Source organism: Luteibacter sp. (genome assembly GCF_035539195.1).
GTDB lineage: Bacteria > Pseudomonadota > Gammaproteobacteria > Xanthomonadales > Rhodanobacteraceae > Luteibacter.
In genome coordinates this window covers 284822-400164 of sequence record NZ_DATLIW010000030.1, presented here as the reverse complement: position 1 = coordinate 400164, position 115343 = coordinate 284822, and the positions used below count along the sequence as shown (strand labels likewise).

The following is a 115343-nucleotide window of genomic DNA, read 5'->3' as shown; positions in this document are numbered from 1 at the left end:
TGCGCAACTTCGCCGACCATAGCGAAATCGAAATCCTCGCCTATCCGCTCGACGGCTCGCAGCGTCCGCGATCCAACGACACCGGCAACGGTCGTTTCATCGCGGCCATGCCGGGCTATGTCGAGAGCCTCGACTACCCCGCCGGCGGTCTCGTTACCGTGGCCGGCCGGATCAACGGCACGCGCGCCAGCAACGTGGGCCAGGCCTCCTATACCTTCCCCCTGGTCACGGTGAACCAGTCCCACGTGTGGACGGCCAAGGAGATGTCCGGCGGCCATCCGAACGTCAGCTTCGGCGTGGGTGTCGGCGTCATACGGTAAGATCTTTCGATCGATCACCGGGACAGGGATACACATGTCGGGACACGCCGATTCGAAGCGCGCCATCTTCCTCGCGCTCGGAGCCAACTTCGCCATCTTCATCGCCAAGCTGGTCGCCGCCCTGTTCACCGGCTCAGGGGCCATGCTCGCCGAAGCGGTCCACTCGGCAGCCGACTGCGGCAACCAGGGCCTGCTCCTGCTCGGCATGAAGCAGGCCCGGCGGCCGCCTTCGCCGGACTATCCGCTGGGCTGGGGGCGAGCGCTCTATTTCTGGTCGTTCCTTGTCGCGATCCTACTGTTCAGCGTCGGCGGCATGTTCTCGCTGTACGAGGGCGTGCACAAGCTGACGGATCCGGAGCCGCTCAAGTGGCCCTGGCTCGCCGTCGGCGTGCTCGCCTTCTCCATCGTCACCGAAGGCATTTCCATGCACGGCTGCATGCAGGAAGTGAACAAGGCCCGCGAAGGCCGCACCCTCTGGCAGTGGTTTCGCGAGACCCGCGCCAGCGAGCTGCTCGTCATTTTCGGCGAAGACCTCGCAGCCCTGGTCGGCCTGTGCCTGGCCATGCTGGCCGTCGTCGCGACCATCCTCACCGGCAACCTGGTCTATGACGCCATCGGCACGATCGCCATCGGCGTGCTGCTGATCGTGGTGGCCGTGGCCGTGGCCCGCGAGGTGAAAGCGCTTCTCATCGGCCAGGGCGTGGAGCCCAAGCGCCGCGCCGAGATGATCGCCTTCCTCGACGCACGCCCCGAAATCGACTCGGTCTACAACCTGCTGACCCTGCAGATGGGTACGGATGTCATGGTGGCGACCAAGGCTAAAATGGCTCCCGCACCCACGGCGAAGGCCATGATCGAGGCGATCAATATCGTCGAGGCCGACTTCAAGGCGGAATTCAAGGACGTGCGCTGGAGCTTCTTCGAGCCGGATATAACCGACTGAGCCCACACAACCCCTTCGCCCCCGGGTAGTACAATCATCGGCTTGCCCGCAGCTGCCAAGCCGACTTCATGCCTGTAGCGCTCCCCCGTCCGCCGCTTCCCGCCAACGCCAAGACCCGCCGCTACTGGGCCGTGCCCCATGGCTCCGCCTGGGCGCTGGAGGTGGCCGAGGCGGCCCGGGCACACGACGGCCTGCTGGTCGTCGTGGCACGCGATACCCGCAGCGCCGACAGCCTCGAAGGCGAGCTGGCCGTGTTCGCCGGCGACTTGCCGGTGTTGCACTTCCCGGACTGGGAAACCCTGCCCTACGACGTCTTCAGCCCGCACCCGGAAGTCGTTTCCCAGCGCATCGCCACGCTGTATCGCCTGCCGAGCATCAAGCGTGGCGTGCTCGTGGTGCCCGTGGCCACGCTGATGCAGCGCATCGCGCCGCGCACGCATATCACCGGATCGGGCCTGGTCCTGCGCAAGGGCCAGAAGCTGGACATCGGCGCCGAGCAGCGCCGCCTGGAAGCCGCCGGCTACCGCAACGTGCCCCAGGTAGGCGAGCCGGGCGATTTCGCCGTACGCGGCGCGCTGATCGACATCTTCGCCATGGGTGCGAACGAGCCCTACCGCGTCGAGCTGTTCGACGACGAAGTGGAATCGATCCGCACCTTCGACACCGAAACACAACGCTCGCAGCATCAGGTCGACAGCGTCGACCTCCTGCCCGCGCGCGAATTCCCGGTAACCGAAGACGCCGCGAAGAACTTCCGCGCCAACCTGCGCGAACGCTTTCCCATCGACACGCGTCGCTGCCCGCTCTATCAGGACATGAAGGAAGGTGTGACGCCGGGCGGCATCGAGTACTACCTGCCGCTGTTCTTCCCGGCGACCGAAACGCTGTTCGACTACATCGCCGGCGACGCCCTCTTCGTGCTGGGCGATGGCGCGCTGGACGCCGCCGAGCAGTTCTGGACCCAGACCTCCGAGCGTTACGACCAGCGCGCGCACGATATCGAGCGCCCCGTGCTGCCGCCCGCCGATATCTACCTGCCGCCGGAACAACTGCGCGAGCGCCTGAATAAACAGGTCCGCATCGACGTGGTGCCGAAGAGCCACGAGCACGCGGTCGACCTCGGCACGATGCCCGCTCCCGACGTGCCGCTCAATCGAAAGGGCGAAGAGCCGGGCACGTCGCTGCGTCACTTCCTCGCCAGCTACAAGGGCAGCGTGCTGATCGCCGCGGATTCCGCCGGTCGCCGGGAGGCGCTGATCGAGCAACTCGCCGGCGCGGGCGGCATGAAGCCGGTCAATGTGGACGACTGGAAAGACTTCCTGGCGAAGGACGAACGCTTTGCGATCACCGTCGCTTCGCTCGAGCAAGGCTTCGCGCTGACCAAGCCGGCGCTGACGGTCTTCACCGAGCGCGAGCTGTTCGGCGAACGCGTGCGCACCGACCGCAAGAAGCGCGCCGGCGCGGCTCGCGATCCCGAAAGCATCATCAAGGATCTCACCGAACTCTCGATCGGCTCGCCCATTGTCCATATCGACCATGGCGTGGGCCGCTACCAGGGCCTGGTTTCGCTCGACGTCGGCGACATGCCGGGCGAGTTCCTGACCATCGAGTACGCCAAGGGCGACAAGCTCTACGTGCCGGTGGCGCAGCTCGGCCTGGTCAGTCGTTACACCGGCACTGCGCCGGAGCTGGCGCCACTGCATTCGCTGGGCGGCGACGCCTGGGAACGCGCGCGCAAGAAAGCCGCGGAAAAAGTACGCGACGTCGCCGCCGAGCTGCTCGCGATCTACGCGCAGCGCGAAGCGCGCCAGGGCGAATCGCTGCCGGTCGACCGGCAGATGCTCGAGGAATTCGCCGCCACCTTCCCGTTCGAAGAGACCGCCGACCAGCAGGCGGCGATCGATGCCGTCATCGTCGATCTCGCCGCACCGCGGGCCATGGATCGCGTCGTCTGCGGCGACGTGGGCTTCGGCAAGACCGAGGTCGCCCTGCGTGCCGCCTTCGCCGCGGCCACCGCCGGCAAGCAGGTGGCGGTGCTCGTACCGACCACCCTGCTCGCCCAGCAGCATTACCGCAACTTCGCCGACCGCTTCGCCGATTGGCCCGTGCGCGTGGACGTCCTCTCCCGCTTCAAGTCGAAAAAGGAGACCGATGCGGCCTTGGAGCGCCTGGCCGATGGCCAGGTCGACGTCATGGTCGGTACGCACAAGCTGCTGCAGTCCGACATCCGTTTCAAGAACCTTGGCCTGGTCATCGTCGACGAGGAACAGCGTTTCGGCGTGCGCCAGAAGGAGCAGCTGAAGAAGCTACGTGCCGAGGTGGATCTGCTCACGCTCACGGCGACGCCGATCCCGCGCACGCTGAACATGGCGATGAGCGGCCTGCGCGACCTCTCCATCATCGCGACGCCGCCCGCACATCGCACCGCCGTGCGCACGCTCATTTCGACCTACCAGCCCGCGCTGATCCGCGAAGCGATCCAGCGCGAGCTGGCACGTGGCGGCCAGGTGTACTTCCTGCACAACGAAGTGGAGTCGATCGAACGCACCGCGCGCGAGCTCGGCGAGTTGGTTCCCGAGGCGCGTATCCGTGTCGCCCACGGCCAGATGCCGGAGCGCGAACTGGAGCAGGTCATGGCGGACTTCCACCGCCAGCGCTTCAACGTGCTCGTCTCGACCACCATCATCGAATCGGGCATCGACATTCCGACGGCGAACACCATCGTGGTCAATCGCGCCGACCGCTTCGGCCTCGCCCAGCTGCACCAGCTACGCGGTCGCGTAGGCCGTTCGCATCACCGCGCTTACGCCTACCTCATCGTGCCGGATCGCAAGACCATGACGGCCGATGCCGAGAAGCGCCTCGAGGCGCTGGCGTCGCTGGAAGAACTCGGCGCCGGCTTCACCCTCGCCACGCACGACCTGGAAATCCGCGGCGCCGGCGAGATGCTCGGCGACGAACAGTCCGGGCAGATCCAGGAAATCGGCTTCGGCCTGTACACCGAATTGCTCGATCGCGCCGTGCGGGCATTGAAGTCGGGCAAGGTACCCGACTTCGATCTCACCTCCGAGCACGAGACCGAGGTGGAGCTGCACCTGCCCGCCCTGATTCCGAACGACTACCTGCCCGACGTACACGCCCGTCTGACCCTGTACAAGCGCATCGCCAGCGCACGCAACGACGAGGCGCTGCGCGAGCTGCAGGTGGAGATGATCGACCGCTTCGGCCTGCTGCCCGACCAGACCAAGTGCCTGTTCGCCGTGTCCCAGCTCAAGCTCATGGCCACGCCGCTCGGTATCCGCAAGGTGGACTTCGGTGCCAGCGGTGGCCGCATCACGTTCCGCGACAAACCGGACATCGACCCGGTCGCCCTGATCAAGCTGATCCAGACCCAGCCGCGCATCTTCAAGATGGACGGCCAGGACAAGCTCCGCGTGATCATGGAACTTCCCGGCTCCGCCGAACGCATCCGCACGGCGCAGGAAACGCTCGTGTCCCTGGGCGCCCGCCGCCCGAGCTAACAAGCTAACCGCCGATGCCTTCCGTGGAAGCCGCTTCACCGTGGAAGCCGCTCTACTGTGGAAGCCTCTTCACCGTGGAAGCCGCTCCACTGTGGGAGCCGCTTCACCGTGGGAGCCGCTTCACCGCGGGAGCCGCTCTACTGTGGGAGCCGCTTTAGCGGCGATTCCTGCGCAGCGAAACGATGACGGCTATCGCGACCGGGATTTCGCCGATGAATCGGCTCCTACAGAACAAGACCCGCGATGGCTCAAGCCGCCGGCGTCGAGCGCACGAGGTACTGCACGCTGAAGCGACGATCCGCGTCCGTCCAGACTTTCGCCACGCTCAGTCCGGCCTTCTCCGCCATCTGCGCGAAGTCCTCGAGGGAGTACTTGCAGCTGTATTCCACCTGCATGGCTTCGTCCTCGCGAAAGGCGAAGGTGTCGTGGCCGACGTGCACATCCTGCCGTTTCGTACTCACCAGCGAGGTTTCGATACGTCCCGCGAGCGCGTTGTAACGCGCCCGGTGACGGAATGCCTTCAAGTCGAAGTCCGTGCCGATCTCACGATTCAGGCGAACCAGCATGTTGAGCGTAAAGTCGCTCGTCACGCCGGCCGCATCGTTGTAGGCAGCTTCGATCTCCGCCGGGTCTTTCTTCAGGTCGACGCCGACGATGATGCCGCCGCCGTCGCTCATTTCCGTGCGCATCAGGCGCAGGATACGAATAGCTTCCTTCGACTCGAAGTTGCCGATGGTCGAACCGGGAAAGTAGATCGCGGTGCGGCGCGGCGAGCGTGATGCCACGGGCAGACGCAGAGGCTGGGTGAAGTCGGCGCACACTGGCTGCATCGGCACATCCGGAAAGCGCGTCGCCAGCTCGGCGACACTTTCCATCAAGGCGGAGCGCGAGATTTCCACCGGCACGTAAGCCACCGGCGTCACCAGGTGTTCGAGCAGCATGCGCGTCTTGATGCCGCTGCCGCTGCCGTACTCGACCAGGCGCACATCGGGCCCCAGCGTGTCGGCGATATCGCCCGCGTGCTCGCGCATGATGGCGATCTCGGTGCGCGTCAGGTAGTACTCGGGTTGCTCGCAGATCGCTTCGAAAAGCGCGGAGCCGCGCTCATCGTAGAACAGCCGCGATGGCAGTCGTTTCGTCTTCAGGGCGAGACCACGGCGAACGGTATGCAGCGTGTCCTCGACATCCGGATGGCGGTCGTCGACGCGGATGTCTTTCGGTTGAGCGCTCATCGATCGTTTCCCAGTCGTATCCCCGAAAACTGCCAGCGGGCATGGGGAGGAAAGAAGTTCCGGTAAGTCGCACGAACATGATCGGCAGGCGTGGCGCACGAACCTCCACGGAGGATCCACTGCCCGTTCATGAACTTACCGTTGTATTCGCCAAGGGCGCCGGCCAATGTCCGAAAGCCCGGATAACTGACATATGGGCTCATCGTCCATTCCCAAACGTCGCCGTACATTTGTCCGAGCGGGGTCTCGAACGAGGACGCGCGAGGTTGGAACGCCCCGGTGTCCTGAAGGTTCCCTCGCACGGGCAAGGCGGTGGCCATCGTTTCCCATTCCACTTCGGTGGGAAGGCGCGCGCCGGCCCAACGCGCGAACGCGTCGGCCTCGAAATAACTGATGTGACATACGGGCGCGTGTGGATCGATCGCGCGGCGCCCCTGGAGGGTGAACTCGGTCTCCAGCGCTTCGTCCCAATACAGCGGACGCTGCCACTGCTCGGTCTGCACCGTCGCCCAGCCGTCGGCCAGCCAGAGCGTGGGCTCGCGATAACCACCATCGCTGACGAAGGCCATGAACTCGGCATTGGTGACGGGACGATTGGCCAGCGAACCCGCCTGCCTGTAGGTGCGATGCCGCGGGCCTTCGTTGTCGAACGAGAAGCCGTCACCCGCGTAACCGATCTCGACGATCCCTTCTTCGAACGGCACGAAGGCAAGCGCAGGCGCCGCCACCGACAGCGAGCGAGGCGCATCGGGCGCGAACGCCGGCTCCAGCGGGTTCTGCGCGAACGCGTGCTTGATGTCCGTGAGCAGGAGCTCCTGGTGCTGCTGTTCGTGCTGCAGACCCAGTTCGACGAGGGCGGGCAAGGTGGGGTCGTCGCCACGTGCGATAAGCCCTGCGATCGCCTCGTCCACGCGACATCGATAGTCCCCTACCTCGTCCAGTGCCGGCCGCGTGAGCAGGCCACGTTTCGGCCGGGCATGCATCGGTCCGACGGACTGGTAGTAGGAGTTGAACAGGTAGTGCCATTCCGGATTCGGCGAAACGTAGGCCGGGTCGCGCGACAGGATGAACTGCTCGAAGAACCACGTGGTATGGGCGAGGTGCCACTTGGTCGGACTGGCATCGGGCATGGACTGGACCACGGTGTCCTCGGGTCTCAGGCGCGATGCCAGTTCCACCGTACGGCCGCGAATGCTGAGGAAGCGGTGAGCGAGGTCCGCGCTGGCCGGCGGGCGGGGGTCGATGCCAAGCGGTCGCACGGTCATAAGGTGGGTCTTCCTACACTGCCGAGGGACTCGCCAGTCATTACCGAAACCTTGCCAGCGGAAACGTTCAACGAACGTGATCGGACCCGACCGCCGCCTTAACGGTAGATGCACCCAGCGCCTGTCATCTCTCGTTTCCGGCCGCGATCCGGCTTAACGTGCAGATTCCTACGAAGGAGAGCCCGGCCATGAAAGTCCGTCATCTGTTTGTCGCTTCTATGCTCCTTACCGTGGCCGCCCACGCCGCCGAACAGGCACCCACCTCCGGTCCGGGGCCCGCCGCCAAGCCCCTCGAATTCAACGACTGCATGCGGACCGACCGCATCACCGACTGGAAGGTGGTCGACGACCAGACCTTGCTGGTCGCGACCGGGCCCGATCACTTCCTGGTCAAGACCGACGTGGCCTGTCCGCGCATGGGCCTGGGTGGAGGGGTCCGCTTCAAGACCGCCGAGAGCAACAAGGCGATCGGCGGCTTCCGCATCTGCGGCACGCCCACCGAAAAAGTCGAGCGCATCAACAACGATCCGCCATGCAGCATCCAGTCGGTAAGCAAGATCGACGACGCAACCTACAAGGCCATGTCGAAGAAGGCAAAACTCAGCGGTTCCGGCGCCGGCACCAGCGGCTCCAGACCCTGAGTCAGGAAAGGCCCTGCAGAAAACATGGCCGGGGATGAAAGGCCGGGTGTGAAAGGCTGTGTGTGAAAGGCCGGGGATGAAAGGCCGGGGATGAAAGGCGGTGTGTGGGAGCCGGCTGTGCCGGCGATGGCGGTGCGGCAACCTCGCTATCGCCGCTGAAGCGGCTCCCACACAAAGCCAGCCAGCCACGAAGCCAGCCGTGAAAGGCTGTGTGGGAGCCGGCTGTGCCGGCGATGGCGGTGCGGCAACCTCGCTATCGCCGCTGAAGCGGCTCCCACACAAAGCCAGCCAGCCACGAAGCCAGCCGTGAAAGGCTGTGTGTGGGAGCCGGCTGTGCCGGCGATGGCGGTGCGGCAACCTCGCTATCGCCGCTGAAGCGGCTCCCACACAAAGCCAGCCGGCCACAAAGCCAGCCGTGAAAGGCTGTGTGTGGGAGCCGGCTGTGCCGGCGATGGCGGTGCGGCAACCTCGCTATCGCCGCTGAAGCGGCTCCCACACAAAGCCAGCCAGCCGAAGCGCCGGGCGGGTGCTGAAGGCAGAGGCTCGAGAGCGAGGCTCCCCGGACAGCCTCCAAAAAAGAAGCCCGGCGATAAGCCGGGCTTCCTGTTTTCAGCGACTACCCGCCAAACGCAGATCAATAACCGTCGTCACGCACGTAGCGCGTGGTGCTGTAGCCATCGTCCACGTAGGTGGTGGTGGTCACGCGGCGCGTCACGACCGGAGCGTCCTGATAGACGACCGTCGCCGGACGGTAGTAGGCCGGGCCATCGTCGTAGACGACCGTGCGCGGCTGCGTGGCGTTGGCGACGAGGCCAACGACGGCACCGGCAACGATGGCGCCTGCGATCCAACGACCGGCGTTGTCATAGTGACCGCGACCGTAGTAGCCGCCGTGACCGTAATAGCCACCGTGGCCGTAGTAACCGCCATGGTAGCCGCCGTAGCCATACCCACGTGCGAACGCAGCAGGTGCGAACGCCATCAGACCCGCGGCGGCGAGAAGAAGGGCGGACTTAGCGAACTTAGCTTTCATGACAGTTACCTCCAGGTGTTGAGCGCAGATTCGCGCTCGGCCACTGAATCCGGACTGAAGTTTTCTCCACCACCCGTTCACGTTTTCCACGGGTTCACGTACGGCTTCCGAAGCAGCCAGCAGCCATGGATGTTGTGGCGGCGGGCGAAGTCGAACGGGATGCTTGGCGCACTCCAGTCTTCTATCTGGAAATGGGGCTCCAGCGCGGCCCGATCAAGCTGGAAACGGCGGAAGTTGTTCGAAAAAACGATCACGCCGTCCGGCAACAGCCGCTCGTTGCAGGCCAGGAGCAGCTTCACGTGGTCGCGCTGCACGTCGAAGTCGTCGGCCTTCTTCGAGTTGGAGAAGGTCGGCGGATCCACGTAGATCAGGCCGTACTGCATGGAACGCTTCTCGAGGAAGGTCAGCGCGTCTTCCTGCACCAGCCGGTGGCGAGCGCCGTTGAAGCCATTGAGGTCGAGATTGCGCGAGGCCCAGTCCAGATAGGTGCCCGACAGGTCCACCGTGGTGGTATCCCGGGCGTCGCCGGCCGCCGCGTAGACGCTGGCCGTGCCCGTATAGGCGAACAGGTTGAGGAAATGCTTGCCGGCGGCAAGTTCCCGGATCTTCGCGCGCACGAGGCGGTGATCGAGGAACAGGCCGGTGTCCAGGTAGTCCGTGGGATTGATCAGGAACTTCAACCCGCCCTCATGGACCTCGACGAATTCGCCCTTCTGGTCGAACTGGCCATACTTGGAACCGCCCTTGCCGCGCTCGCGCGTCTTCACGGCAATGCGGTCACGCGGGATTTCGAGCACCTCGCCGGCGACGCGGACGATTTCGCGCATGCGAATCCGTGCGACATCGACCGGTACGTCCAGCGGCGCCTTGTATTCCTGAATGTGCAGCCAGTCCTCGTAGACGTCGATGGCCGCCGCGTACTCGGGCAGATCCTGGTCATAGGCGCGCCAGCAGGTGATGCCTTCGCGACTCAGGCGCTTACGCAGGTGGCGGACGTTCTTGTCCAGCCGGTTCTTGAGCATCTGCGCGCCGTCGGACAGCGGCCTGGCCTCGCGCGGCGCCTCGTCACGGGCGCGCAGCGCGAAGGTCAGCAGGGGCGTCTCCAGGGCGCCGTTGAACAACGCGTAGCGCTTGTCGGGGCTCAGGCGCAGGGCGCGGCCCAGCTCGTCGTCGCCCGCCAGCACCGCGGCGCGCCAGCCCGCGAAGCGATCCTTCAGGGCCTGGCCGAGGTCGCGGTAGAGCGCCGGCAGCTCGGCGCGGTCGCCCAGACGCTCGCCATACGGCGGGTTGGTGATGACCAGGCCGAGCGGCGTCTCCGGCGGCGGTTCGACATGGACGGCATCGCGGCGGTCCAGGTGGATAAAGCCCGCCACGCCGGCATTCTGCGCATTGCGCTTGCTGGTCTGGACCATGTGCGGATCGGAATCGCTGCCGAAGAACACCGGGCGTAGCGTCCGCAGGCCTTCGTCGGCACGGGTCTTGGCCTCGTCATAGATCGAGCGCCACAACGCGTAGTCGTGTTTCGCCCAGCCGAGGAAACCGTAGTAGTCGCGACGCAGGCCGGGAGCCACGTCGGCGGCCATCAGTGCGCCCTCGATCAACAGCGTGCCCGAGCCGCACATGGGATCGACCAGCGCGCCGCCTTCGGCGTAGATCCGCGGCCATTGCGCACGGACCAGCATGGCCGCGGCGAGGTTTTCCTTGAGCGGGGCCTCGCCCTGCTCCGCGCGCCAGTTGCGGCGGTGCAACGGCAGGCCGGACAGGTCGATCGACAGGGTGGCGCGATCGCGACGCACGCGTACGTTGACGCGGAGGTCCGGCTCTTCGGGGTCCACGTCGGGGCGCGAACCGCTGGCGGCGCGGAACTGGTCGACAATGGCGTCCTTGGTCTTCAGCGCGATGAACTGGCTGTGGGTGAGCTTGCTCATCGCCGTATTGGCATCCACGGCCAACGTGCCGTGCGGCGCCAGGTGCTCGGACCAGTCGATGTCCTGGATGCCCGCATAAAGCTGCTCCGGATCGGCGGCGTCGAACTCGGCCAGTGGCAGCAGGACACGGCTGGCCATGCGCGACCACAGGCAGGCGCGATAAGCGGTCTCGATGGACCCCGTGAAGGCCACGCCGGCCAGCGCTTCGCGCACGTCGCCGGCGCCGATGGCGATCAGTTCGTCCTTCAGCAGGTACTCGAGGCCTTTCGGGCAGGTGGCAAAGAACTTGGTCATGCGAGGTTCCCCAGGAAGCGGAGGAACTCGGCTTCGATATCGGGCAAGGTGGCGCCTAGGCGGTGGTCGTCCTGCACGAGCAGGGCGGGAATGGCATGGTCGCGGGCGAAAGCCAGCGCATCGTCCAGAGGGCAGACGTCGTCGGCATAGCCGTGGACGAGGAACGAGGGCACGCCCGGCCGTACGTCGAATGCCCGGGGGTAGCCGGGGATCCGGGTCGGCAGGGCCAGCAGGAACAACCCGGCCACGGGGGCGTCCAGCGAGGCCAGCCCGGAAACGAAGGCACCCATGCTCGAGCCCACCAGCACCGGCGGTACCGGGGAGGCCGCGATGGCCCTGGCCAGCTGGGCCAGGCGCGGGTCGATGCTGCCGGCATAGCCGCGGGCGTCGTCCTCACGGTAATCCGGCCGGACCGTGGTCCAGCCCTGCGATTCGGCCAGGGCCGCCAGGACGCTCACCTTGGTGGCGTCGGGGCCCGAATCGGAACCGTGGGAAAGAATGATGTGGCCGCGCATGGCGGTCTCCGGACGCGGAATGACCGGCTATGTTATCAAAGCGCCATGATCGACATCCTCGACACCCCCCTTCCCTATGTCGCCCGCCTGCCCGAGCGGGCCGGGGAGACCATCGACCTCGTGGTCATCCACTGCACCGAGCTGCCCGACCTGGCCATGGCTCGCGAGTACGGCGAGAAGGTGCTGTACGACTCGGGCGCCGGCAACAGCGGGCACTATTACGTCGATCGCGACGGCACGGTGCTGTGCTACGTCGACCCCCTGCGCGTCGCCCACCACACCCGCGGCTACAACCCACGCTCCATCGGTATCGAACTGGTCAATACGGGGCGTTACCCGGACTGGTTCCATTCGGCGAAGCAGACCATGACCGAGCCTTACCCGGAAGCGCAGATCGTCGCCCTGCGCGCCCTGCTCGACCACCTGGTCGAACGCTTCCCCTCGCTCAGGCACATCGCCGGCCACGAAGACCTGGACACCGCGATGGTCCCGTCCAGCGACGATCCCGAGAACGAAGTGCCGCGCAAACGCGATCCCGGTCCGCAATTCCCCTGGGCCCGCGCCTACGATGCCGGGCGCCTGGGCAGGCTGGGCAGCTGACGCCCGCTATACTCCGCGCTCATTCGCTCCACGGTCAGAAGGGAACCCCATGTCGGACGCTCACGTCGGCGAACTCGTCGAACTCCTCGAACTCGAACGCCTGGAAGACAACCTCTTCCGGGGTCAGAGTCGGGACATCGGCACCCGCTTCGTCTTCGGCGGCCAGGTGCTCGGCCAGGCCCTCTCGGCCGCGCAGCGCACCGTGGATGCCAAGCGCGAAGCACACTCGCTGCACGCCTATTTCCTGCGCGCCGGCGATATCAACGCGCCGATCGTCTACAGCGTGGAACGCACGCGCGACGGCGGCTCGTTCTCGTCGCGCCGCGTCGTCGCCATCCAGCACGGCCAGCCCATCCTCAACGGCTCCATTTCGTTCCAGGAGCCGGAAACCGGCTACGAGCACCAGATGACGATGCCGGAGGTGCCGGCACCCGAAGACATCGAGCCGATGCACGCGATGAACGCCGAGCAGGTCGCCAAGCTGCCGGAGAAAACCCAGCGCTGGCTCGGCATCAACGGCCCGTTCGAGTTCCGCCACGTGTGGCCCCGGGATGAAATGCGTCCGGCCAAGCGTCCGCCCTACCAGCACATCTGGTTCCGGCTGACCGCACCGATCGAAGACACCCAGGCGCTGCACCAGGCCCTGCTCGCTTATGCCTCCGATTTCCACCTGATCGGTACGGCCACGCTGCCGCACGGTATCTCCTACCTCACCCGCAACATGCAGATGGCGAGCCTGGACCACGCGCTGTGGTTCCACCGTCCGTTTCGCATCGACGAGTGGCTGCTGTACTCCTTCGACAGCCCGACCTCGCAGGGCGCGCGCGGCCTCGCGCGCGGCATGATCTACACGCGCGATGGCCGACTCGTCGCCTCCACGGCGCAGGAAGGCCTGATCCGCGTCCGCCCCGACTGACCGCATGAGCATCGAGCTACGGCACCTGCGTTACTTCATCGCCGTCGCCGATGAGCTGCACTTCAGTCGCGCCGCCGAGCGGCTGGGCATTTCCCAGCCGCCACTGAGCCAGCAGATCCGCGATCTCGAAGGCATGCTGGGATTGCGCTTGCTGCGGCGAACCAACCGGCGTGTGGAGCTGACCGATGCGGGACGCGTTTACCTCGATGCCGCCCGCGACGTCCTGTCTCGTGTGGACGAAGCCGGCGACCTCGCGCGCCGCGCGGAACGCGGCGAGATCGGCGAACTGCATGTCGGATTCACGCAGAGCACGCCGTTGATCGCTCGCTTTCCTCGTGCCGTGCGTGCCTTCCGCGACGCCTTCCCCGCCGTGCGACTGGTGCTGAAGGAACACAACACGCTGCAACAGATTGAGCGCTTGCTCGAAGGAAGTCAGCAAGTCGGCCTTGTTCGCGGCACCGACCTGCCGCCGTCATTGACAGCACGCAAGCTGGTCGAGGATCCCCTGGTTGCGGTGCTGCGCACGGACCACCCGCTGGCAAAGGGCCGGCGGCCACGCGTGCGCGTCGAGCAGCTCGCCGCGGAGCCCTTCGTGATTTTCAGCCGGAATGCAGGCACGGGGGTCGCGGCGCAGGTCCAGGCCATGTGTCGTCGCGCGGGTTTCGCACCGCGCATCGCGCAGGAAGCCGGCGAGTCCGCCACGATGGTCGGCCTGGTCGCCGCCGGTCTCGGCGTCGCCGTGCTTCCGGTATCCATGAGCCAGCTGCATGTCGAAGGTGTCGCCTACGTACCCATCGATTCACCCGATGCGGCCAGCGCGCTCTACCTCGTGCACCGCCGGGGCGATACGTCTCCACTGGTGAAAGCCTTCATGCAGCTGATGCTGAAGGCGTGAGCTTCCGCAGCTTGAGCGCGATGGCGAGGCCGGCGAGGACGAGCACGGTCACGTAGCCGGGCCCATCGCGAAGACAAGGGATTCGCGATGCACTTCTTCGCTGAGGTAAGTCATCGCGACAGCTGGCAGGCCGGCCAACGTGACGCCGAGCAAGGCACGGGCGACGAGCAACGGGGTCCAGCTCGGCGACACGGCCTTGAGCAACACCAGCACGAAGGACGATGCGCCGTCCACGGGAATCTCCAGCGAATAAGCCGTTTGACAAATCGCTAGACCCTGAATCAAGTCAGATTGAGATATCCAAAGCACTGGTTCGATAGCCAGAACGAATCCATCGGGGACTATCCAATACCGCACCGTCGATGAGCCCGGCATCCGCTTCTTCAAGACACTGGGGCGTGACGGAACGAATCACCTGCACGGCTACGCGCGGGGTACTACACCGCACGACGTAGGATTAATCCTATTTTACGTCGGCCTCCACAGCAGCAGGCCGAATCGCGTTTAAGATGCGGTCCCTTTTTCAGGAGGATCATGATGATCCCGACCACACATCGTCCATCTGCCGCATTCGTCGGCGCATCCTGGATGGCACTGATCGCGGGCATGGCAACGTATTTCATCGGCCTGTGGCGCTCCGACATGCAGCTCAACGAGAAGGGCTACTACTTCGCGGTGATCATGTATGGCCTTTTCGCGGCCATTTCCGTGCAGAAGGCCGTGCGCGACCGCCTCATGAACATCGCGGTCACCAATCTTTACTACGGCCTGGCGTGGATTTCCCTCCTGATCGCCATTGGCCTGCTTTGCATCGGTCTTATCAATGCACAGCTTGGCTCGAGCGAGAAAGGCTTCTACGCCATGTCGTTCGGCTTGAGCCTTTTCGCAGCTATCGCCGTACAGAAGAACACGCGAGACAGCGCCGACTGACTTCCCTCAACGCAACTCTGACAACGACGAGCGTTTTTTCGCACCGGCCACTGTTGGCCGGTGCATTTTTTTATCGGAACCTAGCCTCATGCCGACGTCGCCACTCATCGAGCCGATTCCTGGAGCCGACCCGGGCGGCATCGACCTTACTTTCCGCTCTGAATTCGATGCCATTCAGGAGGCGCGGCGTGCTGACGACCCGTCTCTCGATCAGGGTGAGTGGTCCAGGGACCTGAAGACAGCGGACTGGCCGCTCGTGGCTCGCTTGTGCCGGGACGCGCTGAGCAAACAGACGAAGGACCTGCGCGTCGCCGGGTGGTACCTCGAAGCCCGCACCCACATCGACGGCCTTCCCGGGCTCGCTGAGGGATACCACGTGGTGGCGAGCCTTTGCGAACACCGCTGGGCCGAACTACATCCGCGTGGTGAAGACAGTGAAGAGCGCCTCGGCTGCCTGCACTGGCTCGTTGGACAGTCCCCGCGCTGGATCCGCACCGCGCCCCTCGTCCGACACGACGATATTTCGCTGGGAACGATGTCCACGATCGTCGAGCGAGACCCGGATCGCAAGAGAGATGCCACCGCCAAGGTGGCGGCGTGGCGCGAAGCCATTCCCGCCAGTGCCCGCGATGAGTCGGTTGGCGCGGTCGACATCGCTCTCGCCGCACTCGACCAACTCGAGCAGGCTGTCGACCGGTATGCGCCTGGCGAGGGACCGTCCCTCACTACCGTGCGTGAAGCGCTTCGCGACGTCGTCATTGCGATCGAGTGGCCTTTGGCCGGAAACGCCCCCAGAGAAACACACACGACAGGTGCCACTGGCTCTTCGCCCCGCCTGCCACTCGACAACGAAGCCGACGCCATCCCCCCCTCCGCATCACCCGTGAACCGAGGCGACGGGCCGCACAGGATCGACAGCCGCGAGAAAGCCCTCGACTGTCTGCGCGAAGTCGCCCAGTTCTTCCGACAGACTGAACCTCACAGTCCCGTCGCCTATCTTGCAGAGAAGGCCGCACGATGGGGCGAGATGCCGCTCCACGAGTGGCTGCACCGGGTCCTTGGTGACGGCGACGCACTGACTCGCCTCCGCGACGTTCTTGACGTACGTGGCAACCAGGCCACTAAGTGACCCAGTCGGTGCTGTCCTGTCGCGCCAGTCAGTCCGCTTTGGCGCCTCGGGAAGCGCCACGCCGCTGGGCGTCGATGTGTTCGACCAGGACGCTGAGCACGGCAACGTCCGCGCTGACCGACGCCGCGGCTCGACGCTTCCTCCCCGGTGAGCCCTTCGCATGTGCGACCTGCTTTTTCGCGCCACCGTGCTCGACGCGTACCGGAGCGGCAATGACGGAGGGCGCGGAAACACTGGCATGGAATGGCGCGATCGCGAGGCCCGCGTCGACGAATGGCGGCAATGCAATCGCCGCCATCTCCCGGCTCATCGATTCATTTGCTGACGGCGAGAACGGCATGAGAAACACGCTCACCGCCAGCAGCGCACACGGCGCGACGAGCGCCAGCGCCACCAACCACGGGTGCGCCCCGACCGTCCTCCAGCGGGATGCGTTGTCCATGTCGGAAAGAATGCGTTGCGACGGATCGCGGCGGGGCGTGGTCCGGTTCGAAAGAAGACCGTCGTCCATCGGGGTCATGTGCAAGCTCCGTGCTGACCTGTCGGCAATGGCGCACCTTACACAAGCGATGTCGGCCTGCCAATCGCGGATGGGCGCAGACGCCTCTGGCAGAGGTGTCATGTGAACGCCGCCGCTCATGTGGAGGCGGCTTACGACAGCACGATGACGTACCTGCTCGTCTTCGCGACCGCCGCTTGTGTACTGCTCCTTTGCCTTTTCTTCCCGGAAACCGTTGCCGCGGTACGGCAATGGATTCGAAAGCGACTTACGGCATCGACGCGTCGTGGCGTCGATCACATGCAGCTGGTGCGCGGTTCTGCCTGCAGGAGCTGGGGCGCAACGTGGCGAACCATTCACCGCGTTGCATACGGCATCGTCGCCACCCGTAAACTGGCGAGCCTACTGGCAGGCCTAGCCCTGATACCGCCGCTTCTCGCTTTGACCTTTGCCGCCGGAACGATTGAACTCGACGGCTTCGAACGACATCAGGGCCCATCTAAGGGCGCCATGCCTGTGGTCGCTGCATTGCTGGAGGGCGAGCACCTCGCGCCACCGCTGCCGCTTCCGCCGGAACTGTTCACGACGCGCGACGTCGTCACCGTGCGGCCAGCCCTCGCGACCGCCAGCCGTGCGTGGGAACTTCTCGACGACGCGTTCAGCCAGAAGCTGCTTCTGGTGTATCGATCGATGAAAGACCAGTACGGCTACGAGATGGTCTTGCTTGAGGGATATCGGAGTCCGGAACGTCAGAACGAGCTCGCTGCGGCGGGAAGCCACGTTACCAACGCCGCTGCGTGGCAGAGCTATCACCAATACGGGCTCGCTGCCGACAGCGCCTTTTTGAAAGATGGCCGCGTCGTGATTTCCGAGCGCGATCCGTGGGCTATGCGTGGGTACGAATTGTTCGGAGACCTCGCGGCGGCCGCTGGGCTGACGTGGGGTGGGAACTGGAAAATGGCGGATCTGGGGCATGTGGAATGGCGGAAGGCTGGGGCGCGGACCAGAAACAGCGATCCGTAGCCGCTGTTGCGGCAACTAGGTACGTGGGCGACTGAGCGAAATCTCATAGCATTTTCAGATTTGTCCTAGAGAAAGGGCACCTCTCGGTTGTTAGCGTGGCATCCCATTTGCGCGCGGGAAAACCATGAGCACGATCCCGAACATCAAGGAACACTTCGCCAGCGAAATCGGCGACCAGCGACGCATGCTCGCCGTCGAATTCGGTGGCCGAAAGGCCGAACTCCGCCCGCCTGAACGCTCGTTTCTGCCCTGTCGTCTGGAACTGACCGAGAGCCTTTCGACGCCGTTCCGCGCCGTCGTTCACGGCCTGACACCCGACTTCTGGCGTTACCCACACGACGACATACCCGGCGACCGCGATGTCGAGCCGCATCCGGACCGCTTCCTTGGGCTACCCACCAGGATCACGGTTCGGGCCGAAGGTCGCGTTCGTCTGATTCATGGCGTGGTGACGCGTGTGCGGCACCTGGGCAACTGGTTCAGCGAAACCGAGCATGCGGGCTACGACGCGTTCGAACTGGTGGTCGAGGCGCCACTCAGGCTACTCGACCTGCGTCGGGCCAGCCGCGTGTATCAGGAACGCACCACCCTGCAGATCCTCCACGAGCTGCTCGACGAACATCTCTTCCTCAATCCCGTCGTCGCCGACACCCTGCGCGCAACGTTTCCGAATCAGCGTCACGATGATTACTTGGCACGCGCTTGCCGTACCCAGTACCAGGAGTCGGATCTCGACTTCATCCAACGGCTATTGATCGACGAAGGTCTCAACTACGTGCTCGAGGCCGAGGCCGGCTTTAACGGCTTCGGCAATGCGTGGAACGTCTTCGGCGCCGACCATGATTTCGGTAAGACACACGACGCCATACTGAATACCGCGCCCCGCCCGGGTGATCTGGAACTGCTGAACTGGCATGGGCACCGCCAGATGGTGCCGGCCTATACCCACGCGGTCACTCACGACTACAAGGACAACGTCCACTACGAGGGCACGGGTCGGGGCCGCGACAACATCGGTATGGGCACGACGGCCCGGGGCGCCTTCGGCAGCTACGAGAGCCTGTCGCCCCGCGCGGTCAAGAAGCCATCCTCGGGGATGGACGTGCCAGCCAGCCACCGGCAGTGGGCGCACGATATGGAGGCCGAAGTCTATGACGGCGAGACCACCGCCCCGCTCAGCCTGGCAAAACCCATTCGCGTCCTAGGGCTGGAAACCGCCCGTACGCCCTTGCGCACAAGCGAGGAAGCCAACGAACGCGATGACGACTATGTCGTGACGGCGCAGACCATTGTCGCCACCGCACCGCTCCGACCCGAAATGCGCGAGCGTTGGGCGTCACTGGCGTCGGACGTACGGAACCGTGCGGGCGTCGAACTCTTCCATCCGGACGATGCCGACACCCGCCCCCTCCGGGTAATGTTCAAGGCACACCCGCGCCGCTCGCGCATCGTGCCACCGCACCCACGGCACGCCCGTCGCCCGGTGCCCGGCGCGATGACCGCCACGGTCGTCGGTGGCGAAGGCGCCGTCGTCGAGACCGACGAGCTGGGTCGCATTGCGGTGGTATTTCACTGGGAACGTGCACCGGACGTACCGCAGTTTGCAGCGAACTTCCCGAAGTTTCCGCGCCCACCGACTCGTGTCCGCTACGTCCATCCTGGCGCCGGTCAGGGTGTTGGCATGCAATACCTGCCTCGCGTTGGCGACGAGGTGCTGATCCTGTTCATCGATAACGACCCGGATAGACCCATCGCGGTGGGCAGTGTGCATAACGGGCACCTGGGCACGCCGAGGTTCGGTGGCGTGGCGAGCCTGCCAAAGGATTCAGCGCTTACCGGGTTACGTACAGGCGAGCATAAGGGTGGTGGCGCTAATGAGCTGGTGTTCGACGATACGACCGATGAAGTGGGGTTGCGTCTGGGAAGTACGACGGCAGCGACCGATCTGAGCCTTGGGCATATCGCGACAGCGCGCCAGGGTGGCAAAGCGGCTCCGCGCGGAACAGGCGCCCAGCTGCGTACCGACGGCGCGGCAGCGTTACGCGCAGCCCAAGGCATGCTCCTCAGCACCTACGGTGCCGCCAAAGATAGCCCGCACTTGCAGCACGGCGATTTGACAAGACTACTTGAGCGTTGCCGCGAATTGACTCTGTCCCTCAGTGACGCCATCGCACGGGCGGGTGGCACAGCACCCGCCATCGACGGTCAAGGAGCGGTCCAGGAAGCCATGTCATCGTGGACACGACCCTCGACGACGTCTGGCCCCGGCGCCGAAACCCCCGAGGCCGTCTTCGCCGTCCAAAGCAAGAAAGGCATTGCGACCGCAACCGACGCATCGCACGTGCTCTTTGCAGGCGAAGACATGCATGCGGTTGCCGAGGGTCGCACGCAACACACGAGCGGCGGCACGTTCAACCTAACCTCGGGGCATCGCCTCACGCTGTTCGCTCTCGACGAGGGCATTGATGCCATAGCCGGCAAAGGCAATCTGCACCTCCAGTCCCAGCACGACAGCATCGTCGCCGAGGCACGTACTGACGTGACCGTCTCTGCGTCCGAGGGGCGCGTGCAGATCACGGGACTGGAGATCGACTTGATCGCCCACGACGGCAGCTTCCTTCGCATCGGCAACGGCATCGAGTTCGGAACGAACGAAAACGTGCTCATTCACGCGAAGCACGTTACCCGGGATGCCCCACAAACCCTCTCGACGATCCGTAAGGCACCGGAGGGCCACGCCACCGATCAGCGCTTCCGCGTGCAGTTCACGAATGATCCCGAAGGCGCAAGAGGCGCCGGCGCCCGGCCCATTCAAACCATCGCCGACGATGGCACCGTCCATGCGGGTGAATCGTCCGTCGACGGACTGACTGACACCATCACCGACACGCTCACTCGCAGCCTCCGGGCACATGTACTGGATCATCCGCTATGACCGACCACGGACTCAAACCTGACTTCGCGCATGTACGCGGGAGCGCCACGGCGCTCACCCTGCCGAACCGTCGCATGGATTGCACCGTCGGCATCAACGGGTTGCTGCCGGGAGCGATCATCTTCCTGCACGGGGTGAATGATCCGGGGGCGACGTACAAAACGGTTGAAACCGGACTATGTCAGGGCCTCAACGAGAGGCTGGGGCGCAATGACCTGCGGCCGGGAGAGTACGGCAATGCATTTCGTGATGTGACGAAGCGTGCTTCCGAGCAAGTTCTACGCTGGAATGAACAGGCGATTCTCGATGACCCCGATGCCTATCTCTACGCACGCACGGTTGCCGAAACCACGCACAGCCCGTTCATCCCCTTCTACTGGGGCTACCGCGCCGATGATGCGTCGATTGAAAAGATGCCGGGCACCAATGAGGCGAGAACGATACGCGGGCAGTATCAGCATGTGAAAGGGCACCGACTGGATCGCACATTCGCGAAGGAAGGCGGGTTCTTTCCAAACGCGACCAACAACATTCCTGACATGTTCGGCGCTGGATTTGACGCCGGATTGCTGGAGAAAGCGGTAACTGCAACCAAAGAAGCGGGACTGGCCGGCTTCATCGCCGACGGTCCCGATCGCACCTATTTTCTTCTCGCTTCTCACCGCCTGGCGATGCTCATCCGAACCATGCGCAACGTCGATTCGAAGAACGTGAGCAAGGACCCGGCTAGAGACACCATCACCATCATCGGCCATAGCCAGGGCACGCTGATCGCCCTGCTCGCGCAAGCGTTGCTTCATCAGCAGGGCCAACGATGCGCCGACTGCCTCATCCTCGTTGACAGCCCTTACGCCGTGCAAGAGGAAAAGAATGTGGCCGGTGGAGACAAGGAGGCCGCTCAGACGTCGTACGCCAAGGTTCAGACGCTGATCGACATCGTCAATGCGGTAACGGAAAAACCGTTCGAGCTTCCGGCGCTCGCCGACTTGTTGGCGTGCGCGTCGGACGACGAAGGACGAACTGGAACTCGCTGGACACCCAAGGAAGGTAAACGCCCCGCCAAAGAAGGCAAAGGCCTCGTAACGTTCACGGAGCGCGATAACCGCGGAAAGGTGTACTGCTATTTCTGCCCGGAAGATACCGTCGTGGCCCTGAGCAGTATCCGCGGTATCGGCACTTTCGGCGTGCCGGAGACGATTACGGAAGAGTCGTCCGTCGGACAACTCTCATCCGACGGATGGAAACCGGTAAGCCGCCAGTTACCAGTCATGGCCGCACTTGCCGATCCGGCACAGCGGCTGCGCTTCTACCAGCGCATGTGGACCCGCCTGCCGCGAAAGGGGTCCGACGGAATTCTCCGTGCTGTTCCAGTGGGAGCTTCACCTGGACACTTCGCAGTACGCGAGAAGGGTCAACGGAGCCATGCTGGTCCCAACGAAGGTATGGTGGAAGACGCGATGTACGCGACGCATCAGGTAGGGCAGCTTTTTCACATCAATGCCGAAGCACTTCTGCCTCCACACTTCCCGGAGATGTACGGAGGGGAGCTAAAGAAAGGGAACGTTGATGGGGAGGGCGTCGATCACGCAGGCCAGGTCGCACCCGATCGCGTGACCGAGGATGTCATCCTCGGCAATAGATACGTTGAATCCCGCTGGGTACCTATGCCCAATATCTTTGAACCTGGCGTCAAGCCGGATGTCGCCCTCTTCAGGGAGGAGTTCAACAAGGGCAAGACGCGTGATGACCGTACCGATGAAGTGCGAGCCGTGGTTGTCACGCACTTCGCGCTTAAGAAGCGCTATCGGCTGGAGCGACAAGAAACACCGCGCGAGGTCCGGGCGCGCCTACCGCAAGAAGAGAAGTACCTCGAAGACAACAATTATCACTCAGCCATTCTCAATCACACTGAAAACCATCGTTGGGTGACGGCAATGGATGTGGCCATCGGTCAGGCCGTGACGCTGGACGATCCCGAGTGGCGTGAGTTGATCCTGGCGATGGGACGTTGGCGTTACGACAAGAGAGAATTCGGCCAACTCAATAAAAACAAGAACTACGGACGATTGGAACCGTCGGCCAAACGTCTCCTTGAGGCCACGGCGACATACTTCCAGGAAGGCAAGTTTCCAGATGAAGCCATCGTCCCAACCGTGCTCCCGCCGTTGGTAACCAGTGGCACCGTTGGCGAGCGGAGGAAGAAGAGGCCGACCGTGCTCGAAGTACTCACCGTTCGCGGCAAGCCATTCACGTCGAATCATGCACGAGGGCAGGCATGAGGTCACCGTCCCGCCGAACTGTCACGTCCGTCATGCATGCCATCAACGTCTCCCTCGTTGGGGCATGCATCATTCAGTGTTTCCGCGTGTTCGACGAGCACCTCGATCGCTTCGCTCACATTTTCGGAGGTCCCGACGTGGCCAGGTTTCTTCTCACCATTGTTACCGGTGCCATCCTTTGCGGCACGGCGTACGCCGCACTAAAGCACGTGATGGCCGAGCCTGAGCCGGAAAGCTCGCATACACTGGCGCCAACGGGCCCGTTACATGACCGGCTCCTCGCCGGCCGTGGTACGAACTACGCGCTTGAGATCCGCAACGCCGTCGTGGCCGTACAAGGTTGGGGCGGTCGGCAGCTCTGGCGCAAGGTGCGCGAGACTGCGAGTCAGGACCGTTCGTTCCTCGAAAATGAAGATCCCGAGCGTGCTTATCCACGCGACGTGGCGAGCGTCGGCCAGACCTATGGCATTCTCTCGGGCGCTGTCTTTGGCTCCGCCGGGACATTCGCTGTGGAGTACTGGCCTGTTCCCACTTTTGTCCTTGGTCCACCACAGCATCCCGAAGCGTTCGGCCGGCCTGCTGACTATATCCGGGACGGCCGGCAAGGCGGCGGTCTCGCCGTCACGCTCTTCCTGTGGCAGGACGACGAGATGAGTGAGAACGGACAGGCAATGATCGAGCGTTTGTTTGCATTCTTTGACGCGAATCCAGATGTTCCAGAGGCGCTGGTGGTCGTCAATGACGGTGACTACGAACGTATCGCTCCCGGGAGCGGACTTCTTTCCAGAGCCGCTGGCATACCGAGGATCCTTAACACACACGCCGCAATGTTGGTGTCGCGAAGCGACCGAGTGGACAAGATCATCCGGCCGTATGTCAATCATCACGAGGGCGACGTCAGCCTCAAGGACACCGAATCCGTCGGCACGCGCTTCTGGCAGTTTTACTGGCACAAGAACAACGGGCAGACTCCGGACGCCTTCGAAGCCTATTACACCGCGAAGCTCGTTGCGGAAGGCAAGTCGGGGCTGGCGCCCATGATGTCGACCGACTGGTGGCACACGCAACTACCCGAGTTCTGGAACGCCATCGGCCCGCAAGGCGACTTCAAGCCCACGCCCTTCCTGCCCATCCGCTGGACCGCGGCGCAACTGAAGCATTTCGACAACACCGCCCTGGTTGGCTACCTGCATCGTCCGGTGCGCGTCCCCTTGCGGGACGACGAGGGGAAATCCCTGCCCCGTTCGGCGCTGGTCGCGAACCTTCAGGCCGGCTGGGCGAAGGCCTTGAACGACGCGCAAGGTGGTCGCCCCTCGCGCGTCGTCTTCGATAGCAGCCACGATGCGGCGTGGAGCGACGTCCTGACCGACGCCCTGAAGGGCGTGCCTGAACCGCTCGCCCTGGACGAAGAACCCGTCGGCTACGATCTGCGGCACCGCATCGGCAACACCGGCGCAGCCTCACCACTGGCTCAGATCGCCGTCGCTGCGATGGCAGGCCACGAGGACGGACGGGTCAGCGCCACGATCAATGTTGGCCTGGATGGCCATGCCGACATCATTCTCGTGACGCCGCCGGATGAGGCGCAACGTGAAAATAACGAACTCAGCAACGCGGCGTACACGCTGTTCGGCGAAACGAAATAGTACGTCACCGCGACTTCCGTCACGCATGCCACCAACGTCTCCCTCGTTGGGGCATGCATCATTCAGTGTTTCCGCCTGTTCGACGAGCACGTCGACCGCTTCGCTCACATTTTCGGAGGTCCCGACGTGGCCAGGTTTCTTCTCACCATCGTGACCGGTGCCATCCTCTGCGGCACGGCGTACGCCGCACTAAAGCACGTGATGGCCGAGCCTGAGCCGGAAAGCTCGCATACCCTGGCGCCAACGGGCCCCTTACACGACCGGCTCCTCGCCGGCCGAGGTGCGAGCTACGTGCTTGAAATTCGAAATGCTGACGTGGCGGTTCAACGATGGGGCGGTCGACAACTCTGGCGAAAGATACGTGAGGCCGCGAGTCAACAGCATTCGTTTCTGGAGAATGAAGATCCTAAGCGCGCCTATCCCCGCGATTCGGCGAGCGTCGGTCAGACCTACGGCATTCTCTCGGGCACCGTCTTCGGCTCTGCCGGGACGTTCGCCGTGGAGTACTGGCCCGTTCCGACGTTCGTTCTTGGCCCTCCTCAACACCCCGAGCGTCTGGATCGGCCTGCGGGGGACATCGCTGGCTGGCGGCAAAGTGCGGGTCTCGCCGTCACCCTCTTCCTGTGGCAGGACGATGAGATGAGCGACAACGGGCAGGCGATGATCGAGCGCCTGTTTGCCTTCTTCGACGCGAACCCAGATGTGCCCGAAGCGCTGGTATTCGTCAACGATGGAGACTACGCGCGCATCTTGGCGGACCGCCCCGGAAGCGGCCGCTTGTCCAAGCCCATGGGTGTCCCGCATGTCCTGAACACGCACGCCGCAATACTGGTGTCGCGCAGCGACCGGGTGGATTCGCTCATTCGGCCGTATGTCAATCATCGCGAGGGCGACGTCAGCCTCAAGGACACCGAATCCGTCGGCACGCGCTTCTGGCAGTTTTACTGGCACAAGAACAACGGGCAGACGCCAGACGCGTTCACTGCTCACTACACCGCGAAGCTGGCGGCTGAGGGCAAAACCGGACTAGCGCCCATGATGTCGACCGACTGGTGGCACACACAGCTACCCGAGTTCTGGAACGCCGTCGGACCACAAGGCGACTTCAAGCCCACGCCCTTCCTGCCCATCCGATGGACCGCAGCGCAGCTCAAGCACTTCGACAACACCGCGTTGGTCGGCTATCTGCATCGCCCCGTGCACGTCCCCTTGCAGGACGACGAGGGGAAAGCCCTACCCCGTTCGGCACTGGTCGCGAACCTCCAGGCCGGCTGGGCGCAGGCCTTGAACGTGGCGCAGGCAGGTGGGCGCCCCTCACGCGTCGTCTTCGATAGCAGCCACGATGCAGCGTGGAGCGATGTGCTGACCGACGCCCTGAAGGGCGTGCCTGAACCGCTCGCCCTGGACGAAGAACCCGTCGGCTACGACCTTCGGCACCGCATCGGCAACACCGGCGCAGCCTCACCACTGGCTCAGATCGCCGTCGCTGCGATGGCAGGCCATGAGGACGGACGGGTCAGCGCGACGATCAATGTCGGTCTGGATGGCCATGCCGACATCATTCTCGTCACGCCTCCGGATGAGGCGCAACGTGAAAAGAACGAACTCAGCAACGCGGCGTACACGCTGTTCGGTGAAGCCAAGTAAGCCGTCACTAATACGCCATTCCGTCCCGCTCTTTTTTAAATACGACGTTCGCACAACTTGGAGAACCACCCCACATGGAGCGCTTTCGTTCCTCGCAGCTCCCCCTCGCCATGCTTTTCGCATTGGGATTTTTCGCCGCTATAAGTCCCACGCCTTGGATGCAGTGGACACTCGTTACTCTTTTCATTGGCTGCCTGGTGGCGGTCATCTTTGTGTTCCTTGTCAAACCCTATTGGGCCAAGAAAGCAGCACGTGGGCTAGAAAAGAATGTCGTTGGCGACGGGGGTGACGAATCGGATATTTCCGCAGACGTATCCTCTTCGGCCGACCCGAAAGGCGACGACAAGCTCTCGCAGGCCGAACTGAAAAATCGCCTGAAGCTCGCCGTGCGAACCGTCCGTGATTCCCGCCTCGGTGAGTCACGCGGCCGGGCCGCCCTGTACGACCTTCCCTGGTACATGCTTATTGGCCACTCCGCCGCCGGCAAGAGCACGGCCGTCACGCGGGCCGGGTTACGGTTTCCGCTGGGTGAAGAGCATGGCCGCGCCGTGCCGGGAGTTGGCGGCACGCGCGACTGTGACTGGTATTTCACCGCCGAGGGCATCCTGCTCGACACCGCCGGACGCTACAGCCAGTCGCGGGGCGACCACAGCCAATGGCAGGCATTCCTCGACATGCTCCGCAAGCATCGACCCCGAGCGCCCATCAACGGCGTCATCGTCACCGCGAGCTTAGACAACATTCGCCGACAGGCAAATGAAACCGCCGTTCCCGACGCGATCGAGCGGCACGCAGCCGACCTCCGCCAGCGCATCCACGAGGTCACTGAGCGCCTTCAAGTCACCGTACCGGTCTATGTGATCTTCACCATGGCCGATCGGATCGGCGGTTTCACCGAGTTCTTCAGCTTGCTGGATGCCGACGAGCGCAGTCGCGTATGGGGGGCCACGCTTCCCTTCGAGACCGAGGGCACCACGAATCCGACAGGTTTGTTCGCCGACCACTTCGACCAACTCGTGTCGGGACTTCGCTCGCACGCACGTACCCAGATGGCCCTGTCACCGGGCGCCATCCCAGGCGCGCTTCTGACCATGCCATCGGAGTTTGCGTCCTTCAAGCCGCTGTTGAGCCGTTTCATCGATGCCCTGTTTGAGGACAACCCGTTCCAGTTCCGCTCTGTTTTCCGTGGCTTCTATTTCACGAGCGCGGAGCAACACGGCGCAACAGCATCGGACCTGACGAAATCCATCGCCGAGCGATTCGCGCTCGATCCCCCTGGACGTTCTGAGGCTTCCGGTGGCATCAAGAAGGACGAGGCGGGGCCATCCAACGGCAGCAATGGTCACGCCTACTTCCTCCACGACCTCTTCCGGCAGGTAGTCTTCGCGGATTCCAAACTGGTCCGACAGGTCCGCACGCGAAGCGCCCGCCGCAGGCATACGGGCTTGGCCGTGTCGGGTTGTCTGGGCATCGGCTTGCTCTTCGCCGCGTTCGCCAGTGCATATCGCGCGAACCAGCAGCTGATTCGTAACGTCGCCGCTGACTTCGTGGAGGTGAAGCGTCTGCAGTCCGACCGCATCGACCTGAAGAGCCGCCTCGACGCGATGCTTGTCCTCCAGGATCGTCTGCAGCAGTTGCTCGCCTATCGGGATCGTTCGCCTATGGCGTTCTGGCCACTCTACTCAGGTGACAAGCTTCTCGACGCGGTGCGACGCGAATACTTCGCCGGCATGCGCCAACTCATGGTGACGCCCGTAAGCGCTGAGATGGAAACCTATCTGGCGCAGGTGGTGGCACAGGGGGGGAAGGCCGCGAGCCCGACCAAGGCTACCGACAGGACGGCTGAGCATTCGCCCTACCAGCCCACGTCGGCGACCGACAAAGGCGAGGCCTACAAGACCCTCAAAGCATACCTGATGCTGACCGATGCCCATCGAGCCGAGTCGGCTCACCTCGCGGCACAGCTGACGCGCTTCTGGCGCCAGTGGCTCGAGGAGCACCGGGGCGCGATGAGCCGCGAGGAACTGGTCGAGCGTGCCGAAAAGCTACTGTCGCTCCACGTCACGCTGGCAGCGGAGCCAGGCTGGCCCTCGATCCAGCCCCGTGCGGCCCTCGTGGACGACACCCGTCGCCTCCTGGCCGAGGCCATGCAGGGCGTTTCTGCACGCGATCGCGTCTTCGCCGAGATTGTCGCCCGCGCGTCGGCACGCTACCCCGCCACCACCGTGCGCGAGATCGTCGGCGGGTCCGGCGACTCGACCCTCGCGGGAAGCTACGCCATTCCGGGTGCCTATTCCGTGGCAGCCTGGAACGGTTACGTGAAACAGGCCATCGGCGATGCCTCGCGCAAGGCACTGGACACCAGTGACTGGGTGCTTCAGGACACCCATGTGGACGACCTGACCCTGTCAGGAAGTCCCGAGCACATCCGGAAAGACCTGCAAGCGCTGTACGCCGCGAACTACGTCGAGGAGTGGCAGCGCTTCCTCTCCGGCATCGGCACGGCGGAGTTCGCGGACTTCGGCCAGGCCGTGGCTGCCATGGAGCGTCTGGGCGATAGCGAGCAATCGCCCTTGCGCAAGCTGCTTGAGCGAGCGCGCGGCGAGACGGGCTGGGACGCATCGCCCGCCGGGAAGGTCGCGAGGGTACGCGAGAGCGGAGATGTCCTTGGCCTGGGTGACAAAGCGCCGGTCCTTCCCGAGGTGAACGCCACGGTGGCTTCTGACGGCCCGGTCTCCCGCGCCTTCGCCGGCCTTGCGAGGATGGTCGATGCTCGCGATGGTGCCGAACCTCCGCTGCGCGCCTATCTCGCGGCCCTCGGCCGGCTTCGCACTCGGCTGCATGGCATCGAAAACGAAGGCGAGATCGGCCCCGGGGCGCGGCGTCTGGTCGAAGCCACCTTGCAGGGCAAGGCATCCGAACTGGTCGATGCGCTACGAATCACCGACGAGCACATGTTGGTCGGCCTTTCCGACGAGCAACGCCGTGCACTTCGCCCTCTCCTTCTGCGCCCGCTGATGCAGACGTTCGCGTCACTGATGCCGCACGTGGAGAACGAACTCAACCGTGTGTGGAGTGCGCAGGTGTTCGAGCCCTTCCGCAAGGACCTGTTCCGCAAATTCCCCTTCGATGAGGAAGGTCGCGTGGAAGCGAACGCTGAGGAAATGGGAACCGTCTTCGGCCCATCGGGCGCCATTGCCCGGTTTGCAAGCGAAGCGCTTGGCCCCATGGTGGAGCGGCGTGGTGACGTCCTGACGCCGAGGCAGTGGGGCGAGAGCGGCATTGCCCTCGTGCCTACCCTGCTCTCAGACTTCCCGCAGTGGGTAGCGCCGCTGGGCAGCACCGTGGCCGGTCCGCAGACCCTGTTCCAGCTGATGCCCGAACCCACGCCTGGTGGTGTTTCCGAGTACACCGTGACGATCGGCAGCCAGAGTCTTCGCTATCGCAACGAACCACCGCAGTGGAGCAATTTCGCGTGGGGCGGGTCGTCGATGACGCCGATCGTCGTCATCGAAGCCACGGCCCGAGACGGCCGTATCGTTCGCATCGCCGATCTGCAGGGCGCCGATGCCCTTGGCGAACTGGTGCGCGCGGCGGAACGCAAGCGCGCCGACGACGGCACGCATAGCCTCAGCTGGTCCAGGGAGGGCCTGACCGTGGGCATGCGCCTGAAGATCGTCAGCACGGCTCAGGTCGACGCGGACGGCGCGCGCAAACGCGGACTTCGCGGTGTGCAACTCCCCGCCGTGGTCGCGGGCAAGGCCGACCCGGTGGCGACGACGGAGGGCGCGCCATGATGCGTACCCCCTCCGTCATCCCGAGCTACTTCGGTAAAGTGCCTTCGACCGACGACTTCATCAGTTCACCTGGTTCCGACCACCGCCTTGTGCGCCGCCTGGATCGCTGGCTGGCCGAGTGCATGGCACGGCTTGCGGAGTTTCCGGGCTGGCAGGCGGCCTACGACGCCACCGGGCCTCTCGACATCCTCGCCGCCGCCACCGCAAGCGACAGTGTGGTCGCCGCCTCGTGCCGCCCCAGTCAAGATCGCGCTGGCCGTCGCTTCCCCCTGCTCGCATGCCTTCGCGTGCGGTCGCGAACACCGATATCGTTCGCTGCATCGGCACCTGCATCACTCGCCACCCTCTGGTCGCGCTTGCAGCACGACCTCGCACAGCTTCATAGCGTCGACGACGCAGGACCATCGCTCCGGGCGATGTCCATGTCGGCGGTTTCGCTGGCCGGGGGCGCCGGGCACACCGAAAAGGCGCTCGACGAGTACGTGGCGACAGAGTCCGTCGCCGACCTCGACCAGCTGATCGCGGCGGCAGGCCACTACACCCAGGTCTTACACGTGCTCGCCGCGCTACACCCGCTCCTGCGAGCCGTTGCCGCGCAGCCCGACGCCAGTATCCACCGAGGCCTTATCCTCCCGCTGCCGGCGGATCCTTTGCGCCGGCCGCGAGTCGCGGCGTTCTGGATGACCCAGGTCGCGACTTATCTCGCAGCCCGCGATGTGGAAGTCGTGGCATTGCTCGCGACGACACCGACCCCTCGCCTGGTCCTCAGTCTCGACGGCACACGTGGAACGGAGCTCACGGCCGCCGTCCACGCCGACTGGGTGAGGGACGCGTATATCGACCTCACGGATGCACCACCGCCTTCGCACGAACAACTGCCCAGCCGTATGCCGGTCTCGCCGCACGTGCCTTTGTCGCGCCTTAGTGACGCCTTTCTGTCCGCTCATCGGAAAAATTCGTAATGCGTAAGACATCCCTCGGGCGCGCCCTGGCAATCGGCCTCGCACTCGTATTCAGCCATCCTACGGCGGCAGCCGACGCTCCGGTTGTCGTCGAAGGGCTCGTTGCCGATGAGGCAACCCGTGCAGGCATCCTCCAACGACTGCGCGCCATCTACGGCGACGCGAGGGTCATGGATCGTATGGAAGTCGGGGCTGTTACCGCCCCTGCCAACTGGTCGCGTTATGTGACGCAAGTCCTCACGGAAGACTTCAAGCAGGTTTCGGCTGGCGAACTTCGTGTCGACGGGAGCGCCGTACATCTGAGTGGCAAGGTGGCCGATAAGGACCGGCTCGAACGCCTTCAGGCCCATGTGAAAGCGGCCTTCAACCCCACCTACGAAATCCACGACGAACTGACCATCGACGACACCGGCGAAAGGCAGGACGTGCTGAACCGCGCACTCGCCAGCCGCACCGTCCAGTTTGAAAGCGGCAGTGCCATCCTCACAGTTGCAGGCCAGGGCGTACTCGACGACATGGCCGCCGCCATCATACGCGTGGGCGTTCCCCAGCTCGACATCGTGGGTCACACCGACAGCGCCGGTGACAGGCAGAACAATATCCTTCTGAGTGTGCAACGAGCCGACGCCGTCAAGGCGTATCTCAATCAACGCGGTATCGAAGCGCAACGCATGATCGTCAGTGGCCGCGGCCCCGACCTGCCGGTGGCCGACAACGCGACGTCCGCGGGCCGCGCTCAGAACCGACGCATCGAATTCATCATCCGCCGCTCGTAACAGCGGTAAGCAAGGAGTACTGCATGAGCAAACCCCTCATCGTCGTCGGAGATTCTCACTCGCACGGCGGCAATGTCCTGACCTCGTCCTCGCACATGGATATCGGCGGCAAGCTCGTTGTATGCCTGGGAGACGAGGCGATCTGTCACGTGCATGGGCGTACGCACGTGGCGCAGGCGTCGTCGAACCTCACGTGCTATGGACGCACGGTTGCTTGCGATGGTGATCGACTGGCGTGCGGGGGCGTGCTCAAAGCGAGTCAAGGAACAGTTGATTGCGTTTGACTTCATTCGGTTCAACGTCTCGCGCACACACCAAGAATAATCGTGGTCAATTTTCAGATTCGTCCTAGTTCGGACATTGCTTAGCCTTGCTAGCGTAATGCCCCGCACACGCACGGTGTCACTATGGGTACGATCCCGAATATCAAGGAACACTTCGCCAGCGAGATGAACGACCAGCGACGCATGCTCGCCGTCGACTTCGGCGGCTGGAGTGCCGAAACCCGGCCGCCTGAACGCTCGTTCCTTCCCTGCCGTCTCGAACTGACCGAGAGCCTTTCGACGCCGTTCCGTGCCGTCGTCCACGGACTGACGCCGGACTTCTGGCGGTACCCGCATGTCGATGTCCCCGGTGATCGCGATGTCGAGCCGCATCCGGACCGCTTCCTCGGGCTGGCTACCCGAATCACGATTCGGGCCGAAGGGCGCGTCCATCTGGTTCACGGCGTGGTGATGCGCGCGCGGCACCTGGGCAACTGGTTCAGCGAATCCGAGCGTGTGGGCTACGACGCGTTCGAACTGGTGGTCGAGGCGCCGCTCAATCTACTTGACTTGCGCCGCGCCAGCCGCGTGTACCAGGAACGCACCACCCTGCAGATCCTGCACGAGCTGCTCGAGGAACATCGATTGCACAATCACGTCGTCGCCAAGACCTTACGTGCGACGTTCCCCAATCAGCGTTACGATGGCTATCTGACACGTGCTTGCCGCACCCAGTATCAGGAGTCGGATCTCGACTTCATCCAGCGCCTGCTGATCGGCGAAGGCCTCAACTACGTGCTGGAAGCCGAGGCCGGCTCCAACGGCTTCGGCAATGCGTGGCACGTCTTCGGCGCCGACCACGATTTCGGCAAGACCCACGACGCCATCCTGAATACCACGCCCGGTCGCGGCGAGCTGGAACTGTTGAACTGGTACGGGCACCGCCAAATGGTGCCGGCCTATACGCACGCGGTCAGCCACGACTACAAGGACAACACCCACTACGAGGGTACGGCACGTGGCCGCGACAACATCGGCGTGGGCGCCATCGCCCGGGGCGCGTTCGGTAGCTACGAGAGCCTCTCGCCTCGCGCGGTCAAGACACCGTCCTCCGAGATGGACGTGCCAGCCAGCCACCGGCAGTGGGCGCACGATATGGAGGCCGAGGTCTATGACGGCGAGACGACCGCCCCGCTCGGGCTGGCAAAGCCCATTCGCGTCCTCGGTCTGGAAACCGCCCGTACGCCCCTGCGCACGAGCGAGGAAGCCAACGAGCGTGACGACGACTATATCGTCACGGCACAGACCGTCATTGCCACCGCGCCCCTGCACGCGGAAATGCGCCAACGCTGGGCGTCACTGGCGACGGACGTGCGAAGACGTGCGGGCGTTGAGCTCTTTCAGGCCGACGATGACGAGACCCGTCCCCTCCGGGTGACGTTCAAGGCACACCCGCGTCGCTCGCGCATCGTACCGCCGCACCCACGGCACGCCCGCCGGCCTTTACCGGGCGCAATGACGGCCACGGTCGTCGGTGGCGAAGGCGCCGTCGTCGAAACCGACGAGCTGGGCCGTATCGCGGTGGTATTTCACTGGGAACGCGCACCCGACGTCCCGCAGTTTGCAGTGAACTTCCCGACGTTTCCACGCCCACCGACCCGCGTCCGCTACGTCCATCCGGGCGCCGGTCAGGGTGTCGGCATGCAATACCTGCCTCGCGTCGGCGACGAGGTGCTGATCCTGTTCATCGACAACGACCCGGATAGACCCATCGCCGTGGGTAGTGTGCACAACGGCGAACTGGGCACGCCGCGATTCGGTGGCGTGGCGAGCCTGCCGAAGGATTCGGCGCTTACCGGATTACGCACAGGCGAGCATAAGGGTGGTGGTGCCAATGAACTGGTGTTCGACGATACGACCGGTGAAGTTGGCGTACGGTTGGGTAGCTCCACATCCGCGACTGATCTCAACTTGGGGCACATCGCGGCAGCGCGTCAGGGTGGCGAAGCGGCCCCGCGCGGAACAGGTGCGGAGCTCCGTACCAACGGCTCTGCTGCGATCCGAGCAGCGCAGGGCATGTTGCTTACGACATATGGGCGTTCCCAGAATCAGGGAGCACAACTCGACCACCAGGAACTAGATACGCTCCTCGCCTCATGTTTTGACCTATTTCGAGGCCTGGGCGAGAGCGCTGGCCGCGCTCATGGAAGGTCGCATGACCTTCGAAGCCGCGACGCCGTCACGGAAGCGCTGGATTCATGGAAGTCGAATGGCGAACCATCTGCCAGGTCTCCCGTTGTAGCTGTTGCCGCAGTAGGCGGCCTATTGGCAGCTACTCCGGACGCGGCATTGGTATATGCCGGGTCGAATATCGATATGGTTGCTGCCGCGCACGTCCAGCTCTGCAGCGGTGCCGAAACTTCGATCACAGCTGCAACCGGCTTAGCGTTCGACTCACAGTCTGGTGGCATCCGAGCTGCGTCGGAACAAGGCTCCATCGGCATCCACGCGAAGAATGACAGCATCCGTGCCGAAGCCAAGCAGGAAATCAGACTGATCGCTGAACTCGACACGCTCTCTCTGCAGGGGAAGACGATTCGTCTAATCGCCCAGGATGGCAGTTACGTGACCATCGGAGACGGAGGGGTTGAGATCGGATCCGAGGGTCATCTCGTTATCAAAACGTCCAAAATTCACCACCGGGGCCCGTCGAAGTTGTCCCCCGAAAAGCTTGGCGACCACGAAAGCGAGTCAACGCCTCTCTTGCAACGATACAACTGGCTTTCTCACGACGAGGGCGAACACCGATGACCGAAACGAACCTTGCATTCGCACACGTAGAGTCGTCGGCGGACGTGTCTATTAGGAAAGCACGCAGTGAAAGAATGCCTTCGAAGATGTGGACGTATCCGTTCCCGCTTCGCAATCTCGATCAACCTAACGACATGCGTAGTCACTTCGAGGCGATGTCGACAATGAAATTCGGATTCTTTCCGCTAAGCGCCACAGGTGCCGCACAGGGAAGCATTCATTTCGGACGAGATTCCAACGCAGCCCTCAACCAGGATGACGGCTTTCACTGCATCGCCGACGGCGAAGTTGTCGCGTACCGGCTGGACAGCACATTGTGCCGCCTCGACTACGATCCCGACCGGGTGATTTTCCACTCGCTTGGTTTTGTGCTTGTAAGACATCGGATCGCGCTCCCGCCGGAGCCCGTCGCGCCGGCTGATGATGGGGGCGTGACCGCTGGTGAGGCAGCGATTGCCCCGCCCGCTGGGGACGGAATCGACGTCTATAGCCTATACACCTATACGCGCCCACTCGATGCGTACCCTTACAGCCCGCCCGGGTTCACCGAAGGAACACTGCCGTACTGGAAGGGTACGCGCACGTTCCGTGCGGGTGAGCGCAGCTCTGATCGGCAAAAGCCCCCCCACACACCTGACAGTCCCGAAGACCGCGCGGCACGTCGCGCGGCGCAACTTGATCCAGCAGCTCAGGCTCCCGCACCCGTGGTGGGATTGAACATCCGGTCCGAAGGCCGAAGCGGTGCGCGCATCCTCGGCATCCTACCCCGCGGCAGCGTGATCACGGCCCGCGATGGCAAGGATCATGGATGGGCACAGCTGCAGGCCATTAGGACTGGAGCACCGGTTGGTGCCATCGTGGGGGACGCACCGGATCCGACGGTCCTGAACGGCTGGGTCTTCCTGGGCGAACTCGATGCCAACAACCAGCCCGACGCGGATACTCTTGATCGAGTTGTCGTGTTGGAAACGCCGCATCCCGTGAAGGCGGGCGATCTCCTGGGCTATCTCGGGGAAAACACCGGCCCCGGCGATGCACGACCGCCCACTGGCGCCGCACAGTCTCGCCCCGCTCTGGCCCTGGAGGTATTTGCCGGTGACGGTTTCACCGACTACCTCGCCGAAGCTCGGCGCCGCGCGGCAGCCATGCCCGATCGCGAGAAGTCGATTCTCGTCATTGAGGCCGGGGCCACCCTGTGCTCGGCCCTACGTCCGGCAGACGCCAACTACGCAGACGATCACCAAGTCGTCCCAGACGCAAACGCACCAAGCGGCGGCATCCTCGTTCACGGCCAGCTGCATCGCGTCGCCGGCCGTCAGCCTGGCAACATCGCCCGTGGTGAAAAGACGACCGGCTTCCATCGCTCCGCCGACGGCCTGCGCAGGATCGAGTCCGCTGAATATACCGCGCTGAGTTCGTCGGCGAAAACCGAGTACCCGATGATCGAAGTTCTCGCGCCCATCACTCCCACAGTAACGTGCTGGGCGGATCGCACCGATTCCCTATTGGACGGCGCGCCCATCGTCGCATGGACAACGGCGCCTCTGTCCCTGACCGACGCAAACGTAACCACTGGCTACGAAGCCATCTTTCACCGGGCCGAACTCAACGCCTTGGCGAAGGAGCGAAAGTTCGTCGAGCCAGACGGAACACTCTGGTGGCAAGTCGAACTAGGTAGCCCTGACAACGCCCCGATACTGGCGTGGGTCCGCGAAAAGGAGCACCCCGGAACGCGCTGGGAGATACCGCATGCGTGGCCCGGCTTCACCGTCATCGACGGCACGCTGGCAACGCCAGAGAATGCGTTCCGCCGGCACGTCTGCATCACCGGGCGCGTACGGCCCGAAGAAGAAGAGGAATTTCAGGCAAGCGCTTCGGAGCTCAGCCAAAGCGCATTTATCCGTGGGATAGAAACAGCCATCGATAAGGCCGGTACCCTAGATGGAAAGGTCACCGGCGCCGACATCGGCAAGGCACGTTCATCGTACTGGCTATCGCATGCTCTGAGCCGATTGATCGTCCGCTTCGAAAGCCAGTGGAGTGAAGATATGAGCCGCTGGCGGTGCCTCGACCAGGTCATGCACCCGGACTGGCTCGTGGAGATGCAGCGGCAAGAAAAGCGTGCCTGGTGGGGTGTTATGGCCGGCCAGCTGGAAGGATTTCCGAGTGATGCACATGTGCACCACATTCACCCTTTTGGCTGGGTGGATAATTTCAAACCGCGCTCCGTGATGATCGACGTAGAGGAGTTCATCCGACTTTATCTAGCAATCCATGCCGAGTTAGGCGCCTACCAGACAAAGGAACGCACCGTCGTGAGAGCGCCCCCTATGAAAGAGGCATCGACGAGAAATCTGCGTGAACTACTCACACGAATTATCGCACTCTACGGCGAATCAAACGAAGACCCGTCGATACCGCATATCGCCTACATGCTAGCGACCGCAAGGCACGAAGCTTACAACCCCTATCAAGCGTTGTTCTTCTCTCCAATCTCTGAACGAATAAGCGAAGTCAAAGCCGAGATTAGATATGGTCTGGCGGATGATCCGGATCTTGACATTACAAAGGAAACCGACAGAAAAAAACAAAGACTCAAGAACGAGAGGTCAAGAAAGAACGGAAACACCGAACCGGGTGACGGCTTCAGATATAGGGGTCGGGGTTTTGTTCAGATCACTTGGAAGAACAATTATAAGAGGCACGGCCGCAATCTGAATATCGACCTCGTTGCAAATCCTGACCTTGCATTGGATTGGACGACCGCGAGCAGAATTATGTTCTTCGGAATGAAGAACGGATTGTTCACTGGTCGATCGCTCGCAGACTATACTCACGAAGGAAAGACCGACTATGTCAAAGCTAGATCGATCATCAATGGTGACGAACGGGAGGCACAGGAGGCGATCGCATCGTTTGCCCTGGCCATTGAGGCTTGCTTGCGAGCTGCAAGTCGCTAGCGCATTGTTACTGCTCGGAACAGAAGAGGTAGCGGCAGCATCCTCTAACAACGAGTGTGTCGTTACGACAAATGAAGCTGGTGATCTCCTGTGCACGACTCAGAACGGCGACGTTGCACTCGGCAAGGGCTTCATCATCGACGTACCGTTAGAGCAGACTAGTATTGTGGATCGAGACGACGGCCAATTTTTGATTAGTCAAAGTTACGCAGCCGACCACAACATTATCGTGGTACCCGTACGCCAAGATCATGGAGCACCGTACTTTGATCGCATAATTGAATTTGCGAGAGACAGACTTAGTGTTTCCGAGCAACTTGACTACTCTATTTATGGGCACGAATACACCCTACCCACTAGGCACTCTCTAAAGGTATTCAGCTGGGATAACGTGCGATATCTCAGGGACACCCAGGCAACATTAGCGGACAAAAAAGCCGAACAAGCACGAGATGGCAGCAAGGGGAACATAGCCACACCCCAAGGCTTCACCCTTACAGAGACACGTGTCTATGGCGCCGACGGCGGACAGAGGGGCGTGCGGTACTACATCGATCCGATGCGGCGGGGCTTCTCTGTTGACTCAACTGGATGTTTCATCAATTGCCCAACGAGCGCCAAAAGCGAACTGTCTAGATATAGCGGAGGAGTCGGCAAGTCTTATATTACCGGGGATATGCAAATCAACGGCAGGCAGTTCAAGGGAAGCTACAAATACACCTCCGGAAGTCACTCTCTTGAAATCAGCGGCACTTCGAACGAGAAGAACGAGGTTGAACTCGTCGAGAGTGATCCCAAAGGCGCATCAAAAGTAACGGGCCGAATTCGAGGAAGGATACGCATTCGCGGGATTGAGGGGATATGGACGTCGCCGGATGGTAAACGGACGGCACCCTTCTTTTTCATGCCCCAAATCCTATAGAAACGATCCGATTTTGTGGACATCTTCGGTGAAAGCCGGGTGCCAGACGGGCGAGGTACTCGCGCCGATCATCTCGGTCGTCTTGTGCTTGATGGATCGCACCAATTTACGTCGATACGGTGCTCCCTTCGCGGCTTGAATAACGGTGCCTCTGTCGCTGGCCGGTGCGGAACCAAACACCGGCCACAAGGCCCTCGTCCACCACGTCAAGCTCAAAGCCTCCGCGAACGAGCTGGAGCTCGTCGAGCGAATGACTCGCTCTTCGGGCAGGTCGAGTCGTGCACCAAGGTGTCAGTACCAGAATGAGAGGCAAGCGCTTTAATCAAAAGGCAAGACCGTCGCAACGACCGCAGTGTCGTCCCTAACGTGAATGACCAGTGTGGCTCCTCCGGAAGACTTGGTCGCCTGGACCGCATATGCCAAGGTGGCTAACGACGCGCCGTTCCCAAGAGAGATCGCCTTCGACCGAACGTTAATGACAGCTCTTGACGCGCTAGGCGCCGCCGGGGCGACGGGATTCAGGATGTCGTAGACAAGTTGAAAGACGCTACGCGACTCCGGCATTTCATCGATCAACGCACGCTGCACATCGTTTGGATCGAGCAAATCACCGCTTGGGCCACACTTCGGCAACGCAGAGCCGCCAGGCAGCGCAGGACCGCGCCGCATGTCACTTACCGACGTAGAAACCGACCGGCGGAGCAATCCAAGGCACGTTGTATTATCCAAAGCATGAAGCTCACGCAACCGCCAGGGCACGGGTGCAAAGATGCTGCGACCAGGAAAATTCTGCTCAGGCGTTAAGGCAAACGTCGGCTCTATCTTCGACCGCCAGACGTCGGCATCCAGCCGTAGTCCTGTTGCCCTCCCAGGATCCAGTTCATTCGTTGCCTTCAAAAACAGAGAGAGCACTGGATCTGACTGACATGCTGCTTCGGCTGGGGTCTTCTCGACTGCAAATGGCCTGATGGCCGTCTCGATGTTATCTCTTTTGGTGATGAACATTGCGCTCACGCTGGACGTCACACTGCTTGACGTGCCAGGCCTGTATGTCGGACCGTCGGCGCTCACTACCAAGAGCATCGGTAACGTCGGATTCTGATCGAATACGGAGAATATTGCCTCGTTCACATCAGTCCCGTACTTAGTTTCGGGACGCATCGATATGAAACACAGGCTTGCATAGCGCGGCCCTAACTCAGCGATAGCGGCCACCGGGTTGAGCGGCTCGACGCCATCGTCCTCGGGAGGCCATACAAGGATTGGGACAAGTGAAGTGCACGGTATCGAGTCGCATATCCCTTGCATGGCGCGAGCCAATGGACTCAGCGGATGCGGCCCGCCTCGGAAACGCTGCACCGGGCCATCCTCAGCAGTTGGTGCGTGTTCAGAAGATCTGCCGTCACGCAGGGCATGCCAGGCGCCAATCCCAATCTCATTGCCCACCACGAGAGAGAGACCACGAATTTCGAGCATTCCCTCATCCGGACGGAGCAAGGCGTCCCTAGTCCCAGCCTCCACGCTGCGAGCATTGGAGGTCGAGGCGATTTCCATCCCGATGAGGCTGCCACAAACGACAAAGATGCTCGCCAGGCCTAACATAAGAAGATCGCTCCACCCCTGGTTCCCTGGCAGTTCGAGTATGTCTACGGAAAACGCTATGACGGCGACCGCTACGGCCCATGATGCGCTAGACACGACTGCGATGAGGCCATACTTTCGCGCAGCCAACGAAACGGTTCCTCTCGACGCACGAATTCGACCCAAAATACCCGAGAAGTATGCTTCAGACATGGGCATCTCCAGCTGCGGACGCTCGGGCATGCTTACACACCAATTTCTGATCCTTCGCGACAGACAGCTTGATCGGCTGCTTGTGCTTGCTTAAATGGTCATCCACCATGATCAAGGAAGCGATCGAACCAACAACCTCCCCGTCTATAATCCGAATAGCATCCCGCGCCCCCGCATCAGCCTCCTTGCATCGCGACAGCACCCAATCGACCACGGCCTTGCCGTAACTAAGGCCAGCTCCGTGCTTCGCAATCAGCCGCGCACCGACAGCGTCCAACCGACTCCGGATTACAACCTCCAGCACATCGTCACTCAGCGGGTAGAAAGGCACGACTGTCGTGCGCCCGAGGAACGCAGGTTTGAACGCCTTGTAAAGCGACGGCCGCAACACGTTGAGAAGCGCGTCGCGATCGGGGCGTTCGTCGCCGTCCAGGTTGAGGCATGCCTGCATGATCGCAGCGGATCCCACATTGCTCGTCAGGATGATCGTCGTCTGTCGGAAGTCGACCTCGCGGCCTTCAGCATCGGCCATATAGCCGCGGTCGAACACCTGGTAGAACAGCTCCAGGACATCGCCGTGCGCCTTTTCCACTTCGTCGAGCAGCAGGACGCTATACGGCTGCCTGCGAACAGCTTCCGTGAGAGTCCCGCCCTCTCCATACCCGACATAACCTGCAGGCGCTCCCTTGAGGCCAGAGACCGAATGGGCTTCCTGATACTCGCTCATATTGATGGTGATGAGCTTTCGCTCGCTACCGCTCAGGGCTTCGGCAAGGGCGAGTGCCGTCTCCGTCTTGCCGACACCGGATGGTCCGACGAACAGGAACACGCCCTGCGGCCGGCGGGGATCCGCCAGCCCGGCACGAGCTGACCTAACGCGATTCGCCACCTCCGCGAGGGCGTGGCCCTGCCCCGTCACGCGCTCGGCCAGGCGCGATTCGAGTTGGGACAACGCCAGGGCTTCGGTGCTGGCAATGCGACCCGCGGGAACGCCTGTCCACTCGGCCACGACAGCGGCGACCACGCTCGCATCGACGACCCACGGTACCAGGGGTATATCGGCTTGCATCTCTTCCAGATCGCGAATGGCGGACGCATGCCCAAGGTCCCCTGCGACTGGCTCAGTCCCCTCTCTACCGACCTCAATGCGTTCGACAAGCGCACGCTCCGCCGCCAGTGCCTCTTGCATTCCTTCGAGACGCCGGGCCGCCAGCTCGACTTCGAGGCGTGCGTCGCCGGCGCGTTCGTGAGATACATCCACCACTTTCATATCTCGCAGGAGCGCCTCTACCCGTGCCTTAGCCCGGAAAAGCCGCGCACCCTCGAGCGTCACACTCGGATGCGGCTCGCAGCGACTCAACATGACGCGGGCCACTGCCGTGTCGAGCAACGCGATGGCCTTGTCGGGAAGCTGGCGGTCCGCGATATATCGCGCCGACAGCGCGACCGCCGCCTGGACCGCCTCGTCCACGATGCGAACACCAGCATGCGCCTCAAGCGTCGGTACGATGGCGCGAAGCATGTCCTCCGCCGTGGCGTGGTCGGGCTCGGAGACCTTTACCGGCTGGAACCGACGTGTCAGCGCTGCATCCTTCTCCACGTAGCGCTTGTACTCCGCCCATGTCGTGGCGGCGATCGTACGCAGCTCGCCCCGTGCGAGGGCGGGCTTGAGCAGGTTGGCAGCATCGTTCTGACCTGCCGTTCCGCCGGCGCCTATAAGGGTGTGGGCCTCGTCGATGAACAGGATGATTGGATGGGGACTGGACTGAACCTCACTGAGCAAGTCGCGAAGGCGACTCTCGAACTCACCCTTCACGCTCGCTCCGGCCTGCAGCAGCCCCATGTCGAGTGACCTGATCTCCGTATTCTTGAGGAGTTCGGGCACCTGGCCTCGAGCGATCGACAGCGCAAGGCCTTCCACGACCGCCGTCTTTCCGACGCCGGCCTCACCCACCAGGATCGGGTTATTCTGCCGACGTCGACACAGTATGTTGATTAGCTGCAGCGTCTCGGCTTCGCGGCCGACAACAGGGTCCAGCTGGCCGTTGCGGGCGCGATCGGTGAGATCGAGAGAGAACCTGTCAAGGGCGATCCGCGTACCGCATGTCGCGTTCACAGGTATCGAAGGGGCGTCCGCCGGCGGCAGATTCGTGTCCTCTGGTGGGGACTCGGCAACGCCGGTGGCGAGCAGCATCAGTTGCGAACGCACCACGTGTACATCGATGGATGCCAGTCGCGGAGAAACGCGTGCAAGCATCGGTCGCCACTCATCTCGACCAAGCAGCGCGGCCAGTACGTGACCGCTTCGAATGGGCTGCCCGTTTCGTTCCTGGTTCGCGACGACATCCGCTTGCTCAAAAAGCGACGGGATGAAGCCGGCGAAGACCGGTGTATGCGCATTGCCGTCACGGAATCCCTTGAGTCGGCCCTCGAGGTCGGCGCGTACGCCCGCACCAAGATTGCCCAACCGATCCAGAAGGAGATTCAGGTCGCAGCCGGGCGTTTCGAGCATCGCGAGCAGCACGTGCTCGACGTCGACCTCATGGTGCCCACGTGTGACACACAGATTGGCGGCACGTGCCGTCGCTCCGCGGCATGTCGGGGTCATGCGACCGATGAGGGATGAAAGGTGGTCAGACATAAAGCGTCCTTGTCAAAGGGATAGCAGATACTTGGCGTCGCTGCGGTGGGCCGCACTCGGCGCGGAAATGAGGAAGGCATCACGCCCGAGCCCACCCTGACCCGCCCTGCCAAGGCAGACGGCATCGACATCGTCCTTGTGGAGCAGCGGCACGACTTCGTATTCGTAGTTATGGCCAAGCGTCGCGACGATCCAACGACGTAACGAGATGGCGGCTTCACCATCGGTGAGAAACGCGAGGTAGCGCTCACGTCGGAGTGGACCAACGTGGAGGCGCAGCCGCAGGTGCCGCTGCCAGCTGCGTTCGCCAAGCAGCGTATCGACCCCCAGCGCCACGTTGGCGGTTCCGAGGCGGGCATGCAGGCCTCCGGGGAGTTCGTACCAGGCGCCGACGAAATCTTCGACACGGATCGGCTCACCGAGGCATGCCGTCAGGAGCTTACTCAGGTAAGGTCCGGACATGGGCTTGTGCCTCAAGGCGGCGCACACACTCGCGATGTCTTCGTCCGAGATCCCGTCCTGCGAAGGCCTCACCCCGGATCCCTGACTCTCCAGGCCGTAGCCGGCGAGGGAGCGCATAACCTGGCCCAGTGCGCTTCCACCGGCTTCTTCATGTCCCAGAACCGGGTGCTGATATCGCCATGCGGCGTAGAAGCGCCGCATAGGCCGATCGCTCAGGATGTCGAGGAACGCGCGCGCGGCGCCGTGGCGCCGCCGCGGTTCCCGTGCGGTGACTTCCTCCGTAAAACTCAGGGGTAAGCCACCAAACGTTCCCGTGAGGCTCATGAATGCCACGGTGACCTCGACCTCGACGCATGGGTCGGCGAACGCTGCAAGCGCCTCATCCAGATCATGGATCGCGCTGCCATCTTTCAACACGCGAATCGACTCGATATCGCCGACCGCGTATCCCAGCGACACGCTATTGCGGAACCTGATTCGGCTCATCGCATCGATGTGGCCAGCCTGGCCCAGCGCATGCTGGAGAATGCGCACGGCTTGCTGGAACTCGAAGGGCTGTGGTCCGGCGAGGAGCCGCCGCCTCAGATCAACGGACCGCTTCCGGCACGCAACGCGCATCGGTGAACCTCCTTGCGGGTATGCGAGGACGTGATGACCAGCTGGACAAAGCTGTTCACCTGCGCGTAGAGCGAAAAGAAGGTGTCGAGAACGCGGACAAGCCCATGGAGCCCGATGCCCACGAGCTGCGTCTCATCGACCGACAGCTTGATCTCGGTTCCACGTGCGAGCGTGGGCGGAAAGGACCCGGGAAGCCAGCACGTAACGGGAGTTTGACGTACAGCGACGAGTGCTCGGGTGACCTGTCCGCACCAGGACGACTCCGGGGGCATATAGAGTCCAAGCAGTTCCTTGAGCACGTCACCGGATGGCTCGAGCAGTGATGTGTGCGTCATGGCGAGTTGGGACACCAGACGCCAGGTCTCATGCTTACCGACCGCAAACCTGGATACCGCCGATGGCCGTGTCACGAGGCGACCGGATACGGAGGATGCTTTGTCCGACGCGTAGATATCCGCGGGCGGGGTGCCGCACACGATATGGCACGGCCGGTCGCCATCGCTGCACAGAAGCGCGATGCTCATGCCAAGGCCCCCGTCGATGGACTTGAACGCACGGTCGACTATCATGATTTGTTCCGCTCCGGTCGCTTCGTTCTCACCGGCCGATATCCAGAACAAACCGTCGCTGTCGATCCCATCGCGCCGGATGGCGAAGAAATGCGGAATATCGAATGGCTCTGTAGCGTCCGGACGCGTGCCGGCGACGGACTCGACGGCCACAAAGCCGCCCGTCGGACCGAGCGCAAGGCGGGGATCGATATCGATCGTCGAACGGACGTGGGCTTCGATCGAGACGCCCATCGAACCGGAAAAAGCGTTCACCACCGGTGCGCATCGGGTAAGCAGGTTCCGTGCGCTCAATGACTGGAGCGTCCTGCCATCGCCGATTGCGGCCGAATCGAGCAGAACAATGGCACGCCCGTCGCCCGGAGCATCCCCTTGCCCTCCCGGGAGCTGGAGATCGAAAAAGCCGAACTTGTCGGGAAAGGCAAAGAACTCCCTGAGCAAGCGAAAGCCTGGGTGCGTCGAGGCGGGGTCGCTGAGCACGCAGCTGTCGTCATCGAGGCCGACAGCCTGGATCGAGCCACCGGCCACGACGAACCGCGGATCCGACGGATCCGGAACCATGACATGCCGCACGGCCAGCCCGAGTGCGTCACGTACGCATGCCGCCACAGAGGCATCGCCTTCAACAAAGAGGCGGAAACCATCCCGTGATGACCCACGCCAGGTGAGCGAGATGTGGGGTCCCACATATGTCTCATCCGATCGGGTTCGAAACACACCAGCGGGATGGAACGTCGCCGAGAGTATGTCCGGCGCGCTCGTGTCCACGCCATATACGGAGGTAAACCGGTGCCGCGTCGTTCCACCCGGAGGTCCTGCGTAGACGAGAGACCTTTCACGCGCGTACCCACCCAAGGCGCCTTGCGCAAATTGGGCGATCGCACACGCTGGGAAGGGCCGTCTGTAATGAGGGTAGATGGCGTCCAGAAGCTTGGCGGCGAAGCCCGCATAATCATCATCGAGCCGGCTGGCGACGCGCCCGGTAAGCAGGGCAACCGACTGGATCAGGCGTTCGATATGGGGATCGTCGCTACCCTCGTCAGACAGACGAAGCCCGGCTGCGACGCGCGGGTAGCGATCGGAGAATTCGCGGCCACGAACTTTCAACGCGGCCAGTTCGCCCTCGTAGTAAGGAAGCAGACTATCCATAGGGGTCACAGCGAAGGGGTGGCGGAAGGATTGACGGCAAATTGCAGGGTCGTCGACTGAAACCACGCCTCGAACCCGACGTCCTTCGCCAGGCCGACAAGCTCCAGACGCGCACGAATGGAAAATTGCAGAAGGGCGCTGGCTCTCGCGTCTTCGGGAAGCACTACCTGAACGTCCTTCAAGCGTCTATCGAAGGTCTCGATCGTCGTCTTGACCGAGTCGACGAGAGCCTGACGGTGCTTGCCGTTTGAAAGGCTCAACGCGGAGAAGTCCGGCAGTCCCAGCATCGCAACGGACGAGTCGACGAGGCTCACTGGCGCAACCAACTTCGGCTCGCCGTCCGAAATGATTTTCCTACGTACATTGCGGGTGTTCAGCAGCTGCTCGATGTCACGAGCGACAGACGCGATGTATTTCGCCTCGCTCGTCTGGCCCGGGGGAATCGATGGATCGAAGTCTTCATCGTCGAGCAGCCGGTCGAGCAGGCTCGCGGTAACGGTTCTTACGTGCATGGTGCTCCCGATGAGGCGAACGGAAGCCCGTTCGCCTCGTGTACCGTCAGACCGCGAAGGTCTTGTCGTTCTTCGTCAGGCTCCAGGCGCCCTGTGTCACACCGCCCTGGCCACCGTCGATGTTCTGCTTCTGGTACTTCCACTGGACGGCGGCGTACTTCAGCGACAGCGTCTCGGTCGGGAGTGCCGTGCCATCGATCTTCGGAACGACGCGCGCGATCAGGACGTTCTTCAGCTGGATTTCGAGGTACTTCACGCGCTTGCCGTCACCGGCATCGCGGAAGAACTCGATCTGCGCCGTCTGGAACGTCGTGCCGCCGGACACCGCTTGGTAGAGCAGCGGGCTGGACGAGTCCAGGTCTTTCACCAGCACCATGTCACCATGCTCGGTCCGCTCTGCGGTGTGGCCGCCAGAGGTCGAAGCCGATCCTGACTTCGGCTGGGAAATGGAGTGATTCCACGATGTAATCTCGATCCACTGGTCGTGATCCTTGTCGGCCGACTCGCCTTTAAGATCCGGGCTGGTGAGCTTGAGGTAGATGCTCTTCATGGGTGTTTACCTTTGGTTGGGGGAGGAAAGGCGCTGTCAACCGCCGGTGCCCGCAGGCAACTCGGTGACGAGACGCAGGGAAACGGAGAGTTCGTCCAGCTGGAAGTGCGGACGAAGGAAGGCGACGGCTCGATATACACCCGGCTTGCCTGCGACTTCGGACACTTGGACGGAAGCCTCGCGCAGGGGAAACTGGGCTTTCGCTTCGTGGGTTGCGTTGTCATCGAGGAGGACGTACTGCGTGATCCACTCGTTGAGAAACGTCTCGACACTCGAGGCGGACGCGAAGCTTCCCACCTTGTCCCGCATCATCGCCTTGAGGTAGTGGGCGATACGCGACACGGCGAGGATGTACTGAAGCTGCGTCGACAGAATCGCGTTGGCGTTCGCCGCGTCGGTGTTGTATCTGGCGGCCCTCTGGATCGACTGGGCCCCGAAGAACGCTGCGTAGTCTGTGTTCTTGCAGTGGACAAGCGAGATAAACCCCAGGTCACTAAGCTCTTTCTCACGACGATCCGTAATGGCGATCTCTGCCGGACACTTCAAGGCGAGCTCACCATCGCCCGTCTTGAATGTGTGCGTCGGCAGGTCTTCGACCAGGCCACCACCTTCGACACCACGGATAGCTGCGCACCAGCCATGCTCGGAGAACGCACTCACCAGGCGGGATGCGAATGCATAGGCTGCGTTGCACCAGAGGTATTTCTCATGGTCCGTCCCGTCCACTTCCTCGTGAAACGAAAAACCCTCGGTCGGGAGGCCGTCGATGGGGTCATACGGAAGACGACCGAGGTAGCGAGGCAGCGTTAACCCAACATATCTGGCGTCTTCCGAAGCACGCAGCGCGCGCCATTTCACATACTCGACGGTATCGAAGAGCTTCGCCAGGTCGCGAGGCTTGCTCAGATCAGCGTAGGACGACAGGCCGAACAGAGCGGGCGCCGCAGCCGACAGGAACGGGGCATGTGCTGCTGCCGCAACGTGCGACATCTGGTCGAGGAGATACATGTCCTCAGGCTGCCTTCCAAACTCGAAATCACCCACCAACGCCCCGAAAGGTGCGCCACCGAATGACCCAAACTCTTCTTCGTACACCTTCTTAAACAGCGTGCTCTGATCGAACTCGACCGCCGAGCGGAAATCCTTTGAAAGCTCCTGCGTCGTCGCATTGAGTAGTTTTACCTTCACCGCCGAGCTGGCCGAGGCATTCGAGCAGAGGTAGTGGAGTCCGCGCCAGCTGGACTCGAGTTTTTTGAAAGCCGGTGCGTGCATGACCGCGCTCAACTGCGTCGAGATCAGGCTATCGATCTCGGCAATACGCACGTCGATCGACCTGCCAAGGCTCTCCGAGACCACGATGGTCCCGTCCATGACCTCCCGCACCAACTCGCTGATGACGTCGGCGGCCCGGTCACGCTCCGCCGGCGTTTGCGCGATATGCGTACGGGCGATGATCTCCGCCAGCGCTTGCTCGTTCACCACCCCGGCGGCGGCTGCCTGCGACGCGTGGAAGGCCGGTGCGTTCATGCGTCATCCTCGCGGACCGGGTTGCCAGCGCCGCGCTCCCGGGTGGTGGCGAGAACATCGATCAGCATGTCTTCGAGGAGGTCGCTTCCGTTCATCTTGTTGCGCAGGTCCGCAAGGCGCTCTCGTGCTTCGATGAGGCGACGTAATGGCTCGACCTGACGCGCAACGGACTCCGGGCGGAAATCGTCGATACCATGGAACGCCAGACTCACCGGGAACGTGCCCCGGCCTTCCAATTCATTCGGGACAGTGAATGCGGCGGACGGTGCGAGACCCTCCATGACGTCATCGAAGTTGTCCACGTCGACATTCACGAATTGCCGATCGCGCAGCTTCGCCTTCGACGCGCTCTGCCCCGCGAAATCTCCGAGAACACCGACGACGAAGGGCAGTTCCTTCGCTTCGATTGCCTCGCCTCGCTCCACCTCGTAGGTAAGCTGGACACGAGGCGCCCTGACTTTTTCCAGCTTTTTCTGCGTACTGCGTTGCTTGGACATGACGTTACCGTTGAAGTGGTGGGCTCAGTTATCCGCGCGTAAAGCGGAGAACGGATCGCTCGAATCGGACAGGCCGCGGATCACCGCCGCGCCTCGTCTGGTATCCGCCGCCGCCGCACCCGGCGACTTGACCCCCTTGCGCTTTTTCTTAGGCGGCGTCAGCAAGTCCTGCCCCAATGTCTCCCGCAATTTCTGCGCGACCTTCGCTGCTTCGAGGTGCGCGGGACCTTTCGGGTCGGACTCGCGGTGGATCATGCCGAGAGCGTCGATGGCAACACGAAGACCGGACACGGTAAGAACGCTCTGCGCCGTCGAGTCCATGGGGTCGCGCTTGAGAACTTCCTGAGCTTCGGTGATCGCTGGGCCGTAGTCCTGCGCGTTGAAGTCCAGCTCGGCGAGGCGGCGCCATGGCTCTTTAGCCTGCGGATCCGCCTCGGCCGCCTTGCGAAAATTCGCCTTTGCCGACACCACGTTCTGTGCGCGAATACTGGCTTCAGCACTGGCCATCCACATGTCGTAAGGCGCGAGAGTGGACTTAGTGGGAGCCTGCTGACATGCGGACAAAGCGAGGATCACAGCCGGCATCGCAGCCAGCTTGGGAAAACGTTTCAAATGGAACTTCCTTTTACTCAGGGATAGGGAGCACTTCGCGGCGTGGCCAGCGATGGCGGACGCTTTATATAGATGTCCGCCTACATATGTTTGAGAATCCTCCTGACATGCCTCTTTTCGTATTGCGTTCGTTCATGAGACATCGTCACTCGATGTGTCATTGACAACCATTCGTCGTTGCCCGCGCGTGCGTGTGCGTCGCCGCCCGCGGCATCACGTCGCGTTTGACCGATACAAAGTTTCTCGTTGCTGCGCTACGATGCGCGCCCCACTGAATGGACGTCCGTTGTCTCACCAACATCGACGTACCACGAGAGAGTCACGTGACATCCCTATCGAAAGTTCTCTGGTCCGAGGGACTCTTCCTTCGACCGCAGCACCTGCAATGCCAGGATCGCCACCACGAGGAACGACTGCACGCGGTAGCGCGCTCCGTTCACCCGTTTCCGTGGGGTGTCCGGCGTGTCATGGCTGCCATCCTGGGCGCGGAGGCGGACGCTGTGTCGCTAACCAGCCTGGATGCGGTACTCCCCACCGGCGAGCACCTGCAATCACCGAGCCCCGATGACCTGCCCGCTCCGCTTTCCATGGACGAGCTGACGACAAAGGCCGACACCGTCATCGTGAGCGTCACCCTACCCCCTGTTCGCGCGGATGGCGGGAACTGTGCAATGGAAGGTGAAGCGCATCGCCGTTACGCCGCCCGAAACGTTCCGGTGCCGGATTTGTTCGGCTCGGCGGCCAGCGCAACCATTCACTTCGCCACGTACGCACCGAGGCTCGTTTTCGACGACGACCCGAGCGACAACTCGAGTAAGCTGGCGTTGCTCAGGCTTCGACGCGGCGCCACCGGCAAGTTCGAGATCGACGACGCGTTTATCGCGCCGTCGATCGCGGTGGGGTCGTCGGCGCCGCTCGTCGGCCGGCTTTCGCGGTTGCTAGGGATGCTTCAGGCGAAAGCTTCGGCGCTTATGGACGAGCACGCCGAGCCTCTTCGCGATACCGTCGCGTTCAGGGCCGGCGACCATGCATCGTTCTGGCTACTCCATACGGTGAGTAGTGCGGCCGCAGCGCTCGGTCACATCAAGTCGGTTCCGGGTGTTTCGCCCGAAGCGCTCCATTGTGAACTTCTGCGACTCGCTGGCGGCCTCATGGCCTTCTCGCGTAGCAAGACGCTCGCCGATCTGCCGGACTACGTCCATGCATCACCTCACGAAGGATTTCGAACGTTGTTCGACCTGGTTACCGACCTCATCGACACGGTGATTCCGACACGCTTTATCCCCATCACGCTCGAGAAGCTCGGAAACGCCTACCTCGGCGGACGCATCGACGCGGAAAAGATCGACGCGTCGGCTACGCTATACCTTGGCGTATCCACGGGGGCCGCCGGGCAGGATATCGCGACGACGGTGCCGGCCCGCTTCAAGATCGGCGCACCTGATGACGTCGAGAAGGCGGTCACCTCGGCGATACCCTGCGTCCGTGCAAAGCACGTTACAGCGCCACCGTCCGCCATTCCGGTCAAGCCCGGCTACACCTATTTCGTGCTCGACGCCCGTGGCGCGCCCTACGAGCGGATGTTAAAGGGCGGCTCGATCCGGATATTCACGCCTTCCGGCACGGATGACCTCAAGCTCGAAATGTTCGCGGTGACGTCATGAGTCGCCATTCGCAATCCATTCCCCACTCGACTCCCGTGCTGGTCAGTCCTCCCGAGATCGCTGGGTTTTCGCTGATCGACGAATATTCGGGAGGGTTCCAGCTGTTGCATATGCTCCACAACGGTTACACCCCGACCAACCGCAAAAGACTCGTTACCGAAGTCGGCACGCTGGTCGCTACTACCAGGAAGCGCGGCCTGGCGGCGGGGCTCGACCCGCAGTCGGTCGAAGATGCCGGGTATGCGTTCGTCGCAGCGATCGACGAGGCCGTGCTTGCCTCGGCCTGCACGTTCCGCGCGGAGTGGGAGTCCGAGCCGCTGCAGTTGACACTCTTCGGCGACCATCTCGCCGGCGAGCACTTCTTCGAGCGACTGGAGCACCTTCGTGAACGTGGCAACGGCCAGTTGCCCGTGATTGAGGTCTTCCACCGATGCCTGACGCTTGGATTTCGCGGTCGATACCATCTTGAAGGCGACGACAAGCTGCGCTATCTGATGGCCCGCCTCGCGGAAGAAATCACTCGGGGGCGCCAGGACGCGGGCCCCCTCGCCCCTCATTGGGCGAGGCCGGACAGTGCTCAGTTCGAACTGCGCCGAATCGTCTCGCCTCTCCTCGTGGCCGCTCTGTTGGTGTTCGTCGGCGGCGCAGCCTGGGGAATGCTTCGCTTAACGCTCAATCGACAGGCACCAGCAGCGCTTGCCGGTCAGGAGGATCTCGTTCAGTTGCCGGCCCGTGTAGCCCACCTCTCGATCACGCTGCCATAGGCGGGACGAGCTTCCGCAGCTTGACCGCAATGACCAGGCCACCCACCACAAGCGAAGACACATACAACACCACGCCGTTCCAGCCACCGTACATCCAGGCCAGGCCGCCGATCGAGCCGGCGATGCTCGAACCCATGTAGTACGAAAACAGATAGAACGACGAGGCATGCGCGCGTGCGAACGTCGCGCGCTTGCCAACCCAGCCGCTTGCGATGGAGTGACCGCCGAAGAAACCAAAGGTCATCATCGCGATGCCCGCCACGATCGCCCACAGTGACGAGCTCGCGGTCAACGCCACACCGGCCAGCATGATCACGAAGGTCGTCCAGAGCACGCGCGGACGTCCGAGTCTGTCAGCGACCTTGCCCATCCACGCTGAACTCGCCACACCGACGACGTAAACCATGAACACGGCGCCGACATGCGATTGCGATAGCGAGAACGGCGCCGCCAGCAGGCGATACGCGACGTAGTTGTAGATGGTGACGAAAGCACCCATCAGCAGGAAACCTTCGGCGAACAGCCAGGGCAGTCCCTTGTCGCGCCATAGCGAACCGAATGAGGCAAGCAGCGCGCGTGGATGCGAGCGACGCTTTTCGAAATGCGCCGACGCAGGAAGACCGCGGGCAACGAGCACCGCGGCGATCAACCCCACGGCGCCGATGATCGCCACGGCGACACGCCATGAGGCGTGATCTGCCGCGAAGCCGGAGATCAACCGACCGCCCATGCCGCCGATGGCGTTACCGCCGATGTACAGGCCCATGGCGAAGCCCAGCGAATCGCCGTGGATCTCTTCGCTCACGTAGGTCATCGCCACGGCGGGCAAGCCCGCCAGCGTGATGCCCAGCAACGCCCTCAGCACGAGGAAGGTGCCCCAGGTCGGCGCCATCGCACTGAGCAACACGAGCAACGAGGAGCCGAGCAGCGAAGCCAGCATGATCGGCTTGCGACCGAAGACGTCCGAGATCGCGCCGGCAAACAGCATCGAAACGGCGAGCACGCCGGTGGTCAGCGAGAGCGAAAGACTGCTCGATGCCGCATCGAGCGAGAACGCGCGCGAAAACGCCGGCAGCAAGGGCTGCACGCAATACAGCAGGCCGAACGTCGCGAAGCCGGACGAAAACAGCGCCAGGTTGGTACGCCGGAATGCCGGCGTGCCATGACGAATGCGCCGATCCACGACAACCGCCGGCGCGGCGGACGATGTGCCGTCCAAGGGAACCTCCAGGGAATGAGCCATGCGACAAGGCTAAACCCTGAATTGAGTCGGATCGAGATACCTACGCCACCGGTTCGATAGCTTCAACGTATCAATTGAGCGCCGCTCTCACGCCCCGCCGATATTGATATGCAGCGTAAAAAGGATACACAGGAGGGTCAGGCAGCAGACCGAAATCGCCAGCCATAGTTGGCCGAACCGGGGCCGACGCTCAGTCCAGACAGCGAGGGCCAGGAAGACTCCTGGGGCCGCGCCGACGTATCGCGTCATCGAGATGAGGGTTCCCGTCGACAACGGCGCCAGCAGGGTGAGCGACGTAAACACGGCCAGCTCGCGCCAGCCTTTCCGCCAGCAGGTCACGACACTGCACAAGGCCAGCACGGTCGTGCCGAAATGAATCAGCACGGGATTCCACGGATAAGCGATCTTGAGCGGGCGGTTGATGACGTTCATCAGCGCCTGCCACGGAAGGTGGAACGAGCGGCCCCATGCCACCTGGATGTCCTTGAAGGCGAGAGGATTGCCGGTAATGGCCCATAGGTAGGCCATGAAGATCGCCAGGCCCACGCCTATCGGAAGGAGACTGGCTAGTTCCGCGGCCCGACGCTCCCCGCGCAGCCATCGACCGACGAGCATCGCAGGTGCGAGGAAGATGCCGTTTGCGCGCGCGGCGCCGGCAAACCCACCAATGATCGAGGCCAGCCAGGGACGTCGGGACAACGCTGCCAGGAACGAGGCCGTGACCAGCATCAGGAACAGCGCCTCGGTGTGCGGCAGCATCATGAAATACGCTGACGGCCAGAACGATGCGAAAAGGACGGTGTTGTCGGCGACCTGCTCGGAATCGGTCAGGCGCCTGGCCAGCTCCCATAGAAGGCAAAACGCGACCATGGCCATCACGTTGGCCATGATGACGCCCGACCAGAGCCACTCGCCCGTGAGGGCTGCCGCAGCTCGCCACAGAAGTGGGTGAAGGGGGAAGAACGCCCAGTTCGCTGCCTTCGAGGTGTCAAACGAGCGATGCTCGTAGCCTTTCGAAGCTATCTCGTAATAAAACGACGAGTCGTTGCCAATAGCCACCCCGGCGAAGCCGTCCGCCAGGGCGCCGGGGGATAGCCTCAAAGACATCGTGTCGCTGGCGCCCCAGTGCGCAGCCAGCCCGGATTGGAGCAGCGGAATGCCCGCGAACAGCAGAACAATCAGCATGCGCGAGACGAGGAACGGAGCAAGGGTGCGCCGGAAACCGAGCGGAAGCGACCGTATCAGGGCGCCCAACACCTCGCGCGTCGACGACACGAACGGCGCGCGAACGATGGCGTTCATAGCTTCCCTGCTTTCTACCGGCAATCCCGGAAGGGCAGAATGTTACGACATTCCCATGGCATCTTGCTGCCGCTTCAGCGCGAGGCAGTCCCCACGGCGCCGCCGTCCCACTGGATCGCCGACGCCAGTTCATCGTCGGTCAGGGCCAGTGCCCCCGAATCTGCCTCCGTCTTCAGCGACACCACATGCCCGTCGTGCCGCGACAGCTCGCGCGCTCCCGAACTTGCCATGGCATGGGCTCGCTCATCGTCCGAGGACAGCAACACCAGCAAGGTCTTCGACCCGGCAACGAAGCGTACCCCGCTGGTCGCACCCGACGTAGCCAACGCCTTCGAATCCAGCGGCACGGCCTTCACCTTGCCCGACCAGCGAGGTGGCGCAACGAATGTATAACCCGCCGCTTCGTCCCGCCACGCAAAGCGCTTCATCGGTTCCTGTGTCGGGGCAGCCTGGCCGTGCGTGCCCGGCCGCATCTGTGCCGAGGCCATCAGCGGGATGCCGAGCAGCAAGGCAAGCGTGATCGATTTCATGGTGACATCTCCTGGCGTTCTTGCAGCCTACGCTTCGCGCGTAGCGATGGCGTCAAGCGCCACGATCGCCTGCAGCTTCCCCAGCGTCGGCGGCGCTATCCCTGCCGCTGACCCAGGCGAACAGGGCGATGCCGACCATGATGGCCACGGCACCCAAGACGGCAACCGGTCCGGGTAAAGCCTCGCGCAGGAAGATCACTCCAATAACGGTGGCGAACAGCAGTTCGGCAGCCTGCATCGCCTCCACGCCAGCAAGGGCGGTCGCCTGCCGCCCCACCATCTCGGTCGCATGGAAAAACAGCACCGTGGCGATCACACCTGAAGACAACGCCACACCACCGGCGAGCAAAGCTTCACGGAGCGACGGCGGCCCGATGGTGAGCCACGTGACGACGGCAAGCAGCAACCACAAAGGCCAACTCGCCAACGTCATCCCGAACACACGCTGCACCGCGCCAAGCTTCGTTCCCGTGCGTTCCAGATGCAGCAGGATCATCCGGTTGCCAAGCGGGTAAGCGAAAGCGGCGAAAACCACGGCACCCACCGCAAGCCAAGCCGATGCGTCGAGTGCCCCGTGCGAGTGCCCGAACTGCAGCAACATCACGCCGCCGACGATCAGCACGCCGATCGACAGCGCAGCAACGTGCCAGCGCGCCCGTGCATCGCGATAAATGAAGGGCGCCAGCAAGGGCCCCGCCAATACCGTGGTCTGAAAACTCCCGGCGACGAGCCAGGACGGCCCACTACTCGCCGCCCAGGTCAGCGGCACGCCGAACAACACGAAGCCCACACTGCTCCATGTCAGCCACTGGCGAGCATGGGTGCGCAACTCGTACGGCAACGCGCCCAACCCGCCCTGAAACGGCAGCACCACCGCCAACAACGGCAACGTGATCAGGTAACGAAGTATCACCGCCCACTGCCAATGGCCGCCGCCACTGACGACGGCACGATTCAGGACATAAGTGAGCGTGAAGAACAGCGCCGAGAGTAGCGCGATCGCCACCGCCTTGAGGGCATGGGAACGCATGGAAAGCCTTGCATGAAGCGAAGGCCGAGTGTGCCAGTCTCGCGCGGGTGCGTCAGCCGGTTTCGTTCAATTCCAGGAAGAGTTCCTGCAGCTCGCCGCCGATGACCTGGCCGCCCACGGACAGCGTCACGTCGCCGTCGACACCGGATACCGGACAACAGCCATCGACGATGCCAAGGATATTGGCCGTCGTATCGATCATGACGTTGGCGATCACTTCGATGAGGGTGTCCTTGCCCTCGTCGTCGAGCGTGTTGAACATGGTCAGCGCGCGGATCCACAGGGGATCCACTGCCCGATCCACGGGCGTGGTCCGGAACATCTCGTTGTAGACAGCGAGGTTGTCGCGGACCACGGCGCGCTGGATGGCCTGGACAAAACCATCGGGAGACATAGGGTGCCACCTCGTAAGGAGACAGGTTGAGGACTGCACCCTATGTGTGGGAGGAAGGCCCGGAGGTCAATGGGGCTGTCGGCCTCAATAGTTCTCCCGGCCTGCACGCCGCGGACAGCGCGAGGCGGGCACGTAGCCCGGCCATATCGCGTCATAGAAGTAGCGCTCCAGCGCCGAAGGCGGCTCGCACGGCCGGCCAGCGGCCGGAATCAGCTTCCGCAGCCGGGCCTCGTTGTGTTCCGCCCAGCGCATGACCATGCGCTGCATCAGCGAGACGCCACGCATGGTGGTGCCCTGCCCGCGCCTCGGCCCGTAACGCCAGCGCACGACCCAGTCGCCGTCCTGTGGGCTGACGCGGGCAAACGCCCGCGACGTCCCTTCCAGGATCGCGTACTGCCGTTCCCCCATCTGGACCCAGTGAACCGTTGCCATGGGGCGAGGTTAGGCGGGGGGCGTCTCAGATATGTGGACGGGGCGGCAGGTTTACCTGAACTTTCTCGGGCAAGTGACTGAGCCAGCCGGATTCGGCCGTTCACGGATCAGCGTTGTCGATGTCGTGATCGGACTGGCCATGCCGTGTGAAGCACTGTGGGCCTGCTGCGTGCGCCCAGCCGCCAACGCCATATGGCGCGCGGCCTTCGTCCTCGGAAGCGGCGTCGAAGGTAGCGTATAGCCTGAAGCTGTCTTTGCCGGTCACCTCGTAGTGGTAAGGTGTTCCGGTAACAGGATCGGTCGACACATTGCCACCGACACCCACCGCCGCAAGCGACGAAGGGAGGGCCTTCTTGCGGTCGAGTTCACTACCGATAAGCGTCGAAAGCGTGCGCAGGTTTTGCACACGCTGGTAGTCCAGGCGGAGCGCCCGCTGGTGCGCGGGCGAGCCAAGCAAAGAAAGTCCTGCCACCACGGCCGCCACCATGGCAACGCCACCCGCGATCGCCAGCCACTTCCCCGGGGTCGGCCTGCTCATGCTTCACGCTCGTCGCGGCGAAGATCCCACAGGTAGTAGCCGAATACGGCCACCGAAATGACCGCGGCCACGAGCGCCTTGAGCAGGAAACGGACACTCAACTCGCCGCCGAGCCCGTGATCGACCAGCGTGATCAGGTCACACAGGAGAACGACTGCGGCAAGGAACAGCGTGAGGTAGGTAAGCCAACGCCGCACGCCAGAGAGACGTTTCTCCGGATGCCGGGTGAGCTCGGCGCCGATCTTCAGCGACATACCGATGAAGACCGGAAAGGCGACGATGATCGACGCAATCGACCAACGGATGCCATCCGGAGTGCTTGTCGCGAAACGTGCCGGGTCCGGAAACGCTCGGTTGATCAGGTCGAAAAGCAGACTACCCAGGTGATAGGTGCTCAGGTAAAGCGTGGTGAATAGCGCGAGGTAAAGAAACGCCTCGCGTGCCGACAGGTAAGGCCGCGGCCGCGGCACCGGCAACACGAACGGCACATCCGCAAAACCGGATAGCGCGCTGCGCACCTGCTCGGTAGTCCACCCTGCGGAGCTAAGCGCCGCCCGCACATCCTCCTTGCTGCTTCCCTTCTCCAGCGCCCTGCGAACGAATCGTTCCAGATCCTGCGTGCTGCTTGCTGCTTGCCATGCTGTCCTTCCCCTGGCGTTGACCGGTCGTGGGGTCATCATACGGGGCGCTGGGGCCTTGGTGTAGCGCACTGATGGCTTTTCCGCGGCGCAGAACGCGTCGACAAGCTGGTTGATTTCCGCTTTCGTTGAACACCGTTTCGACGAACCGGTTCTCCCGCGCGGCAAACCGTTCCGATCAGCCCAGCGCTTCCATATGCGTCAGCAACAGCCGCAAACTCTCCCTGCCCTGCCAGTCGTTCACGGACAACTCGTACGCCACCCGCATGCGGCCAGGCGGCGGCGTGCCGTCATAGCAGTTGAACATCACCGCATCCAGCGGCGCCCCGCCCTGCGCGTGACGCAGCTGCAACCGGAGGTGCCGGCTGCCCATCGGCTTCCACGAAGCACATTCGAAGCGTGCCTCGAAGATCGGCGGTGGGAAGCCCTGGCCCCAGGGACCGGCGTAACGCAGCTGCTTCGCCAGGTCGAGCGTGTGGTCGCGGTAGTCGAGTTCGCCATCGGTGTGGACGAGGGACTGGAGGCGCTCGTCGTCGAGATGCGAGCGTGCGGTCGCGTCGAATGCGACAGCGAAACGATCGAAGTCACTGGCGTGCAGGCTGAGACCAGCCGCCATGGCGTGGCCGCCGAATCGCAGGATCAGGCCAGGATGCTTCGCATCGATTTCCGCCAGCGCATCACGAATATGAAACCCAGGAATCGAGCGCGCCGACCCACGCAATTCGTCGCTGTCATCGCCAGCCGGCGCGAAAGCCATCACGGGTCGGTGCAGCTTTTCCTTCAGCTTCGAAGCGATCAGTCCGACGATCCCCGGATGCCAGCCTTCGTCGAATAGCGCGACGCCGACCGAGTCCACGTGGGCGGCACGGGCGACCATCGCTTCGGCTTCTTCGACCATCCCGGCCTGCATCTCGCGACGCTCCTGGTTGATGGCGGAGAGCTGTTCGGCGTAACGACGCGCTATCGCCGCATCGTCGGTGAGCAGGCAGGCGACGCCGAGCGACATGTCTTCAAGACGACCGGCTGCGTTCAGCCGTGGGCCGATCGCGAAGGCGAGGTCGGTCGCACCAATCGTGGCCAGCGAGCGGCCACTCGCTTCGATCAGGGCCGTGATGCCTGCGCAGGCCTTGCCGGCGCGCATGCGTTTCAGGCCCGCTTCGACCAGCACGCGGTTGTTGAAATCCAGCGACACCAGGTCGGCGACGGTTCCCAGCGCGACGAGATCGAGCAGCGCACTGAGGTCCGGTTCGCCGCCAGCGAAGTGACCGGCGTCGCGCATGGCGGCGCGAAGTGCCAGCAACAGGTAGAACATCACGCCGACACCGGCGAGCGCCTTGCTCGGGAACCCGTCGCCTGCGAGATTCGGATTAACCATCGCATTGGCATCAGGCAGCGTGTCGCCCGGCAAATGATGATCGGTGATCAGTACGGCGATACCGCGTGCGCGTGCAGCGGCAACACCAGCCACGCTTGCCACGCCATTGTCGACGGTGACGATCAGGTCCGGCGACGGGTCCAGCGAAGCGACCAGTGCTTCGCTCAGGCCGTAACCATGGACAAAGCGATTGGGCACCACGTGACGAACGTGCCGTGCGCCCAGCAGCCGCAGGCCCCGCTCGGCCACGGCCGTACCGGTGGCGCCGTCGCAGTCGTAATCCCCCGCGATGACAATATGCTTGTCGCTGGCGATGGCTTCCATCAGCAAGGCGACGGCCGCGTCCATGCCGCCTAGCAACGTCGGTGAGAGCATCTTCGCCAGGCGATGTTCGACACCGTCGGGCGTGGGGACGCCACGCGCCGCGTAGATGCGTTGGATGACCGGGTGTACATGCGGAGGCCAGCCGCTGGGCGCGGTGGCGACCTGACGCTGGCGCCAGACGCGCCCGGTCATGCCTTGCGCCAGAAGCGCAGGCGGTGGCTCTTGCGTATCACCATGCGTACGCCATCGGCGAAGGCCAGGCGAAGTTCGGTGCCGGCTTCGAGCCGGGCCTCGATGGCGGGCCACCAGACCTGTTCGAATTCGGCCGGCTGGATGTCCTGAAGGTCGAGCAGGCTGTAGGGCATTTCATCACCTTTACTGCCCTTTGCGGGACTGCTGCCCTTTGTGGGACTGCTGCCCTTTGTGGGGCTGCTGCTCTTTGTGGGAGCCGCTTCAGCGGCGATAGCAGTCTTGCCACGAGCCCCCATCGCCGCTGAAGCGGCTCCCACAGAAGCAGCCGCTGAAGCGGCTCCCACAGGAGCGGCTCCCACAAACGCGGTGCGTGGCTGCACGTCGACGTTGGCTCGGTGGCCCAGGGCCCAGGCGAGCAGATCGTCGCTGTAGATACGACCCAGACCGCACTCGACCCAGTCCGGCAGCGCACCCGCGCCCCACAACCACACGCTGTTGACCGGCGGCAGGCCTCGCGCGACGCGTGCCGCATTCACTGGATGGTTGTGCAACACCACCTGCGCCTCGTTGATCAGCGCACGCCAGCGACGGCCTTCCTCGCCCTTGGGCAATTGCTCGAAGAGATCCGCACCCAGCGCCTCTTCGGGCTCGGGGAACGACGGCACGTCGACGTACCTGGGCAGGCTTAACTGCCAGTGCTGCGAATCGCCGACAAGCAGCTTCATGCCCTCGGCCTCGAAGGTCTCGGCGAGGGCATGGACCAGGGCCATGGACTCTTCCAGCCGCAGGCCGAGATTGCCGCAGGCGAGAAGGCGTGCGCCGTTGAGTTCCGGCTGCACCCAGGCGGGATCCGCCGAGAGCCATAGCGCGTCGCCGGCGTCGCCCGCCACGGATTGACGGATGAGCGCGGCGGCCGGCAGCGGCCCGCTCGGCCAGCGGAACTGTTCGGCCATCGCCACGAGGTATCCGGGCATGGCCGCCGGCAAGGTGGTGCCGCGCGCGAGCCACGCCGCGAAGGCGGGTACATGGCGAAGCTTGTCGCGGTTCGGCAGCAGGACGTTGACCGCAGCGCTCATGCTCAGACCTCGATCTGTTCCAGTATCCCGAGCCATTCCAGCTCGAGCGCTTCTTTTTCGCCGCGCAGTTCGGCCTGGCGCTGGCCGAGTTTCATCAGGTCCGACGTGCCGCCACCGTACACGGTCGGGTCGGCAAGCTTGCCTTCGATGCTGGTCAGTTCCTGGTCCATCGTTGCGATGAGCGTCTCGATTTTCTTCACGCGGGCACGCAGCGGCTTCTCTTTCTCGCGCTCGTCGGCGCTGAGCTTGCGCTTCTCTTTCGCAGCCTCTTGCACCGGTGCGTTCTGTGGCGCCGAGGCGACAGCCGCGGTCTTGCGCGTGGTGCCGCGCGTGCGCAACCACTTGGCGTAGTCGTCCAGGTCGCCGTCGAACGGTTCGGCCTTGCCGTCGGCCACACGCCAGAACTCGTCGCAGACCATGCCGAGCAGATGGCGATCATGCGAGACGAGCACGAGCGCGCCATCGAAGTCGGCCAGCGCATCGGCGAGTGCTTCGCGCATATCGAGGTCGAGATGGTTGGTCGGCTCGTCGAGCAGCAGCAGGTTCGGCTTGTCCCAGGCGATCAGCGCAAGGGCAAGGCGTGCACGTTCGCCACCGGAGAACTTGTCCACCGGTTCGAAGACGCGATCGGCCGGGAAGTTCCATGTGCCGAGATAGTCGCGCAGCACCTGCGCGCCGGCATTCGGTGCCTTCTCCTGAAGGTGGTCGAACGCGCTCCAGCCTTCGTGCAGGCTTTCGACCGTGTGCTGGGCGAAGTAGCCGATCTTCATGTCCTTGTGGAACGTGCGCTCGCCGACCATCGGCTCGAGTTCGCCGACCAGGGATTTGACCATGGTGGATTTACCGGCGCCGTTCGGGCCGAGCAGCCCGATGCGATCGCCGGCTTCCAGCCCGAAGGCGACATCGTGGAGCACGACGTGATCGCCATAGCCCGCATCGATGTGATCGAGCTGCAGCATCGAGGTCGGCAACCGGTCGGGCGTGGGGAACGAGAAGCTGAAGGAACGCTCCGCACGCACGGCTTCGGTGCCGGCCATCTTTTCCAGGCGCTTCATGCGCGACTGCGCCTGCTTGGCCTTCGATGCCTTGGCCTTGAAGCGGTCGATGAAGGACTGCAGGTGAGCGCGCTCGGCCTGTTCGCGTACGTGCGCGATCTGCTGCTGGCGCAGGTGTTCCGCGCGCTGGCGTTCGAAGGCGGTGTAGTCGCCGGTGTAGAGCTTGGCCTTGCCTTCGTGCAGGTGCAGCGTGTGCGAGATCACGCCGTCGAGGAATTCGCGATCGTGCGAGATGATCAGCAGCGTGCCGGGGTAGCGGCGCAACCATTCTTCCAGCCAGAGCACGGCGTCGAGATCGAGATGGTTGGTCGGTTCGTCGAGCAGGAGCAGGTCCGATGGCGCCATCAGCGCACGCGCCAGGTTCAAACGAACGCGCCAGCCACCCGAGAACGAGGCGACGGGCTGCTCGTGGGTCTCCGGACTGAAGCCCAGCCCATGCATGAGCCGTCCGGCACGCGCACGCGCGTCGTAGCCGTTGACCTCTTCGATGCGCATGTTCGCCCTGGCCACCGCTTCGTAGTCTTCCGCCTCGTAGGCGTCGGCTTCCATCTTCAGCGCAGCGGCCACTTCGACGTCACCGCCGAGCACGTATTCGATCGCGGGATCGGGCAAGGCCGGGGTTTCCTGGGCTACCGAGGCCAGGCGGACCTTGGTGGGCATGTCCAGGTCGCCGACTTCCGGCTCCAGCTCACCCTTGAGGGCAGCGAACAGGGTCGACTTGCCACAGCCGTTGCGGCCGATGACGCCCAGGGCCCAGCCGCTCTGGATAGTGAGGTCCATCTGCGAAAGCAGCGTACGGCTGCCCCGGCGCAGGGCGAGGTTGCGAAAAGAGATCATGGATAGGGTTACTGCGATGAGCGACTGCCCATGATAGCTGCCCCGCCCTCCGCTGGGGCCGAAACGCGACACAGCACACAGCCGTGAAGCCCGGCACACGCCGCCCATGGCGCGGGATGGGGCGGCATGTTAAAACGGCGTCTTGCGCCGCATGGGGAGCGCGACGGAGCCGACATGAATACCTTCAAGCCTGTTTTCACCGCGATCGCCCTGGCCATCGTGTCCGCGTCCGTGGCGCCTTCGGTACACGCCGACAGCCTGCTGATGCAGCGTGTCCAGCAGGAAAAGGGCATGAGCCTGCCCAAGAAGGGCATGAGCATGGCCCAGGTGGAACGCCAGTTCGGCGCGCCGACCTCCAAGCTCGACGCCCGCGGCGGCGGCAGCGCCAAGCAGCCGGTCATTAACCGCTGGATGTACCCGGGCTACATCGTCTATTTCGAGCGCAGCCATGTCGTCCACACGGTGCTGAACACACCGGCGGGGAACAATACGAATCCGCAGGCGCCAAAATAAGCCGCGAGCACCCATCGCCGCTGAAGCGGCTCCCACACAAAGCCGCCCGCGATGCTCTGGGCAGGTCTTGTGTGGGAGCCGCCCCCGATGCTCTGGGCAGGTTTTGTGTGGGAGCCGCCCCCGATGCTCTGGGCAGGTCTTGTGTGGGGGCCGCCCCCGATAATCTGGGCAGGTTTTGTGTGGGAGCCGCTTCAGCGGCGATTGCCCGTTAGGGCAACGGTAACCCGGAAGCCCTACAATAGCCGGCTTCCCCCGCTGCCTCCCCGCCTGCCATGACCGACCGCACTTCTTATCGACTTCCCGCCGAATGGGAGCCGCAGGCCGGCGTGCTGATCGCCTGGCCGCATGCCGACACCGACTGGGCCGACCGGCTGGCCGAGGTCGAGACGACCTACGTGGCGCTGGCCACCGCGGTGACCCGATTCGAACCGCTGCACATCATCGTGGCCGATGCCGCGCTGCGTGAGCGCGCCCGCCTGGCGATCACCGAAGCCGGCGCGGACCTCTCGCGCGTGCATTTCATCGAGCTGCCCTACGACGACACCTGGCTGCGCGATTCCGGTCCGATCACACTGACCGGCCCGAACGGCGTGCTGCTCAACGATTACCGGTTCACCGGCTGGGGCGGCAAGTTCGGCGCCGAGCAGGACGACGCCCTGATCTCCGGCCTGCTCGAGCGCGGCGTGCTTTCCGGCCTGCCGCACAAGCGCATCGACTGGGCTCTGGAAGGCGGCGGCATCGAGAGCGACGGCCGCGGCACCATCCTGACCACCTGGAAGTGCCTCAACCAGCGCCATCCGGAGCTCTCCCGGGAAACAATGACCGAGACGCTCGCCAGCACCCTGCACGCCGAGCGCGTGCTGTGGCTGGACCACGGCTACCTTGAAGGCGACGACACCGACGCCCATATCGACACGCTGGCGCGCTTCTCCGAGGACGGCGGCATCGTGTACCAGGCTTGCGACGACGAGAGCGACCCGCACTTCGCCGAACTGGGCCAGATGGGCTCGGAACTCGCCGCGCTGCGCTCGCCCGAAGGCAAGCCCTACCCGCTGCATCCGCTGCCCTGGGCCGAGCCGATCCTCGACGAGGGTCGCCGTCTGGCGGCGTCCTACGCGAACTACCTGATCGTCAACGGCGCGGTACTCGTGCCGGCATATGGCGACAGCAAGGACGCCGAAGCGGCGCGGATCATCGGCCTGGCCCATCCGGGCCGCGAAGTCGTCCAGGTGCCGTGCCGTCCGTTGATCTGGCAGAACGGCAGCCTGCATTGCATCACCATGCAGCTGCCCGCCGCGATCGCCCAGTAATCCGAGGAAGACGAGATGACCCGCAAGACCCTCAAGGTCGCCCTGCTCCAGGAAACCGACCGCGGTAGCCGCGACGCCAACCTGGATGCGATCGAGGCCGGCCTGCGTGAAGCCGCGAAAGCCGGCGTCGAACTGGTGCTGCTGCAGGAACTGCACAACGGCCCATATTTCTGCCAGCGCGAGAGCGTGGACGTGTTCGATCTGGCCGAGACCATCCCCGGCCCGGGCACCGAACGCATCGGCAAGCTCGCCGAGGAACTCAAGCTCGTCGTCATCGCGTCGATCTTCGAGAAGCGCGCGACCGGCCTGTACCACAACACGGCCGTGGTCTTCGATCGCTCGCGCGAGATCGCCGGCAAGTACCGCAAGATGCACATCCCCGACGACCCGGCGTTCTACGAGAAGTTCTACTTCACGCCGGGCGATCTCGGGTTCGACCCGATCCAGACCTCGGTCGGCAAGCTCGGCGTGCTGGTGTGCTGGGACCAGTGGTATCCGGAAGCCGCGCGCCTGATGGCGCTGGCCGGCGCCGACATCCTGTTCTATCCCACCGCCATCGGCTGGGACCCGAACGACGACGATGCCGAGAAGGCCCGCCAGCGCGAAGCCTGGATCACCGTGCAGCGCGGCCACGCCGTCGCCAACGGTCTGCCCCTGCTCTCGTGCAATCGCACGGGCTACGAGGCTGACCCGTCGAACGTCGGCAGCGGCATCCAGTTCTGGGGCTCGAGCTTCGTGGCCGGGCCACAGGGCGAGTTCATCGCCCAGGCCGGCACCGACGGTAGCGAACTGCTCATCTGCGACGTCGACATGGAGCGCAGCGAGCATGTCCGCCGCATCTGGCCGTTCCTGCGCGACCGCCGCATCGACGCCTACGGCGACCTGACCAAGCGCTTCCGCGACTGATCCCCCTCTTAAGGACTCCGAGCGCATGATCCCTGCCGAGAACGACGCAACGCTCCCCGCCGCCCTGGAAGGCCAACCTATCGAGCGCATGAGGCGCGACGGGGTCGACTACGTCATCCTCGGCACGGCTCACGTGTCGCGCGCGAGCGTGCACGCGGTCGAGGCCCTGCTCGACACCGAGCATTTCGATGCGGTCGCCGTCGAACTCTGCGCCAGTCGCGCGCACGGCATCCGCGATCCGGAAGCGTTCAAGCAACTCGATCTCTTCCAGGTGATCCGCCAGGGCAAGGCCGGCATGGTGGCGGCGAGCCTCGTCCTCGGCTCGTTCCAGAAGCGGCTCGCCGCGCAGTACGGCATCGAGCCCGGCGCCGAGATGAAGGCCGCGATGGATGGCGCCGATGCGCGCAACCTCCCGGTCTGGCTGGTCGACCGCGAGGTCGGCACGACACTCAAGCGCGCCTGGCGCAGCGTCGGTTTCTTCCAACGTTTCGGTCTGCTGGCCGGCATGCTCGGCAGCGTGTTCGAGCGCGAGGAGATCGCCGAAGCCGACATCGAGAAGCTGAAGGAATCCGATCTGCTCGAAAGCGCTTTCAGCGAGTTCGCCACCAACTCGGCGCCGCTGTACAACGCACTGATTGCCGAGCGCGACACGTACATGGCCGCGCGCCTGCGCGAGAACGGCTTGCGCATGGATGCCGAGGCACCGACGCGCAAGGTGCTCGTCGTCATCGGTGCAGGCCATCTCAAGGGCATGAGCGAGAAGCTTGCCCACCAGCATGGCGACGCCCAGGCCCTCGCGGACGACCTCGCTGTCACCCCGCCCGCGTCGAAGTGGCCGAAGGTCGTCGCCGTCGGCCTGGTGCTGGCGATCTTCGCCGCCATCGGCTTTGCCTTCTACCGCAGCCCGAGCCTGGGCGCCGATGCCGTGAAGAGCTGGATCATCATGACCGGCGGCCTCTCGGCGCTCGGCGCCCTCATCGCCGGCGGCCATCCGCTTTCGATCGTCGCGGCCTTCATCGCCGGGCCGCTGAAACCGTTCCGTCCCGGCATCCCCTCCGGCGCCTTCAGCGCCATGGCCGAGGCCTGGATCCGCAAGCCACGCGTGGTCGACTTCGAGCACCTGCGCGACGACATCACCCATTGGACCGGCTGGTGGAAGAATCGCGTAGCGCGGACCCTGCTCAATTTCTTCCTGGTCTGCGCCGGTACCATTGCGGGCGAGTACATCGCGGGATTCCATATCATTCGCAGCCTGATCTGAGGCCGGCGCCCCCTGAGTTGTCCGTCGTCGCAACAGGCCTCTATACTTCGACGGCTTTTCAACCCCGGCCCCGCCCGGCACCCAGGGAACTCTTAATGAAGCGTCTGCAACTGGTTGGTCTGATCGCTGTAGCACTGTGCGCCGCGTCCGCCGCGCACGCCGAAGGGGACAAGGCCAAGGGACGGACGCTGGTCTATACCTGCAACGGCTGCCACGGCGTGCCGGGCTATGCCAACGCTTACCCCGAGTACCACGTACCGCACATCGCGGGCCAGAACGAGCAGTACATCGTCAACGCCCTCAAGGCCTACAAGAGCGGCGAGCGCACCCACCCGACGATGGGTATCCAGGCGCAGAGCCTGTCCGATGAGGAAATCGCGGACGTTGCCGCCTACCTCTCCAGTCTCGCCAAGTAAGCCGCCGAGGACGAATGATGATCCGTGGGTATTCCCTGCTAGCCATGGGCGCGCTGCTTGCGCTGACCGCCACCCAGACCTTCGCCGCCGGTGACCCCGCGCGCGGCAAGACCAAGATCGCCACCTGCGTGGCCTGCCACGGCCAGGATGGCAACGCCGTCGACCCGCAGTACCCGCGACTGGCCGGCCAGTACGCCGACTATCTCGCGATGGCCCTGCACGAGTACAAGGACGGCCGCCGCGGCAACCCGATCATGAAGGGCTTCGCCGCCACCCTGTCCGACCAGGACATCGAGGATGTCTCGGCGTACTTCGCCACCATGCCGACCAAGCTGGATGGCCTGGAGCATCACGTGCAGGGCAGCGACTAATCAAGTGGGCAGAGATTAATCAGATGGGCAGAGACTAATCAGATGTGGGAGCCGCTTCAGCGGCGATTGGGCTTGCCGCGACCTGCCATCGCCGCTGAAGCGGCTCCCACACAGAGCAGTCACTGAGCAGTCACTGAGCCGACAGAGCCGACAGAGCACCTATACCACCTTAGCCGGCGGCTTTGGCGAAATACGGCGTCTCACCGGTTTCATGGTCGGTGACGTCGCGCACCTCGGTGATTTCCGGAATACGTTCGCGCAGCGTTTTCTCGACGCCGTTCTTCAGCGTCACATCCACCATGCCGCAACCATGGCAGCCGCCGCCGAAGCGCAGCACCACGATATTGCCGGCGGCGACCTCGACCAGTGAAATGCGCCCACCGTGCGAGGCGATCTGCGGGGCGATTTCGGACTCCAGCACGAACTGCACGCGCTCGATGAGGCCGGCGCCCTCGCCCGGTGCCTCGCCCTTGATCCGCGGTGCGCGGATATTGAGCTGGCTGCCGGTGGCGGTGGTCTCGTAGTCGATGCTGGCCGGATCCAGCCAGCGCGCGCTCTCACCGTCCACGTAGAGATTGAAGCCCGTGCATTCGATGGTCCATTCGTCGCCGGTGAGTTCCGAGGTGGAGCAGAACTCCAGTTCGCACTGCGCAGAGGGCGTACCGGCATGGACCACGCGCACGCGAATGCCGAGGTCGTCGTCGCCCTGCTGCGAGAGCAGACGCTGGAAATGCGCCTGTGCGCGCTCCGAGATGTCGATCATGGGTGGCTCCGGACTGGGTCCAGCGTGGGGGCGCCGGATATAGCACCATTCTAGTCCTGTTTCGATTTTAGCGCCGCCTTTTGACAATTCAAGCGCGACCGCCGACGCTTCGCGCTTTAAGCGAACGGATGTTCACCATGCCCCTCTCCCCCCTGGCCAGCCAGCACTGCACGCCACGCAAGGGCGCCGAGAACGCGCTCGATCGCGCGGCCATCGACAGCCACCTGGCGACCCTGCCGGGATGGAAGGTCACCGCGGACGGCAAGGCCATCGTCAAGGATTTCCCGTTCAAGGACTTCCACCACACACTTGGCTTCATCAATGCGGTCGGCTTCATGGCCAATCAGGAAGATCACCACCCCGACCTCGAGGCCGGCTACGGCCACTGCCAGGTGCTGTGGTCCACCCATGACGTGGGCGGACTGTCGCTCAACGACATGATCTGCGCCGCCCGCGTCGAGGCCTTGCTCGATCGCTGAGATGCTCAAGCTGCCGCCTCGCTGGACCGCCGCCGCGGCAGTGCTGCTGGCGGTCGCCTCGCTTTTTGTCCTGCCCTGGTTCGCCGCGGCGGTCGTACGGGGAGCGATCGAACGCGACAGCGCGAACGACCGTGCCACGTATGCCGCGGGTTCGTCGCCCTGGCGGTGGCATTTTCGCGGCAGCGACGATGTCGTTGCCGGGCGGGCCTTCGGCGGCGGCCGCCTGCAACAGGCTGCCCGCGGCCTGCAGGTGCAGGCCACCGACGGCACCCCGTTCGAGGTCGGCCTTCCGTTACGGCGCGAGGCCGACCTGCGCGCGTTGACGACACTGCGCCTGGAGGGCTTCGCGTCGGCGCCTGGCCGTTACGGTCTCGCCGTTCGCCAGACACTGCAGGCACCCGAGATCCGGGCCGATCTTGGAGAATGGCGGCCGGAGGCCTTGTCGCGCGCCCTGCCGCTCGACCGCCTGACATGGCGCGACGCCACCGGCCACAAAGTGAATGCACCCGGCCGCGCCGCCATGCTGCGGATCGTCGCAACGTTACCGGCTGGCAAGACGCTGACCCTCCGCGAGGCCGCCCTCGTGCCCTCGCCGGGATGGCTACCGCCGGCCGCCATGGCTTTGCCGGGGGGGCTGACTGCCGAAGGCCTGCTCGACTGGCGTGACGATCGACTGGCCACCTCGCCGACGGCCAGCTTCGGGCTGGCGCGGGCGCAACCGTCGGCACCGGCGTGGCAACCCTGGGCCGCACCGCTGCTCTATCTGCTCGTGCTGGTGATCGTGCCGCGGATACGCGTCACGATGACATCCGGCGATCCGGAGGCGCCGACGAACGCCAAGGCGGGGCCTGTCGAGGCCTTGCTCGTCCTGGCCGGGCCACTCTGGTTCATCGCAGGCCTCGGGCTATCGGTGCGGCCGGCCGCTCCCGCTGTCGCGATGTTCCTGCTCGGTGTCGCCTACGCCCTGCTACTGGCGGGCAGACGGCGTCTTCCGCGCTGGCACTGGTTCGGCGCCTGGCATGCGGCCGGCTGGCCGTTGCTCGCCCTGCCCGTCACCATCGCCATCCTCGCGGTGGCCGGGCACGCGCCCGTCTGGCCGACGGCAGGGCGCGCCCTGCTCTATATCGGCTGGGCCTTCTTCCAGCAGTGGCTGATCCTGGCCGTGGTCGCCGCGCTGCTCGCGCGGGCACTCCCGCGGCCGCTGGCGGTGTTGCTCGCCGCGCTGGCGTTCGCCCTGCTACACACGCCCAATGGCCTGCTGATGCAGTTGTGCTTCGTCGCCGAGCTTGGCTGGGCCTGGTGGTACCTGCATCGCCGGGCGCTGCTACCGGTGGCGCTGGCGCATGCATTCAGCGCCCTGCTCCTGCAGGCCTGCCTCGCCGGCGGGATCCTGCGCTCCCTCGAAGTGAGCGCCCGCTTCCTCGGTTGACCGGTCTGTGTCGGGTCAACCGGCCAGTTTGTCGAGGAACGCCTTCAGTTCGTCCGGCAACGGCGCCGAAAAGTCGTAGTTCTTGCCGTCCAGGTCGAAACTCATCCGCGCCGCATGCAGGAACATCCGTTTCAGGCCCATGGCGCGGAAGCGCTTGTTAGCCGCCTCGTCGCCGTATTTCGGATCGCCGGCCAGCGGGTGGCCGGCGTACTGGGCATGAACGCGGATCTGGTGGGTGCGGCCGGTGCCCAGCGTGGCCTGCATCAGGCGGGCGTCCGGATACTGCTCCAGTTCCTTGAAGTAGGTCAGCGAGGGCTTGCCGGCGTCATCGACCCGGACCAGCCGCTCGCCGCCGTGCATCACCGACTTCAGCAGTGGGGCGTTGACGTCGAATTTGGCTTTGCGCGGCGTCCCGGTCATCAGGCAGAGGTACTGCTTGGTCACCTCATTGGTCCGGATCAACGCCTGCAGGCCGGTCAGGCCCGAGCGGGACTTGGCCAGCACGAGCACGCCGCTGGTATCCCGATCGAGGCGATGGACCAGTTCAAGGTGCTCGTTCGGCCGCGCCGCGCGCAGGAGCTCGATGGCGCCGTGGCTCACTCCGCTGCCACCATGAGCGGCGATGCCGACCGGCTTGTCGATCACCAGGAAGTGCTTGTCTTCGAAGATCACGGCGTCGGCGACCGACTTCACCATGCCCGTTGGGGCCACGCCCTCCTCGCGCTCGGCCACGCGGACCGGGGGGATGCGCAACATATCGCCCAGGGCAAGGCGCGTTTCCGGCTTGGCCCGCTTGCCGTTGATCCGGACCTGGCCGGTTCTCAGGATGCGATAGACCAGGCTGCGCGGCACGCCCTTGAGCATGGTCATCAGGGCGTTGTCCACGCGCTGACCGTCCCGCTCGGGGCCGATTTCGACGATGCGCACACCTTGGCCGCCGTCGAGGGAAGTTACCGTCTGCATTGATAAAACTCGAATTTGATAGGATACTCGGCGAGCGCCAGGCTCCGCTGAAGACTTATCTCTCGCGGGGTGCCTGTACCGTCACGTAAGGCGAGTGTCATGCCATTCCGTCCGAGGGGTCGGAAGGTGAGCACACCCCACATCGTAACGGTTCGGGTTGCGGTTGTCCGGCTAATCCGTAAGGACGCGGACCGGTTGCAAGGCGCTTATCACGAATCACGCCGGGTCCAGGTATCGGTCCCGGATCCCATGCCGCTTGAAGCCTCACCGCTGCGGCGCGATCCCCGGCAGGCCGCCCCAAAGGGCGCCACCGCGGCCCGCGGCCGCGCGGCAAGGCCGAGGAATTACAATGAAGCGTATGTTGATCAACGCGACTCAGCGCGAAGAGTTGCGCGTTGCCATCGTCGATGGCCAGAATCTTTACGATCTCGATATCGAAATCCCGTCCCGGGAACAGAAAAAAGCCAACATCTACAAGGGACGCATCACCCGCGTCGAACCGTCGCTCGAAGCCTGCTTCGTCGACTACGGCGCCGAGCGCCACGGCTTCCTTCCGCTCAAGGAAGTGGCCCGCGAGTACTTCAACCCGAACGCGGAAGGCAAGTCCAACATCCGCGAGCTGTTGAAGGAAGGCCAGGAAATCATCGTCCAGGTCGAGAAGGAAGAGCGCGGCAACAAGGGTGCCGCCCTCACCACCTTCATCAGCCTCGCCGGTCGTTACATGGTGCTGATGCCGAACAACCCCCGTGCCGGTGGCGTATCCCGTCGCATCGAGGGTGAAGACCGCCAGGCCCTGAAGGAAGCGATGGAGCACCTCTCGGTGCCCGACGACATGGGCCTGATCGTGCGCACCGCCGGCATGGGTCGCGACGCCGAAGAACTCCAGTGGGACCTCGACTACCTCCTGCAACTGTGGAAGTCGGTCTCGGCCGCCGCGAACTCGCAGAAGGCCCCGTTCCTGATCTACCAGGAATCGAAGCTGTTCATCCGCGCCCTGCGCGACTACCTGCGCAACGATATCGGCGAGATCCTCATCGACGAGGAGCAGCTGTTCAGCGACGCCCGCGACTTCGTCCAGCAGGTGATGCCGAACAATCTTCGCAAGCTCAAGCTCTACCAGGATCCGACCCCGCTGTTCTCGCGGTACCAGATCGAAACCCAGATCGAAAGCATCTTCGAGCGCAACGTACGCCTTCCCTCGGGCGGCTCCATCGTCATCGACCAGACCGAAGCCCTCACCGCCATCGACATCAACTCGTCGAAGGCCACCAAGGGCAGCGATATCGAAGAGACGGCGTTCAACACCAATCTCGAAGCCGCCAGCGAGATCGCCCGCCAGCTGCGCATCCGCGATGCCGGCGGCCTGATCGTCATCGACTTCATCGACATGGACAGCCCGCGCCACCAGCGCGAGGTGGAAGAACGCCTCAAGGACGCCCTCAAGGCGGACCGCGCCCGCGTCCAGATCGGTCGCATCTCGCGCTTCGGCCTGCTCGAAATGTCGCGTCAGCGCCTGCGCCCGAGCCTCGGCGAGGCCACCCAGATCGTCTGCCCGCGTTGCGAAGGCCATGGCCACATCCGCAGCGTGGAATCGCTCGCCCTGTCCACCCTGCGTCTCATCGAAGAGCACGCGATGAAGGAAAACACCGGGCAGGTCCTGGTGCAGGCGCCGCCCGCGGTCGCCAACTTCATGCTCAACGAGAAGCGCGCCAGCGTGGTCGAGATCGAGCTGCGCCATAGCGTGCATGTGGTCGTCGTCGCCGACGACAAGCTCGAGACCCCGCATCTGGAAATCACCCGTATCCGCGAAGCGGACATGGGCGAGCACAGCAAGCCGAGCTACGAGCGCACCACCCCGGTGATCGCCGCCGCCCTGCCGAAGATGGGCCAGGCCCTGGGCAGTGGCGAACAGCCGCTGGTCACCGGCGTCGTGCCGTCCACGCCGGCGCCCATCCGCGACGACGAAGACGAAACACCCGTCGCACCGGTCGCTGCCGCCAAGGCACGCCCGGTCGTCGCCGCTCCGGCACCGACCGGTGGCTTCTTCTCGCGCCTGTTCGGCAGCCTGTTCGGCGCGTCCGCCCCGGCGGCTCCGGCCGCCGAGCCGGCACCTGCCCGCCGCGAGGAATCGCGCCAGGGCAACGGCCGCAACGAACGCAGCCCGCGCCGCGACGACCGTCGTAGCAACGAGGGTCGCAACAAGAACAACGAGCAGCGCCAGCCGGGTCAGCGTGGCGAGCGTGCTGAACGTGGCGAGCGTGGCGAGCGTGGCGAGCGCAAGGACAACGCCCAGCAGCAGCCGAAGGGTCAGCAGCAGGCCAAGGGCGGCAACAAGCAGCAGGGCCGCGGCGAGCCGCGCCAGGGCGACGAGAAGCAGCCGCGCCAGCCGAAGGAACAGCAGCAGGGAAGCCGCCAGGGCGGTCGCCAGGAACAGCCGCAGGGCCAGAGCGGCGAAGGCCGTCGCCAGCCACGCGGCGAGCGCCAGCCACAGGGCGAGAAGGTCGAGAAGATCGAGAAGGCCACCACGCTGGTTGCCGGCGCTGCACAGACTGCCGCAGCGGGTGCCGTGCGTGTCCCCGCCGAGAAGTCGACCGCGCCGCTGAAGGACGAGGAAGGCGTGTCGCCGGTCATCACCGACGAGGCCCTGACCCAGGTCGAGGGCTCGCTGGCCGCCGATGGCAGCGCTCCGTCCACCGAAACCAAGGACACCGAGGGTGGTCAGCGCCGTCGTCGTGGCCGTCGCGGCGGTCGCCGTCGTCGTCGCCAGGAAGACGGCACGCAGGCCGGCTCGACCGAGGGCGGCAATGCCGACGACCTCGATGACGACGAGAGCGAGACCGACGACGCCACCGAGACGGCACAGGCCGGTACGACGCGCGACAGCGCCAGCGTACCGCCGATGCTCGATACGGCTGCCGCCGCCGAGAACGCGTTCGCCGTCGAAGCGCCTCGCAACGAAGCGACCCGTCCGGGCCCGGCCAAGGCCTCGGCCGAACTGCCCCTGGCGGACGACGAGTCCGTGCCTTCCGCCCTGACGCTGAGCTCGCTGCCGAAGCTGCCGCCGATCCCGGGCAGCCCCGCGCCGGCAACGTCGCATGCCCGTCCTGTCGACCCGGCCACGCCGGCCGATTCGGCGCAGGCGCGTACCACCGAGCGTCGCCAGACCGAATCGGACGCTCCGCTGAAGACCGCTGGCGTGTCCGTCGAGACCCCGGTTCCGGCGGCTGCGGTCGAATCCCACCTCGCCCCGGCCTCCGACGCGGCACCTGCCCCGGCGGCGGAAGATGCTTCGATCGAGCTCTCGACCTCGGGCAAGCAGGCGTCCGTGCTCGATGCGCCGGCTCGCGGCATGCTGCCGGAGACCCCGGCTGAAGAGCCGAAGCCCGGCATCGTTCCCACGCCGGCTCCGGTCGCCGCGACGGCGACCGAAGAGGCCTCCGTGGTCGCTCCGAAGCCGCTGCCGACTGCCAAGGAAGCCAAGGCTCCCGACGTTCACGCACCGGCACCCGCAGTCGCCCCGGTAGCTGCGCCCGCGCCTGCTCCGGTCGTCGCGGCGCCCGTGCCGGCACCGGCGCCCGTCCCAGCCCCTGCACCCTCTCCGGCCCCTGCACCCTCTCCAGCCCCGGCCCCGGTCGCGGCGCCCGTACCGACGCCAGCCGCTTCACCGGCCCCGGCGCCTGCTCCGGCCGTCGTTCCAGCTCCAGCTCCGGCTCCGGCTCAGGTCGCGCCGACGCCTGTCACCGCCGCACCGGTCGCACCGAACGCGCCCGAGGCCTCGGACGTCGCACACGAGTCCGATACGGCATCGGACGGTTCGCCGTGGACACCGCCGGCTCAGGGTGACCTCCTGACGCGTCCGCGCCAGGAACCGCCGCACGCTGAAACCCCGCGCGACGAGCACTAAACAGAATGCGGGAAGGCTTCGGCCTTCCTGCGTGATGGCACAAAAAAACGCCGGGCATTGCCCGGCGTTTTTTTTGTGTTCGCTTGCGAACTATCTCAATTGCCGACCTGATGATTGTGCGTGTCGAGCAGTCCGTGCACCGTCATCAGGTGAGCAAGACCCACAACGTGATCGACGTGCAGCTTCTCCATCAGGCGTTGTTTGTACGTGGACACCGTCTTGGGACTGAGGTTGAGACGCTCACCGATCGACGTGAGCGGCATGCCGCGAACCAGCATCATCGAGACTTCCATCTCGCGCGTGGACAACGTATCGAACGGCGATTCCGAGCCATCCAGCGTGGCGAGAGCGAGTTGCTGGGCCACCGACGGCGCGAGATAGCGACGACCCGAAGCTACCTGACGCACGGCGCTGAGCAACTCATCCGATGAACAGCCCTTGGTGAGGTATCCGAGGGCGCCGGCGTCGAGCAGCCGCTTGGGAAAGCGCGCATCGTCGACAATGGTGAGGATGACGATATTCGTACGCAGCTTGGCGCGCACGACGCGCTCTGTGAGTTCGACGCCGCTCATACCCGGCATGTGGACATCCACGAGCGCGATGTCCGGTGCCAGCGTACGGATGAGCCGCAGGCCCTCTTCCGCGGTACCCGCCTCCCCCCTGACCCGGAAATCCGCTTGCTGCTGCAGGATCATCCGGAAACCGGTCCTGACCAACTCGTGGTCGTCGACCAATACAACGTTAATCATTTAGTGCCCTCCCTGGGCCGACTGTGCTTCGTTGCGCGCCGAATCGATCGCGCGCGGCCTGCGGACGCATACAATGCCAGATGTGCAGGCGAGACAACCAGCGTGTACATATCATCGGCCTCGGCCGCGACAGCCTGTAGCGGTAGACGCCTTGCTGCGTGAGGTGACATGACCTGATGTTCGTGTCATCGTCGCCCACGCCTGTTTGTAGGCGTACACGAAGGACTTGCTTTTTCTCATGGAAGACAGACCCTACCTCCTCGGCAAGCTTGCCGCACTGGAATCGGCGCTCGACGCTGCGATCGCCACACACCCGGATCGCGCCGCATTGGTCGCCGCGCTCGCCGATGCAATGTGTCGGTATACACCAGCGTACCGACCTCAAAACGAGAGTTCATTCGCAGAAGGATGGATGGCAATCGTGACGCCTTTATTGACAGACCAGGCGTGTCGCGCGGCCAACCCCATTTTCACCAGCCGATCCGCCAGTGGAGACGGGGTGCAAAACGGCCGTAAACGCCGGACGCACTGACGCGTCGAGACGACGCCTTCACGCACTGGGCACGACATCGTCAAGGTCATCGCAGCAAGATGCTTTCCTTCCAAAGCGAAGGAGTACACCGCGTGGCCAACGAGAAAAATCGCCCGCCGCAACATCCGGGCCAGAACGATCCGCCGAGCGACAAACGCAATCCCACGCGTGAGCCGGAGACGGACTCGTCGGGGGATCCGCTCGACGATTCGGGCGAAGACAACCATCAGAAGAAATGACGGGTCGGGCCAGGCGCCTTCGCCGTTAGTCCGGCGCGGCTTGGACCTTGGCATCGAGACGACGGACGGCGCGGCGGGCATCACGTGCCGCCGCCCGTCGACGCAGCAGGATGATCGCCGCAAGAATGAGAATCGTCGGTCCCCAGCGCCCACCCGCCGCCATCGCCAGCAGCTTGCCCGCGGCCATGGCACCCAGGGTGTTCGTGTGTTCGGTGGACATGAGGCGTCTCCACAAAATCCTGCGATGGCTGAAGATTCAACGCGGTCGCATGGGCAGATCGTGAAGCCCAGGGCTATACGTCCTCACACCCAGCGGTGCTCACGGGTGGGAAGTCGACAAGCGTCGTTACGCCAGCCAAACTAAGCGCCGTTACTCACCCGGCTCCGCCATCCGATGCGTCGAACCCTTGCCGACTTTGCTCCCTGGATCGCCATCGCCCTGGCTCTTGCCGTTGCAGGAGCGTATTTCGCCTTGAATGCGCCTAGCGGGCATGAAAGCTACGACGACTGCCTTGCACGCCTCGCCACCTCGGACGACACCGACGCCACCCGCGCATTGAATCGCGCATCCTGCGCCAACAAGCCCCACGCGGACATCGGCTCCGCCGCCCACTAGCCGCCCTTCGCGCCCGTTTCATTGCGCTGCAACCAGCATGGGCGCATGGGTTACTCAGCCTGGATTCTCTTCATCGGCATGCTGCTGGTGGCCACCTCCATGGCCGCGGGCGTGATACATCGCGGTCCGATCACATCGTTCGCCGTGTATCTGGGGGCCGGTATCGTCGTGGGCCCCGCCGTTCTCGGCCTCGCACGCATTTCGTTCGATCACGACAACGCGGAATGGCTACGCGCCGTCACCGAGACGGGCCTCGTCGTCTCGCTCTTCATCACCGGGCTGAAGCTGCGGGTGCCGTTCGGGCATGGCGGCTGGATGACCGCCACGCGCCTGGCCATACCCGCCATGCTGCTCACCATCGGCGGCATCATGGCATTGGCCCACGTGGCACTGGGCTGGTCCTGGCCGCTCGCCCTGGCGCTCGCCGCGATCCTCTCGCCTACCGATCCCGTGCTTGCCAGCCTGGTGTCGGTCGACGACGCCCGTGACGACGATGCCCTGCGCGTGGCCCTGTCGGGGGAGGCCGGCCTCAACGACGGCACGGCCCTGCCCTTCCTCCTTCTTGCGCTGACACTGATCACCACGCACGAGGGTGGCGTCGCCTTATGGATGCACTGGGCCGGTATCGACCTCGCCTGGGGCTGGCTTGCCGGCATCGGGCTTGGCTTCGGCATCGGCTGGCTGGTCGGCTACGCCGGGACCCACATGCGCCATGTGACACAGGACGTGGCGCCGAGCGACTTCCTCGCCCTGGGCATCATGGCCCTGGCCTATGGCGGGGCCGAGCTCGTTCACGCGTCCGGGTTCCTCGCCGCTTTCGCCGCTGGCGTCGGCCTCCGTCGCGTTGAAGTACGGGTCGCCGCCAGGCATTCGGAGGAAAACCCCGAAGCGGAACGGACCGAGGGCGGGACGGCTCCCGCGGAACTGCTCGTGCGGCCGAACGAACGCAGCACGGCCGGCAACGATCACCCGGTACAAACCGTGGGCTGGGTGGTCTCCGATGCCCTGTCCTTCGGCGACACCATCGAACGCCTGATCGGCGCCGCACTGGTCTTCGTGGTCGGCGTGGCGGTGCTGCCCGCTTTCAGTTGGGCCGGGGCCCTCGTAGCGCTCATCCTTTTCGTCGGTATCCGGCCGGCGTCGGTGTGGCTGTCGACCGCCCGGGACCGGTTGCCCTGGCAACGCCGCCTGCTGCTTGGCTGGTTTGGCATCCGTGGCCTGGGCAGCCTCAACTACCTGGCCTACGCCCTGACCCACGGCCTGGCAGGACGCGACGGCGACGATCTGTCCACGATCGCCCTGACTGTCGTCGCCCTCAGCATCTTCGTCCACGGCATGACCACGACGCCGCTCATGAACTGGCGAGGCAGAGCCCTCGAGCGGCAACGACGCAAAACGGCCATTAAGTAGAACTACGGTGGCGGGCGCCGATCGTTTCACGCGTACTCGTCGGCATGGACGCCGTGGCCACGCGTCCGCTTCGGAGAATCCACCCATGGGCAACTACACCACCGTGTCCACCCGGTTGGCGCCGCATCGGCGTCGAGCCCCCCTGACATCCCGGCGCGAACAGCATGTCATCTCTGCCGATGACGGCGTGCAGTTGAACCGACGCGCCAACCTCCGCGGCATCCTGATCGAACTGGACTGGACCGGCGTCTGTTCGTACGAGAACCAGGCGTCCTTCCTCGGATTGGGAAAACGCCAGGTGCTGACCGAGTTTCTGCGCGGCGTCGACATCACGACGGCGGTCGCGCGCGACATCGAATGGGCCATGCAGAAGCGCCGCGGCTGGATGGATGAAGACCATCGCGGGGAACCGCTCGACGATTGACAGCTTCGCGGCGTCGAAACCCGTCACGAACCGGCGCGCGCACGAGGCGGCTATCCCGAGCCCGCACCCGTTGGAAACGGACAACGATGGTGAGCGCCACCACGTACCCCCGCCCGCTTGCTCATTGTCGAAGACGATCCCGCGCTTGGCGCAACACTGGTCCAGGCGTTGATTTTTACGGTAAACGCGTAGTGGGCTGCGCCCGCGACAGCCGCACGGCCCCGGCATGCGCGCCCTCCATACCACGGCGGCGGTTGTCGAATACAACCTTCAGGACGGTCCCTGCGATCAACTGCTCGACACCCTTGCGTTCGTCGGCATTCCCGTAGCACTTCTCACCGGCTACCGCCCTAACGAACTGCCAACCTCCTACCTGCGCCTTGCGCGCCGCTGTGCCTACCAGCCATTCAGGGGCGGGACCCAAGACCCACACCGTTCCACGTCTTGCTTCTTGTAGTCCTTGGACTACAAGGCGCGTCGACACTCCCTGACAGACGGCCCTGCCCGGTGTGCTCATTATCGCGCTGGCCAGCGTCGGGCTGTGGACGATCATTCCAAGGGGCAATCGATGAAGCTTCGCTCTATCCTGGCCGCAGGCATCGCCGCGTGCCTGATGCTACCGCTCGCGGCCCAGGCCCAGTCCACCCAAAAATACTTCGGCTACTTCGGTGGCGACTACACCAGCAACAACCCCTCCAACCCGGGAGGGCCAACGATCAATGAGATCAAGGGACATACAAATCTCTACTCGATCGCGTTCTGGTCCGGTGACACCAGCCCCGCGGGAAAGACAACGTCCGAAACTTACGTCCTCGGACAGCTAGCAGCCGCCAAGGCCGCGCACATGCATGCCGTCGTCCCTGCCACCCCGTTCGTCTTCCAGGGGACAGGCACCGGTTGTCGGTTCATGGATTCCGACGCGGCACGTGGCTGGTCGAGTTTCGCCCAGAAGATGGTCGACCAGGGCTACCTCATTCCCGATGACCCTGTCCGAAGCACGGTCGTTGCGGTCTACCTCGTCGATGAGCCCAACGGCGATGGGTGCCTGGATGATGTAAACGATGCGGTGAATCCGATTCTTCAGAACGCGATCAACGCCATACGCGGGTTCCCGGCGACAGGAACGCTTCCCATGGCGTCGGTCCTCACCACGGACTTCAAGAGCTTCAAGAGAGGCATCGAGGTCATCGACTGGGTCGGATTCGACCAATACGGTGACAGCGACAAGGACTGGGCTGGTCACATGAGTAGCCTGAAGAACTACGCCCCCGGAAAGAAGTTTATCGTCGTGCCCGGCGCGATGCAGGGTTGCGCCAATGTATCGGTCGACAGTACCGGTCGATTCACGGATGCCTTGTCGAACGACCCCGATGTCGTATGGATGGCGCCTTTCATGTGGGTATCGCTATCAGGTACCTGCCTCGGCGTGCGCGACCTCCCGTCGCTGCGTGCCACTTATACGAACTTCGGACTATCGATCAAGAATCAGCAGTGCAACTCGTCACCCGCCGCGAAGCGATTCTGCCAGGCAGCGAACATCTCGCCGGCTGTGGACTACCTGCTCGGTGACTGAAGTCATCACTCACACTAGCCCAAGGGAAAGCCCATGAAGCTTCGCTCGTTCCTGGCCGCAGGCGTCGTCGCTTGCGGAATGTTCACCACTAGCCCCAGCTACGCCGGCGGTGTCGTGACCGGTAACATCATTCATGTTTACGTTCGCCAGAACGACGGCCTGGTGTTCTTCGAACTCGACGGCGCGATCTCCGGTCGTGCCGCGTGTGCCACGTCCAATAACCTCTGGATTCTTCCCTTGGAGAACAGCGACACATCCAAGCGCCAGTACGCGGCACTCCTTTCCGCGCGCGCCGCCGGCATACCCGTGGGCGTACAGGGTTCAGGACAGTGCACTCGCTGGCCCAATAGCGAAGACGTCGACACTCTGATTTTCTAAGCTCCAACAAGGAGTACACCATGCGAACCCGCATTCTTGTTGCATCCCTCTGCCTTGCCATTTCGGCCACTGCATCGGCAGGCGAATCCACCTCGGCTTACGCCGAGCTCGCGGCAGATCGCGTCGTCGGGCCAGCCGATGTGGTCGTGCTCAGCAATTCGGTTTCGCTCGCGCAGAACGCGTGGGTCTATCTGCAATCGGACGGAAGGTACATTCCCAGCGCCGCCGCTATCGCGACGACGCGGATCTTTGTTGATGGCGCGCCCGTCGGCAATGCCAGCGTGACGGACTGGTCGGTTTCGAAGAGCCCACAACAGCACAGCTACAACAACATCGCGGCCGTCTTCTTGGGCGCCGGCAACCACACGATCGAGTTGCACGCGTCATCGCAGAACAGCCGATCGTTCACCATCGGAGCGGAGAGTAACCTGAGCGCCTTGGTGAATCCGGCGGCCGCCGTGGCTACGGGCTCTCCTGGTGCCGACACCGGCGTCATCGCACCGAATGTCGCCGGCATGAGCAGTACCTCGGTTCTGCCCACCACCAATCTGGTGAATCTGACCGTGAATGCCGGCGCGGGGCAACCTGTGGTCGCCCTGTCCTCGGCGCGGATCTTTCGATGGGGCAATGCCGGTGACCCGCTGACGACCGTTGCGCTGGATGGCGGTACGCTGCCGAACAATCAGGCGAGCTGGTCGGACAACGACATGTACGAGTACGCCGAGAACCAGGCACCCTTCTTTACCCAGGCATTCGTGCCGTCGCTGACTGGTGCGCACACAGCATCGCTAGTGTCGACCGCCCTGCCCTACGCGGGCGAGAACGTTCAGTATCGGGTTGGGGGTGATTCCACCCTCGTCACGCTGACCGGCGGCATGAGCGTTGTCGGCGCCGCGTCGGCACCGACCGATCCGCACAACGTGACCAATTACATCTGCATTGCCACCAGTCAGGGGTCGGCCGGATGCCCCGCGACCGGTTCGGATGTGATTGTTACCGAAGGAGACATCGTGGTGCCCGCGGGACACAACGGTGTCGTCCTGGTCAGTGGCAAGACGAGGATACAAGCCGACGCGTCCGATCCCGGTGGACAGGGCTTCCTCTACCTGACCATCGATGGCATACGCCGCGGCTCCCTCGGCGTCCAGCAGCTGGCATCACCCTCGTCGGTGAGTACCCGAACGCTGGGCACCAGCTATCTCGCCGCCGGTGCGGCTGCCCTTACGCCAGGCGTTCACCATGTCGTGCTGCATGCGTCCACCACGGGAAGCTTTATTCATTTGGCGATGACGCGCGATCTTCCATTGATCTGGTTCGATTGACTCATGAGCAACGAGCAGACTTGGAAAGCTGAGAACCGTAACTCGACCGTCGCATCCCACCGATCGATAAGGACATTCGCCATGAATCGATTCACCCTATCGCTTCTCGCCGCCGCTGCCCTGTGCGTATCGGCCGCCGCCTCGGCGGGAGACGGAAGCGGCAATATTACCCGCCTGACGGCCTACGGAACGGCTGTCATCTTTACCGTTGAGAGCCATCCGAGCCCAGCGCCGTGCGGCCCGGGAGGTGCATTCGTCATCAATGCCTCGACGCCGGAAGGAAAGACGATGTACGCGACGCTTCTGACGGCGATCGCATCGTCAAGGCCCATCTCGGTATACGGGAGCAACACCTGCCCTTCCTATTGGGGTGACTCGGAACTGTCCAATTCGGTCACGATCGCCATGTGACGTCGCAGGCCAAGGGCTACATCAAGTTCGGCATGGACCTAATGCAATGATCGGATTCCGGCTGACATTGGGTGCGCAGCACCGACACAATGAAGCGCATCACCATCAGGAGGACCCATGAAGCTAGTCGAATTAATCATTGGCATGACTTTTCTTGTCTCAGCGCAAGCCAGTGCAACGGACGATGTCAATCGCACAATTGTGTCAATCGGCGCACAGACAACCACGAGTGCTTACGTGGGTTTCAAGGAAGGAACGTCGGCGCCCTGCAAGTTCAATCTTGTGTTCCTGGGGGATATGAGCCAACCGATGCCCAAGGCGATGCTTGCCATACTTATTTCCGCTCAGGCCCGCGGGTCCCTTGTCTCAAACGTTACATACGAAATGGACGCTAGTGGGTTCTGCAATGCGACCAAGGTAGAGGTCTTGACGTAAATTTCCGCCGAGAATCGATGTCGATACATTCGCCTCATCAGGGACCGACATATGGAAAGTTTGAAGCCGTGGATCGTTGCGGCCATTTGCGCCGCAAGCATGACGTCGGAAATGACATGCGCCACCGTTCCTTTACCGAGCGGGTCATTCGTGATGATGGAGGCGACAAAGAGCTGCCCGGCTGACGGTTCAGGGGCGCAAACCACTTGCTACATGACCAGTCCTGCGCAGGCGCTAAAAGCGGTCACGAATCTCCAGGAGGCGGGTGTCGAATACTTCATGATTCCGTCGGCAACTCTCGACGAGGCAGAAGTGCTCGCGGCGGCGATCGACAGCAGGTCGGCTAAGTTTCTCAGCTCGGAACGGTGGACACTCGACCCAGCCATCAATGCCGACACAGGCGTGTTTGACTGCAACGCTTACACACAACAACGTATCAATACGTTTCTTATTCCCTTGAAGCTGCACCATCCAGAGTCATTCATTGGCCTGCAGCTCAAGGACGAGGCCGCGCAACCGGAGCATGCAAACCTCGGCGCACTGGTGCAATGTGTACGGAACCAACCCATTCTCGCCGACCTGAAGATTTTTGTTAATCTCGCTCCGGTCAACGCGAACGATGCATCGCTCTACACGCCAAATCCGCCGCAGGGTCAAGCTGGCGCAATTTCGCCAGCCGATTTTGGCGTGGATTGCATCTCGAACGCCATCGTTGACCGTTCCAAGCTCAATGCCATGACGAACCGATACACCAGCTTCGTCGTTTCCGCTCTAGACAAGATCAAACCCGACTACATCGCTTACGACCTCTATCCGTTTAACGCGGCGCTCGGTACCTGCACCGTTGCTCGCGAACAGTTGATGACCAGCAATTCGAGCATCATTGCGCAACAGGCGAATGTTCGCGGCGTCGTGTCCGTCACCTACCTACAGAATTACCAACAAGCCGCACCTGAAGGGAATCCCAACGAGCCCCAACACGCGTCGTTTCGCGACCTTCGGTGGTACGCCGCCTGGTTTTACGCCTTTGGTGGGCGGGGCACGGCCAACTTTATCAGTCACGACGAGGGACAGAACTTCGGAATGCTCGACGCTGCGAACAATCCGAGAGATATTGCCTTCGAGCAACAAAGCGTATTCGGCTTTACCCGACAGGTGCAGGACGCGCTCCGAGGGTATAGCTATATCGACTTCTTAGCACCATGGCTCGGCGTCCCCAGCGGATCATTCGTAGGATGGCTACCGTCCCAGGACATCATGGCCAGCGAATACAGCAATCCGACGAACGGAACGGATATCGTCATCTTTGTAACGAGGCCCAACGGGCCAGTGGCGCCGGCGACTTCCGGCCTGAATAATTGGCGGACCAAGGTCGAAAAGCTCAACTTCGGTACGGGCCTGTGGGAAACAGTGGGTCAGAGTACAAACGCCATAAACATCGACTTCGGCGATCTGCCTGCCGCCGTCTACCGTCTCACTGATTAGTATATATCCGCGCGTACAGGGCGGACTGAGTGGCCTTTACCGACCCCGGCGCACTCAGTCTGTCCGGCAATATCTAGAGGTCGGTCAGAAGGAATATTCAGCTTTGACGCCCCAAACGTTAAGGGAATAGGTTTCGGTGCCATAGCGCCCGAAGCTAAACGACGGATGGTAGCGATCTAGAGTAAGTGACAGCTCGACGTGATCCGACAGCTTGTAGCCCGTACTCAGGCCGTAGTAGTGGCTTCCGCGGCGCTCTTTGTAGTCACTTCGAGAGTCGTCTGAAAGGTTATCGAATGTGCCGTGACTGGCGATGACGAAGTTCGTTCTGTATTTCGCTGCACCGAGATGGGCCGAAAGATTCCACCGATCAGTGATATCCCACTGTCCATTGACGCCGAGAAGATAGGCCTTGGTCTGGTAGTACCGACGCTCCCGCCATGTCAACACGTGATCGACACCGTTGATGTCGGTCAAAACATACTCGCTATAGGAATTGCCGCTGGCTTTGCCTAAATCGCCATACCCTGCTTCAACGCCAAGACTGAACGAGGGAGCGACTGACCATCGGTACCCAGTGAACAAGGTGATAGCCCTGTCGCGTCGATCAGGGACGCTGGCGCGGTCGATCAGCAACCGACTTTGGCCCGCTGAAACCGAAATGAATGCACCTTGGTCAGATGCGCGGGTGACGGGTACGGCAGCTAGTGTCAGCGACACCATAAACAGAATCTTCTTCATGAAATTCCCTGTTCCGAATACACCCCGGCGAACCCACCGGAACGGCCATGGAGGCAGTGCATTCTACCAGTGGAATACCTCGGATCGTAGGCAGGAATCTCGACCTGGTATGCATTCCACCTCATCGGCCGCGGAATAGCGGATAGTATTTGTTCGCGACTGGATGCCCTGGCCTGCGATGTCCTGCCAACGAATTTTCTCGCGCGGGAGGACGCCATCGACGTGGTCAAGAACAGCGAAGAAGCGACTATGTCGAGCTCATGCGTCATGCGCTCGACCATCAGGTCGGGCGCGCCAGAAGAGCATCGTCCAGACGTCCGTCTCATTGCTAATCGCACTTCTGGCGCTTGCCAGGAGATTTGTCTTGCTTGATCTACAACCGTCAGCGCAGGCCAGTCGCTTGCGCTGGCGGGTGCCCCACTGGCGTTGGGCCTAACCTATTGGCTCATTCGAGCCTGCCATGGAACAAGCGACGCGTAACGATCGACTCCGTGACATGACCCGTGCTGGCGACCCGCGATTCTTAGCAGCCACCTCGCGCTTTTCCAGCGCTAGGTCGCGTCATCGGTTGCCCAGCGGGTGCACACTCGAGTCCCCGCCGGAACGACGCCGCCTCCTTGCCATGGGTCGAGAATGCTACGGATCGCGAGTGAGCTAGGTCGGATCGGACTCGAGCCTCTCTAAGACTCCTCAAGGTGTAAGGGAAATCCTACAGACTTCACGTGAGGCATCTAAGACGATGAGCCGCCGCCAGCGGGCGGTATCACGCAAGGAATATTTATGAGGAACTTCGTTCTAGGTCTGGTCGTTGCCTTTTCCGGCTTGGTCATGACCCCGGTTGGCCATGCACAAGCGGCCCCTTCGAGCGCCATCGTTTCAAACGCGACCAACCAGTGCTGGGACGTCGTCGATTTCTCCACAGTCGACGGAGCGGTCATTCAATTGTATCCCTGCACCGGAACGTCAAATCAATCATGGGCTTTTCAGGTGTATGCGTTCAATGCGGGCGCCTCAATGGCACGGATCGTGAACGTTGGATCTGGCATGTGCGCTGCCGTTGAGAGCACCGACCCGAACTCGGGCTCATTTGGCCTTCGCCAACATGTGTGCAACGTCAATGATCCCCTGCAACAGTTCACTATTGAAGCTCCTGTACAGAACGTCACAGTGGGGACGAGTACCTTCCCCGCGCCACTTCTGGCTCGACACATCGTCAGTGTTGCGACCCACTGGTGTTTGAGGGCTGACGCAAGCTTTTACCGCCCCTATGAGGTTTCCGGATGCGGCGCGGTGAATGACCAGTCCACACGCTGGAAGATGATCGGGGTTTAGCCACGCTACATAGCTCGGAGGAGCTTGGTGCTCCTCCGGCTAGGGCCACCTCCGTCGGAGACTTTCGATCGCACCGACCGCCGTACCCAGCTCGGCCTGCTTGAGAGCGTAAGCGACCTTCCCCTCGGAAAACGCGACTTCTTCATGCGCGGAATCCTCGTTGGTCACGGGGCCCAGTCGGCCGAAGTCTCTACTTTACGATGAGCCAGTTATCAGGGGATGGGTCACGCGGACCTTACTCACGCGCTTACTCACATGCTTGACTTGGATGCCAGCGGACGCAGGCGGATCGTAATGCCCGTAGAACCTGGCATTTGCACCCATCTAGTCGCGTTCTGTGGCCCTGCATGGACGCCCTTGGAGACGTCTCTGGTGCCCGGAGTGGGACTCGAACCCACATACCCTTTCGGATGAGGGATTTTAAGTCCCTTGCGTCTACCGGTTTCGCCATCCGGGCGGAAAGAAAAAAGGCGCAGCCGCGGTAACGGTTGCGCCTTCTGAAATGCGATGGAGGCCGAGGTCGGAATCGAACCGGCGTACGCGGATTTGCAGTCCGCTGCATGACCACTCTGCCACCCGGCCATCGCTTGCGCAGCGCGAGAGTACCCGCGTGGCGCTTAAAAAACAAAACCTCGGAGGTCCGAGGTTTTGTAGAATTACATGGAGCGGGAAACGAGACTCGAACTCGCGACCCCGACCTTGGCAAGGTCGTGCTCTACCAACTGAGCTATTCCCGCGTCGTTGTCCAGCTATTTTAGATCAGATCGGAATTGTGTCAACCACTTTGCACCGACTTTTTTTCATTTTTTTTCACGTCCTCTGAATCCCCGCGCAAACTGGGCCACGCCGCCCTCAAATAGTCGACGCCGGACCAGATCGTCAGGATGCCGGCGAGGACCAGGAGCGCTTCGCCCACGTTGTACGATGCCAGCGATTCGGTGTCGTGCTGAACCAGCAGCACCACCAGGGCGACCATCTGGGCCAGCGTCTTCAGCTTGCCGAGGAAGGCCACCTTCACCTTGGAGCGGGCGCCGATCTGGGCCATCCACTCGCGTAGCGCGCTGACGCTGATCTCGCGACCCACGATCACCGAGGCGGTGACGGCCAGGAGCACGCCCTGCCACCCGCCCGGATGGGACTGCACCAGCAGGAACAGGGTGACCGCCACCATGAGCTTGTCGGCCACCGGGTCGAGGAAGGCCCCGAACGCCGAGGTGAGGTTCATGCGGCGGGCCAGGTAGCCATCGAGCCAGTCGGTGAAGCCGGCGATCACGAAGACCGCGGCGGCGCCGAGGTTCGACCAACGAAACGGCAGGTAGAAAACGACGACCATGACCGGGAGCAGGAGCACGCGGAAGAGGGTCAGCCAGGTAGGCAGGTTGATTCGCATAGTCGGTCGCATGCAACTTAGGGGTGAAGCATGGCATAGATGCGTTCGGCGAGGCCGCGATCAATCCCCTTCACGCTCATCAATTCTTCGACGCCTGCCGCTTCGACACCGGCCAGACCGCCAAAAGCCTTCAACAGCGCAGCGCGTCGACGTGCACCCACGCCTGCGACGTCTTCCAGCGTACTCCGCTCACGGGCCGCTTCACGCCGCCGGCGGTGCCCGCTGATCGCAAAACGGTGCGCTTCGTCACGAACCGCGGCGACCAGGTGCAGCGCCGGCGACGAGGTACCCGGATGCAGCGTCTTCCCGCTCTCGGCGAGCACCAGCGTCTCCTCCCCGGCGCGACGCCCCGGCCCCTTCGCCACGCCAACCACACGAATGCCTTCGACGCCGAGCTCGCGCAGCACGTCCATGGCCTGCCCCACCTGACCGGCACCACCGTCGATCAGCAGGATGTCCGGCCTGGCCCCGCCCTCCACGACCTTCTTGAAGCGGCGCGTGAGGGCCTGGTACATCGCGGCATAGTCGTCGCCAGGGGTGATGCCCGCGATATTGAAGCGGCGGTAATGCGACTTCTCCGGACCTTCCGGGCCGAACACCACGCACGATGCCACCGTGGCCTCGCCGCGCGTATGACTGATATCGAAACACTCGATCCGTCGCGGCGGCGCATCCAACTGGAGCACCTTCTGCAGATCGTCGAAGCGGGCCAGCAGCGTATGTCGGCTGGCGAGGCGCGAGGTGAGCGCGGCACTGGCGTTGCGCTGGGCCATTTCGAGGAAGCGTGCACGCTCGCCGCGAACGCTGGGTTTCAGCGACACGACATAGCCGGCGTGATCGGAAAGCACCTGCGCAAGCACCTCGATGTCTTCCACCGGATCGCTCAGCACCAGTTCCCGCGGTACCTGGCGCTCCAGGTAGTACTGCGCGATGAACTGCGCGAGCACATCGCCCACGGAAGCATCGATCGGCAGGCGCGGGAAGAAATCGCGCGACCCCAGGCTCACGCCGTTACGGAAGAACAGCACGCTCACGCAGGCCATGCCGCCCTCCAGGCAACAGGCGATCACATCCATGTCCGCGCTGGCACCCTGCACGAAGTGCTGGGCCTGGAGTTTGCGCAGTGCCGACACCTGGTCACGCAATGTGGCCGCGCGCTCGAAGTTCAGCGCCATGCTGGCCTGGTCCATCGCCACGGCCAGCTCGTCGATGACCGCGCTGCTGCGACCCTCGAGGAACATCTCGGCATGGCGCACGTCGTTCTGGTAGTCGGGCACGTCGATCAGGCGCACGCAGGGCGCGCTGCAGCGGCCGATCTGGTGCTGCAGGCACGGGCGAGAACGATTACGGAAATAACTGTCTTCGCACTGGCGCACCTTGAACAGCTTCTGCATCAGGCCAAGGCTCTCGCGCACGGCGAACGTGCTCGGGTAAGGACCGAAATACCGACCCGGCCCGGTCTTCGCGCCGCGATGGAAACCCAGGCGCGGATACTCCTCGCCCGCCGACAGGTAAATGTAGGGATAGCTCTTGTCGTCGCGCAGCACGATGTTGTAGCGCGGCTTGAGCGACTTGATCAGTTGCGATTCGAGAAGCAGCGCCTCGCCCGCCGTACGCGTGAGGGTGACTTCGGCCCGCGCGATCTGCGACACCATGGAGGCGATGCGCGGATCCATGGGCGGCTTCAGGAAGTAGTTGCTGACGCGCTTCTTGAGATTGGCCGCCTTACCGACATACAGGAGCTCGTCCTCCGCATCGAAATAGCGGTAGACGCCTGGCGAGGTGGTGAGGTGGCGGACGAAGGCCTTGCCATCGAACGGATGCGACTCGGTGTGCTCCATGGCCGACATTTTAGCGTGTCGGCGCTGACCGGACGCAAAAACGCCGGCATGGGGTGGACCATGCCGGCGCTAACCTTCCGTGGGGTGTCGCCGCCCTTGGGGGATGACAGTGGCGACAGGGATAGATTAAGGGCTCACCCTCGCTGGCGCCCTCGGCGCAGGTCGGCCCCGTGAGTCGGGCTCGCCCTCGCCGGGCTGTAAGGAATCCCTGACCCCGCTCAGTGGCCGCCCGAGGCCAGCCAGCGCTCCGCCCGCACCAGGTCCTCGGCGGTGTCGATGCCCGGCGGGAAGGGTTCCGGCGTCAGTTGGACCGAGATGGGGTAACCGTGTTCAAGGGCACGCAGCTGTTCGAGCGACTCCGCGCGCTCCAGGGGCGTCCTCGGCAGCGCCGCCAGGCGGCGCAGGAAGCCCGCACGGTAGGCGTAGATGCCGATATGACGAAGGAAGGGGACGTCCGTCGGAAGGGTCTGCCGACTCTGGGCGAAAGCGTCGCGCGCCCAGGGCGCCGGCGACCGGGTGAAATAGAGTGCGCGGCCGTTGCCGGCGCGAACGACCTTCACGATATTCGGATCGAAGAATTCCTCCGCGTGCGTGATCGGCGTGGCGAGGGTGGCCATCGGCGCCTCGTCGCCGGCCAGCGCCGCGACCACGGCGCGGATGCCCGCTGCCGGCGCGAACGGCTCGTCGCCCTGCAGGTTCACCACGATGGTGTCCTCGGGCCAGCCGAAATGGCTGGCCGTCTCGGCGATACGGTCGCTGCCCGACGCGTGATCCTCGCGGGTCATGCAGACCAGGATGTCACCGCAGCCGCGCAACTCGTGGGCGACGCGGTCGTCGTCGGTCGCCACCACCACTTGCGCCGCACCGGCCTGCCCTGCCCGGGCCGCCACACGGCGGATCATCGACTCGCCGTCGATCTTCAGCAACGGCTTGCCCGGCAGGCGAGTCGAGCCGAAGCGCGCGGGCACCACGACGACGAACGGTGGGATCTTGAGGGCCATGACGACTTCCGTAACGGGAAAGCAAAGCGTAACGCCTTCCCGCCATCGGGGCCATGTATCAGCGTGCGCTTTCCAGCTGGAAACCGACGCTGTTGGCCAGCGCCATGAAGCCGGGGAACGACGTGGCGACGTTGCCGCAGTCGCCGATGGCGATCGGCGCCGAGGCCACGAGGCCGGCCACGGCGAAGCTCATGGCGATGCGGTGATCGCCGTGGCTGTCGATCGCGCCGCCGCCGATCGTGCCGCCCTGGATCATCGCGCCGTCCGGCAACTCGTCGATCTTCACGCCACAGGCTTGCAGGCCCGCCGCCATGCTGGCAATGCGGTCCGACTCCTTCACACGGAGCTCGGCGGCCCCACGAATGGTGGTGAGTCCGTCGGCCACCGCGGCGGCGACGAACAACGCAGGAAACTCGTCGATCATGTCCGGCACGATATCCAGCGGCAGTGCGACCCCATGCAAACGCCGATAACGAACGACGAGATCGCCGATGTCTTCGCCGCCGCTGCTGCGCTCGTTCTCCACCGAGATGTCGGCACCCATCAGTTCCAGCGCGGCCAGCAAGCCGGTGCGCCGCGGATTGAGGCCGACGCCTTTGAAGCGCAACGCGGAACCGGGGACGATGCAGGCCGCGACGATGAAAAACGCCGCCGACGAAATATCCGCAGGCACGTCGACATCCACCGCGCGCAGGGTGTGGCCGCCTTCGACCGTCGCCTTGCCTGGCGAGTAGACGATGGGCCAGCCGAAAGCCTTGAGCATGCTTTCGGTGTAGTCGCGCGTCGGGTGCGGCTCGATGACTTCGGTCTTGCCCTCGGCATACAGGCCGGCGAGCAACAGTGCCGACTTGATCTGCGCGCTGGCAACGGGCGGGTGATACGTGATGCCTTTGAGCTTCGCGCCCCCATGGATGCGCAAGGGCGGCTTGCCGTCCTCGGTGTCGATCGAGGCACCCATCGTCGTCAGCGGATCGGTAACGCGACGCATCGGCCGGCGCGACAACGACTCGTCGCCAACGAGGGTGGAATCGAATGCCTGCCCGGCGAGCAGCCCCGCGAGCAAGCGCATACCCGTGCCTGCGTTACCGCAATCGAGCGGTTCGCTCGCTCCGCGCAAGCCGTGCAGGCCGACACCATGGACAAGGCGCTCGCCGGCGGCGGGCGTGTCGAAACGCACACCCAGCTTGCCGAGGATGGCCGCCGTGGCGCGCGTGTCCTCGCCCTCGAGGAAGCCACGGATATGCGACGTACCTTCGGCGAGGGCACCGAACATCAACGCCCGATGCGACACGGATTTGTCGCCCGGCACGACGACGTCGCCATGCAAGGGGCCGGCAGCGGCGCGGCTCAGCCAGTCCAGGCGGGTCATGGCAGGTTCTCCAGAAGGCGTTGAAGCTCGGCGCGGCTACCGATACTGACCCGCACGGTATGCGGCAGACGATAACCACCCATCGGGCGCACGATCACCCCGCGTTCGAACAAATGCGCTTCGAAAGCGGCGGCATCGCGACCCAGGTCGACGAGCAGGAAATTGGTTTGCGACGGCAACACGCGCAGGCCGCGAGCGGTGAGCTCGTCGGCCAGCCACCCGCGATCGCGTCGATTGGCCTCGCGCACCCGGGCCCGATGCTCGTGATCGCCAAGCGCCGCCTCGGCGGCGGCCAGGGCCACCCCGTTGACGTTGAACGATTCGCGCAGGCGCTCGCAAACGGCGGCGACGGATGGATGGCTGAGCATGTAGCCGATGCGCAGGCCGGCCAGCGCGTACGCCTTGGAGAACGTACGCGTGACGATGAGGTTCGGGAAACGACCGAGCAGGTGCATCGCCGTGCTGAGACCCGGGGCATCCACGTATTCGTGATACGCCTCGTCCACGACGACCAGCGTCTGGATCGGCACCTTGTTGAGGAAGTCCTCGAGTGCGGCGTCCGTGAACCACGTGCCGGTGGGGTTGTTCGGGTTGGCCAGGTAGACCAGCCGCGTCGACGGCGTCACCGCCGCCGCGATCGCGTCGAGGTCGTGGCCATACGGCGCCTCCGGGTGGTCGGACGGCAATGCCGGCACGGCAAGGGACGGCGCACCCGCCGCCGCTGCGGCGATCGGAAACACCGCGAAGCCATAGTGCGAATGCACCACGGGATGCTCGGCATCGGCGAAACACTGCGCCAGCAGCATCAGTAGTTCATGCGAGCCGTTGCCCAGCGTGATGCCGGAGACAGGCACGCCCAGTTCGCTCGATAGCCGGTGCTTCAGCGCGGCGCCGAGAGGATCGGGGTAGCGCCAGATGTCCTCGAGTACGCGCGTGGCGGCGCGCATGGCAAGCGGGCTCGGCCCGAGCGGGTTCTCATTGGAACCGAGCTCGGACAGCACGCTGCCGAACTGCAGGCGCAGGGCGGGAAGGTCGTGACCGGGATCGTAGGCACGCAGGGCCGACGTCGCCCGGTTGGCGAGCGTCGCCGCATCGAACGCCGCGGTCATGGCAAGGCGACAGGGTAGGAGCCGAGCACGCGCACATCCGCGGCGGCGGGCTTCATCTCGTCGAGCGCGGCCTGCAGCGCTTCATCCTCGACATGACCGGAGACGTCGATGAAGAAGGCGTACTGCCACTTGCCCGTATGCGCCGGACGCGACTCGATACGGTTCATGCTGATGTCGTGGCGTGCGAGTGGGCTGAGCACGTCGTACAAGGCACCCGGCTTGTCCTTCACCGAAACCAGCAGCGACGTGCGGTCGTTACCCGACGGCGGGAAGATGGAACGGCCGATGACAAGGAAGCGCGTGGTGTTGTCCGACCGATCCTCGATCGGCCCGGCGATGGTCTTCAGCCCGTAGACACGACCGGCGGTTTCGCCGGCGATGGCCGCGGCTTCCGGCGCCAGACGCGCCATCCGTGCGGCTTCGGCGTTGCTCGACACCGGCACGCGCTCGGCATCCGGCAGGTTGACGCGCAGCCATGCCTGGCACTGCTGCAACGACTGCGGATGCGAATAGATGCGCTTGACGTCCTTCAGCTCGCCGCTGAGCGAGAGCAGGTTCTGGTGAACGCGCAGTTCCACTTCGCCGCAGATGGTGGCCTTGGAGACGAGGAACATATCCAGGGTCATCTGGATCATGCCCTGCCCCGAGTTTTCCACCGGGACGACACCGAAGTCGGCGTTGCCGGCAGCCACTTCCTGGAACACTTCCTCGATGCTGCCCAGCGGCAGACCGTACGCGGCATGACCGAAATGTTTGCGCACTGCCTGCTCGCTGAAGGTGCCCTCGGGGCCGAGGAAACCGATCTTCAGCGGCTGCTGCTGCGAAAGGCAGGACGACATGATCTCGCGGAACAGACGTACCAGCTCCGCGTTCGGCAGCGGGCCGTCGTTGCGGTCGATCACGCCGCGCAGCACCTGGGCTTCCCGTTCGGGTCGGTAATACTCCACCGCCGCCTTCAACGGGCCCTTGGCCCGGCCGACCTGCTGCGCCCACCGGGCACGTTCGCTGATGAGCGACTGCAGTTGCTGGTCGATGCTGTCGATGCGCGTACGCGCTTCGGTCAGCGTGGCTTGTTTGTCGGCGGGGGTCTTACTCATGAACGTCCAGGCGGTTAAGTGGTTACAAATGAAACGGTTACCACCGCAACAGCTATGCTGCACTGCGGTGACCCCCGACTTTAACCGTGCTTCGCTGCAAAGTCCCGCATGAAGTTCACGAGCGCATCCACAGCCTCCTGGGGAACCGCGTTGTACAGCGATGCGCGCATGCCGCCGACGGCCTTGTGTCCTTTCAGCGCAAGCAGGCCGGCCGCTTCGGATTCGGCGAGAAATGCCGCATCCAACGCGCTGTCATGCAGGGTGAAAGGCACGTTCATCCGCGACCGCGAGTCGACCGCCACCGGGCTGCGATAGAAGCCGCCGGAGCCGTCGATCGCGTCGTAGAGCGTTTTCGCCTTGCGCGCGTTACGCTCGCCCATGGCGGCCAGACCGCCCTGGGCTTCCAGCCATTCGAAGGTGAGGCCGGCGAGATACCAGCCCCAGGTATTGGGTGTATTGAGCATGGAATCGCTCGCCGCATGCTCCGCATAGCGAAAGATCTTCGCCATCGGCCGGCCTTTGCGCGCCAGCAGGTCGTCGCGAAAGATCATGACGACCAGGCCGGACGGACCGATATTCTTCTGCGCGCCGGCGTAGATCAGCCCGAATTTCGAGACGTCCACCGGCTCACTGAGGATATTCGACGACATATCGGCGATCAGGGGAATGTCACCCACCTCCGGCACGTCGTGGAATTCCACGCCGTGAATCGTTTCGTTCGGGGTGTAATGAATGTACGAAGCGCGTGGATTGAGCGTCCAACCCTCCCGCGGCGGCAAGGCGAGGTAGTTCGCCGCCTCCGAGGTGGCCGCCACGCGGGCATCGATATAAGGCGCTGCTTCGCGTACGGCCTTTTCGCCCCAGTGGCCGGTGACGATGTAATCGGCACTATCGCCTTCGGCAGCAAGATTCATCGGAATCTGTGCGAAATGCTGGGTCGCCCCGCCCTGCAGGAACAGGACCTTGTAGTTCGCCGGTACCGCCAACAGCATCCGCAGCCTTTGCTCGGCGGCGGCGGCTAATTCCATGAAACGCTTGCCGCGATGGGAAAGCTCCATCACCGACGCACCCGATCCGTTCCAATCGAGCATTTCCGCTTGCGCGCGCTTGAGGACCATTTCCGGCAAGGCTGCGGGGCCGGCGCTGAAATTCCAGACTCTGCTCACTTCGTTCTCGGGTCGGAAGGGGAACAGCCATTATGCCTCGGACGGGCATTCCTGAAACCTAACCGAAAAATGATGCGGAGATAACATTTCGAGGCGTAAATCTGACCGTGCCAGCCCATCCATGGAAGGCGCCAACCGGCGTCGGGATATCAGACAAAAGGACCTTGTCATGAGCGACCAGCCCGTTCCGCCGGCCGTCGAGCAGCCCACCGCCCTCCAGCGCCTGCGCGAGAGGGGGATCCACTCCGTCTTCGATGTCGTCCGCGAGGAACGCGGCGATTTTGTCGCACGCATGGGAAGCGACGAGACGAGCGAAGCGGAGGCCCGGGAGCTGTACGACCTAGCCCTGCAACGGGCTTCGGGCCTGGTTCGCCTGCATACGGAGCTGATCGCGCGCGATGAGCCGGCCAGCCGGACCCTGCCGAAACTGGCATCCGGCGGTTCGCATGAGCGGATGGAGGCGCTGTCGATCGGAGACGGCGGCGATTACGAAAGCTGGTTCGCCAGGGCAGGCCTGTTCCCCGCACCGGACTCGGTGGCTTCGCTGTTCTCGCCGGCGAGCTACCTGGTCGACCTGTACCGCGTGGCGAAGAAACTGCACGCCACGACAAGCGAGTACCACATCGACAAGCGGCGCCCCGATCTCCAAGGGCTCCCGTTGACCCAGGCGCGCATGGATACCGAACTGCCGACGCTAGAACTCGTCAACGAGATTCTTGCGCGTGGCATCGAGGGTTCGACGACGGCGACGGACACCGCCGATCAACTCATCGCCGGTGCGGTGTTTCCCTTCGGCCTGCCGTACGACGTGCGCGCCGATGAGATTAGCCTGGGGATGCGTGCGCTGGGAACCGACGAAGTGCGGGTTCGCCAGGCATTGGGCGAGCTGGATCATGGCAGCTTTCAGATCGGTGCCGATCCGGCGGCACAGCACCGCAGCACTTTTTCCGGCGAAGTGGTTCGAGCCTGCCTCGATCTGTCGCCCGGTGAATACGGGATGATGGTCAACACCGTTGCGGACGATCCCGCGGCCACTGCGCGCCACTGGGGTGGATCAAATCCTGCCGTCGTAGCAGCCAGTGACATCATCGACCGATCGCGATGCTCACTCGCCGACATCCATGAAGTACTTGCCACGACGCGGGCTAACATAGGCAACCAAGAGAACAACAACATCGCCGAACCCGCGGCATATGGTGCGAAGTTCCTGAATTCCAAACGCCCTTCCCCCTCCGTCACCTTCGATGCGGCACCCGATGCTCCCGACCCCTATGGGGCGTTCGTGAACATGACCGGGCAGCACCCCGAGTATCTCCACCGCCTCATGCGGCTGAAGGCTCGCGTTCCCCTGACCTACGAGGAAATCGATTGGATCTACGCGCAAAGTGGCGACTCAGGTTCAGCGCTGAGCGCGACACTTCGAGGCATTGCTACATACCTGCGTCTACACGATCGTTCGGGTTTGACTGTCGACGTGTTCGCCGCCCTCGTCGGCAACATCAACTTCTACACCAAGGGACGAAAGTCGCCGTTTCTTGAAGAACTCTTTCAACGCGATTTCTTGCTTGAACTCGGCAGGAACATCGATTTCGGAACGGCCCCCGACCCGGCCGGGAATAGCGCCACACCGACACGACTCGCACAAGGTCTCGGCATAGACCTGCAAACGTTGCGCAAGCTGGCTTGCCTAGCCACGAAGAAGGAACTGGCAGAACACGTCGTCATCTCGCAGTCTCTCGATTTCTGGGGCGCGCTGTACCGACTGGTCCACATCCCGCGTCTGGCGGGCCTCAACGTGGACGAAGGGCTTGCACTATGGTCCTGCATGGAATCCACACCCGGCGCCATAGTGGGCAAGCTATGCCAGGCCGCGGGCACGGATCGCTTTGACAGCGCACAGCATATTCTGCTGCGCACGCTGGCTTGCACCGACTGGCTGCGCGAACGCGAGATCGACATACCCACCCTGATGGCACTGGTGTCGACAAAGCACCGCACCACGGCGACGGTAGACATCCTTCAGTTCATCGCCAATCTGCACGCAAGCACCAACGGCGATGCGGGGGACTTCGCCTCCATCAAGGCGTCGGACGATGAGTTCATGCAAGACCAGCTGGCCCGACACGTCGGCGCGCAGTTTGGCCTGACCGCTGGCGTCGCCCGGGCCATGATCTACTGGATCGATCGGGTCATCGCCACGATGGATCCGGAGCTCAAGGACTACTCGAGCGAACAGTTTTGGAAAGACATCGCCAGTCCTTACAAGGCCTCCGCACCGACATCGCTCGGCGAGATCGGCCCCAGGCCCGTGCAGTACTGCCACCTGCTCGGACAGTTCGCCCTTGCCTGCCACCTGACCGGCTTGCAGGAACAGGACATCGCCCTGATCGTCGCGCCCAGGGACGGCACATCGCGACTGTGCAGTAGCGAGATTCCTCCGCTGACGCTGGAGACCGTGTTCTGGCTGTTCAACTACACAGAATGGCGCGATGCGCTGACAGGATCGGCGGCAGAAGCCCGGCTTCATCTGGGGCACAGCGCAGTCGCACCGCCGGCGTCCGAGAATCCGGCGTATCTTCTCGCGCACTTCGCCGAACTGAATGGATGGGAAGCCGAACTCGCGACCGGCGTATGGACGATCATCGGCCACACGCCGACCGACACGCTCCGGGACATGCGATACGTTCGACAGCTTTCTCAGTGGATCGCCGTGGCAAAGCAGCTCGAACTATCCCCCGAGAAGCTCGGCGTCATGCACACCCTGGTAAACATGACCGATCTGTCCGACAGTCACGGTACGCGCGAGGCGCTATCCGCGGCCGTTCTCGCTGCCGTTCGTTCCCATGCCAGCGCCTCGAAATCGAATGAGCTCACCGAGCAGCTCGTCGAACGTCGTCGCGACGCCCTGCTCCGGTACTACCTCCACAATGTCGTGCCCGAGGCGCTGAAGCCAAAGATCAAAACAGCGGACGACCTCTACGAATACATGCTGATCGACGCACAGGTGTCCGCGAAGGTGACGACATCTCGCGTCGCCGAGGCCATCTCCAGCGTTCAGCTGTACTTGCACCGCTGCCGCGAAGGCCTGGAGCCCAGTGTGCTGGGAAACGCACTAGCGACGGAAATGCGCCCGGGTGGCTACTTTGCGTTCTGGGATGCGTATAACAAACGCTATGGCACCTGGGCAGGACTGCAAAGACTCTTGCGCTACCCCGCCAGCTATATCGACCCGACGTTGCGATACACCAAGACAAAGTCGTTTCGCACACTCGAGGATGCACTCAGCCAGGGCCGGTTGACCGGAGAGCGCGCCGAAGATGCATTCTTCGCCTACCTGGATGCCCTTCGCACCGTATTCGATATCGAGTACATCGATGGTTTTCAAATGGGGACGGCTATGGATTCCCCCATCCTCTTCCTGGGCAGGAACAACGATTCACCGGTGCGTTATTTCTGGCGGCAGACCGGTCCGGCGACTGTCGAGGCGCCGTCGGCGTGGACCGAGTGGCTTCCGGTCGAAGCCGATATACCTCCGTACAGTAAGCCAGGTGAACAACCTTCCATCGTGTATTTCTCGGGCGCCCCCCGGGTCGTTTGGTGGACATGGAAAACGACGGGCGTCACTTCATCCACCGTTGCAACCACCCTACCCGAGATAGACGCCTTGGTGCTGGATAATGCAGCGCTTAAAGAAGATCTTCAGCTCTACGTCAACATAGCGAGCCTACGCAACGATCACACGTGGGTAACCTACGAACACGCTATCGCCCGGACTGACGAGGACTTGTCGGGAACCTTTGTCACAGTCTATGAGCAATATGGTGAGGAGCACCTTCTGTTCGTCGCGCCGCGAAAGGCAGATCCCACACTGCCCGGCGCCCTCCGCTCCTTCAACAGGTCGCTTATTGCGGGTCCAGGTCCGGGCGGCGTCTTCCTCTTCCCATGGCCGCGAGATGGAGCGGTTCGTGAAGTCCGTAGAAATGCGTTGGCCGGTCCAAGGTGTCCGAAGTACCAGACAACCGACCCGGAAATGACGATAGAGGCGTTTATATCAAGCGACGGTTTGTTCGATATCGAGGTCAAGGCACCGTTAATCGCAATAAAGCCCGTCACCCTCACCCTGTATTTTGACGATGCCGAGGAGCTGACACTCGCCTTCGGAGCCATTGCTGCCGGCGGCAGCCGCCGTCTCCCCGTGGGACGAACATGGAAGGGTTTATGGACCGCCCAATGGAGCATAGCCGGCGTCTTCGGGGCCGACATACCTTGGACCACGGTGTGGTGGGCCAATGCCTCATTGCAGGGCATCGGCACCGGCGTGCCGGGATATCAGACGCTTGTTCCGGATACCTACTATCCCGATAGAGACCATCGCCACTGGTTGTCGACCCGGGCAGCGCCGGTGTTGCAGGAAAGGATTCGCCACGGCGTCGATTCGCTTCTTTCGTATGCGACGCAAACCATGCTCGTCGAACCGAGCAATGCTCCCGGCTTCATGACACACCCCATTCGCTGGATCGGCGGCGCCGCCAGCTACATGTGGGAGCTCTTCTTCCACGCCCCCTTCCTCATCGCTTGCCGCCTGCTCGACGAACAACGCTTCGACGAGGCGGAAACCTGGTTGCGTCGCATCTTTTCGCCCTCGGGTTACGTCGATGCCGAAGGCAACCTCGACACGGACCCCAACGGTAACGTCCGCTATTGGAACGTTCGTCCGCTGCAGGAAGACACGGCCTGGGGACCGGTCCTATCGACGGGCACGGACGATCCCGACGCCGTGGCCATGTCCGACCCGATGCACTACAAGCTCGCCGTCTACCAACGCTGGATGCAGCTGTACATGAATCGCGGCGACATGGCCTATCGCCAGCAGACGCGCGACACCATGACCGAAGCGAAGATGTGGTACGTGCAGGCCAGCCAGATGCTCGGACGGCGGCCCTACTTCCACGGCTTGCTGCCGGGCGTCTGGACGGACCCCACGTTGAGCGTGGCCGCCGCGACAACCAATCCCGCGCTCGACGCGCTCGAGACGCTGGTCGGGGACGCCTCGGTCGCGCTGCCGCCAACGCAGATGGGCCAGGTGCGCATCGTCGACGGCGTCTTCCTGGCGCCGGTCGACGAGGGCACCCTCGTCTGGTGGGACCGTTTCGCGCAACGCCTCTACAACCTGCGTCACGGCCTCTCCCTAGACGGGCAACCCCTGCACCTCCCCCTCTATGAAACCCCTGTCTCGCCGCGCGACCTCCAGCAGCGCCGGCTCGCCGCCGATGCCGGCGCCGGTGGTTTCGACGCGGGAGCAGTCACCCTGCCCGCCTTCCGTTTCCTCGTATTGCACGACCGCGCCCGCGCGGCAGTCCAGCAACTGATGCAGTTCGGTTCGAACTTGCAGGGCATCCTCGAACGTCGCGACTATGACGCGCTGAATGTGCTCCAGCAGACCCAGGCCGTGCAGATCCACGAGCTGACCGGCAAGGCCCATGCCTTGCAGATCAAGGTACTCGAACACACCGCGACGGGGCTGCAGGTGGCGCGTGCCCAGGCCAGCGAACGACAGCGCCACTACGCGGGTCTCGTCAGCCAGTTCATGAACGCCGCCGAGATCGCGAGCATGGGCATGCGTACCGCAGCCCCCATCCTACTTCACGGCAGTGTCGGCGCTACCGTGACGGCAGCGGCCCTCGACATGGTGCCCAACACCTGGATCGCCGGCATGGCCGCCGGCGTAGGCGGCACCACATGGAGTGCGGTGGCGCGGGCCGTGGCAGAAGGCCTGACCACCGAGGCGAACGTCCTGGAGATGACCGCCGGCACGCTCGACATGGTCGCCGGATTCCAGCGACGCCGTGAGGAATGGCAACTGCAGAGCAGCCAGGCGGCCTTCGAAATCGCACAGCTGGATACCCAGATCGCCGCCAACGCCGCGGCGTACGATCAGGCACTGAAGCAGGCGACGCAGATGGACATCGAGCACGGCTACGCCCAGGCGGTGCTCGACACGCTCACGACACGTTTCACCGGCAAGGACCTGTTCAACTGGCAAGCCGGCCGCGTGAGCACGCTGTACTACCAACTGTATGACGCCACCTTGAGCTTGTGCAGCTGGGCGCAGAAGGCCTATCAGTTCGAAACCGACGATGGCGGCACGTTCTTTCAGCCTGGCGCGTGGGACGACCGCTACCAGGGTCTGCTCGCCGGCGAAAGCCTCGCGCTCGGGCTGCAACGACTGGAGCGTGCCTACCTCACGTGGGATCAACGTGCCCTCGAGGTCGAGCGCACGCTATCGCTCGGGGCACTGGCAGGCCAGTCGCTTGGCGACCTCATCGCCGAGGCACTCGATACGAAGGCACCTGCGGCCAACCAAGGGAAGCTGACCGTCGGTTATGAAGAAGATGTCCTGACACTGTCCTTCGTACTGAAAGACGCGGGCATCCTCGACGACTACCCTTCGGGCATGCAGTTGGGGACAAAACGGCGCATCAGGTCGATCGCCGTCACCCTCCCCGCCGTGCTCGGACCGTACGAGGACATTCGCGCGGTGCTCGGTTATGCCGGCGGCGCGGCCGCGCAACTGCCCAGTGGATGCACGGCGGTCGCCCTCTCGCGTGGCCTCGCCGATAGCGGCCAGTTCGTGCTCGATTTCAACGACGGAAAGTACCTGCCGTTCGAAGGCATACCGGTCGACGATACCGGCACGCTGAGCCTGCGCTTCCCCAACGGCACGTCGCGCAAGCAGGAGGACATGCTGCGCAGCATCACCGACGTGATCCTGCATGTTCGCTACACCATCCGAAAGGACCAGTCGGCGTGAACGAGCAAGGTGCCGGACAGAGCCGACGCTCAGAAATGGATGAACAGCACCGCTGCGATACCCAGCGCCAGCACGGCCGCCGTGAGGATCAGCCACCAGACCTCGCCCCGCGGACCCGCCGTGTCTTCGGGCAAGGGCTCGGGCTCCGGCTCGGCCATCACCACGACCGGTTCCGCAGCCCAGCCTGGCGCGTCCAGCACGAAACGATGGGCGGCGATACCGATCTGGTCGCCGGGCTGCAACGCGGCGCGGACCACCTTGATGCCGTTCACCCGCACCGCATGCCGCGCAGGCACGCGCGACGCGTCGAGGACAAGCTCGTCGGCTTCCCAGACCAGGGTCAGCAACGCGGCATCGTTGCCGGGCAGTTCCAGCGGCATCGCCCCGTGGGACGCACCGAGCTCGAGCCGGTCGCGCACCGGCACGACGCGACCCGAAAGGGGACCCGCCACCGGCCGCAGCGCCAGCGTGCAGCGCGATTCGGTCGGTTCGTGGATATCCCGGGCATCGAGGTCCGCATCGTCGCGGATGAGCATGCGGCAATCGCCGAGGGAGAGGCTATCGCCCGGGCGCAGCAGCGCGCGCTCGCGCACGGGCCGCGCATTGACGTACACCCGCCCGGCTTCCGGTGCCACTTCCAGCACCAGACCGCGACGGTCCCGCTGGATGCGGACATGACGGGCGGCAACCTGGGTCTCGGACACGACGAGGTCGTTGTCCTCCGCGCGACCGATCGTGAGGACGGGCCGTGACCAGTGGAAATCACCGCGAGCCGAGCTGACGAATTCGATGCGCATGGAGGAACCGGGACGTTGACGAAGCAACTTTAGCAGAGTGCGGTATCTGTTTGAACGCAAAGGTGTCGTCGTAAGTGTCGACGTCACGTGACGTCGGGCCTGATAGACTCCGGCGCTTTCCCATCGACGAGGACGCCCCATGGCGAAGATCGATATCCGCCGCCCGCACGGCAAGACCGTGGCCGAGGCGCGCGCCGTGGTCGAACGCGTGGCCGAGCGCATGCGCGAGAAGTTCGGTACCGAAGGTGGCTGGGACGGCGACACCCTTACCTTCCAGCGCTCCGGCGTCAAAGGCGCCATCGCCGTTTCGCCGAGCGACGTGCACGTGACCGCCGAGCTGGGCATGCTGCTCTCCCCGCTCAAGGGCACGATCGAGGAAGAGATCCGCAGGAAGCTCGACGAGCAGTTCGCCTGACCCGCCCCCGGCTGGCCCGCAAAGGCCGGCTGTGGCATACTAATGGACTTATGCGGCCACTCCGGCCGTTCATCCGACCCGGAACACATGGCAAAAGACGACGTCATCGAAATGGAAGGCACGGTCCAGGAGACCCTGCCCAACACCATGTTCCGCGTGCAGCTCGAGAACGGGCACGTCATTACTGCCCACATCTCCGGCCGTATGCGCAAGCATTACATCCGCATCCTGACGGGCGACAAGGTGAAGGTCGAAATGACCCCCTACGACCTGACCAAGGGTCGCATCACCTACCGCATGAAGTAAGCGACGTTGATGCGATAACGAGAAAGGCCGCGCAGTGCGCGGCCTTTTTTCGTGTCTCGGCGGTGCCCTGATGGAACCGCATTGCTGTTGTAGGAGCCGATTCATCGGCGATCCTACCGTGTCGCAGCATCCATCGCCGATAAATCGGCTCCCACATGCAGCATCCATCGCCGATAAATCGGCTCCCACATATGGCTACCCCCGTGGTAGTTACCTCTGAGGTAGTTACCTCTGAGGTAGTTACCTTTGAGGTAGTTACCCCGGGGTAGTTACCTCTGTGGCAGTTACCCCGGTGGGAGCCGCTTTCTGTGGGAGCCGCTTCAGCGGCGAATCAAGACACGACCGCCGTCAGGCGGTCACAGCCGCCGGCTCCGCCGACTCCGTCTCCACATGCAGCTCGTCGCCTTCGACCGACAAGGTGACCTTGCCGCCTTCGGCCAGCTTGCCGAAGAGCAGTTCGTCGGCCAGTGCACGCTTGACCTTGTCCTGGATCACGCGGGCCATCGGACGGGCACCCATCTGCGGGTCGAAGCCATGCTCGGCCAACCAGCGACGGGCTTCCGGCGTCACGTCCACGCTGACCTTCTTCTCGGTCAACTGGGCTTCCAGCTCGATCAGGAACTTGTCCACCACGCGCAGGATGTGGTCGAAGTCCAGGGCGTTGAACTGGATGATCGCGTCGAGACGGTTACGGAACTCCGGCGTGAACATGCGGCGCAGGGTCTCCATGGCATCCGGCGCGTGGTTCTGCTTCATGAAGCCGATGCCGCGACGCGAAGCCAGCTGGGCGCCGGCATTCGTGGTCATGACGATCACGACGTTCTTGAAGTTGGCCTCGCGACCGTTGGTGTCCGTCAATACACCGCGATCCATGACCTGGAGCAGGATGTTGTAGACGTCCGGATGGGCCTTCTCGATTTCGTCCAGCAACAGCACGCAGTGCGGATGCTTGGTGATCTGCTCGGTCAGCAGGCCACCCTGGTCGAAGCCGACATAGCCCGGGGGCGCACCGACCAGGCGCGAGACCGAATGCGCTTCCATGTACTCGGACATGTCGAAGCGGACCATCTCGATACCCAGCTGCATGGCGAGCTGCTTGGTCACTTCCGTCTTGCCGACGCCGGTGGGGCCAGCGAGCAGGAAGCTGCCGATCGGCTTGGACGGATCGCCCAGGCCCGACCGTGCCATCTTGATCGACGAAGCCAGGGCCTCGATCGCCGCGTCCTGGCCGAACACCACCATCTTCAGGTTGCGCTCGAGGTTACGCAGCACGTCGCGGTCCGAGGCCGATACCTGCTTGGCTGGAATGCGTGCCATCTTGGCCACGATGTACTCGATCTCGGCCACGTCCACCTTGCCCGTGCGCTGGTCTTCCGGCAGCAGGCGCTGGCGCGCGCCGGCTTCATCGATGATGTCGATGGCCTTGTCCGGCAGCAGGCGGTCGGGGATGTGCTTGACCGAAAGATCAACCGCGGCGCGCAGCGCCTCACCGGTGTATTCCACGGAGTGGTGTTCCTCGAACCGGCTCTTCAGGCCCTTCAGGATCTCGATGGAGTCGGCCACGGTGGGCTCGACCACGTCGATCTTCTGGAAGCGACGAGCCAGCGCGCGGTCCTTCTCGAACACGCCGCGGAATTCCTGGAACGTGGTCGAACCGATGCAACGCAGCTCACCCGACGCCAGCATCGGCTTGATCAGGTTGGAAGCGTCCATGGTGCCGCCCGAGGCGGAACCCGCACCGATGATGGTGTGGATCTCATCGATGAAGAGGATCGTGTTCGGCTGCTTCTTGAGCTGGGCGATGACGGCCTTGAGGCGCTTTTCGAAGTCGCCGCGGTACTTGGTGCCTGCCACCAGGGCGCCGAGGTCCAGCGACCAGATCGTGCAGTCTTCCAGCACCTCCGGCACCTGGCCTTCGACGATGCGCTTGGCCAGACCCTCGGCCAGAGCGGTCTTGCCCACGCCAGCCTCACCCACATAAAGCGGGTTGTTCTTACGCCGACGGCAGAGCACCTGGATGGTCCGCTCGACTTCGTCCTCGCGGCCGATGAGCGGATCGATCTTGCCCTGGATGGCAAGTTCGTTCAGGTTGCTGGCGTATTCGCTGAGCGGATTGCCCTTGCCCTCGCTGCCTTCCTCGCCATCCCGTTCGGGATTGGACGCCTGGGCCGCCGACTCGTCGCCGATCTTGGCGATGCCGTGCGAGATGTAATTGACCACGTCCAGGCGGGTGATTTCCTGCTGATGCAGGAAATAGACCGCGTGGGAGTCCTTTTCGCCGAAGATCGCGACCAGCACGTTGGCGCCGGTGACTTCCTTACGGCCGGAGGACTGCACGTGGTAGACGGCGCGCTGCAGCACCCGCTGGAAACCCAGCGTGGGCTGCGTATCGCGCTCGTCCCCGGCCGGAAGCACCGGCACGGTTTCGGCGATGATCCGCTGGAGATCGGCCGCCAGACGCGGCAGATCGACGCCGCAGGCGCGCAGGGCGGCCAGGGCGGAGGTGTTTTCAGTCAAGGCAAGCAGCAGGTGCTCGACCGTCATGAATTCGTGGCGCTGTTCCCGGGCCTGCTTGTAGCAGTGCCCAATGGTGACTTCGAGATCCTTGCTGAACATACGGACCGTCTCCGATAGCTGTGGGCGGCGGGGACCAGCCCCTGTCATTGCCGCATGAACACCAGATGGGGTATCGGCTACATCTTTTCCATAGTGCACAACAGCGGGTGCTGATGAGACCGTGAGTATTCGTTGACCTGGGTCACCTTGGTTTCTGCCACTTCGCGGGTGAAAACGCCGCACACGCCCTTACCCCGGGTGTGTACGTGGAGCATGACCTGGACCGCACGTTCCTGGTCCATGCCAAAAAAGCTGCGCAAAACCTCGATCACAAAGTCCATCGGGGTGAAATCGTCGTTGAGCAGCACGACCTGGAAAAGCGGCGGCCGCGCCGTCTCCGGGCGCGTCGTTTCGATGGCGAGGCCGTGGCCGCGGTCGCTTTCCTGATCGTGTTCGTGTTCCTGGGACATTAATTAAGAACCTTCGGTACGCGATTCGATTATATACACCGGTTTCCCGACCACTTTGGGGTCGACATCAACAGGTAATGGCACAATATGCCTTTTACCAGAGCCCCTCCCCCCCCAATCAGCCGATGCCAACCTCCTCTTCCCTGGCCGAAAACGTCTGGTGCCCCCGTGTCACGGTGGCTTGCGTCGTCGCGCGCGGCGATCGCTTCCTCATGGTCGAGGAAGAGGTCCTTGGCGAGATCGCCTACAACCAGCCTGCCGGCCACCTCGACCCGGGTGAAACATTGCAGGCAGCGGCGGTGCGCGAAACGCTGGAGGAAACCGGTCATACCATCGCCCTGGATGCCTTCCTCGGCGTCTGGCAGTGGACCAGCCACGAGCACGGCGAGCAGGTGCTGCGTTTCGGGTTTGCCGGCCACGTCGTGGCCTACGATCCGGACCGCTCGCTGGATAGCGGCATCCGTCGGGCCCTGTGGCTGCGGCGCGACGAGATCGAGGCCATGGGCGCGCGCCTGCGCAGCCCGCTGATCCTCTCGACGATCGACGCCTGGCTGGACGGCCGGCGCCTGCCGCTCGACACGGTCGCCAGCATGCTGCCCGGGGCCGCCCCGTGAAGGTGATCCTCGGCGTCTCCGGTGGCGTGGATTCCTCGGTCGCAGCCCTCCTGCTCCAGCAGGCCGGGCACGAGGTCGAGGGCATGTTCATGCAGAACTGGGAAGAAGACGACCGCTCCGGCCCCTGCACCACCGACGACGACCGCAAGGATGCCGTGGCCGTTTGCGGGCGCCTGGGCATCCCGTTCCACGCCCGCAACTTCGCTGGCGAGTACTGGGACGGCGTGTTTGCCTACTTCCTGGCCGAATACGCCGCCGGCCGGACGCCCAACCCGGACGTGCTCTGCAATCGCGAGATCAAGTTCAAGACCTTCCTCGAGCATGCGCAGGCCCTGGGCGCGGACAAGATCGCGACCGGCCACTACGCTCGCGTCGACTTCCAGAATGGGCGTTACCGCCTGCTGCGCGCCGTGGATGCGGCGAAGGATCAGAGCTACTTCCTCCACGCGCTCGGCCAGAAGCAGCTTGCCGCCACCCTGTTTCCGGTCGGCGAGATCGAGAAGCCGCTGGTCCGCGAGCTGGCCCGCGAGGCCGAGCTGCCGACGCATGCGAAGAAGGATTCGACCGGCATCTGCTTCATCGGCGAGCGCGACTTCCGCGCCTTTCTCGCCCAGTACCTGCCAGCCAAGCCCGGCCCGATGGTCGATCCGGACGGCCGCACGATCGGCGAGCACCAAGGCGTCATGTATTACACGCTAGGCCAGCGCAACGGCCTGGGTATCGGCGGGCGCGCCGACGCACCGAACGAGCCGTGGTACGTGGTCGGCAAGGATGTCGCGGCGAACACGCTCATCGTGGCCCAGGGCGGAGAAAACCGCTGGCTGCAGTCCACACGGCTGATCGCGAGCGACGTGACCTGGGTCGCCGGCGAGGCACCTGGCCTCTCGTTCCGCTGCACGGCCAAGACACGCTACCGCCAGGCCGACCAGGCCTGCACGGTCGAATTACGCGGCGACACCTTGCACGTTTCCTTCGACGAACCGCAGCGCGCCGTCACCCCCGGCCAGTCCGTCGTGCTTTACGACGGCGAGGCCTGCCTCGGCGGCGCGGTGATCGCGGCCACCGACGCGCCTTACGGGGGGCTGGCCGCGTGAGGCGCCGCGCGCCCCTGGGGTCGCCGACGAATCGGCTCCTACAACCTCTTTATTCCCTATCCGAGTTTCATCCATGAACGAAGAACGCGTCCTCGCTCTCGCCGGGGTGTTCCAGGGCGCCGCCCTGGCCCAGCAGCTGGCCACCGATGGCCGCTGCGATGAGGTGGCGTTCGAAGCCAGCCTTGGCAGCGTGTTCCGCATCGACGCCGACTCGGTCGCATCGGTCTATGGCGGCGTGAGCGGCGTGCGCCGTGGCCTGCGCACCCTGGTCGCGCAGTTCGACGACGAGACACGCGATGTGGCCGTCATGCGCATGGCGATCACCGTGCTGCGCCTCGAGCGCTCGCTGTCACGCAACCGCGTGCTGCTCGAGCGCCTGCGCGAGGGCGTGGTCGCCACGCAGCGCCAGGTCGAGCACTTCGGCATGAACCATGCGAACGTCACCGCACGCCTGGCCGAGGTCTACGCCTCGACCCTCTCCACGCTCAAGCCGCGCGTGATGGTCACCGGCACGCCGGCCCACCTGCAGCAGAAGGCCGTTGTGGATCGGGTCCGTTCGGCGCTGCTCGCCTCCGCGCGCTCGGCGGTGCTCTGGCACCAGCTGGGGGGGCGTCAGTGGCAGTTGCTGATTTACCGGAAACAGTGCGCGATGCTGGCACGGGGCCTGTTGACCGGTTCGACGCTGGACGACGGCGGCTGAGCGTCAGGCCGCCGCCGCATCGAGCCCCGGGATCGTCCCGGCCAGTTCGCGCAGCAGATTGCCGAAGCGTGCCAGGTCGTCCCGCCATGGCGTGGCGCTGCGCCAGTAAAGCGCGATATGCCGCCCCGGCCGCGCCCCTTCGACCGCCGCCAGCACCACGTTGGGAATCGACCCCAGGCGGTCGTGGGCGAGGATCGGCACCAGGGTGTAGCCCCCGCGCAGGGCCACCAGGGTCGCCAGGCTTTCGATACTCAGATCCTGAATCCGCTCGGGCCGCGCCGCCCCCGGCATGCCAAGGTCGGAGACGCCATTGCCGTGACTCTCGGCCATCAGCGTCGCATCGGCGGCATCGAGTTCGGTCAGCGCGATGGCGCGTCGACCGGCCAGCGCGTGCCCGGCCTGCAGCAGGAGTTCGTAAGGCTCGAAGAACAACGCCGTCGACTCGAGGCCGGTGATCGCCGCGCTCGGCGGCGCCAGCACGGCGTCGAGTTCGCCTTCGTGAAGACGCCGGAGGAGCCCCCGCGGCTTGCCTTCGGAGATCGTCAGCCGGGCACCCGGAAAGCGCAGGGGAAAGGGCTCGATGAAATGAGGCAATAGATAAGGCCCCAGCGTGGACGGCACGCCCAGGCGAAGCTCGCTACCGAAGGCGACATCGCCGGCCCGGGCCGCATGCTCGAGATGCTCGGCCGCACCGAGCACGGCCTCGATATAGCCGAGCAGCCGCTGGCCGCTCGTCGTCGGCACCACCTTGCGCCCGCCGCGCTCGAACAGCGGCATGCCCAGTGCCTGCTCCACCTTCTGCACCTGGTGGGAGAGGCCCGACGGACTGATGTACATGGCGCGGGCCGCACTATTGAAGCTGCCTTCCCGGGCCACGGCCTGGACCAGGGCGAGGTCGCGCAAGGACACCGATGACAGGGCCATCGAAATCATCGAACGCTGCGTGCCATCAAATACGTTTGCGCCCATCGCCCGCCCGCTCCATCCTTTCGCCGCCGAATTCGCGCGGCATGCGCCACGAACCCGCCATTCTAGCCGGTCACCGGTCTCACGGCGGTCGCACGTGGAGGCCAGACTGCGCGATAATCGACGCTTTGGCGTCCCCATCGGGGGCGTCAGGCCTCCCCAGCTTAAGAACACGCCAGGAGTACAGCATGAAAGACTCGTTCTCAGTCCGAGACAGCATCGAAGTCAACGGCAAGCGCCACACCATCGCCAGCCTGGCCAAGTTCGGCGACAAGTTCGACATCAAGCGCCTGCCCTACTCGATGAAGATCCTGCTGGAGAACCTTCTCCGCCAGGAAGACGGCCTGAACGTCACCTCGAAGGAAATCGAGGCGGTGGCCAAGTGGGACGCCAAGGCCGAGCCGGAGATCGAAATCTCCTTCATGCCCGCCCGCGTGGTCCTGCAGGATTTCACCGGCGTGCCCTGCGTGGTCGACCTGGCCGCCATGCGCGACGCCGTCACCAAGCTCGGCGGCGACCCGAACAAGATCAACCCGCTGGCGCCGGCCGAACTGGTCATCGACCATTCGGTGCAGGTCGACGCGTTCGGTTCGGAAAGCGCGCTGGAGCAGAACGTCGAGATCGAGTTCGAGCGTAACCAGGAGCGCTACTCGTTCCTGCGCTGGGGCCAGAAAGCGTTCAAGAACTTCAAGGTCGTGCCGCCGCGTACCGGTATCGTCCATCAGGTGAACCTGGAGAACCTCGCCCGTGTCGTCTTCACGGCCGAGGTCGACGGTGAATCCTTCGCTTATCCGGATACCGTGTTCGGTACCGATTCGCACACCACCATGATCAACGGCCTGGGCGTGCTCGGCTGGGGCGTCGGCGGTATCGAAGCCGAAGCCGCCATGCTCGGCCAGCCCTCGTCCATGCTGATCCCGCAGGTCGTCGGCTTCCGTCTGACCGGCAAGCTCGGCGAAGGCGTGACCGCGACCGACCTGGTCCTCACCGTCACCCAGATGCTGCGCAAGCTCGGCGTCGTCGGCAAGTTCGTCGAGTTCTTCGGTGAAGGCCTGCCGAACCTGCCGCTCGCCGACCGCGCAACGATCGCCAACATGGCCCCGGAATACGGCGCGACCTGCGGCATCTTCCCGATCGACCAGGAGTCGCTGAACTACATGCGCCTGTCGGGTCGCGAAGAGAGCCAGATCGCCCTCGTCGAGACCTACGCCAAGGCCCAGGGCCTGTGGCACGACGCCAACACCCCGGAAGCCGAGTTCACCACCACGCTCGAGTTGAACCTCGCCGATGTGCGTCCGTCGATGGCCGGCCCGAAGCGTCCGCAGGACCGCGTGCTGCTCGAAGGCGTACAGGAAAGCTTCCTCGACGCCGTCGGCCCGCTCACCGCGAACCGCAAGCGCAAGAACGGCGACGACGTCGACAGCTTCAGCAACGAAGGTGGCGCCACCGCCGTCGGCAACCCGGCCAACACCGTCAGCAAGAGCGAAGGCGTGCTCGTCGAAAAGGACGGCAAGCAGTTCTACATCAACGACGGCTCGGTCGTGATCGCCGCGATCACCTCGTGCACCAACACCTCCAACCCGGCCGTGATGCTCGCCGCCGGCCTGGTCGCGAAGAAGGCCGCCGCGCGCGGTCTCACCGCCAAGCCGTGGGTCAAGCCCTCGCTCGGACCGGGCTCGCTCGTCGTCACCGAATACCTGAAGAAGACCGGCCTGCTCGAGGAACTCGAGAAGGTGAACTTCTTCGTGGTCGGCTACGGGTGCACCACCTGCATCGGCAACTCCGGTCCGCTGCCGGCCGAAATCAGCAAGGGCATCGCCGAGGGCGACCTCGCCGTGGCGTCGGTGCTCTCGGGCAACCGCAACTTCGAAGGCCGCGTGCATCCCGAAGTGAAGATGAACTACCTGGCGTCGCCGCCGCTGGTCGTCGCCTATGCGCTGGCCGGTACGCTCGACATCGACCTGACCAAGGATCCGATCGCCAACGGTAGCGATGGCCAGCCGGTGTACCTCAAGGACATCTGGCCGACCAACCAGGAAGTCTCCGATGCGATCGCCGGTGCGATCAATCCGGAAATGTTCCGCAAGAGCTACGCCGACGTCTTCAAGGGCGACAGCCGCTGGAACGCCATCGCCTCGCCGGATGGCCAGACCTATGCCTGGGACGACTCCACGTACATCAAGAACCCGCCCTACTTCGACGGCATGTCCGCCGAAGCCGGCACCATCGAGGATATCCACGGCGCGCGCGCCATGGGCATCTTCGGCGACTCGATCACCACCGACCACATCTCGCCGGCCGGTTCGATCAAGAAGGACTCCCCGGCGGGTCGCTTCCTGATCTCCAAGGGTGTCGAGCCGAAGGACTTCAACTCCTACGGTTCGCGTCGCGGCAACGACGACGTCATGGTGCGCGGTACGTTCGCCAACATCCGCATCAAGAACCTGATGCTCGACGGCGTCGAGGGCGGCTACACCAAGTACATCCCGACCGGCGAAGAAATGGCGATCTACGACGCCGCCATGAAGTACAAGGCAGATGGCACGCCGCTGGTGGTTCTCGCCGGCAAGGAATACGGCACCGGTTCGTCGCGCGACTGGGCGGCCAAGGGCACCCTGCTGCTCGGCGTCAAGGCCGTGATCACCGAGAGCTTCGAGCGCATCCATCGCTCCAACCTGGTCGGCATGGGCGTGCTGCCCTGCCAGTTCCAGGACGGCGAGAACGCGCAGACGCTCGGCCTCAAGGGCGACGAAGTGTTCGACATCACCGGCCTCAATGGCGGCGAGTCGAAGACGGCGACGGTCAAGGCCACGCGTCCGGACGGCTCGGTCAAGGAGTTCACCGTGAAGGTGCTCCTGCTGACCCCGAAGGAGCGCGAGTTCTTCCGCCATGGCGGCATCCTGCAGTACGTGCTTCGCCAGCTGGCGAAGGCCGCGTAAGCAGCACCAAGAGAAGAGCCCCGGGAAACCGGGGCTTTTTTTGTGCCTGTCTGTGTGGGCCGGATGGCTGGATGTGGACCAGCTGGATGTGGACCAGCTGGATGAGCAAGCGGTGTAGATCAGTTGGATGGACACGCTTTGTGTGGGAGCCGCTTCAGCGGCGATGGCTTTCGCGCAACCTGGCTATCGCCGCTGAAGCGGCTCCCACACAAAGCCTGCCTGTATCTAAAGGGCTGGCACACAAAGCCTGCCCCATGCTGGCTCGCTGCGTTGCGGCTTGCCGCTATACGCGCGCGTATGCTCCAATGCCGCGATCGTACGACAGGCCGCCGTACGACTGTCTTTTCAGGAGTTCGTCCGATCCATGAGCATTGAGCGTCCGTGGCTTGACCACTATCCGGCCGGCATTCCCGCCGACATCGACGTCAACGCGTACCGCTCCGTGGCGGCCGTCTTCGAAGAGTCCTTTCAGAAATTTCGTGAGCGCCCTGCCTACAAGAACTTCGGCAAGGTCCTCACCTACGGCCAGATCGACGAACTCTCGGCCGCCTCCGCCGGTTTCCTGTCCGGCGAACTCGGACTGAAAAAGGGCGATCGCCTCGCGATCATGTTGCCGAACCTCCTGCAGTACCCGATCGTGCTGTTCGGTGCCCTGCGCCTCGGCCTGACCGTCGTCAACACCAATCCGCTGTACACCGCGCGCGAACTGCATCACCAGCTCGAAGATTCCGGCGCGAAGGCGCTGGTCGTCCTCGACAACTTCGCCGCCACCGCCCAACAGGCGCTGGACGGCACCCAGGTCAAGAACGTCATCACCACGGCAGTCGGCGACATGATCGGGTTCCCCAAGGGGAACATCATCAACTTCGTCGTGAAGAGCATTCGCAAGGAAGTGCCGACGTACAAGCTGCCGATGGCTGTCCGCTTCAAGGACGCTCTCGCCCGCGGCAAGTCGCACCCGATGCCGAAGACCGACGTCGGCCACGACGATATCGCCTTCCTGCAGTACACCGGCGGGACCACCGGTGTCGCCAAGGGCGCCATGCTCACCCATCGCAACATGGTCGCCAACATGCTCCAGGCCGATGCCTGGATCAGTGGGTCGGCCAAGGCCGGTGAGGAGATCATCGTCACCGCGCTGCCGCTGTATCACATCTTCTCGTTGACCGCGAACGGCCTGGTGTTCACGCGCATGGGCGCGCTCAACCTGTTGATCACCAATCCGCGCGACATGAAAGGCTTCGTCAAGGAGCTCTCCAAGGAGCGCTTCACCGCCATCACCGGCGTCAATACGCTCTTCAACGGCCTGCTCAACACACCGGGCTTCGCCGATCTCGATTTCTCCGGCCTGCACCTCTCGCTCGGCGGCGGCATGGCCGTGCAGCGCAGCGTGGCCGATCGCTGGAAAAAGACGACCGGCGTGACGCTCTCCGAAGCCTACGGCCTCACCGAGACCTCGCCTGCCGCCTGCATCAACCCGCTGGACCTGAAGGAATACAACGGCTCGATCGGCCTGCCGATCCCCTCGACTTACGTGCAGATCTGGACCGACGACGGCCAGGTGCTGCCCACTGGCGAAGTGGGCGAGCTGTGCATCAAGGGCCCGCAGGTGATGAAGGGCTATTGGAACCGCCCCGACGAAACCGCGAAGGTGCTCGACGCGAACGGCTGGCTGCGCACGGGCGACATCGCCCGCATGGACGAGAACGGTTACGTCTATATCGTCGATCGCAAGA

The 115343-nt window shown here is 63.7% G+C and carries 95 protein-coding genes and 3 tRNA genes (2 of these 98 running past the window's edge); 52 read left to right on the top strand and 46 right to left on the bottom strand.

Going from position 1 to position 115343, the window contains the following annotated elements; translation table 11 throughout:
• From VM621_RS11635 to mfd, 3 genes are all read left to right on the top strand, one after another.
• A protein-coding gene (locus VM621_RS11635) for a Slp family lipoprotein (protein ID WP_325469111.1) crosses the window boundary here: on the top strand, positions 1–320 show its 3' portion. It extends 187 nt beyond the left edge of the window; only the last 320 of its 507 coding nucleotides appear in the window; its start codon lies beyond the left edge, outside the window; its stop codon occupies positions 318–320.
• A gap of 34 nt (positions 321–354) precedes the next feature.
• Entirely contained in the window at positions 355–1263 is a 909-nt protein-coding gene (locus VM621_RS11630; RefSeq protein WP_325469110.1) for a cation diffusion facilitator family transporter, read from the top strand.
• A gap of 68 nt (positions 1264–1331) precedes the next feature.
• Positions 1332–4784: a transcription-repair coupling factor gene (mfd, locus tag VM621_RS11625; protein ID WP_325469109.1), complete on the top strand. Its 3453-nt coding sequence runs from the start codon at positions 1332–1334 to the stop codon at positions 4782–4784.
• A gap of 248 nt (positions 4785–5032) precedes the next feature.
• Here mfd and egtD read toward each other — a convergent pair whose 3' ends face one another.
• Positions 5033–6016 carry an L-histidine N(alpha)-methyltransferase gene (egtD, locus tag VM621_RS11620; protein ID WP_325469108.1) on the bottom strand — a complete coding sequence of 328 codons (984 nt, stop codon included), beginning with the start codon at positions 6014–6016 and terminating at the stop codon, positions 5033–5035.
• Entirely contained in the window at positions 6013–7281 is a 1269-nt protein-coding gene (gene egtB / locus VM621_RS11615; RefSeq protein WP_325469107.1) for an ergothioneine biosynthesis protein EgtB, read from the bottom strand. The genes egtD and egtB overlap by 4 nt, the downstream gene beginning before the upstream one ends.
• Positions 7282–7469: 188 nt before the next feature.
• Between egtB and VM621_RS11610 the strand changes: the two genes are divergently transcribed.
• Positions 7470–7922 (top strand): DUF6491 family protein, encoded by a 453-nt coding sequence (locus tag VM621_RS11610; protein ID WP_325469106.1) that lies wholly within the window; start codon positions 7470–7472, stop codon positions 7920–7922.
• A gap of 634 nt (positions 7923–8556) precedes the next feature.
• Here VM621_RS11610 and VM621_RS11605 read toward each other — a convergent pair.
• The 3 genes from VM621_RS11605 to VM621_RS11595 form a co-directional block, all read right to left on the bottom strand.
• Positions 8557–8955: a hypothetical protein gene (locus VM621_RS11605; protein WP_325469105.1), complete on the bottom strand. Its 399-nt coding sequence runs from the start codon at positions 8953–8955 to the stop codon at positions 8557–8559.
• A gap of 77 nt (positions 8956–9032) precedes the next feature.
• Positions 9033–11177: a bifunctional 23S rRNA (guanine(2069)-N(7))-methyltransferase RlmK/23S rRNA (guanine(2445)-N(2))-methyltransferase RlmL gene (gene rlmKL, locus VM621_RS11600; protein WP_325469104.1), complete on the bottom strand. Its 2145-nt coding sequence runs from the start codon at positions 11175–11177 to the stop codon at positions 9033–9035.
• Positions 11174–11692, bottom strand: a complete 519-nt coding sequence (locus VM621_RS11595; RefSeq protein ID WP_325469103.1) for an alpha/beta fold hydrolase — start codon at positions 11690–11692, stop codon at positions 11174–11176. Before VM621_RS11595 ends, rlmKL begins: the two co-directional genes overlap by 4 nt.
• A gap of 45 nt (positions 11693–11737) precedes the next feature.
• Here VM621_RS11595 and VM621_RS11590 point away from each other — a divergent pair, with 45 nt between their 5' ends.
• From VM621_RS11590 to VM621_RS11580, 3 genes are read left to right on the top strand one after another with little or no spacing between them, the layout of a single operon-like run.
• The gene (locus VM621_RS11590) at positions 11738–12292 is read left to right on the top strand and encodes an N-acetylmuramoyl-L-alanine amidase (protein ID WP_325469102.1); all 555 of its coding nucleotides are present in this window, start codon (positions 11738–11740) and stop codon (positions 12290–12292) included.
• Positions 12293–12341: 49 nt separating this feature from the next.
• Positions 12342–13208 carry an acyl-CoA thioesterase II gene (gene tesB, locus VM621_RS11585; RefSeq protein ID WP_325469101.1) on the top strand — a complete coding sequence of 289 codons (867 nt, stop codon included), beginning with the start codon at positions 12342–12344 and terminating at the stop codon, positions 13206–13208.
• Between the two features lie 4 nt (positions 13209–13212).
• Positions 13213–14103 carry a LysR family transcriptional regulator gene (locus VM621_RS11580; RefSeq protein ID WP_325469100.1) on the top strand — a complete coding sequence of 297 codons (891 nt, stop codon included), beginning with the start codon at positions 13213–13215 and terminating at the stop codon, positions 14101–14103.
• A gap of 48 nt (positions 14104–14151) precedes the next feature.
• Here VM621_RS11580 and VM621_RS11575 read toward each other — a convergent pair whose 3' ends face one another.
• Positions 14152–14337 carry a hypothetical protein gene (locus tag VM621_RS11575; RefSeq protein WP_325469099.1) on the bottom strand — a complete coding sequence of 62 codons (186 nt, stop codon included), beginning with the start codon at positions 14335–14337 and terminating at the stop codon, positions 14152–14154.
• A gap of 300 nt (positions 14338–14637) precedes the next feature.
• Here VM621_RS11575 and yiaA point away from each other — a divergent pair, with 300 nt between their 5' ends.
• On the top strand, positions 14638–15033 hold the full coding sequence (yiaA, locus tag VM621_RS11570) for an inner membrane protein YiaA (protein ID WP_325469098.1): 396 nt from the start codon (positions 14638–14640) through the stop codon (positions 15031–15033).
• Positions 15034–15121: 88 nt separating this feature from the next.
• Positions 15122–16162 (top strand): type VI secretion system protein TssA, encoded by a 1041-nt coding sequence (tssA, locus tag VM621_RS11565; protein WP_325469097.1) that lies wholly within the window; start codon positions 15122–15124, stop codon positions 16160–16162.
• 28 nt (positions 16163–16190) lie between these two features.
• On the opposite strand, the gene VM621_RS11560 is transcribed toward tssA, so the two are convergent.
• Positions 16191–16682, bottom strand: a complete 492-nt coding sequence (locus VM621_RS11560; RefSeq protein WP_325469096.1) for a hypothetical protein — start codon at positions 16680–16682, stop codon at positions 16191–16193.
• 144 nt (positions 16683–16826) lie between these two features.
• Here VM621_RS11560 and VM621_RS11555 point away from each other — a divergent pair, with 144 nt between their 5' ends.
• The 12 genes from VM621_RS11555 (at position 16827) to VM621_RS11500 (ending at position 38682) form a co-directional block, all read left to right on the top strand.
• Positions 16827–17684 (top strand): M15 family metallopeptidase, encoded by an 858-nt coding sequence (locus VM621_RS11555; RefSeq protein ID WP_325469095.1) that lies wholly within the window; start codon positions 16827–16829, stop codon positions 17682–17684.
• A gap of 184 nt (positions 17685–17868) precedes the next feature.
• Complete coding sequence (locus VM621_RS11550) at positions 17869–20619, top strand: type VI secretion system Vgr family protein (RefSeq protein WP_325469094.1); 2751 nt, start codon at positions 17869–17871, stop codon at positions 20617–20619.
• Positions 20616–22898 (top strand): T6SS effector phospholipase Tle3 domain-containing protein, encoded by a 2283-nt coding sequence (locus tag VM621_RS11545; RefSeq protein WP_325469093.1) that lies wholly within the window; start codon positions 20616–20618, stop codon positions 22896–22898. Before VM621_RS11550 ends, VM621_RS11545 begins: the two co-directional genes overlap by 4 nt.
• 32 nt (positions 22899–22930) lie before the next feature.
• Positions 22931–24544: a type VI lipase adapter Tla3 domain-containing protein gene (locus tag VM621_RS11540; RefSeq protein WP_325469092.1), complete on the top strand. Its 1614-nt coding sequence runs from the start codon at positions 22931–22933 to the stop codon at positions 24542–24544.
• A gap of 126 nt (positions 24545–24670) precedes the next feature.
• Positions 24671–26191: a type VI lipase adapter Tla3 domain-containing protein gene (locus VM621_RS11535; protein ID WP_325469091.1), complete on the top strand. Its 1521-nt coding sequence runs from the start codon at positions 24671–24673 to the stop codon at positions 26189–26191.
• A gap of 74 nt (positions 26192–26265) precedes the next feature.
• Positions 26266–29988, top strand: coding sequence for a type VI secretion system membrane subunit TssM (gene tssM / locus VM621_RS11530; protein WP_325469090.1), 3723 nt, complete (start codon positions 26266–26268; stop codon positions 29986–29988).
• Positions 29985–30950: a type VI secretion system-associated protein TagF gene (tagF, locus tag VM621_RS11525; protein WP_325469089.1), complete on the top strand. Its 966-nt coding sequence runs from the start codon at positions 29985–29987 to the stop codon at positions 30948–30950. The genes tssM and tagF overlap by 4 nt, the downstream gene beginning before the upstream one ends.
• Positions 30951–31120: 170 nt before the next feature.
• Entirely contained in the window at positions 31121–31726 is a 606-nt protein-coding gene (locus VM621_RS11520; RefSeq protein ID WP_325469088.1) for an OmpA family protein, read from the top strand.
• A 23-nt stretch (positions 31727–31749) separates the two neighbouring features.
• On the top strand, positions 31750–32010 hold the full coding sequence (locus VM621_RS11515; protein ID WP_325469087.1) for a PAAR domain-containing protein: 261 nt from the start codon (positions 31750–31752) through the stop codon (positions 32008–32010).
• Positions 32011–32133: 123 nt separating this feature from the next.
• Positions 32134–34800 (top strand): type VI secretion system Vgr family protein, encoded by a 2667-nt coding sequence (locus VM621_RS11510; protein ID WP_325469086.1) that lies wholly within the window; start codon positions 32134–32136, stop codon positions 34798–34800.
• 74 nt (positions 34801–34874) lie between these two features.
• Positions 34875–37760 carry a hypothetical protein gene (locus tag VM621_RS11505; RefSeq protein ID WP_325469085.1) on the top strand — a complete coding sequence of 962 codons (2886 nt, stop codon included), beginning with the start codon at positions 34875–34877 and terminating at the stop codon, positions 37758–37760.
• A gap of 4 nt (positions 37761–37764) precedes the next feature.
• Positions 37765–38682 (top strand): hypothetical protein, encoded by a 918-nt coding sequence (locus VM621_RS11500; RefSeq protein WP_325469084.1) that lies wholly within the window; start codon positions 37765–37767, stop codon positions 38680–38682.
• Positions 38683–39000: 318 nt separating this feature from the next.
• Here the strand turns inward: VM621_RS11500 and VM621_RS11495 are convergent, their stop codons facing one another.
• The 9 genes from VM621_RS11495 to VM621_RS11455 are packed head-to-tail and all read right to left on the bottom strand — an operon-like array spanning position 39001 to position 49613.
• Positions 39001–40476, bottom strand: coding sequence for a hypothetical protein (locus tag VM621_RS11495; protein WP_325469083.1), 1476 nt, complete (start codon positions 40474–40476; stop codon positions 39001–39003).
• Positions 40469–43117 (bottom strand): type VI secretion system ATPase TssH, encoded by a 2649-nt coding sequence (gene tssH, locus VM621_RS11490; protein ID WP_325469082.1) that lies wholly within the window; start codon positions 43115–43117, stop codon positions 40469–40471. Before tssH ends, VM621_RS11495 begins: the two co-directional genes overlap by 8 nt.
• A 12-nt stretch (positions 43118–43129) precedes the next feature.
• On the bottom strand, positions 43130–44197 hold the full coding sequence (tssG, locus tag VM621_RS11485) for a type VI secretion system baseplate subunit TssG (RefSeq protein ID WP_325469081.1): 1068 nt from the start codon (positions 44195–44197) through the stop codon (positions 43130–43132).
• Positions 44161–45915, bottom strand: a complete 1755-nt coding sequence (gene tssF / locus VM621_RS11480; protein ID WP_325469080.1) for a type VI secretion system baseplate subunit TssF — start codon at positions 45913–45915, stop codon at positions 44161–44163. Before tssF ends, tssG begins: the two co-directional genes overlap by 37 nt.
• A 5-nt stretch (positions 45916–45920) precedes the next feature.
• Positions 45921–46427, bottom strand: a complete 507-nt coding sequence (gene tssE / locus VM621_RS11475; RefSeq protein ID WP_325469079.1) for a type VI secretion system baseplate subunit TssE — start codon at positions 46425–46427, stop codon at positions 45921–45923.
• 46 nt (positions 46428–46473) lie between these two features.
• A complete protein-coding gene (locus VM621_RS11470) occupies positions 46474–46977 on the bottom strand; it encodes a type VI secretion system tube protein Hcp (protein WP_325469078.1) in 504 nt (167 codons plus the stop codon).
• Between the two features lie 36 nt (positions 46978–47013).
• Positions 47014–48504: a type VI secretion system contractile sheath large subunit gene (tssC, locus tag VM621_RS11465; RefSeq protein WP_325469077.1), complete on the bottom strand. Its 1491-nt coding sequence runs from the start codon at positions 48502–48504 to the stop codon at positions 47014–47016.
• Complete coding sequence (gene tssB, locus VM621_RS11460; protein ID WP_325469076.1) at positions 48501–49001, bottom strand: type VI secretion system contractile sheath small subunit; 501 nt, start codon at positions 48999–49001, stop codon at positions 48501–48503. The genes tssC and tssB overlap by 4 nt, the downstream gene beginning before the upstream one ends.
• Before the next feature lie 24 nt (positions 49002–49025).
• The gene (locus VM621_RS11455) at positions 49026–49613 is read right to left on the bottom strand and encodes a tetratricopeptide repeat protein (RefSeq protein WP_325469075.1); all 588 of its coding nucleotides are present in this window, start codon (positions 49611–49613) and stop codon (positions 49026–49028) included.
• Positions 49614–49888: 275 nt separating this feature from the next.
• Between VM621_RS11455 and tssK the strand changes: the two genes are divergently transcribed.
• Positions 49889–51277: a type VI secretion system baseplate subunit TssK gene (tssK, locus tag VM621_RS11450; protein ID WP_325469074.1), complete on the top strand. Its 1389-nt coding sequence runs from the start codon at positions 49889–49891 to the stop codon at positions 51275–51277.
• Complete coding sequence (locus VM621_RS11445; RefSeq protein WP_325469073.1) at positions 51274–52041, top strand: DotU family type IV/VI secretion system protein; 768 nt, start codon at positions 51274–51276, stop codon at positions 52039–52041. Before tssK ends, VM621_RS11445 begins: the two co-directional genes overlap by 4 nt.
• Here VM621_RS11445 and VM621_RS11440 read toward each other — a convergent pair.
• The 11 genes from VM621_RS11440 to VM621_RS11390 form a co-directional block, all read right to left on the bottom strand.
• Complete coding sequence (locus VM621_RS11440) at positions 52028–53260, bottom strand: MFS transporter (RefSeq protein ID WP_325469072.1); 1233 nt, start codon at positions 53258–53260, stop codon at positions 52028–52030. The two genes, VM621_RS11445 and VM621_RS11440, sit on opposite strands and share 14 nt — an antisense overlap.
• A 111-nt stretch (positions 53261–53371) precedes the next feature.
• On the bottom strand, positions 53372–54586 hold the full coding sequence (locus tag VM621_RS11435) for a glycosyltransferase family 39 protein (RefSeq protein ID WP_325469071.1): 1215 nt from the start codon (positions 54584–54586) through the stop codon (positions 53372–53374).
• Positions 54587–54660: 74 nt separating this feature from the next.
• The gene (locus VM621_RS11430) at positions 54661–55116 is read right to left on the bottom strand and encodes a hypothetical protein (RefSeq protein WP_325469070.1); all 456 of its coding nucleotides are present in this window, start codon (positions 55114–55116) and stop codon (positions 54661–54663) included.
• 52 nt (positions 55117–55168) lie between these two features.
• Positions 55169–56122 (bottom strand): multidrug resistance efflux transporter family protein, encoded by a 954-nt coding sequence (locus VM621_RS11425; RefSeq protein ID WP_325469069.1) that lies wholly within the window; start codon positions 56120–56122, stop codon positions 55169–55171.
• A gap of 76 nt (positions 56123–56198) precedes the next feature.
• Positions 56199–56540, bottom strand: coding sequence for a hypothetical protein (locus VM621_RS11420; RefSeq protein ID WP_325469068.1), 342 nt, complete (start codon positions 56538–56540; stop codon positions 56199–56201).
• 84 nt (positions 56541–56624) lie between these two features.
• Positions 56625–56972 carry a hypothetical protein gene (locus VM621_RS11415; RefSeq protein ID WP_325469067.1) on the bottom strand — a complete coding sequence of 116 codons (348 nt, stop codon included), beginning with the start codon at positions 56970–56972 and terminating at the stop codon, positions 56625–56627.
• Positions 56973–57072: 100 nt separating this feature from the next.
• On the bottom strand, positions 57073–57510 hold the full coding sequence (locus tag VM621_RS11410; RefSeq protein WP_325469066.1) for a hypothetical protein: 438 nt from the start codon (positions 57508–57510) through the stop codon (positions 57073–57075).
• The gene (locus tag VM621_RS11405; RefSeq protein ID WP_325469065.1) at positions 57507–58190 is read right to left on the bottom strand and encodes a DUF5671 domain-containing protein; all 684 of its coding nucleotides are present in this window, start codon (positions 58188–58190) and stop codon (positions 57507–57509) included. Before VM621_RS11405 ends, VM621_RS11410 begins: the two co-directional genes overlap by 4 nt.
• 136 nt (positions 58191–58326) lie before the next feature.
• Positions 58327–60039, bottom strand: a complete 1713-nt coding sequence (gene recJ / locus VM621_RS11400; RefSeq protein WP_325469064.1) for a single-stranded-DNA-specific exonuclease RecJ — start codon at positions 60037–60039, stop codon at positions 58327–58329.
• Entirely contained in the window at positions 60036–61115 is a 1080-nt protein-coding gene (locus VM621_RS11395) for a phosphoglycerate mutase (RefSeq protein ID WP_325469063.1), read from the bottom strand. The genes recJ and VM621_RS11395 overlap by 4 nt, the downstream gene beginning before the upstream one ends.
• Positions 61116–61117: 2 nt before the next feature.
• The gene (locus tag VM621_RS11390) at positions 61118–63007 is read right to left on the bottom strand and encodes an ABC-F family ATP-binding cassette domain-containing protein (RefSeq protein WP_325469062.1); all 1890 of its coding nucleotides are present in this window, start codon (positions 63005–63007) and stop codon (positions 61118–61120) included.
• A 174-nt stretch (positions 63008–63181) separates the two neighbouring features.
• Between VM621_RS11390 and VM621_RS11385 the strand changes: the two genes are divergently transcribed.
• The 6 genes from VM621_RS11385 to VM621_RS11360 all read left to right on the top strand — a co-directional run bounded on the left by VM621_RS11385 (position 63182) and on the right by VM621_RS11360 (position 67784).
• Positions 63182–63520, top strand: coding sequence for a hypothetical protein (locus VM621_RS11385; RefSeq protein ID WP_325469061.1), 339 nt, complete (start codon positions 63182–63184; stop codon positions 63518–63520).
• Between the two features lie 272 nt (positions 63521–63792).
• A complete protein-coding gene (locus VM621_RS11380; protein ID WP_325469060.1) occupies positions 63793–64830 on the top strand; it encodes an agmatine deiminase family protein in 1038 nt (345 codons plus the stop codon).
• A 15-nt stretch (positions 64831–64845) separates the two neighbouring features.
• Entirely contained in the window at positions 64846–65736 is an 891-nt protein-coding gene (locus VM621_RS11375; RefSeq protein ID WP_325469059.1) for a carbon-nitrogen hydrolase, read from the top strand.
• Between the two features lie 25 nt (positions 65737–65761).
• Complete coding sequence (locus VM621_RS11370) at positions 65762–66997, top strand: TraB/GumN family protein (protein ID WP_325469058.1); 1236 nt, start codon at positions 65762–65764, stop codon at positions 66995–66997.
• Between the two features lie 95 nt (positions 66998–67092).
• Positions 67093–67413: a c-type cytochrome gene (locus VM621_RS11365; RefSeq protein ID WP_046969130.1), complete on the top strand. Its 321-nt coding sequence runs from the start codon at positions 67093–67095 to the stop codon at positions 67411–67413.
• 17 nt (positions 67414–67430) lie between these two features.
• A complete protein-coding gene (locus tag VM621_RS11360; RefSeq protein ID WP_325469159.1) occupies positions 67431–67784 on the top strand; it encodes a cytochrome c in 354 nt (117 codons plus the stop codon).
• Positions 67785–67953: 169 nt separating this feature from the next.
• Here VM621_RS11360 and VM621_RS11355 read toward each other — a convergent pair whose 3' ends face one another.
• Positions 67954–68547 (bottom strand): NfuA family Fe-S biogenesis protein, encoded by a 594-nt coding sequence (locus tag VM621_RS11355; protein ID WP_325469057.1) that lies wholly within the window; start codon positions 68545–68547, stop codon positions 67954–67956.
• A gap of 137 nt (positions 68548–68684) precedes the next feature.
• Here VM621_RS11355 and VM621_RS11350 point away from each other — a divergent pair, with 137 nt between their 5' ends.
• Both VM621_RS11350 and VM621_RS11345 read left to right on the top strand, forming a co-directional pair.
• Positions 68685–69026, top strand: coding sequence for a 4a-hydroxytetrahydrobiopterin dehydratase (locus VM621_RS11350; RefSeq protein WP_325469056.1), 342 nt, complete (start codon positions 68685–68687; stop codon positions 69024–69026).
• Between the two features lies 1 nt (position 69027).
• A complete protein-coding gene (locus VM621_RS11345; protein WP_325469055.1) occupies positions 69028–70455 on the top strand; it encodes a type II CAAX prenyl endopeptidase Rce1 family protein in 1428 nt (475 codons plus the stop codon).
• Between the two features lie 15 nt (positions 70456–70470).
• On the opposite strand, the gene VM621_RS11340 is transcribed toward VM621_RS11345, so the two are convergent.
• Positions 70471–71418, bottom strand: a complete 948-nt coding sequence (locus VM621_RS11340) for an RluA family pseudouridine synthase (RefSeq protein WP_325469054.1) — start codon at positions 71416–71418, stop codon at positions 70471–70473.
• A gap of 349 nt (positions 71419–71767) precedes the next feature.
• Between VM621_RS11340 and rne the strand changes: the two genes are divergently transcribed.
• Positions 71768–75322 (top strand): ribonuclease E, encoded by a 3555-nt coding sequence (gene rne, locus VM621_RS11335; RefSeq protein ID WP_325469053.1) that lies wholly within the window; start codon positions 71768–71770, stop codon positions 75320–75322.
• Between the two features lie 95 nt (positions 75323–75417).
• Here rne and VM621_RS11330 read toward each other — a convergent pair whose 3' ends face one another.
• Entirely contained in the window at positions 75418–76071 is a 654-nt protein-coding gene (locus VM621_RS11330) for a response regulator (RefSeq protein WP_325469052.1), read from the bottom strand.
• 238 nt (positions 76072–76309) lie between these two features.
• Between VM621_RS11330 and VM621_RS11325 the strand changes: the two genes are divergently transcribed.
• Both VM621_RS11325 and VM621_RS11320 read left to right on the top strand, forming a co-directional pair.
• Complete coding sequence (locus tag VM621_RS11325; RefSeq protein WP_325469051.1) at positions 76310–76603, top strand: hypothetical protein; 294 nt, start codon at positions 76310–76312, stop codon at positions 76601–76603.
• A 92-nt stretch (positions 76604–76695) separates the two neighbouring features.
• Positions 76696–76842 (top strand): hypothetical protein, encoded by a 147-nt coding sequence (locus VM621_RS11320; protein WP_325469050.1) that lies wholly within the window; start codon positions 76696–76698, stop codon positions 76840–76842.
• A 25-nt stretch (positions 76843–76867) separates the two neighbouring features.
• Here VM621_RS11320 and VM621_RS11315 read toward each other — a convergent pair whose 3' ends face one another.
• Complete coding sequence (locus VM621_RS11315) at positions 76868–77062, bottom strand: hypothetical protein (RefSeq protein WP_325469049.1); 195 nt, start codon at positions 77060–77062, stop codon at positions 76868–76870.
• Positions 77063–77236: 174 nt separating this feature from the next.
• Between VM621_RS11315 and VM621_RS11310 the strand changes: the two genes are divergently transcribed.
• The 9 genes from VM621_RS11310 to VM621_RS11270 all read left to right on the top strand — a co-directional run bounded on the left by VM621_RS11310 (position 77237) and on the right by VM621_RS11270 (position 84896).
• Entirely contained in the window at positions 77237–77458 is a 222-nt protein-coding gene (locus VM621_RS11310) for a hypothetical protein (protein WP_325469048.1), read from the top strand.
• Positions 77459–77503: 45 nt separating this feature from the next.
• Positions 77504–78868, top strand: coding sequence for a cation:proton antiporter (locus VM621_RS11305; RefSeq protein WP_325469047.1), 1365 nt, complete (start codon positions 77504–77506; stop codon positions 78866–78868).
• An 85-nt stretch (positions 78869–78953) separates the two neighbouring features.
• Complete coding sequence (locus tag VM621_RS11300; RefSeq protein ID WP_325469046.1) at positions 78954–79292, top strand: hypothetical protein; 339 nt, start codon at positions 78954–78956, stop codon at positions 79290–79292.
• A gap of 568 nt (positions 79293–79860) precedes the next feature.
• A complete protein-coding gene (locus VM621_RS11295) occupies positions 79861–80865 on the top strand; it encodes a hypothetical protein (RefSeq protein ID WP_325469045.1) in 1005 nt (334 codons plus the stop codon).
• Positions 80866–80898: 33 nt separating this feature from the next.
• Positions 80899–81243, top strand: coding sequence for a hypothetical protein (locus VM621_RS11290; RefSeq protein ID WP_325469044.1), 345 nt, complete (start codon positions 80899–80901; stop codon positions 81241–81243).
• A gap of 20 nt (positions 81244–81263) precedes the next feature.
• A complete protein-coding gene (locus VM621_RS11285; protein WP_325469043.1) occupies positions 81264–82565 on the top strand; it encodes a hypothetical protein in 1302 nt (433 codons plus the stop codon).
• An 81-nt stretch (positions 82566–82646) separates the two neighbouring features.
• Complete coding sequence (locus VM621_RS11280) at positions 82647–82976, top strand: hypothetical protein (RefSeq protein WP_325469042.1); 330 nt, start codon at positions 82647–82649, stop codon at positions 82974–82976.
• Between the two features lie 117 nt (positions 82977–83093).
• Complete coding sequence (locus VM621_RS11275) at positions 83094–83411, top strand: hypothetical protein (protein WP_325469041.1); 318 nt, start codon at positions 83094–83096, stop codon at positions 83409–83411.
• 51 nt (positions 83412–83462) lie between these two features.
• Positions 83463–84896, top strand: coding sequence for a hypothetical protein (locus VM621_RS11270; protein WP_325469040.1), 1434 nt, complete (start codon positions 83463–83465; stop codon positions 84894–84896).
• A gap of 84 nt (positions 84897–84980) precedes the next feature.
• Here the strand turns inward: VM621_RS11270 and VM621_RS11265 are convergent, their stop codons facing one another.
• Positions 84981–85634, bottom strand: coding sequence for an outer membrane beta-barrel protein (locus VM621_RS11265; protein WP_325469039.1), 654 nt, complete (start codon positions 85632–85634; stop codon positions 84981–84983).
• Positions 85635–86414: 780 nt separating this feature from the next.
• On the opposite strand from VM621_RS11265, the gene VM621_RS11260 reads away from it, so the two are divergent.
• Positions 86415–86966, top strand: a complete 552-nt coding sequence (locus VM621_RS11260) for an RICIN domain-containing protein (RefSeq protein ID WP_325469038.1) — start codon at positions 86415–86417, stop codon at positions 86964–86966.
• 370 nt (positions 86967–87336) lie between these two features.
• Here VM621_RS11260 and VM621_RS11255 read toward each other — a convergent pair.
• From VM621_RS11255 to serC, 10 genes are all read right to left on the bottom strand, one after another.
• Positions 87337–87423: transfer RNA gene (locus VM621_RS11255), tRNA-Leu, on the bottom strand.
• A 51-nt stretch (positions 87424–87474) separates the two neighbouring features.
• Positions 87475–87548 (bottom strand) — tRNA-Cys (locus VM621_RS11250).
• A 79-nt stretch (positions 87549–87627) separates the two neighbouring features.
• Positions 87628–87703, bottom strand: a tRNA-Gly gene (locus VM621_RS11245).
• 38 nt (positions 87704–87741) lie between these two features.
• A complete protein-coding gene (gene pgsA, locus VM621_RS11240) occupies positions 87742–88356 on the bottom strand; it encodes a CDP-diacylglycerol--glycerol-3-phosphate 3-phosphatidyltransferase (RefSeq protein ID WP_325469037.1) in 615 nt (204 codons plus the stop codon).
• A 17-nt stretch (positions 88357–88373) separates the two neighbouring features.
• Positions 88374–90197: an excinuclease ABC subunit UvrC gene (gene uvrC, locus VM621_RS11235; protein ID WP_325469158.1), complete on the bottom strand. Its 1824-nt coding sequence runs from the start codon at positions 90195–90197 to the stop codon at positions 88374–88376.
• Between the two features lie 218 nt (positions 90198–90415).
• The gene (gene kdsB, locus VM621_RS11230) at positions 90416–91198 is read right to left on the bottom strand and encodes a 3-deoxy-manno-octulosonate cytidylyltransferase (RefSeq protein WP_325469036.1); all 783 of its coding nucleotides are present in this window, start codon (positions 91196–91198) and stop codon (positions 90416–90418) included.
• A 58-nt stretch (positions 91199–91256) separates the two neighbouring features.
• On the bottom strand, positions 91257–92567 hold the full coding sequence (gene aroA / locus VM621_RS11225) for a 3-phosphoshikimate 1-carboxyvinyltransferase (RefSeq protein WP_325469035.1): 1311 nt from the start codon (positions 92565–92567) through the stop codon (positions 91257–91259).
• A complete protein-coding gene (gene hisC / locus VM621_RS11220) occupies positions 92564–93676 on the bottom strand; it encodes a histidinol-phosphate transaminase (protein WP_325469034.1) in 1113 nt (370 codons plus the stop codon). Before hisC ends, aroA begins: the two co-directional genes overlap by 4 nt.
• The gene (gene pheA / locus VM621_RS11215) at positions 93673–94773 is read right to left on the bottom strand and encodes a prephenate dehydratase (protein ID WP_325469033.1); all 1101 of its coding nucleotides are present in this window, start codon (positions 94771–94773) and stop codon (positions 93673–93675) included. Before pheA ends, hisC begins: the two co-directional genes overlap by 4 nt.
• 80 nt (positions 94774–94853) lie before the next feature.
• Positions 94854–95939: a 3-phosphoserine/phosphohydroxythreonine transaminase gene (gene serC, locus VM621_RS11210; protein ID WP_325469032.1), complete on the bottom strand. Its 1086-nt coding sequence runs from the start codon at positions 95937–95939 to the stop codon at positions 94854–94856.
• 121 nt (positions 95940–96060) lie between these two features.
• Here serC and VM621_RS11205 point away from each other — a divergent pair, with 121 nt between their 5' ends.
• On the top strand, positions 96061–102750 hold the full coding sequence (locus tag VM621_RS11205; protein ID WP_325469031.1) for a neuraminidase-like domain-containing protein: 6690 nt from the start codon (positions 96061–96063) through the stop codon (positions 102748–102750).
• Positions 102751–102779: 29 nt separating this feature from the next.
• Here VM621_RS11205 and VM621_RS11200 read toward each other — a convergent pair whose 3' ends face one another.
• A complete protein-coding gene (locus VM621_RS11200; protein WP_325469030.1) occupies positions 102780–103547 on the bottom strand; it encodes an FHA domain-containing protein in 768 nt (255 codons plus the stop codon).
• Between the two features lie 139 nt (positions 103548–103686).
• On the opposite strand from VM621_RS11200, the gene VM621_RS11195 reads away from it, so the two are divergent.
• Both VM621_RS11195 and infA read left to right on the top strand, forming a co-directional pair.
• On the top strand, positions 103687–103962 hold the full coding sequence (locus VM621_RS11195) for a polyhydroxyalkanoic acid system family protein (RefSeq protein ID WP_325469029.1): 276 nt from the start codon (positions 103687–103689) through the stop codon (positions 103960–103962).
• An 87-nt stretch (positions 103963–104049) separates the two neighbouring features.
• A complete protein-coding gene (gene infA / locus VM621_RS11190) occupies positions 104050–104268 on the top strand; it encodes a translation initiation factor IF-1 (protein WP_019466733.1) in 219 nt (72 codons plus the stop codon).
• Between the two features lie 348 nt (positions 104269–104616).
• Here infA and clpA read toward each other — a convergent pair whose 3' ends face one another.
• Together clpA and clpS are read right to left on the bottom strand one after the other, a co-directional pair.
• On the bottom strand, positions 104617–106884 hold the full coding sequence (clpA, locus tag VM621_RS11185) for an ATP-dependent Clp protease ATP-binding subunit ClpA (RefSeq protein ID WP_325469028.1): 2268 nt from the start codon (positions 106882–106884) through the stop codon (positions 104617–104619).
• Between the two features lie 77 nt (positions 106885–106961).
• Positions 106962–107294: an ATP-dependent Clp protease adapter ClpS gene (clpS, locus tag VM621_RS11180; protein ID WP_046966087.1), complete on the bottom strand. Its 333-nt coding sequence runs from the start codon at positions 107292–107294 to the stop codon at positions 106962–106964.
• 125 nt (positions 107295–107419) lie between these two features.
• Here clpS and VM621_RS11175 point away from each other — a divergent pair, with 125 nt between their 5' ends.
• The 3 genes from VM621_RS11175 (at position 107420) to hflD (ending at position 109702) form a co-directional block, all read left to right on the top strand.
• Complete coding sequence (locus VM621_RS11175) at positions 107420–107908, top strand: NUDIX hydrolase (RefSeq protein ID WP_325469027.1); 489 nt, start codon at positions 107420–107422, stop codon at positions 107906–107908.
• Positions 107905–109002, top strand: a complete 1098-nt coding sequence (gene mnmA / locus VM621_RS11170; RefSeq protein ID WP_325469026.1) for a tRNA 2-thiouridine(34) synthase MnmA — start codon at positions 107905–107907, stop codon at positions 109000–109002. Before VM621_RS11175 ends, mnmA begins: the two co-directional genes overlap by 4 nt.
• A 73-nt stretch (positions 109003–109075) precedes the next feature.
• A complete protein-coding gene (gene hflD / locus VM621_RS11165) occupies positions 109076–109702 on the top strand; it encodes a high frequency lysogenization protein HflD (protein WP_325469025.1) in 627 nt (208 codons plus the stop codon).
• A gap of 3 nt (positions 109703–109705) precedes the next feature.
• Here hflD and VM621_RS11160 read toward each other — a convergent pair whose 3' ends face one another.
• Positions 109706–110635, bottom strand: a complete 930-nt coding sequence (locus VM621_RS11160; protein ID WP_325469024.1) for a LysR family transcriptional regulator — start codon at positions 110633–110635, stop codon at positions 109706–109708.
• 221 nt (positions 110636–110856) lie between these two features.
• Between VM621_RS11160 and acnA the strand changes: the two genes are divergently transcribed.
• The gene (gene acnA / locus VM621_RS11155; RefSeq protein ID WP_325469023.1) at positions 110857–113607 is read left to right on the top strand and encodes an aconitate hydratase AcnA; all 2751 of its coding nucleotides are present in this window, start codon (positions 110857–110859) and stop codon (positions 113605–113607) included.
• A gap of 364 nt (positions 113608–113971) precedes the next feature.
• Positions 113972–115343: the 5' portion of an AMP-binding protein gene (locus VM621_RS11150; protein WP_325469022.1), read on the top strand. 326 nt of this gene lie beyond the right edge of the window; only the first 1372 of its 1698 coding nucleotides appear in the window; its start codon is at positions 113972–113974; its stop codon lies off the right edge, out of view.

What these genes read in the sequence shown, in the direction of transcription:
- VM621_RS11630 (WP_325469110.1), top strand. Translation starts at nt 355, where the DNA reads ATGTCGGGACACGCCGATTCGAAGCGCGCCATCTTCCTCGCGCTCGGA.
- mfd (WP_325469109.1), top strand. Translation starts at nt 1,332, where the DNA reads ATGCCTGTAGCGCTCCCCCGTCCGCCGCTTCCCGCCAACGCCAAGACC.
- egtD (WP_325469108.1), bottom strand. Translation starts at nt 6,016, where the DNA reads ATGAGCGCTCAACCGAAAGACATCCGCGTCGACGACCGCCATCCGGAT.
- egtB (WP_325469107.1), bottom strand. Translation starts at nt 7,281, where the DNA reads ATGACCGTGCGACCGCTTGGCATCGACCCCCGCCCGCCGGCCAGCGCG.
- VM621_RS11610 (WP_325469106.1), top strand. Translation starts at nt 7,470, where the DNA reads ATGAAAGTCCGTCATCTGTTTGTCGCTTCTATGCTCCTTACCGTGGCC.
- VM621_RS11605 (WP_325469105.1), bottom strand. Translation starts at nt 8,955, where the DNA reads ATGAAAGCTAAGTTCGCTAAGTCCGCCCTTCTTCTCGCCGCCGCGGGT.
- rlmKL (WP_325469104.1), bottom strand. Translation starts at nt 11,177, where the DNA reads ATGACCAAGTTCTTTGCCACCTGCCCGAAAGGCCTCGAGTACCTGCTG.
- VM621_RS11595 (WP_325469103.1), bottom strand. Translation starts at nt 11,692, where the DNA reads ATGCGCGGCCACATCATTCTTTCCCACGGTTCCGATTCGGGCCCCGAC.
- VM621_RS11590 (WP_325469102.1), top strand. Translation starts at nt 11,738, where the DNA reads ATGATCGACATCCTCGACACCCCCCTTCCCTATGTCGCCCGCCTGCCC.
- tesB (WP_325469101.1), top strand. Translation starts at nt 12,342, where the DNA reads ATGTCGGACGCTCACGTCGGCGAACTCGTCGAACTCCTCGAACTCGAA.
- VM621_RS11580 (WP_325469100.1), top strand. Translation starts at nt 13,213, where the DNA reads ATGAGCATCGAGCTACGGCACCTGCGTTACTTCATCGCCGTCGCCGAT.
- yiaA (WP_325469098.1), top strand. Translation starts at nt 14,638, where the DNA reads ATGATGATCCCGACCACACATCGTCCATCTGCCGCATTCGTCGGCGCA.
- tssA (WP_325469097.1), top strand. Translation starts at nt 15,122, where the DNA reads ATGCCGACGTCGCCACTCATCGAGCCGATTCCTGGAGCCGACCCGGGC.
- VM621_RS11560 (WP_325469096.1), bottom strand. Translation starts at nt 16,682, where the DNA reads ATGACCCCGATGGACGACGGTCTTCTTTCGAACCGGACCACGCCCCGC.
- VM621_RS11555 (WP_325469095.1), top strand. Translation starts at nt 16,827, where the DNA reads ATGACGTACCTGCTCGTCTTCGCGACCGCCGCTTGTGTACTGCTCCTT.
- VM621_RS11550 (WP_325469094.1), top strand. Translation starts at nt 17,869, where the DNA reads ATGCTCGCCGTCGAATTCGGTGGCCGAAAGGCCGAACTCCGCCCGCCT.
- VM621_RS11545 (WP_325469093.1), top strand. Translation starts at nt 20,616, where the DNA reads ATGACCGACCACGGACTCAAACCTGACTTCGCGCATGTACGCGGGAGC.
- VM621_RS11540 (WP_325469092.1), top strand. Translation starts at nt 22,931, where the DNA reads ATGCATGCCATCAACGTCTCCCTCGTTGGGGCATGCATCATTCAGTGT.
- tssM (WP_325469090.1), top strand. Translation starts at nt 26,266, where the DNA reads ATGGAGCGCTTTCGTTCCTCGCAGCTCCCCCTCGCCATGCTTTTCGCA.
- tagF (WP_325469089.1), top strand. Translation starts at nt 29,985, where the DNA reads ATGATGCGTACCCCCTCCGTCATCCCGAGCTACTTCGGTAAAGTGCCT.
- VM621_RS11520 (WP_325469088.1), top strand. Translation starts at nt 31,121, where the DNA reads ATGGATCGTATGGAAGTCGGGGCTGTTACCGCCCCTGCCAACTGGTCG.
- VM621_RS11515 (WP_325469087.1), top strand. Translation starts at nt 31,750, where the DNA reads ATGAGCAAACCCCTCATCGTCGTCGGAGATTCTCACTCGCACGGCGGC.
- VM621_RS11510 (WP_325469086.1), top strand. Translation starts at nt 32,134, where the DNA reads ATGGGTACGATCCCGAATATCAAGGAACACTTCGCCAGCGAGATGAAC.
- VM621_RS11505 (WP_325469085.1), top strand. Translation starts at nt 34,875, where the DNA reads ATGCCTTCGAAGATGTGGACGTATCCGTTCCCGCTTCGCAATCTCGAT.
- VM621_RS11495 (WP_325469083.1), bottom strand. Translation starts at nt 40,476, where the DNA reads ATGTCTGAAGCATACTTCTCGGGTATTTTGGGTCGAATTCGTGCGTCG.
- tssH (WP_325469082.1), bottom strand. Translation starts at nt 43,117, where the DNA reads ATGTCTGACCACCTTTCATCCCTCATCGGTCGCATGACCCCGACATGC.
- tssG (WP_325469081.1), bottom strand. Translation starts at nt 44,197, where the DNA reads ATGCGCGTTGCGTGCCGGAAGCGGTCCGTTGATCTGAGGCGGCGGCTC.
- tssF (WP_325469080.1), bottom strand. Translation starts at nt 45,915, where the DNA reads ATGGATAGTCTGCTTCCTTACTACGAGGGCGAACTGGCCGCGTTGAAA.
- tssE (WP_325469079.1), bottom strand. Translation starts at nt 46,427, where the DNA reads ATGCACGTAAGAACCGTTACCGCGAGCCTGCTCGACCGGCTGCTCGAC.
- VM621_RS11470 (WP_325469078.1), bottom strand. Translation starts at nt 46,977, where the DNA reads ATGAAGAGCATCTACCTCAAGCTCACCAGCCCGGATCTTAAAGGCGAG.
- tssC (WP_325469077.1), bottom strand. Translation starts at nt 48,504, where the DNA reads ATGAACGCACCGGCCTTCCACGCGTCGCAGGCAGCCGCCGCCGGGGTG.
- tssB (WP_325469076.1), bottom strand. Translation starts at nt 49,001, where the DNA reads ATGTCCAAGCAACGCAGTACGCAGAAAAAGCTGGAAAAAGTCAGGGCG.
- tssK (WP_325469074.1), top strand. Translation starts at nt 49,889, where the DNA reads ATGGACGTCCGTTGTCTCACCAACATCGACGTACCACGAGAGAGTCAC.
- VM621_RS11445 (WP_325469073.1), top strand. Translation starts at nt 51,274, where the DNA reads ATGAGTCGCCATTCGCAATCCATTCCCCACTCGACTCCCGTGCTGGTC.
- VM621_RS11435 (WP_325469071.1), bottom strand. Translation starts at nt 54,586, where the DNA reads ATGAACGCCATCGTTCGCGCGCCGTTCGTGTCGTCGACGCGCGAGGTG.
- VM621_RS11430 (WP_325469070.1), bottom strand. Translation starts at nt 55,116, where the DNA reads ATGAAATCGATCACGCTTGCCTTGCTGCTCGGCATCCCGCTGATGGCC.
- VM621_RS11420 (WP_325469068.1), bottom strand. Translation starts at nt 56,540, where the DNA reads ATGTCTCCCGATGGTTTTGTCCAGGCCATCCAGCGCGCCGTGGTCCGC.
- VM621_RS11415 (WP_325469067.1), bottom strand. Translation starts at nt 56,972, where the DNA reads ATGGCAACGGTTCACTGGGTCCAGATGGGGGAACGGCAGTACGCGATC.
- VM621_RS11410 (WP_325469066.1), bottom strand. Translation starts at nt 57,510, where the DNA reads ATGAGCAGGCCGACCCCGGGGAAGTGGCTGGCGATCGCGGGTGGCGTT.
- VM621_RS11405 (WP_325469065.1), bottom strand. Translation starts at nt 58,190, where the DNA reads ATGATGACCCCACGACCGGTCAACGCCAGGGGAAGGACAGCATGGCAA.
- recJ (WP_325469064.1), bottom strand. Translation starts at nt 60,039, where the DNA reads ATGACCGGGCGCGTCTGGCGCCAGCGTCAGGTCGCCACCGCGCCCAGC.
- VM621_RS11395 (WP_325469063.1), bottom strand. Translation starts at nt 61,115, where the DNA reads ATGAGCGCTGCGGTCAACGTCCTGCTGCCGAACCGCGACAAGCTTCGC.
- VM621_RS11390 (WP_325469062.1), bottom strand. Translation starts at nt 63,007, where the DNA reads ATGATCTCTTTTCGCAACCTCGCCCTGCGCCGGGGCAGCCGTACGCTG.
- VM621_RS11385 (WP_325469061.1), top strand. Translation starts at nt 63,182, where the DNA reads ATGAATACCTTCAAGCCTGTTTTCACCGCGATCGCCCTGGCCATCGTG.
- VM621_RS11380 (WP_325469060.1), top strand. Translation starts at nt 63,793, where the DNA reads ATGACCGACCGCACTTCTTATCGACTTCCCGCCGAATGGGAGCCGCAG.
- VM621_RS11375 (WP_325469059.1), top strand. Translation starts at nt 64,846, where the DNA reads ATGACCCGCAAGACCCTCAAGGTCGCCCTGCTCCAGGAAACCGACCGC.
- VM621_RS11370 (WP_325469058.1), top strand. Translation starts at nt 65,762, where the DNA reads ATGATCCCTGCCGAGAACGACGCAACGCTCCCCGCCGCCCTGGAAGGC.
- VM621_RS11365 (WP_046969130.1), top strand. Translation starts at nt 67,093, where the DNA reads ATGAAGCGTCTGCAACTGGTTGGTCTGATCGCTGTAGCACTGTGCGCC.
- VM621_RS11360 (WP_325469159.1), top strand. Translation starts at nt 67,431, where the DNA reads ATGATCCGTGGGTATTCCCTGCTAGCCATGGGCGCGCTGCTTGCGCTG.
- VM621_RS11355 (WP_325469057.1), bottom strand. Translation starts at nt 68,547, where the DNA reads ATGATCGACATCTCGGAGCGCGCACAGGCGCATTTCCAGCGTCTGCTC.
- VM621_RS11350 (WP_325469056.1), top strand. Translation starts at nt 68,685, where the DNA reads ATGCCCCTCTCCCCCCTGGCCAGCCAGCACTGCACGCCACGCAAGGGC.
- VM621_RS11345 (WP_325469055.1), top strand. Translation starts at nt 69,028, where the DNA reads ATGCTCAAGCTGCCGCCTCGCTGGACCGCCGCCGCGGCAGTGCTGCTG.
- VM621_RS11340 (WP_325469054.1), bottom strand. Translation starts at nt 71,418, where the DNA reads ATGCAGACGGTAACTTCCCTCGACGGCGGCCAAGGTGTGCGCATCGTC.
- rne (WP_325469053.1), top strand. Translation starts at nt 71,768, where the DNA reads ATGAAGCGTATGTTGATCAACGCGACTCAGCGCGAAGAGTTGCGCGTT.
- VM621_RS11330 (WP_325469052.1), bottom strand. Translation starts at nt 76,071, where the DNA reads ATGATTAACGTTGTATTGGTCGACGACCACGAGTTGGTCAGGACCGGT.
- VM621_RS11325 (WP_325469051.1), top strand. Translation starts at nt 76,310, where the DNA reads ATGGAAGACAGACCCTACCTCCTCGGCAAGCTTGCCGCACTGGAATCG.
- VM621_RS11315 (WP_325469049.1), bottom strand. Translation starts at nt 77,062, where the DNA reads ATGTCCACCGAACACACGAACACCCTGGGTGCCATGGCCGCGGGCAAG.
- VM621_RS11310 (WP_325469048.1), top strand. Translation starts at nt 77,237, where the DNA reads ATGCGTCGAACCCTTGCCGACTTTGCTCCCTGGATCGCCATCGCCCTG.
- VM621_RS11305 (WP_325469047.1), top strand. Translation starts at nt 77,504, where the DNA reads ATGGGTTACTCAGCCTGGATTCTCTTCATCGGCATGCTGCTGGTGGCC.
- VM621_RS11300 (WP_325469046.1), top strand. Translation starts at nt 78,954, where the DNA reads ATGGGCAACTACACCACCGTGTCCACCCGGTTGGCGCCGCATCGGCGT.
- VM621_RS11295 (WP_325469045.1), top strand. Translation starts at nt 79,861, where the DNA reads ATGAAGCTTCGCTCTATCCTGGCCGCAGGCATCGCCGCGTGCCTGATG.
- VM621_RS11290 (WP_325469044.1), top strand. Translation starts at nt 80,899, where the DNA reads ATGAAGCTTCGCTCGTTCCTGGCCGCAGGCGTCGTCGCTTGCGGAATG.
- VM621_RS11285 (WP_325469043.1), top strand. Translation starts at nt 81,264, where the DNA reads ATGCGAACCCGCATTCTTGTTGCATCCCTCTGCCTTGCCATTTCGGCC.
- VM621_RS11280 (WP_325469042.1), top strand. Translation starts at nt 82,647, where the DNA reads ATGAATCGATTCACCCTATCGCTTCTCGCCGCCGCTGCCCTGTGCGTA.
- VM621_RS11275 (WP_325469041.1), top strand. Translation starts at nt 83,094, where the DNA reads ATGAAGCTAGTCGAATTAATCATTGGCATGACTTTTCTTGTCTCAGCG.
- VM621_RS11270 (WP_325469040.1), top strand. Translation starts at nt 83,463, where the DNA reads ATGGAAAGTTTGAAGCCGTGGATCGTTGCGGCCATTTGCGCCGCAAGC.
- VM621_RS11265 (WP_325469039.1), bottom strand. Translation starts at nt 85,634, where the DNA reads ATGAAGAAGATTCTGTTTATGGTGTCGCTGACACTAGCTGCCGTACCC.
- VM621_RS11260 (WP_325469038.1), top strand. Translation starts at nt 86,415, where the DNA reads ATGAGGAACTTCGTTCTAGGTCTGGTCGTTGCCTTTTCCGGCTTGGTC.
- pgsA (WP_325469037.1), bottom strand. Translation starts at nt 88,356, where the DNA reads ATGCGAATCAACCTGCCTACCTGGCTGACCCTCTTCCGCGTGCTCCTG.
- uvrC (WP_325469158.1), bottom strand. Translation starts at nt 90,197, where the DNA reads ATGGAGCACACCGAGTCGCATCCGTTCGATGGCAAGGCCTTCGTCCGC.
- kdsB (WP_325469036.1), bottom strand. Translation starts at nt 91,198, where the DNA reads ATGGCCCTCAAGATCCCACCGTTCGTCGTCGTGGTGCCCGCGCGCTTC.
- aroA (WP_325469035.1), bottom strand. Translation starts at nt 92,567, where the DNA reads ATGACCCGCCTGGACTGGCTGAGCCGCGCCGCTGCCGGCCCCTTGCAT.
- hisC (WP_325469034.1), bottom strand. Translation starts at nt 93,676, where the DNA reads ATGACCGCGGCGTTCGATGCGGCGACGCTCGCCAACCGGGCGACGTCG.
- pheA (WP_325469033.1), bottom strand. Translation starts at nt 94,773, where the DNA reads ATGAGTAAGACCCCCGCCGACAAACAAGCCACGCTGACCGAAGCGCGT.
- VM621_RS11205 (WP_325469031.1), top strand. Translation starts at nt 96,061, where the DNA reads ATGGAAGGCGCCAACCGGCGTCGGGATATCAGACAAAAGGACCTTGTC.
- VM621_RS11200 (WP_325469030.1), bottom strand. Translation starts at nt 103,547, where the DNA reads ATGCGCATCGAATTCGTCAGCTCGGCTCGCGGTGATTTCCACTGGTCA.
- VM621_RS11195 (WP_325469029.1), top strand. Translation starts at nt 103,687, where the DNA reads ATGGCGAAGATCGATATCCGCCGCCCGCACGGCAAGACCGTGGCCGAG.
- infA (WP_019466733.1), top strand. Translation starts at nt 104,050, where the DNA reads ATGGCAAAAGACGACGTCATCGAAATGGAAGGCACGGTCCAGGAGACC.
- clpA (WP_325469028.1), bottom strand. Translation starts at nt 106,884, where the DNA reads ATGTTCAGCAAGGATCTCGAAGTCACCATTGGGCACTGCTACAAGCAG.
- clpS (WP_046966087.1), bottom strand. Translation starts at nt 107,294, where the DNA reads ATGTCCCAGGAACACGAACACGATCAGGAAAGCGACCGCGGCCACGGC.
- VM621_RS11175 (WP_325469027.1), top strand. Translation starts at nt 107,420, where the DNA reads ATGCCAACCTCCTCTTCCCTGGCCGAAAACGTCTGGTGCCCCCGTGTC.
- hflD (WP_325469025.1), top strand. Translation starts at nt 109,076, where the DNA reads ATGAACGAAGAACGCGTCCTCGCTCTCGCCGGGGTGTTCCAGGGCGCC.
- VM621_RS11160 (WP_325469024.1), bottom strand. Translation starts at nt 110,635, where the DNA reads ATGATTTCGATGGCCCTGTCATCGGTGTCCTTGCGCGACCTCGCCCTG.
- acnA (WP_325469023.1), top strand. Translation starts at nt 110,857, where the DNA reads ATGAAAGACTCGTTCTCAGTCCGAGACAGCATCGAAGTCAACGGCAAG.